Origin of the sequence: Bacillus sp. GbtcB14 (assembly GCF_019091205.1) — a bacterium.
GTDB classification, from domain to species: Bacteria; Bacillota; Bacilli; order Bacillales; family Bacillaceae_G; genus Bacillus_A; species Bacillus_A cereus_AG.
Map to the genome: position 1 here is coordinate 1 of NZ_JAGXJT010000014.1, position 92,437 is coordinate 92,437.

The following is a 92,437-nucleotide window of genomic DNA, read 5'->3' on the forward strand; positions in this document are numbered from 1 at the left end:
AATCCGTTGTTGTCATCAAATTGATAACCCTCCCATTTCGTGTTTATACACTTATAGGGAAACGTGTCGCACAAATAGCGCTTTTATTAAGATTTTAAGTATCCAATTTCTCTTGCATACTCACGCATGTTTTTCATCGCTTCTTCTGTCCATCCCCAATGCGTACAGTACAATCCTCCATAACCGTTTAATCCGTTCGAATTATCATTCCCATAAATGTAGTGTGTAAAATCCTTTACTAATCCCCACATTGTGCCGCCGCTTGAAAAGTACATTTTTTGTATTTTCGTTTTATAATCAATTCTTGTCATATTCATAGAAACATTTGTATAGTGATCAACAAACCGCAATGATTTACCATTGAGTACAAAATGAGCTGTTCTATCTTTATAGTGAAGTAACCCTTTTCCATTGAATGTATTTTTATCATTATTTGCAATGTATTTAATTAGTGCATTCACAATTTCAATCCGTTTTTGCTTGTTCATTTACTCCAGCTCCTTCTCGACAAAAATCAAGTAATTAAACAAATTCTTTTATTACGAAATTCATTTTTATTGAGTTGTAAGTAATCCCCCTTCTGGATTTAATAAAGGTTCTATTACAACTCCACCATCAAATCCTGCATTTCGAACTACTTTCAAATATTGAACTTTTGTTTCTTCATCAGTGATAATAAAAGTATATTTATCTATCTTTTTTGTGGAAAAACGATTATCTTTTACTTCTTCACCTACATATGGTTTACCATTCGCTTGAAACAAAGGTACAATATCTACTCCACCATCAAACCCTCCATTTCGAACTACTTTTAGCTATTGAACTTTTGTTTGTTTATCGATTAAGACAAGTGTATATTTATCAAGATTTATTGCCTTAAATCTTGAATTTGAATAATCGCTTTCTGCTGGTAATTGTGATTTAGTCCCAACAGAATTTTGTACTGTTGATTCTTTACTAGATATGTTAAAACCAGTGCATCCTCCTACCATAGAAAGTGCTATAACACATGACAATTTCATAATAAATTTTCTGTTTTTCATTAAACAATCCCCTTTTGAACAGTTTTCATCATAACGCTTTTGTACAAAACTCAAATTGTATTAAACTGATTTTATTCTGTGGTGATTCCAATAAACATTGATAAATTCCCAGTAATCTTTTCACCCACTCTTAAAAATAAACCCGCTGGTTCCCCACCAATTAAATGTGAACCTATTAATAATTTACCTGTATAATCTCCATCCCACGTATCTATAGTACAGTCGGGCATTTCTATATACTTTTGATAAATTTTATGTTGTTGCTCATAGTAAGGCGTTTTATCTGCGGCTACTTCTTTTCCATCATTAATGATGGAAACACCACCGCCTTCCCTTCCAAATGTGGCCTTTTTCACATAATCTATATCATTTTCTTCAAATTTGTCCTTTGAGAAATAACTTGGTAAGAAGTACTTTTCTATAATTTTATGTTCTTGTTCTGTAAACCATTTATTTTGCTCGTGAAGTTGCCAGATAAGAGCTAGTACACCTTTATTTTGAATTAAGAATGCTGAAGGAGGATTAATGATTTTCACTCTCCCCTGTGCAATATGATCTAAAAACATAAGGCCAATTGATTTTCCGCTATAGTCCTTATCTTCTAATAAGTACTCTAATGGATATAATCGATACAAATATTCTATTTTGACACCATCTGGTGTATATAACCCATCGTCTGCAACTATAATACTCTGTATCCCCACATAATCACTGGGCTGAGGGCAATATTCTCGAATAAATTTTACTGTTTGATAGTCTTCTTCATGCCAATCATAACTAGTGAAATGTATAACATCATGAGGCTTTAATTCATAATCAGTAATAATTTTATACCACGTTTTTTCTAGCTTCTCTTCTATGCAGTTTGGATTTATAACTTGATGATGATCACATAATACTTGATTAGCTACAGATGGCTCCAAATAGCCGGTGGGTGTGTCTGCATTAATTTCTATTAGTTTGATTTCATTGTTTGCAACAATGAAATCAAACCTAGTGAAATATGAAAATAAAACATCATAATTTGTTCTAGTCACTTCCCATAATTCGGTGGGCAATTTTAATTGTAAAAAACCATCGTGACTTTCTAGTAAATATTTATAAACCTTTTGAAAAATGGTTTTTACTAATTCAGTTACTTCTATAATATTATTATATTCCTCTTTTTTGATTTTTTTGATACCAGTAGACATATACTGACACCATTCATTATGCTCTAATAAGCTTGGCCAAGTAAAACCACGTGTACAAGCTTGCTCAGATAAAGCAAACCATTTTTTCATATATTCTTGTTGCTGTTGATTGTCTAACATTTTGTCTCCTCCTATAAATTAAGATCCAGCTGGAGCTTTTGCATTTCCGATACCACTAGAACCACTAGTAACCTTGCTTGTTGAAGATGGTTTTGATGGTTGAGTTGGATTAGTTGTTTTCGGTGTAGATGCGTTACTTTTATTCGTGTCACTTTTATTTGTAGAAGTAGAATTATTTGCACCTCCACTACTTGTAGCAGCACTTGTACTTGTCCCTCTCCCTTTTTCCTTCTCTTTTTCTTTCGGTACTTCTGGTAAAGGTTTTTGTGTCATTGGTGGTCTATATGTATGGTTAGTATTATTATTAATTTGCCCTGGATTTTTCTTATTTAATGAATTAATTAACATCATACCAGCTGCACCTGCGGCAAACGGAACTAAGGCGGAACTCCAACCATTATCATGCTCTACACTCGGATTATTCTGTTTGTCTTCGTGCTTAACAGGTCCTGCAGTTGGCATCTCTTCAAAACACTCATTTTCATTTATTTGATTAGAAGTACATTGTTTTTGTGTTTCTTTATTATCAGTTGTGTCTTGGTCAACTGATAGTGAATTATTTTCTTCGAGATCTCCTACGCATCCCGTTAATAAAGCTGTTGAAATCCCAAGGTTTGCAGCGATTTTCATAAATTTTTTATTACTCATTTTCATAACTAAAGAGCCTCCAATATTAACTTTATAATTTTTATATAAGGATTATATGATTATATAATCAAAAAAAATTCCCTACTACCTAATTTATGCTGCTTGCAAATGCTTTAACCCAATCTCTAACGCACCTGTTCCTCCAAAACCCTGATTGAATAAAAGTGGGACATCATACTTCTTTGCGTATTCTTTTGCTACATCAATAGACACATGGCCACATGCACCTTTCTGCACTACAATAACATCACATTTTTTTATAACACTACGAAACGTTTTCTTTACACCACCATGATTTTTCCCATCATGAAAAATTACCTGACAATCTCTTTTTTTCGCCAATTTCTCTAATGTTCTACCATTTGAACCACCTAAAACTAGAATTGTACTCATTTCCATTCACTCTCCACATCTTTAGTTTTTTTATATGTACTTGGTGATACTAATAATACAATTGTGCAGATGACAATATTCAGCAATACCACACCCACTATTAATATAATTGCGAAGATTGGTAACAATAGCATGAAAATAAAACCACTTACAAGCAAGCAGATGAATATAAATCCATTGCTCATGTCTTCATAACCATCTAATCCTGTTACAATATCTAAACTGTGCATCCAAACTGTGATACTATCCCAATTTGTGATCAACAGGTATCCACTACCTACTAATAAAGCCCAGCCAAATAATGTCCCTAAAAGCCCCGAGCCTCTTCCAGAAGAATATCCTGCAAAATAGTTTGCTGCGGTTCCAAATAATAATCTCATTCTTTTTACCTCCACATCTATATCATTTCACTAATATATATAAATATCATTTAACCATAACTTTATTATATCAGAAGATTATGAATATTCAATAAATATTTTTAGGTACTCTTTATATTTTTTAATAAGGGTTGTGATTTTTATTCACAACCCTTATCTTTCAGTTAATCCACAGGTACTTCTTCTTGACCATGTGGTATTTGTTCAATTGGTGTTACAATTTGCGCATACTGATTTACCTGAATTTTAAATTGTCGTGGTTCCAAGAAGTTTACCTGTTGTATTAAAACCTCTATATGAAATGTATCTACTTTTTTCCCACGGTCAATTTTGGTAATACGTGCATTGTAAAACTTATCTCCTTTTAGGAAATATCTTTGAACAGCTTCTGTAGCAAGCATACGTTCATTACTTGTCATTTTCATTGGTTCAATACCAAATCCAGCCTTAGAAAACAAATACGGAACATCATAACTACTATTAGAAATTTTTAGTAGTAAATCCTCTACAGTTTTTGTTTTCGCAATATATTCTTCTTCTTTTGTATCAAATCCCTTTGGTTTATCTCCAAGTATCTCGATTTCATCTTGATTTACTTGTTCTTCCTCTTGCACTTGTGATTTCAGCATATAATCATGAATGGTATTATAGGTGGCAACACCTGCCACTAATACGATAATCCCCAATATGACCAAGTACTTACGAGGCATATTGGATAAAATGTTGATTATTTTCTTCATCTACTCTCGTCCCTTATCAGTCTATTACATTACGGATTTGCGACATATGTTGTCCTCTTGCCGTATAGTTTAGACCTGTAATTTGTACACCCTTATTATCACCAATATGAATCATTTTCTGATTCCCTAAATAAATAGATACATGGTTAGGATTTTCATAGAAAATTAAATCTCCTGGTTGTGCACGACCGATATCTGGCACCTGTTTTCCTTGTCCAATTTGAGCGCCTGTCCAATCTCCTAGCTGGACACCTATACTGGTTTTAAACACATATTGTGTGAATCCAGAACAATCTGCACTACCTGCAGCTGGATTTCTAGCACCGGATACATAGCTCACTTTCCCTTGTCCAACCCATTTTTTTGCTTCTTCCAATACCTTTTGTCGTTTAGCATTTGCCATTGTAGGAGAACCACCAGATGATAACCCCGGATCATCATTTTTCTTAAAGAATTTCATTGGATCCGTTGGTTGGTCGTTAATACGAATTTGGAAATCTAAATGGACGGCGTATCCATTCATATTAAGTAAACCAGTATCTTTATTATAGTTAGAACCACCCATCTCCCCAATAATTTGCCCTTTTGTAACCATAGTTCCTGGTGCAACTGATATTTTACTCAAATGTAAGTAACGAGATACAATACCATTTCCATGATCTACATAGACACCTAGACCACCACCATTTACATTTCCTGTTTGGGCTGTTACAATACCTACTTCCATTGACCATACGGGGTCTCCAGCTTTTCCAGCAGTCATGGCTCCAATATCAACCGCATTATGTTGTTTTCCACCACGAACTGCATCAAACGTATCTGTAATACGACCTGATTTCGTTGGCCATTTCCAACCTTTATCAGAAATCCATTCGCCTGATGCGTCTGCCACACACCCTAAATCTTTGTAATACTTCAAAACTTTAGAAACGTACGTGTAATCCCCGTAGCACGCGTTAACCTTTGTCCTGAAGTTATTTGGATCGGAGCAACCAGCTGGGTTTAAATGATTCTTACTTCTTGAGAACTCAATGGCTGTTTCTTCTGAATAACCACCCTTCGCTAATGCATAGCTAATGAATCCTGACCCGAAATTATACGATTGTAATGCTAGGGCTATATCTCCATTCGCCTTTGCTAACACATCTTTAAATTCTTGTACGCCTGCTTCAATAGAAATGTTGGGATCTTTAATACATCCTACACGTGCATTCCCCTTTACACCTATACAAGATGGACTCATGTCTCCATAATGCCCCTCTGAAGCCTGCATCGGGTCATTTCCTGCTCCACCTGATTCCTGCATCATTTGGGCAGCCAAAATACCAACATATTGAGCAACACCATGTTTTTCTGCCATTTCTTTAATTTTAGGAAGGTATCCTGTAACTTTTGCATTAAGGTTAACAGGCTCTCCACCAGGACTCACATTACCTACACACATACCACCAATAAATCCACCAGTAGTAGGAGCAAGATGTCCATATAGCCCTTCTAACATCCCTGCGGCTAATATCTCACGAGCACGGTCTTTTTGACTCTCACTAAATTTTGCAAGTTCCATCGCTTTATCTAAACCGTGAGAAGATACTGTTACCTTTTTACTTCCGCTTGCATTAATTTCATCTATTTTTTTCTTAAAATCTGTATCTCCCAATATCTTTTTTACATCTGGTCCGGAATAACTTTCAGATTTTGTTTTTTGCATCTCCTTTTTCTTTTTTTCACAAGGACCATTCGGTCCTGCCTCACATACCTCTTTTTCCGTATATTCTTCATATTGGATATCCAAGAAATATGATATAGCATCATGCGGATCTTTACCAGTCAAATCGTTATCATACCGCGCCATGTCAAAAGCGACAACCTCTTTCCAATCCGCGTTTAGAGCCATTGCAATTTCTATATACTTTTTCACTTGTTCCTCTGTTTTACTTTCATCATCGGTAAATGGTACAAAAGATGCTAAAATAACACACACCGTAATAATAAGAGCCATAATACAAGCAACAGGTAATCCTACGGCTCCCACAATGGCTCCTACAATTTTCACTACACCAGCTTTTAACAGTTTGGCAGCAGCTTTCGCTGCCGCCCTCCCTGCTTTTCCTGCCATTTTTGCCATTTTCCCACTTGCCTGCATCCCTTTTTTCTTAATAAAGTGAGATGTCGCATCTTTTAAAGGGTTACTTTTCTTCTGATTATTTGGATCGTTAGGATTTTGACTCATAGACTTGTCACTCCATACTTTCCATTTTCATTATTTCTGCTTCTTCGCTGTGCTAGGCGAGGGTTTGGCGCAAATGGAATCAGGTTTTGTGGATCATGTTCTGATAAATTCAAATGTGTCTCTGTGCGTACAACTTCTTCCTGTGTATGAGTTACTAGGATTTCTTCTCTAGGTTTAATACTGCTATCTTGCACTTCACAAACCCTTTCAATCCTTTGATTTGCTTGTAATCGCGTATCTCCTTTTCCGAACGGAGAAATACGTGACACTGTGCCATCTGTTGTGGTAGCGACCATATAACTACGATCTCTTTCTACCACCATTTGCACATTCTGGTATCCCCCTTGGTCTAAATCAGACATATAGAAGTGACCATTGTCTACCTTATGACTTACTGTAAGTGGCGGTTCAGTAAATACTGGTTTCTGTTGTAAAGGTCTTTGATTTTGATTTCCTACTAATTGATTTGGATTAATATTGATAGAACGATTGATACTAATTTTCCCGCCACTAGAATCTTGAATATACGCTGGCATAGCTTTCATACCATTACGATGCTGTGTTAATTGACCGTCTGAAATATTTAAATCTTGATATACCACTTGTCCCGAACGAATACTACTATCTCCACTACCATAACGAGATACAACTTGTGTCATTCCACTGGAATCTTTCGCTTCAATCCATGATTTATTATTTGTCGTAACAAGACGTACTGCACCTTGAGCAACTGATTGTCTTCCAGTAGCATCCGTTGTTGTTGGTACCATTTTCAGAATCTCTTGAATTTCTGTTGCCTCTGCTTGGACAGCTTTGTTATAAGGATTATGTTTGCTTACCGTACGTGCAGTTGCTTGATAAGCACCTACACCACCAATTACACCTGCTGCATAGCTTAATCCTTTTGTCACATTGTAATGGCGTTCTGCTGCGTTACCTCCTAACGAAGTATGAACGGCAGCTGCAGTTCCACTCATCACTCTTTGTACTGCATTTCCACCAGCCTGCTGAACAGCACTAGACGCATTAAAGTATGCTTGTGATACATTTTCCATTCCTTTTGTATGCACGAGATGTTTGGCACCTTCCATCATACTTACACCAACCATCTTACTTTGCTGTGTCATACGTCCCACTGCAGAAGTTGGAATCGTCATTTTCCCAGCACTTTGCGAAATATTTGCTACACTAGCTGATGCATCCGCATACGAGCGCTCAATTTCAGAAACAGACAGATTCCCTGCACGTGCCATACTCGCTTGCGTTTGTGTAGCTGCAAATACAGCTTTATTGATTGCGCCACCTGTCGCAACACCGTGTGAACGAACCCCTTGAATCGCACTAGTAATTCCAGAACCTACTTGTTGACTCACTGTTCCAAGACTAGCATGACTTTGTAAACCTTTCGTTAATTGCGAAGCAAAGGCACCTTTATTAATATACGATTGATTATGTAGACTCTTACCACTCGTATCTTTTGCCTGTATTGGCATCGCCCCCGCTTGTACCGCCGCTTGCTGAGCGACTGCTTTAAATTCATTACCTTTATCATTTAAATGAGATTGCCAAGCTTCTACTTTTTGCGTTTGAGACATAGTTGGAGACAAGTTTTTCATAAAGTTTGCTTTGTTCTCTGCTGCATATCCTTGTTTAAATGACTCTGTAGATGCTTGTACTAAATTCCCGACATTACTTACACCTTTTTGTTTCTGATTTCCATATCCATTTGCTAAACTATGTGTTTTTACACCATTTACCGCTTTTTGAATGCCAGATACACTAGATACACCCATTGCATTTATATTTGGATTGTTTTGCAATTGTTGCGATAGCTGAGAAGCAAAAGCTTCCTTATTGGCATAGCTAGTCCCATCTTTTTGTTGCACAATCCCTGCTTGTTCGGCAGCTTTCTGCGCATGATTTTTAAATCCTTGCACTTTTTGACTCAAGTGTTTGTTCCATGCAGCCTCTTTTTCTTGTTGTGGTACATCTGCAGGGAATTGCTTCATGAATCCTGCCTTATGATCTGCTGTATATGCCTTTTTAAATGCAGCAGTGGACGCACCCACAAGTGAGTCTACTTGTCCCATATTTTGATGGCCACTCTCTAGTGTTTCTCCTTTTACTCCTTCAACTGCTTTCCCAACTTTTCCAAGTGCAAGTTGAGAAGCAAAGGCATCTTTATTTACATAGGACTTATCAAACAGGTTGTTGCCTTGCTTATCTTTCGCATCAACTGGCATTGCTCCAGCCTTTGTTGCCGCTTGTTCTGCATGATTTCTAAATCCTTGAACTTTTGAGTTTAAATGGTCATTCCATTTTTTCTCTTTCTCTTCCGCTGACATGTTTTCTGGTAATTGACTCATAAACGCATCTTTATGGTCTGCCTCATATCCTTTTTGGAATGCGTTAGTTGCAGCGTTAACTAAATCTCTAGCGTTTCCATATGGTGTAGCATTTTTCTTCATATTTTGTAAATCTTGTTTTCGCTGATTTTTGAAATGAGACATTTGATCACTATTTGTTTTTGCTACTTTTTTTGCAATCTCTGCATCGGATGCACCAGGGAATGCTTGTTTTAAACGACTCGCAACTGCAGAATCAGGATTATCCGCTTTCCAATTTTCAAAATCTTTCGTAGCTAAGTCTTGTGCAATATCTTCATCTGTTAACTCTGGATATTGTTCTCCATTTAACCCTTTATACGTATCTAGACCTTTCTTCACACTGGAACCAATATGCTTCCCAGCACTAGTAACTCCTTCAACTCCAGCTGCTAATGTTCTTCCAGCTACTGCACCAGGAACACCACCTGCTTTACTTCCAGCAAATGTTCCTACTGCCATTCCTTCTGGTCCAAGTCCTGCGCCCATTGCTAATCCTGCGAGTCCACCCGTTGCTTTTCCAACCATGCTTCCAATTTGACCTGCTTTTAACATACGAGCTGCACGAGATGTTGTACCTATATCTGTTCCTAAATTGGCTCCTAACGCATTTTTAGGATTATCAGCATCTTCTTTTTTATCTTCCTCGCCTTCTTTTCTAGCTTTTGTCTTCTCTTTATTACTACGATGGTCATCACGTATTCCTTTAATGATGCCCGCCATACTTGCTAAGGCACCCATTCCAAGCATTGTACCTGCTCTATTTACTGCTCCCACCGTATTTGTACTTAAACCAATGAATCCTTTTACAATTTCACCTATAGGAATAAACATAGCAAATAAGATTAATTTAATAATGGTATTATCTGATTTGCCTACTAGTACAAAAATCAACCATATAGTAATCGCATGGATACCTTGTATGAGTACTGTACCAACAAATTCACGCATCCAATATAGAGTTTGTTGTTTCTTTTGCGGAAATAGCCACATACCGACCATAACCGGTCCCATTAACATCAAAATATAAAGAGATACCGCCCGCATTAAATAGAAGAAGTTTGCCCAAAGTGATAATCCTACTTCAATCAACATCGCAAAAATTTGAAATAAATAATCATCCTTATTTTTATCCATAGACAATTCGGCAATTGTCTGACCTGGTTTAAAAACATCTAGCGATTGTTCTCCTATTGCTCTTTTAAACTCCGATGCTACCCAAGTATTAATATCAAATACAATGTTATAGAAGAAATCTAAATGCCATATACAAATAGAAACGATCATTAAATCCTTCGCATATTCAATGATATATGTTCGATTTGTTGGATTAATGGCAGCAGCTGAATACTTTGCTCCAGCAATTACAGCACTGACTAAGACTAAAAAGGCTGCAAATTTAAACATGACTGGTAATCCCGTATTTAATACACTCCCAGCTGTATCGTCTTTAAATAAAAAATTTAATTTTGCACTATCCCCACCAAAAATTAAATCGGGGATAGAATCAATTAATTTATAGATTGGAGAAAGAAAGGTCTTGACCATAGAAACAATTAAGCCGCCAACCCATCCTATTATCTTATCAAGCATAATTTCACCTTCCTTTTCAAAGGTACGCTATTATCCTGCATACCCTTGTACTTTCTTCATGTTATTTAAAAGCTCTTGTAGTACCGCTTCATTTGATTCAATGAACATCATTTCTTTATCTGATGGATCTGTTTGAATCCAAACCGAACTATCTCCTATGCGGAAAATCCCTTCACCTTTCCCTGGATTGTTGAGAATAATGTCAAGCTCTCCAGCAGTTAAGTTAAAGTTCTCTTGGATTTTTTTCTTATCAATCTTATTTTGTTCTAAGAAGAAATAAGAGAAAGTAGATTGCAAGATACCACGTGCTTTCACATTTTCTAAAATACGAACAAAGTCCTGACTTGCCCAACACATACCGGCATTTCTTTTACGTGAACGACGTGCTACTTTTTCTAAGAAGTTAACCGTTTGTTCATAGTCGATAAACTGCCACATCTCATCCACATATAACACTTTTCGTTTGATAGCGTGTTCTGGACTCTTAATCCAATGCTCCCAAATATAGTTCAGGATAACGTGGAAGGCGATTGGCTTTAAGAATCCCTCTTCTAAATGACTAATATTAAAATTAACAACACGTGATTCATTTAACTGTGTTTCTACACCGCGTCCAAAATTACTTTGTCCATCAAATAATGGTTTTGAACCATCACGTAAGAACGGACGAATCGCAGCAATTAACTCTTCTGCTTTCACATCGTCTCCATGGTTTTCCACTATCACATCATAAATTTCTTTTAACTCTGGCTCTGGCTTTCTCACTTGAGACTGAATTAATTGTCCGTCTACCTTCTTCACTTCATCCGTATATAAAGATGAAGGGTGAGAAGTGATACCATGTTTACTGAATACTTCACGAATCGCATCTTCTAACATTGTGCGCTGGAATACATTTAATCCTGGTTGATCAAAATCTTGTCCGCGAATAATAATGTCAAAGAAGCCTAGTATTTCATTGATTTTCTCTAAAATAGGTACAAATCTTACATACTTAACGCCATCACGCTCAACGAGTTCTTTCTTGTCATATTGTTCAAGCGCTTCTAGCTCTTCATCTTTATCCGTAATCTGAAGTTCTGTTACTGCAATTGCACAAGGATTAATAATGATATTACTTTCTGGTGAAATATTTAAGTTAATACCACCTAATCGTTTGGTGATTTTTACGAATTATGATGATAGGTAAGGCTTTGATGTAATCTCCACCTTTTCCCCCACCTCACACCGTACGTGCTAGTTTCCTAGCATACGGCGTTCCATCGTTTCCAACTGACTTTAAAATCAAATTATGTTACTATCGGTTCATTTCCAGCTTTAGTTCTTAGCACATTCAGTTTATCCATTTGTTTCTTGTTAAGTTTAAAAGACCGAAGGTAATGTGTAATCTTATTAAGATTCGTCATGTGAATCAGTTTGTGTATAAACCAATCTACAATTACCAAGTTGTTGTACTTGTCATCCCCACCTTGTTTAATGGGAACAATGTGATGACAATGAACACGTTCAATACCAATTTCCTCACCAGTTACATAACACTTACCATATTGAGCAACGTATTTTGATATCCTATTATCGTTGTACTCAATACTTTTATTCTTCGAATAAGTCCTCATAACTTGGTTGAGAACATCCTTAGGTATTGCCTTAAGATTACTATGTACTTTATTACGCCCCGTTTCCGTATAGTTACAGATAACCTGCGAGAAATTCCACGGGTTTTTATGATGTATTCCTGTAACTGGTAAGAGTGGAGTGTTCTGTACAACGTAAATCTTAGTGTTAGGTTGTATTCCTTTGGTCTTCCTTTTAAAATTCACAGATGTTTCACAGAACTTCATGTGCTTCATATTGTTTCTAAGTCTGGTTCTTATGACTCTTCGCAGAGAGTAATTTACCTCCGTTAAATCCATGTAAATTGTAACCGCATATTTAAAGTAATTTTGTATACCAAGAAGGGTTGAATTAAATTGAGTAACTTTCTCTGAAGTGGGCTCCTTTTGAATTCCTTTGATTCGTTCTTTTAGTTGTCTTTTAGCTTTTGTAATAGCTTTGTCGGACATACTGGTTTTTGCAATATATCCAAATTTAGCTTTACCTTGTTTAACCACTTTGATTTTGAATCCAAGGAAAACTGACGAGTTTTTCTTGAGATTAACCACTTTGGACTTTTTGGGGTTAATTTCTAATCCCAAGCGGGATTTGAGAAAATCAACTGTCGCATGATAAAAGCGTTGTGCTTCATCATAAGTCCGACACATTATTTTGAAGTCATCCGCGTATCTCACTACATAACCACATTTTAGATTCGTGTACTTCCTAGCATATTGTCGAAACCCTAAATGCCGAGTAGAGATTCTGTGAGGTTTGTAGGTTTCCCATTGGCTACTTATCCACCAATCAAGTTCATTTAGAACAATGTTGGAAAGTAAAGGAGAAATAATTCCTCCTTGCGGAGTACCCTTATTGGGAATACCCTCTCCTTCTATCTCAGATTTAAGGATTTTTGAAATAACACATAGAAGTGATTTGTCTCTTATTCCCAGAGTCCACATTTGCCTTAATAGCTTTTTGTGGCATACATTATCAAAGAACCCCTTAATGTGAATATCAACACAGTAGTGTTGGTGACCTATGTAAATAAGACTTACAACTCTACTGAGTGCATGGTGAGTACTTCTGTTCGGTCTAAATCCATAACTATGGTTATGAAACTTAGCTTCACAAATAGGTTCCAATACTTGGAGGATAGATTGTTGTACTAATCTGTCCCAAATTGTTGGAATCCCCAGGGGTCGCTTCTTATCACTGCCCTCTTTTGGGATAAGGACTCTTTTAACTGCTTGTGGTTGATAGTTATTTAATCGTTTCCTAACTTCATGAATAATCTTTGTATCGTTTAGGTGCCAAATATCTTTAATGGTTAAATTGTCAACTCCAGCCGTGTTACTCCCCTTATTAGTTTTGATGTTGCGGTATGCTAATCTAATATTTTCTTCCGAACCGATAATATCAATTAATTTATAGAAATTGTTACCATTAAGGCTATTAGAATATAACTCATCATACTTTCTTTGCATGTCGTAATATTCACTGTGCCTTAGTTTAGTTTTCTTTAACATGGGCTGTAACCTCCCCTTATTTACTGGAGGTTTACATCTCTTTAGTCTTACTCGAAACCATGTCAACCATAAGTAACAGTCAGTTTTCAATCGACTAGTGGCTATCCCTCCACGTTCATTACACGTTTCATAGGTACTGTGCCACCACTTTCACTGTCATAAACCTAGGTTATACAATTTACAATTGTTTTCCCTAGAACCACTTCATCGGAAGCAAGCCCTCAGTGTTGACAGCTTACCACGTTCCGTCATTCCTATCTGTGCATATACCGTTAGGTTTCTCCTATGAGCCTGCTACCTTGATATTGCCTGTAACAATATATGGACTTTCATAAAGGCGAGTTTTACTCATCCACAGTAGCGACACTAATTGTGTCAGTAAGCCTTTCGACTTACTTCCGATATAGACCCGTACCATCAGAGATTCGTCCGCACATACCATACTCTATTGGTTCATAGTGCATACTAACCATAGGTAATTTATAGACTTCCGGTTTATAGGTTACACCACCCACCTCTGAGTGACTTTCGTATCCTATAGGATTACGGTAACTCTCAACCGACTTCACCGAGCTTCATACAGTTCAGTTCTTGCTAACTTCACTGCATGTCGGAGTATTAAAGGAAGCCCTTCAAGGCGTTACCCTATCATTTGACTTCTTGGAATGACAGTTCACTGTTGAACTGTAAGTTCGACAATGCCTAAGCTTTTCACTTAGGAACGTGTCGCACCACCCTCTGGATCTATGATCATCGCATGTGTATCTGCAAGTGATGTTTCACGAGCTAGCTTCATTTTTAAAAGTAAACTTTTACCGGAACCTGAAATCCCTGTCACACCAATGTTATAGTTTGGTGGACGATAATCTGCGTTACCAAATGAATTTAAAAATTCTACTTGTCCAGTTATTTTGTTTTTTCCTATTGGTATACCACCGTTAAATCTTCCGGATCCTGATACAAAGGGGGCAAATGTACATAGAGCACGTCTATCGATATTTCGGTATGTATCTTGCAGAGTATTTGGTGCACCTAATGGCATAACCGCTTTTAAGCCACTCTTCACACGATTCCAAGTGCTCGCTATCTTAAAGTGAGATGCTTGCATTTCATCTTCAATATACTCACATAAAACATCTAATTCTTTCTTTGAATCAGCATACGCAACCGCCATCGTACTTACCATATAGGAGTCATTTTCATTAAATTGAATTTCATCCATTAGATTGTTTGTATCCTGAATTTTTGCATCTAAGTCTTTTTCCTGGTCAATATTTCCGCGTGTACGTTGGAAAGAAAGGTTCGAACGTAACATTGTCAGCTGCATATCTAACGATCGCATCGCTTTTGCTTTTGGCTCTTTATGAATATCAATCATGACATCAACCTCTCCAGCTGAAGTTAACATGTTCAGCCAATTGGTCTGCATCATACGAGGGTATCCATCACGTGGAATATAAAATGGACGGAAGAAAGTATTACTTCCCAAAGACTGCTTAATTACCCCATAGTCTTCTGAATCAATTTTCATTCCTTCTGGGGCAATGACATCAAACACAGTTGTTTGATTGTCTATTTGAGGCGGAACTTCTTCTTGTTCGTACCCTTCCTCCTCTAGTTCCAATTCGTCATTCTTTTCAGCTTCTAACTTCTTTTTTTCTTTTTTCTTCTTTCCAAACAATTTCATACTTATGCCACCCCGTTATTTGATTTTTCAGCTTTTTCTTCCGCTAGAACTTTCTTCATTAACTCTAGTTTTCTCTCATTTGTGTCACCTGTTGAATACAGAGAGAAGTTCTCATTTTCAATTAAATCTTGGAAACGTGCTTTCACCGCTTTACGACGGTTAAACGCTACGTATAAGAGTTCTATTAATTTATCTTTCGTTAACATTTCTACACTAATTTTTGCTTTCGATAGTAGATTTCGGGAAGCATTATAACGACGATATAATTCGTTAAACGCTTTATCTACAATCTTTTCTTCCAATTCATCCTCTGTATCAGCTGTAATCGTACTAATATCCACTTTGTATGGATAAATTAAATATCGCTTTTGCTCATATCGAGGCTGCGAACGTTGCCAGTACTCTAAGTTGTCGATAACTTCTTGCCCATAAAGTACTGTCTCTGGTGTAAGGTCCTTCGCACCTTTCATTGTTTCTGTCATTTTTCGTACAGGATCTGTTAAATCTACAAACTTACTTTGGATATATACCTTCGTATTAAACTCTAATGTGGTTAACCAGGATTCAATTTTGATATCAATCGCTTCTTGTTCCGCATTAGAAAGCAGGTAATAGTTTACTGGGTGTGCCTCAGCGATTAGGACAAACGTATCATCATGATAACGAATCATATGATTTTCAACTTCCTTAATGTCTTCTACAAAAGCACTAAAGAAATCCACATTATCCTCATCAATTTCCTCTGTAGCAGGCGTATTCTTTTTATTTTTCTTTCCATTTTTTTCAGCAGTACGTTTCTCTACCCCGTTCTGACTTTTGCCCTTTTTCTTAAAACTAAATAGCGGTTTTCCATTCATTTTCCGATAAAAGAAAAACCCTACAATGGCTACCAGTGCAAAATATATCATTTCTAACATCTATAAATTCTCCTTTACCCATGTAATTGGCTCATACCCTTTTCTCCACTTGCCTTTTTCAGAACGGCTACGCATTTTGATAAGTAAAAATTTGTCTAAATACATGTGTTGTTTTTCTTTATAAATAAAAGCAAACGTTATTACAACTACTACTGTTGGTATTGCTAAAATTAAGCAAATAAAAAATGCTACTGCCGCATTAAAAGGTGCAAATAGCCGCCATAAGAATGGTACATATAAATAAAGGGATGCTCCTCCACCTAAAAGATAAATCAATTGGCGTTTGCTCAGCACACCTAACAGCGTTTTTTGTTCCGAAGTCATATCAACAGGAACGGTAACCTTTCTCATTTTGTTTCCTCCCTTATATAAGAGAAGCTCTCCCCAAATAGAGGAGAGCTTTTATAAACTCTTATGTTAAATTTTTGTAACCCAAGCAGCGATGTCGTATGCTTTGATCATGACAAAGCCTCCAATTGCCGCACAAGCCAAACCAATCATGGCTTGTGTACGGTTTTCAGGGTTTTTCCCTTGTGCACCAGATAGTTTAATAGCTGCAAATACAACGCAAGCCGCTACCCAAATCCCCCCAAAACCAATTAATGTTGTTACAAGGGTATTCATGCTTTTTTGTACAGTGGTAGCATCTGTACCACTGGTGTGCCCAGTAAGACCTTTCTCAAAACTAGTTTTTGCCAGCAGAAAATCTCCTACCGGTGTTGTCATAAGTTTTGCAGACAACCAATTCAACATAATTCCTGCACCTCCGGGTGTTTTTTGCTCGCAAAACGCAAAAAGACCCCAATACACGCACACGTCCCCTAAGGACATGGCGCATATTGAGGTCTTCTCTTATATGCGAACTGATTAATTTTTTATTTTATTGTTAAATCTTATTACGTTTATATTATAGCAATACGATTTTAAAAAAACAAGCCTTATTTACACCTAAAAAATAAAATTGGACTTTTCGTGTTCCATTTTACTTCATTTCTTTTTATCATCTTTGTTTGGATCGTACCATACCATTTGAATTTGAAAAATATCACTGTCCTTAAGACCCAAAACATTCATTTCCTCTTTCAATGAGCGCCATGGTTCTATTTTTATCGATTTTGTACTTTTGTCTCTAAGCGTATATACATGTACATAATATGCTTCTTTTTTCTTTTTCATAATACAAATAACTTCCCCTTATATTCTTTATATTTTTTTAATAACAGAATAAATAAGTATGTAAAAATTACACACTTCATTTAACATTCCCTCTTGTCACTTTCATAACTATTCCCCCTACCTTCACATATATTCACTTACTTTCATTAAATCAAAAAACAGGTAATCATGTTTAATCACAATTACCTGTTTTTTATCATTTATATCTATTTTTTATTTCTTAAAATCTCATTAACCTCTTCAACACTTAATTCTGCAGCCTCTGCAACTTTCTCTAAAGGTACACCTACTTTAATCATGTTTTGAATTAGTTGTATTTTGGCTTCTTTTGCACCTTTTTCTTCTGCTGTTTCTATTTCAGATATTCTATCTTTTATTTCTTTTTCTCTAGCCCAATATAAGCGTAAAAAATCCTTATCGCTACTTAAACGCTCCCAATCCTCTATCGCTTTTTTTAAAACTGGATCTTTTTCCATTGCTATCGCCTCCAGGATTGTTGTTAATCTCTCATCCTCATGCGCAGGAAATAATAGTAACCAACGCGCTAAAGAATCTTCCCACGGATCCATTCGTTTCCCTTGCCATTCTTGAATCACTTTTGGGATTTCAAGAAAATGCAACTGCATATTTTCGGTAATGATACGTTTAGATTTTTTGTTCATCACTGTATTAACATTATGAAACTCCTGCTCCTCTGGAAATAGAATGAAATCCACTATATTAATACAAATGGTTGGTCTTAATTCTGTATATTTCATCCCTTGAGTCATTTGAGAATAATACATACCTGACCAATAGAACAAAGAACGCTCTATCATATCTTTTTTGTCTCGAACTTGAATCTCTATATTAATTTTTATACCACTATTTAGCGTAGCTCGCAAATCTAAAATAGACAATTTATCATCCTTCTGCTCTCTTGGAAGATGCGGATCATCTAAGTGCAAAGATGTAATTTCTTCATCAATAGATGATTGTAGTACCGCGTTAAGAAATCCAATTAATATATCTTCATTTCCTTCTACTCCAAACAAACGCTTAAAAGCATAATCAACTCGTAAATTTACTAGATTCTTTTTTACATATACACTCATGTTCTCCCTCTACCTTTCTCGTTTTAAAATTGTATTTAAGAGCATAAAAAAAGATAGAATTACAATTCTATCTTTTTCTCCTCTATTCATCTCATCAAATATGGCTACTAGTTACTTAATATATAAGAAATTTCCTCTTCACACATATTTGTCGCATTTGCAATTGTCGTGATAGAAACTCCCTCATTATAAAATCGTTGAATGAGTTCCATTCTTTCTCGTTCCCTAGCTTTTTTATCTACGTCCATTAATTGTTGCATAATATCCATATACTTAATACACACCTTTCTTTTATATAAAGTCCCCTAGTTAAACTGTTACGTGTATTGTTAAAAGAAAGTTTTACACTAATACTGCTACTTTGTTGTAAAATGTACAACTTTCTTTTAAGTTCACAACGTGTTTAATTACAACAAACCCTTTTACTAATATGCTTTTAAACCATTATATTTAAGGCCCTTAAGAGAAAATAATTACAAGAAAGTTGAACACTAATGTATTTCCTTTAGGAATGCATACTATCTTAATTATTACAAGAAAGTTATGGACTATCCTACTAAAATAAATTATTAAAAATTTATACACTCCCACTCAATACTTGAGCATAAATAAAGAGTGTGTTCTGAAAAGGATCAAAACACACTCTTTATATTTTTTCTTGTAAAACAAAAGTTCAGAACAAAATGGGTTAACTTTCTATCTATATCCCCTTGTTTGTTTATACATTCGATATTAATTTTCTTCTTCTCTTATTTATTCATCATACTCACTATATCTCAATAAAAAAACCGAAATCATAGAAAGATTTCGGTTTATCCTTTTTATAAAAGAGTTATATTTATTTTAAACTCACGAATGAATTTTTTTGTTTTAAAAACGATGATTTATAATCCTTAGCCCATACTATCTTTTAGTTTGTTTGATTATGAGCTTTGATCAATTTTTCAACGTATTCTTTTATATCCCCTTCGCCTTCCCTTACAGCCACCTTTATACTTGCAGCCTCTTTTATTTTAGATAAAGTAACTACTTTATCTTTGAATTTTGTATTTAATAAATATCGAACTCTTCTTTTTTGAAAATCTTGTAAAGATTCTTCAACTGTGACAATGTAACTTTGTAATAAAGAATGATTTTTCTTTTTTTGACATTTCTGGTATACACCTAATATTTTCGTAACAGCTGCATACGTTTTTCTAATTAACTTACCTCTGTTTTTTTCATATTCATCCCAGTTATCAACTATTTTTTTTGCTTCTTCGATTAATATTAAATCTTCTCTATTGTAGCTTTCTACACTCTTTTTTTTTGAATGCTTCCCCAAAACCTTAAGTGGTGAATGTTCCTCTAACCACGCTCTCTCATAATTGCTTAGCCACGCATATGCAGCTCTATTTAAACCACTTAATTTCGCTCTCGTATACGCTGGATATTTATTTCGTAATTGTATCCATTTATGCTTGTACTGAGCTGTTTTCTTTTCTCGAGCGACCTTCAAACTGTCTTCTCTCGATTTTTTAATTGGGACATTTTTACGATCCTTCAATATTTTTCGTATAGTCGGTGGTGTAAAACCCGTTTTCATAGCTATTTCTTTTTGTGTTAATCCACTAGATAAAAGTTTGCTAAACTCCACTTCCCATACGTGGCCTTTTTGAATAATCCTATTATTAAAGAATGCAACTTCTAGGGGGTTTTGCTCCCATTCCCTAAGTCTATATATATAACCACAATCACACTCAAAATCCCCTTGAATTTCTCGATTCAATCCGTGAACACTGATTTCCACCTTATCTACACATTTTTGTAAATAATGATTCGATAGGGAATTCATGCATAACCATGGACCTTTTCCAAAGGGTTCATACAAATATTCATTTTCAAAAAAATTTTTTACTGAGCCACACAAACATCGCATAATCAATATATGCCTAATGGGATGACAAAATTGTATACTACCTTTCCCCAGAATATAATTTACCCATGATAATCTTTCATCTATTTTAAATGAGGATTCTAACATCCTTAATAGGGTTTGCGAATAATGATCTTGAAGTAACTCCCTTAAGCGCTGATGTCTTTTTAAAGTGGGGTATCCAATCCCTTTAACCTTCAAAAGTGTCTCATATTTCTCAACATAATAATCTTTTGAAAAAGACGAAAAATTTTTATCTAGCAAATATTTTACATCTTCTGCAATTCCTATTAATTCATCCACAAGTTCACTTTCCATGAATATCTCATTGCTGTTACTATCCTTTAGATTTGGATAGATAAAATTATGAGACCGAAAAGTCATAATATTAACCGGATGTTTCTTTAGAGGTAATTGATGTTTAATGCATACAAAAACTCCTGGAACCTGATGTACTCTATTCCAATACCCTTCACCATAAAGTTGATATTGTTCCTTTACGCATACAGAGCAATAATATAAATGCTCTTTTGACTTTATATTCCCTTTTTTCAAACTAAATAAACTCTGATAAACTTTTGAAGAGATTCCTATGCTTAATTGTTCGTACCATTCTTTTGTTTTAAATGGTCTTATAAGTGGAATCAGTGAATGCCTTTCTATAAAATACTTTTCAGTAAACACATCTGAAAACACTTGTAAATTATCAACTAAATATTTTAATTCACCAATGGATTCAATCCCGAAGAAACAGCCACTTTTATTAAACAACTTCTTCATAGTATGCTTTTTTGATAAATCTGGACTTCGAATATGATATCTAGAGACTATACTATAAAACAATTCATCCTCATACGGTACAGGAAAATAATCAAGCATTTTACATCACCTTGATTCTTTATAATTAAATTCTTTTAAAGGGTCCTTAATATATCCTTCACCATTGAGAGCCTCATACGCAGACTGTCTATTCTTTTTACCTTCATCAATGATACACTTTAATTTATTTTTATCCTCTACTACAACTTTTTTCTTTTTGCTTCCTTTGTCCTTAATATATTGTAAAGCTTCTTTCATCAACTCACTAATTTTAGAGTTAGGTGATTTATTTAATACATATTTTGTTGCTCTTTCTGCATCCTTTTCGTTTATATCTAAGTTTATAAGGGAAATAATCAATTTCTCTACCTTTGTTGGTTCTATTTTCTGACGCTCTTGTGCGATTTTTTCTTTTTTATCTTGGAGTTTGGCTCTCATATCAATTACTGGAAGTTTATTAAATATATAATCTTGTATATCTAACGATACAAGATCTTCATACTTTGCAATTTCTGTTTCACAACCAGATTTAAGAGCTTGAAGCATAGGTTGAACAAGTCTTAAATCTTCTTTACCCACTTTTCTGATTAATTCTGATGAAATTTTTTCTATGCCCGTTTCAATCGCTCGCCCCTGTGCTAGTAAAAACAACTTTATAGCTATATCAGTAATACCCTCGCTTTCCTCGTAAATAACATCTAATAAATCTTGATTTAGTTCCACATGTTGCTTTGTCCACTGATAATCCCACATACTTGTAATTAAAACTTCCCAATCTTCTTTATTGCTCATTTGTTGCCAGACCATATCACCTTGTCCACTACCACGACGTGCTTGTCTAAAATCTTTTTGTAAAAGGCTCCTAGCCCTCATGGTTCCAATTATCATTACCGGAATACCAATTTCATTAATAAGGGTAACAAAAAAATTCATCATTTTCTCAGAGGCATCCCCTGTCGCTGCCAACAGATGTTGAATTTCATCTATGATCAATGCACCAACACAATGTAGTCTAGAAATTTGCCCCATCCTAGTTACCATTGAACTTATAGAATTAGAGGATTTCCCATAACTTTCGAGATAGTTTGTGCCAATTAATTGATCTATCTTTTCAAAGAAGTTTTGACATAATGACTTTAACGACCCATCATGTGGGCAATTTAATTTTAACCAAACAATTTGAAGCGTATTGAGGGGATCTCTATGAATAATAAGTTGAGGATATAATGAAAGTATTCGTTCTATAGCTGTTGATTTTCCAATGCCAGAGAAACCCATTAATGTAAAACTAGATGCAGTAGCCCGTATATCCGCCGGCAGACTTAAATTATTTCTTTCTACTAATTGATGATGTAATTCATTTAATACTTGAACGTGTTGCTTTTGAAGAGGATTCCGATTCACATATCCATAGCGTAAAAATCTTGAAAAACGTCTTTCCAAGTCTAATGTTTGAGAAATTGGTTGAAAAAAACGAGTTAAACGTAATAAGGCATGAAATCGATGATGATCTGATAAATTTCTTTCTTTTTCATGATAATTGGGTAGGAAGCTAAGTTGATCAAAAGCTTCTTCATATGACAATATGCCAGGTAAAGCTTCTATCAGCGGATTCCCCTGATAATCAACTAATTGCTGTTGCTGATATTGAGCTAGAAAAGCGTATGTCCCATTATCTAACTGTATTTCTCTTAGAGTGTCACTCATGCTTATGCCTCCTCCTTTTATTAAATAATTCTTTAACTGAGCGACGCTTGAATTCATCTTCTTGTTGTTTATCCAAATGAATAACCTCTGGTAGAGCCTCTTCTTCATTGTTATCAAGTTGAAATACTTCCTCAGTTCTTCGCATTTTCCTCTCCAATTGGGTATGATGCTTGATGTCTTTAATTTTCTTTCTCTTTATTACATGCTTTGTTTGTTTTTTGCTTGCTTCCTTAACAGCTTCTTTAACAATCGATTGAATATTATCAAAAAAGTTAATTTCATTTTGTAGTAATATATGTTCTTCTTCTTTGTAACCTTTACTTTCTAAGCTATTTAACTGTCTAACCTCCTCTAAGGCTTTATCTTGATATCGCTCTTGATGTTTTAATAAATAGCAGTTTTCAAATATCTTTTCATCCTTTGTATGAATATAAATATTATTCATATTTCGAGGATCATAAGAAGCATCCACTTTCCAACTTTTCTTTGTTCTTGCTGTAGCAAACCATGATTGTTGTATTGCCGTGTCACAGCTATACAACATTTTTTCAAATCTGATTCCTTTTGCAGTGATTCTAGCAACACCTCTCGGCATTAAATAAAATTTCATGATATCAGGATGAACGACTCGTAATTTCCCAGAGCGATTTTTTATTCCCCATTTCCACAATTCAATTGGTGTTGGTTTTACATTATCAACTATCATATCTTTGTCCCGTATATAATTCTTCATATAGAAATTTTTATTGTAATGCAGAATAAAATTGATAATAATTTTTGTATATTGTTCTATATTGAGTTTCGCCTCTAAACGTGGATCTTTTGCCCCTCTTTCACCCCAATCTTTTAAAACATATCCAGGTAAAAAGGGGCGTATTGTTTCTTGAGATGTATCAAATAATTTTTCTACAATGCCTTTCCAGTCTGGACGAAAGGATGGATTATTTTCCACTGTAATATTAAGCCCTTGTATCAAATGATTTACATTATATCCTTCTAACTCTCCGCGATCTCCTAAAATAATCTCTGGTAGATGTGCTGCTGGCCAACAATTATCTGTAATATTAATACCATAATCCGCACAAAAGTCCTTTTTATAAACTGTAGAATTCAAAAGTGCCATCATCATTCCAGTCCATGAGGGGCCTTCAAGCCCAATATAAAAACCAGTAATTAAATGGGTAAAGACATCCGTTACATAGTATATAGTTGGTCTCTTCAATACCCAATCAGAATTATAACGAGAAACTATATATACGTTAGCGATTGTCGCATCAATTTGATATCTGGATCCCGGTCCAAAAACTTCAAAAGAAGACGAACCTAAAACAGCCCTATGATCTCTTTCGAATTTCTTTCTCCCATGCTTAGCTGACGTAATTTCTTCAACTCCATATTCTTTATGAAACCAATAATAGAACTGTCGAAAAGTAGGAATGGTATCTGCGTCTTCAATCACAATATACTTTGTTCCATCTTGATAACGAATGCTTGCCTGAAAAGCATCCCTAATCATCATTTTGTATGTATATGTCAGTGTATTTTCTGGACTTGTAAAATAATAATTTTGTATAGCTTTCTTGAATATTCCTTTTAATTCCGATGTAATATTGATTCCCGTGCTATTAGTCATTCTCGGTCTACCCGTCTTATTTCCGCTCCAATTCTTCGACTTCCCCTTATTACCGCAATTTTTAAAATCAGGAAGTAGGCTATCTCTGACCTTTCCTCTTTGCCAATACCGCTTTAAATATTTGTAAATCGTTTGTTTTGAGCACCCAAAATTCCCTCTCGTTTGTCTAATTAACGTACCTCTTTTATCTCTTTTATAAATGTTAGGTTCTTGAATTATTAAATCTTGTATAATATTCCATGCCTTATCTCTCATAAGTATATCTTTTTCTGTCAATTCTTGATGATTTACAACTGGAAATACTTCATCATTGCTTACTTTCATATACTGTCCATTCGAAAAGCCTTCTTGAAGACTTTTCAGTGTATCTACAAAAGGCATAGCTTTTTCATCATATACATCGATTAAATATGTAATAACATTACTTTCATCTATCCAGAGTAATCTGTATATCTTTGAATCATCAATTGACTTAAATATTTCATTAACTGATAGCGTAATCAAAATTCTCATCGCCCCTTTCACTAAAAGCTAGTTCGCTTATATGTAAACCTCGCATATTTAATTTTTGCGTATTGATATCTACAGAAATTAACTTTCTAGCTACTAAATATTTAAAATAATTAATTGACGAACCTTGTTCCAAATTATACTGTTCTTCAAACTCATTGCAGATTTCTATAAAGCTCTTATCCACATTTTGAAACGTCATTAAGTAACTAAAAAAGAATTTCACAAAAGTTTCATCCTCAATTTCTTCGAGATAATAATGGTTATGAATCCACGAAATATTCTGACTCATCGTATCGGGAATATCCTTTTCTGTTACAACTCCCCAATCGATTCCTTTCCTTTCCCAATATTCTCTTTCTATCTCAAACTTTTCAATTACCCTTTCATTTTCTAATTCACTACTAGGCTTTATAGTCCTAGCAATATATTTAATTTCTTTTCCGTCTCGAACCGTCAGGAAAAAATCTGTTGTCAGAACTATTAACGTTTCAGTTCCTTTACAAATAGGATGATGTATCCCTTTTTCTTCAGCAATTTTATATGTCAATTCTCGATTTAATGGAAATTGTTCACGAATATCAATAACTTCTTCTATCCATTCTAATATAAAAAAGTAATCCCTCTCTAAATCCGACAGAAACTCATGTCTCCTATTAGTTTTCCACCCCATTATACGAGAGCTATTCCCCGTTGAAGATACATTTTGTATCGTTAACCAGGGTTTATAGTTATTTAACTCCCCTTGTCCTCTGCCTTCTTTTATATACTTCTCTATTTTCTTTTCCGTCCAATCATTTTTACGCTTTGCCATTTACATATCCCCTCTTAAAAAATTTTTATCATTTCCATTATCGGATATTTTTATGCGTACAATACATATTCTTGTTTATAAAAAAACGGATATTTTATAAAAAATATCCGTTTCACTCTTAGTGTTGATATAGGTTTTGTAATACTTGTTTTAACTCTGGTTTAATTGCAATAATAGAACGAACTGTTTTTACTTGTTGTTCTGCATCTTCTACATTAGAAGCATGACCTAATTCTAATAATAATCCTGTAGCAACCGTACCAGTACGATTTCGTCCACCAGAGCAATGGAAAAATACTTTTTCTCCTCGTTCTACAGCTTCTTTAACGGCTCCAATTGCACTTTTAACAGATTCATCTTGCCCTTCTACACCCTCTACAATTGGATAAGCATGTCGCTTAGCTTCACCTGGAAATCCTTCTGGCTCTTCTCCTCCAGCACGTAAATCAAACACCTCTGTAATCCCATGCTTTTTTACTGCGTCTTGTATAGCGTCTACTCCACCAATATATACTTTTCCTTTTACAAGTTCGTGATAGTTCGTCATGTTTGTTAGTCTCCTTTTATTTATACTTTAGCAGCAGTTAGATCCGCCACTAATAACAAGGCCTGCACCTTGTTGATCTTCTACATAGTCTAGTGTCAATGTATTTACAATTTCAACAACCTTTGGATCCATTGCAACTTGAATACCGTTTACTGTTTCTGTGACATCATTTTCTTGTGCTTCGCCTAGATTAATACCGTAGCTAGGACCACAGCAGCCAGCACCATCAAATGTAAAACGTAATGTTGTAACACCATTTTCTTTCATAGCAGTTTCAATAAACTCTTTTGCTTTATCTGTAATATTCATTTTAACTTCCCCCGTTTTATAAAGATTGACTCCAATCATGCACAGCATGATTTTCTAAGAAGCGTTCGGAATCCAATGCAGCCATACAACCAGTTCCTGCAGCCGTAATTGCTTGACGATACTTATGGTCTTGCACATCTCCACATGCAAATACTCCTGGTATATTTGTCTCTGTCGTTCCTGGTTTTACAACAATATAACCAGCTTCATCTATCTTAACTTGACCATTTAAAAACTCTGTATTTGGACGATGGCCAATCGCAATGAAAATACCGTCAGTTTCAATAATTTCTTCCTCACCAGTTTCGTTATCTTTCACTTTTAGACCTGTAACTTTTCCATCTGCTATTACTTCTATCGGTGTTTTATTTAATCCCCAAGTAATTTTCTCGTTTGCTTTTGCACGATCTTGCATGATTTTAGATGCACGTAGTTCATCTCTACGATGTACAATATGAACTTCTGTTGCAAACTTTGTTAGGAAGTTTGCTTCTTCCATTGCAGAGTCTCCACCACCAACTACAATGACTTTTTTACCACGATAGAAGAATCCATCACATGTTGCACAAGTTCCTACTCCACGACCCATATTTTCCTTCTCTCCTGGAATCCCGAGTAATTTAGCAGAAGCACCTGTAGAAACAATAATGGATTCAGCTTCTATCTCTTCCATTCCAGTTACAGTGATTTTAAATGGTCGCTTAGATACATCCACTTTTTCTACCCAACCATTTTTAAACTCTGCACCAAATCGTTCTGCTTGTTTCCTCATATTGTCCATTAGCTCTGGTCCCATAATACCATCAGGGAAACCTGGAAAGTTCTCTACATCCGTTGTCGTAGTTAATTGTCCACCCGGCTGAGTTCCTTCAATAATAAGTGGATTCATATTCGCACGTGCTAAGTAGATAGCTGCTGTTAATCCGGCTGGTCCTGTTCCTAAAATAACGACTTTATGCATTGTGAATGCCTCCTAATGAACAATTATTGAACTGTCAATTCTTTTAGTTTTTCATATCCAATAACATCTTCTGATTGCCAAGGAATAATCACACTATTATGTTTTGATTCTTTTTGAACTTCTTGAATCCATTGCACTTCAGATTGTGATCGTCCCTTTAATACTGGGTCTATTGTATGCGTTGCATAAAAGCTTTGATTAATTACCCACCATTTCGGATAAATTTCTGCACGTTTTAAATCCTCTTGTAGACGACTTGCTTCATGAACTGGTGTCGCTTCTGCTAACGTTACAATTACAACACTTGTTTCCTCTGGATTACGAAGACGTGGTAGTAAGTTTTTCACAGACTGCGGTACTTCACCTGAAGATCTTGCGATTTCTTTATGATACGTTTGCGCCGCATCTAGTAACAATAATGTGTGACCTGTTGGTGCGGTATCAATTACCACGATTTCATCATTTGCTTTTTCAACAATATCAGCTAAAGCACGGAATACCGCAATCTCCTCTGTACAAGGAGAACGTAAATCTTCTTCTAAATACGCTAACCCTTCTTCATCTACTGTATCTTTCGCCTGCTCAATAACTTCCTTACGGTAATTTTCTACTTCTAGTTTTGGATCAATACGGCTTATCGTAATATTCCCTTGTTCGCCATGCATAACATAATCAATATGTGCCGCTGGATCCGTTGTAGTTAAATGTACATGATGTCCTTTTTCAGCAAGCCCAACTGCAATTGCTGAAGCTACAGTTGTTTTTCCTACTCCACCTTTTCCCATTGTAAAAATAACTCTTTTTCCTGTCTTAGATAGGTCTGTAATCAAGTTTTGAAGAGGTGGTATAGAAACATTGTGTTGTTCTTCATCTGAAATTGAAAGATTTTCTATTGGTTGAACCAACTTTCTCATATTCTCTATGCCAGTAACATTAAACGGCACTAATGGAATTTCATAAGCTGGAAGATCTTTCAGTTCTTCTGTCATGTTTTCTAACGCACGTACTTGTCTTGTAAACAATGCTTTAGAAACACTATCATTTTGCACATAGTTCGTTAAAACACCATTTACTAGCAAATATTGATTACTAACTCCAATTTCTTTTAACTCTTTGGCTGCACGTTCTGCTTCTTGCAACGGGGAACTATCAGGACGTGTCACAAGCATTAACGATGTTTGCTTTGGATTAGATAACGCTTCAACAGTTTGACTATATAATTCTTTTTTATCTCCAAGTCCCGCTAACGGTCCTAGACAAGAAGCTCCATGTGTACTTTCTTCTAGGAATCCGCTCCAAGCTGTTGGAAGTTGAAGAAGACGGAGCGTATGTCCTGTTGGCGCTGTATCGAAAATAATGTGATCGAATTTCGATGTTAATTCTTTATTTGTAAGTAACGTAGAAAACTCATCAAAAGCTGCAATTTCTACTGTACACGCTCCGGATAATTGCTCTTCCATTGTCGCAATAACCGTATCAGGTAGCTTTCCACGATATGGACCAACAACACGCTCTTTATATTCATGAGCAGCTGTTTCAGGATCTAAGTTAGCTACATGTAGATTCGGAACATTAGGAATGACTTTTGGTTTATTGGTTAGTTCGATTTCAAATACGTCTTGCAAATTTGAAGCGGGATCAGTACTAATTAACAAAACACGTTTCCCCATATCAGCTAACGTTATGGCTGTTGCACATGCGGTTGATGTTTTACCTACGCCACCTTTACCAGTAAAGAATAGAAATGGTGTAAATGTCATTGTGCTTGGATTAAATAGGTTTGTCATTGCCTTTCACTTCTTTCTCTATTTTTTTACGTTTACATTTAAACGTATCTTTGGCTTCTGACTTAACTCTTCTTCCGTCATATTCGTTAATTGTGCTAATTCTTCATTTGTTAAATGAACTCTTTCTTTTACTATCTTTCCATCTACTATAGTTACAGGTAACACATCTGGTCCTTTATCCATTAATAACTGACTAATAACACTGTTATTAGCAAAAGCATCTGGTTCACTCGCAAGATTATAACGAGTTACATCAATTCCTTTATTTTTCAAATTGTTAACAGCAACTGATATACGAATTAATTCTGAATCAACACTTGGGCCGCAAACTCCGGTAGAGCAACACATTGCAGGATCAAAAATTTCAATCTTTTTCATCTCTGATTTCTCCCCTTCTTTATAAAATAAGCCGAGAAAAAATTCTCGGCTTATTTTGTTTTCAATTATTCTCCTGTTTCAGCAAACTTTTTAATACGTTCACCAATTTCATCACGAACTTTTTGGAATACAGACCACTCTTGACCAGCTGGATCATCAAAGCCCCAGTGAACTCGTTTTACATGTGGTGGCGTTGTTGGACATACATCATTTGCATGGCCACAAAGCGTTACAACAAGATCCGCTTTGTCTAAAATGTCGCGATCAATAATATCAGATGTTTGATCCGTGATATCGATGTCTACTTCATTCAGTGCTTTAATCGCATTTGGATTTACTCCGTGTGCCTCAATACCAGCAGAAAGTACATTCCATTTGTCACCTAAATATTTTTTGCCCCAAGCTTCTGCCATTTGGCTACGACAAGAGTTTCCTGTGCATAAGAAGTAAATTGTTTTTTTGTTTTCCATGATAATTCCACCTTTATTATAATTAGTTATTTTGGTTGTGTTTGAAAGTATTTACGTTGGAACCAAAGTGCTACATTTACAAGCGCTATCATAACTGGCACCTCGACTAAAGGTCCGATAACTGCCGCAAACGCTGCACCAGACTGGATTCCAAATACACCTACAGCTACAGCGATTGCTAATTCAAAGTTGTTACTTCCAGCTGTAAATGCTAATGTTGTTGATACTCCATAACTTGCACCAATTTTCTTACCCATATAGAAAGAGATAAAGAACATTAATACAAAATAAATCAGTAATGGGATTGCAATACGTACAACATCGAATGGTACGCTAATAATAGCTTCACCTTGTAATGAGAACATCACAATAATTGTAAATAATAATGCGATTAATGTAATTGGGCTGATTTTGGGAATGAATACTTTTTCGTACCACTCTCGCCCTTTTGTTTTTACAAAAATAAAACGTGTTAACATTCCTGCGATGAACGGAATTCCTAAATAAATAAAGACTGATTTTGCAACCTCTGCCATTGTAATATCTACAACAGCTCCTTCAATTCCTAACCATTCTGGAATGACTGTTACAAACACATAAGCGTATACTGAGAAAAATAACATTTGGAATACAGAGTTAAAAGCAACTAATCCTGCCGCATACTCCGTATCACCTTTCGCTAAGTCATTCCATACGATAACCATCGCAATACAACGAGCTAAACCAATCATGATTAAGCCCACCATGTATTCTGGCTTATCCTGTAAAAATATAATTGCCAAGGCAAACATAAGAATAGGACCAATAATCCAGTTTTGTACAAGTGATAATACCAATACTTTTACATCTTTAAAAACGCGCCCCATCTCTTCATAACGAACTTTTGCTAATGGAGGATACATCATTAAAATTAACCCAATCGCAAGTGGTATAGAGGTTGTTCCTACTTGTAAGCTATTCATGCCCTCAACAAATCCAGGGGATATATAGCCAACTCCAATTCCTACTGCCATTGCAAGAAAAATCCAAAGGGTTAGATATCGATCTAGGAAAGACAGACGTTTTTTCCCCGTGTTGCTCATCCTTCTCACTTCCCTTTCTAACTATTTATTAACAACCACACTGGAGTGTAGGATTGCTCTTCTCAATTTGTTTAATTTTCTCTGTTTGGTCTGGTACATGCGCTAAAATATCTTCTAAAAGTGCGTATAAATCACTTGTTTGATTTAAAGAATAATAAATCCACTGACCTCTACGCTCTTCTTGCACCAAGCCTAAATCCTTTAACTTTCGAAGATGTTGACTGATTGAAGGTTGACTCATGTCAAACACTTCAAGAAGTTCACAGACACAACATTCACGTTGTTTGAGAATTGATACTATTGTTAGTCTTGTTTTGTCTCCTAGTAGCTTTAGTAACTGTGACACTCTTGTTAATTCTATAACCGTTTTTTCCATATCCACACCTCCTATTTATAAATACATAAGCATACACTTATATATTGAGCGAAAATTAAACATAATATTCATTAAATAGATTCTTTTTTAATTTTCTCTCCTTCTTGAAATAAGTATATAATTAACTACTTATATAATCAACCGAAAAGCTCATTCTTTACAAAACCTTTACAATACTTCTTTACAACGTATTCTTACAGACCTTTGTATCTCTTGCCACATAACAGATATAAAAGAAAACCGAATGGACCTGTTAAAAAAACAGCAACTAACCATACTACAAAATACTGTTTACTCATTTTATGCTGTCGATACTCTAATGTGATATATGTACACATAAAAATGATTAGTAGGTAAATCCCCACAATAAATAATTGATCAATCAAATAGATCTCCCCTTTTAATAAATTTTTCATCCCTTTTGTAAAGATTTGTTAGAAATTCTTTTCTATAACAATAACATAAGTATATAGTTATATACTTAATAATTCACTTTTTTCTATTTTTTAGTTGTTACTACATACTGTAAACATACTGTACCTAGATAAAATAAAAAGAGCCTTTTACAAAGGCCCTTAATGTGATTTAATTTTCTAAATATCTATATAAAGTAGATTTACTGATTCCAGTTTCTTCTCGTATTTCAGCTAAACTATAGTTACCACTTTGATACATTACAATAGCACGCTTTACATTCTCATCAGGTTTTCTTGGGCGTCCTGCTGTAACTCCCTTTTGTTTCCCTTCATACAAGCCTTTCTTCGTTTTTTCACTAATTACATCACTTTGAAAATCAACAAGATGTTTTATAATATCTCCAAAATGATACCCATTTGCATGACTCGTATCAATATCTTCTTGAACAAAGTAAATGTAAGCACCTTTATTATCAATGACTTGTAATAACTCAACAAGATGACGTGTTGAATCAGCTAATGTGAACAGTTTTGTAACAACAATTTTATCATCTTGCTTTAGGTTATCTATCATATTTTTAAGTTGTACTCTTTTTTTGCCGATGAATGTTCCTCTGAGATAATCATCGTACAATTACATTTCTCTAAGCTTTTGAGTTGTTCTTCACATTTCAAGTCATCTTGGGGTTCAGCCGGGATACGTGTAAAAATGGGTCATAGACTGGATTTCATTTCCATGACATAACCTTTTTCTACTTTTATAGATACATGACGGGGTCCCGCCAACCAAATGACATAAAAACCACTCTAAGACTCTAATTTCCAATTTAAAAACTGTTTTTCTATATATTAAGTAATTTCGGTTATTATACTTCCAACATACTCATGCATCGTTTTCCCCAAAAACACAGGTATGGTTGAAATAAGTTCAAAAAAACAGAAAGACCTCGTTCAAGAATATTTATCATGAATGAGGTCTTTTTATTATAAAAGTTGTTTCATTTCTACCTTAAAAATGTTGTATATTCATTGACTTTAAACAATTAAACTAGTTCTGTTGCATGAAAATCGCATTTATATCTTTTTAACAAATTCAGATTTTAATTTCATCGCTCCAAAACCATCAATTTTGCAATCAATATCATGGTCTCCATCCACTAAACGAATACTTTTTACTTTTGTACCGATTTTTACAACAGATGAAGTTCCTTTTACTTTAAGATCTTTAATGACTGTTACAGAATCACCATCGTTTAGTACATTTCCATTTGCATCTTTAATTACCTTTGTATCTTCACTATTTTCAGTTTCTGATTCTAAAGTCCACTCATGGGCACATTCTGGGCAAACAAAAAGATTTCCATCTTCGTAAGTGTACTCTGAATTACATTTTGGGCAATTAGGTAAATTAGACATATTTTTATTTCCTCCACTTGTAGTCATTCATTATATATAGCTTTTTAAAACTTCCCTTTTATAATTTCATAAGACTAACAATTCTAAAGTTGAAATTTAAGAAGTTGCCCTTATCTATGTTTCAAGAACCTATTTTTATCGCAGATCCTTCAGTTTCTTAATGATCATGTTCGGTGTTGCCCATTCATCACGGTCAAAGTCAGAAATAGACACTTCAATGTTTAAACGTTCTTGAAATTCTACTAATAAAGATACTGTAGCAAAAGAATCTAGAATTCCTTCTTCGAATAATTGCACATCTGGGTTCTCTTTTACGATATCATTTTCACATACGTCTTCTAACACATTTAATACTTGCTCTTTAAATTGAGACATTATTTATTCTCCTCTATATCCATGATTTATAATGAATTTCTTCATAGTATTCTATTTTTTAACACATCATTTAAAAGAATTTGCCCCATCATCATTACAAAGTTATCCCTGGTCTTTGTATAATAGTTATTAAGGCTTAACAGATAGTTGTTCCCTGGAACATATGTGATTACAAATCCATTGTTTGTTTCTTTAGGAAAAGGAATATATATGTTTTTAACATCCGGGTTTATGGCAGAAAAATCTTTTGGAAATAAACAATTTAGATTACTTAAGAACTCTTTTCCATTAGAGATAGGTTGGATTTTTTTAGCTATGTTCACACCATCTTTATTTTTACTCGAAGCTACTCCCCATATAATTACACCACCAGAAACATGAGAAAAAAACGAGACATTTTTTTCATAATTATTTTTATCCTCTTTTGAAAAGATACTGTTTGTATAATCCGTTTTTCGTTTAAATGTAAGGAAGATATTCTCTTCTTGCTGTTTCATGATCATATGTTGGATGTATGAAAAACCTTCTTGTTCACACCTTGCAAAAATCTTTTCCGCATTCTCCAAAGCAAACTTTCTCCTTCTCTATTTTTTAATAAAAGGATTAAAAGAGTAGATCTAATCAAACAAACTTTGTATGTGAAGTAAATTTTTTAAAAATCTAATGCATTTGCCTTATTCTTTATTGTATTCACTTCCTGAGATTGTTGAGAAAGCTCGGTACATTCATGAAAAGCGAAATGCTTACACCCTATACATTTCTTTGTATTCAAATGTCCTAAAGCACAGTTAATGGCTTCCCCGGTATGATCAAAAAAGTTTTCTTCCCCAATCTCAGCATACAATCCATTCTTATCTAGAGTTGCTTTTAGCTCTGATTGAATTCCTGAAATGAGAAGTACGCCACCTTGTTTTTTAAAATGCTGAACAATATTCCTAAAGTAAGACTCTCCTGTTGTATCAATAAAAGGAACTTTTCCCATACGTAAAATTAAAACTTTGGGTTTATAATGAATGGTTGCTAAAATATTTTGTTCAAATGTTTGAGCAGCCCCAAAGAATAATGGCCCTTCTATTGTGTAAATACCAATTTGCGGGCAATCATGAGCTTTATTTACCACATGGGGTAACAATTTTTCATTCTTTTTTGTATGATCAGGAAGCACTTTAGATATGACAAGCATATTACTCATACGTTTTGTAAACAAAATAACCGCTAAAATAAGACCGATTTCTACAGCTGTTGTCAAACTTGTAAATACAGTAAGCAAAAATGTTACAAGCAAGACAAGGGAATCCCCCGTCTTCATTTTAAGTATGTGAACAAAATGTTTTTGTTCACTCATATTCCAAGCTACCACCATTAAAATGGGAGCCATACTGGCAAGTGGAATATGTGAAGCATATGGAGCCAATAGTAGAAGTGTGAATAACACAAATACCCCGTGAAAAACACCTGACATCGCAGATGTAGCTCCGCTCTTAATATTAGTTGCTGTTCGAGCGATCGCTCCAGTTGCTGGAATTCCTCCAAATAACGGTGTAACAATATTGGCAATTCCTTGACCAATCAGTTCTTTGTTACTGTTGTGTTTACTATTTGTCATACCATCTGCCACGACAGCGGATAAAAGAGATTCAATACCACCCAACATAGCAATAACAAATGCAGGACCGATTAACTGTTTTATACGCTCTAATGTGATTTCGGGTATACCAAATTGAGGAAGTGTGTTTGGAATCGTACCATATGCTGTACCAATAGTAGGTACATGACCTGAGAAAAATATAGTTGCAATTAAAGTTGATATAACAACACCTACTAATGAACCTGGCACTTTTGGCAAAATCTTTGGTGTTATGAGTATAACAAAAAGGCAAATCAAAGCAGTTATAACACTGTAAAAATTGATCGTACCGATATGAGTGAAGATTTCCTTCAGGTTTGCTATAAATTCCTCATGCTTTTTTATACCTGTTAGACCTAAAAAACTAGCAATTTGTCCCGTAAAGATAATGACAGCAATACCTGATGTAAAGCCAATTGTTACAGGTCGTGGAATAAACTTAATTAAAGAGCCTAGTTTAAAAATTCCCATAAGACATAAGATAATTCCAGCTAATAAACCAGCAAGTAGTAAATTTTCATACCCATAGGTAATAACAATTCCTAAAAGAATCGGAACAAAAGCACCTGTAGGTCCTCCAATTTGATACTTTGAACCACCAAATAGCGAAATGAGTATCCCGGCAATACATGTTGTATAAATCCCATACTCTGGCTTAACACCAGAGGCTATAGCAAAAGACATAGCAAGTGGAATCGCAACAACTCCAACAATTATTCCTGAAAGAAGATCCTTTTGAAAATGTCCCAATGAATATCCTGCAAACCTTCCCGTAAATAACCCTCTCATTACAAACCCTTCTTTTCTATTTTTAATAAATCTTACTTCCTCCGAAAGAATATTATCTTTTATTGAATTTGAATTGCAAATTCATTTCTTATACTCTTACACTTTTTCCTTATTTAAAAGAGAGCATCATCCTAATATTGGTTATATGTTTTGCTTAAATGACGCTCTAGTTTGCTGATATCTCCACCTTGTTGTACGTAGAATTTCAATCTTTCCGCTAGAAGCTCTCCGGCTCGACTATCTAGCTTCTTCGTATCTATAAACGAGGTAATTCTTACCTTATCTGGAGTAATATCTCTACGAAACATTTGTCCTGGAATTTCAATCCAGAAACGATTCCATTCATCCAATAACCCTATTTGGTCAAATAAAAAGCTCTGAATCCCGCATAACCAAGCTGTACAAGCAGTATTTCTTTTTTGACATCCAACTCCATCCTGTAAATGTTGACATGAAAAACAACAAGAATTTCCACTTTTAATACAAACATTACAAACGTGATGAGCTCCTATTGAGCGAAATATGTCCATTCCATGTTGAATGATATCTTCTTTCTTAACTTCAATGCTCAACCTAACCCTCCTTACCTATCGTTTCAAGTTCTGTTTCATCTAGTTCTTCTAACATTGAAATCGTATCGATTAAATGGTTGTTAAAAATTTTTCGTGCAACTACCAGTAAATCCACAATCATAGGGTCTCGTAGAGAATATAAAACTCGTTTTCCATCTTTAGTACCAACAACAATGTTTTTTGAACGTAGTACACTTAATTGTTGAGAAACAGCTGAACCTTCCTTGTTAAGGATGGTTTGAATTTCATTTACACTTCTTTCACCCTCTGACAATAGTTCTAGAATACCTATTCGCAAAGGATGTGATAAGGCTTTAAAAAAATCAGCTTTAAATTGTTGCATTTCGGTTCCCATTAAAACACCTCTAGTATTTATTTTTAATTATAACCCCAAAAGTATCATATACATCTTCAAATGTTTGAATATGTATATGATACTTCTAGAACTTAAAATTTTCAATATAAACATTTAAACCAACATGATGAAATTTTTAACATGATTTATATAAAATAAAAAAACAAACGATTCTTTAGAGAAAGAATCGTTTGTTTTTTATTAGTGAGTAACTACTTTTCTACACAATTTTTGTAGGTTAAATTAGGTTCTATGCCAAGTATAATTACTATTTAATTTTCTAGATACCTGTATAGCGTGGATTTGCTAATCCCTGTTTCATCTTTTATTTGAACGAGACTATACTCTCCACTTTGATACATGACTATCGCACGTTTTACATTTTTGTCAGGTTTTCTGGGTCGTCCAGGAGTGATTCCTTTTTGTTTTGCTTCATATAAACCTTTTTTTGTTTTTTCACTTATCACGTCACTTTGAAAATTAACAAGATGATTTACAATATAGCCGAATGGATATCCAGCTGTATTGCTTGTATCAATTCCCTCAGTAAGAGATTGAAAATAAGCACCTTTCCTATCAATGTTTTCTATTAACTCCACTAGATGGCGTGTTGAATCAGCTAATGTAAAAAGTTTTGTAACGACTATTTTATCACCTGGGTTCAGGTTACTTATCATACTTTTAAGTTGTGTTCTTTTTTTGGCTGATGAATGTTCCTCTGAAACGATTGTTGTACAATTTACTTTTTCTAATTTTTTTAGTTGTTCTTCGCATTTCAGATCATCTTGATACGGTCTCATATATCCGATTAACATACATGCTCTCCTAACAGTTAAGACGTTTCTTTTATCATACCATAACTTGGACGAGTAAAATAAGTATCAAAAAGGTTCCTTTTTGGGACGATAAGTGTTAGACTGTTTTTATCGTAATGTGAACACGGCTTTTATGAGACTTAAAAGCCAAAAAATAAATGATATGAGGTGTATAAAACAGTGGTAGAAAAATTAAAAACAGAATGGTTTTCAAATGTTAGAGCGGATATCCTTGCGGGGATTGTTGTTGCACTAGCATTAATTCCAGAGGCAATTGCATTTTCAATTATTGCAGGTGTAGATCCGATGGTGGGATTATATGCATCCTTTTGTATTGCAGTTATTATTGCCTTTGTAGGTGGTCGTCCTGGAATGATTTCAGCGGCAACAGGTGCAATGGCATTACTTATGGTTCCTTTAGTAAAAGAGCACGGGCTAAATTATTTATTAGCCGCAACAATTTTAACAGGTGTTATACAAATTATTTTTGGTGTATGTAAAGTAGCACGATTAATGAAATTTATCCCACGTGCTGTCATGATTGGGTTTGTTAATGCTTTAGCAATTTTAATTTTTATGGCTCAAGTACCACATTTTATTGGTATTTCCAATCTGACATATGTATTTGTTGCAATTACATTAGCAATTGTCTATATTGTACCGCGATTTATTAAATCAATTCCAGCTCCATTAATAGCGATTGTATTATTAACAGCGATTGCGATTTATATGCATTTGGACTTACGAACTGTCGGTGATTTAGGAGCGATTACAAAATCATTACCATCGTTCTTTATTCCAGACGTTCCATTCACATTTGAAACATTAAGCATTATTTTTCCATATTCCATTGCTTTAGCGATTGTTGGACTATTGGAATCTTTACTAACAGCGTCTATTGTAGATGACATGACTGGAACAGAAAGTAATAAAAATCAAGAGTCCCGAGGTCAAGGAATCGCTAATATTGTTACGGGTTTCTTTGGTGGTATGGCAGGTTGTGCAATGATTGGGCAATCTGTAATCAACGTAAAATCAGGCGGACGTGGTAGACTGTCTACTCTAATCGCAGGACTATTTTTAATGTTTCTCATCATTGTATTAGGAGATTTAGTTGTACAAATTCCAATGCCTGTTCTAGTAGGTATTATGATTATGGTTTCCATTGGTACATTTGATTGGTCTTCGTTCTCATATTTAGTAAAAGCGCCAAGAAGTGATGCAGCAGTTATGTTAGTGACAGTTATTATCGTAGTTGCAACGCATGATTTATCTAAAGGTGTAATTGCTGGTGTATTACTAAGTGCTATATTCTTTGTTGCTAAAATTTCAAAGATAAAAGTTACAAAACGACAAGATGGTTCAAATATGATATTTGATGTAGATGGTCAATTGTTCTTTGCATCTGTAGAAGGATTCGTAGAATCATTTGATTTTAATGTTAAAAATAGAAGCATTGTCATTGATTTCTCAAACACGCATGTTTGGGATGATTCGGCAGTTGGAGCTATCGACAAAGTTGTTATTAAGTACCAAGAAAATCAAAATATTGTTACCATTACAAACTTAAATTCTTCTAGTAAGAAACTCGTAGAAAAATTAGCTGTATATAATAACCCAAATAGAAAAGCTTCTTCACATTAATTCATGATTAGGAGTGAAAATTATGTATAAAAAAATCCTATTGGCTGTAGATGGTTCTGAACATTCCTTACGTGCTACACAAGAAGCAATAAAAATTGCATCCTTAGCTAACGAATGTACAGTTGAGATTGTATTTGTAGTTGATTATGCAAAAGCAAAGAATGAAGTTATTCACGCACAAGGGAAAGAAGAATTAGAGTTATCCCGTCGTAAGAGACTTTTACCTATTGAAGAAAAATTAAAAGAAAATCGTATTTCTTATGAAGTTAAAATATTACATGGTGAACCAGGGCTAACCATTGTAGAGCATGCGAATAAAGGTCATTTTGAATTAGTGGTACTTGGTAGTCGTGGACTCAATGCGTTGCAAGAAATGGTACTAGGAAGTGTGAGCCATAAAGTAGCTAAAAGGGTTCAATGTCCAGTACTGATTGTAAAATAATATATTTTTTGTATGATTCCTGATTTTGAAAATTCTTATTCAAAATCAGGAATTTTTATAATAAAGGAAACTTGAAATATTTTAATATGTAAGGAGTTGGCACATGAAAACACTACAAAGTGGAAAAACAAAGATTTTTGCTTTAGGTGGCCTTGGAGAAATTGGAAAGAATATGTATGTCATTGAGTATGAAGATGAAATCATCATTGTAGATGCCGGATTTAAATTTCCTGACTCTGAACTATTAGGTATTGATTATGTTATACCCGATTATACGTATCTAGAAAGAAATAAAGATAAAATAAAAGGATTATTCATCACACACGGACATGAAGATCATATTGGCGGGGTTCCCTTTCTATTTAAATGCATACAAGTACCGATATATGCTGGGAAGCTAGCTGCAGCATTAATTAAAAGTAAATTTGAAGAACATAATATCCGCCATGTTGAAATAAGAAATATATTGGATGAAACAGAAGTTAAATTTCAACACACGAAAGTACGTTTTTACCGAACAACACATAGTATTCCTGACGCATTTGGTATAGTAGTCACCACTCCAAATGGAAATGTTGTACATACTGGTGATTTCAAATTCGATTTTACACCCGCTGGTACTGAGGCGAACCTACACAAAATTGCTGAAATCGGAAAAGAAGGTGTATTGTGTTTACTATCCGACAGTACAAATAGTGAAGTTCCTGGCTTTTCAATGTCAGAAAAAAAGGTTGGGCAGTCTGTAAAGGAAATCTTTTCAGAGGCTCAGGGACGTATCTTATTTGCCACTTTTGCATCTAACGTTCACAGATTGCAACAGGTTGTAGAGGCTTCTATTTTGTATAATCGTAAAGTTGTAGTTGTAGGAAGAAGTATGGAAAAAACAATTCAAATCGGAAGAGACTTAGGATACATCCAAGCTCCAAAGGACATATTCGTTGGCGTACATGAAATCAATCATATTCCAAGTCACCAAGTAACTATTATATGTACGGGAAGTCAAGGGGAACCAATGGCAGCTTTATCAAGAATTGCATATAATAATCACCGACAAATTCAAATTATTCCTGGAGATACAGTTGTTCTTTCTTCCTCCCCGATTCCAGGGAATGTGTTAAGTGTTAACAGAACGATTAATCAACTATATCGAGTAGGTGCAAATGTAATTCATCATAAAATAAGTGATATTCATACATCTGGTCATGGAGCACAAGAAGAACAAAAATTGATGCTCTCCCTTTTAAAGCCGAAATATTTCATGCCTATTCACGGAGAATATCGTATGTTAAAAAAGCATGTAGAATTAGCTGTAGAATGTGGTGTCCCTTTAGAAAATTGTTTTGTTATGGATAATGGGCAAGTATTAGAAATCTCCAAAGGAGAGGCTAGAATTAGTAGTAAAACCATATCTTCTCAGGCTGTGTATGTTGACGGGAGTGGTATAGGTGATATTGGAAACATTGTTTTACGTGACCGTAGAATTTTATCTGAAGAAGGAATCATTATTATAAGCCTAAATTTAGATTGTAAACAAAAGCGATTAGTATCTCAGCCGGCGATTGTTACAAGAGGCTTTGTATATATGCGTGGATCAGAAGAACTCATGAAGAAAATAGAAGATATTGTAGAAGATTGTATATGTAATTTACTAAATGAAGGGATCATAAATTGGGCACAAATAAAACAAACACTTGTAGAAGTATTAAGTCCATTCTTATATTCCAAAACCGGACGTCGGCCAATGCTTCTTCCAATCATTATGGAAGTTTAAAAAGAAAAACATTCATAATATTTATACCTTATTTTATGTATTCCAATACGTCAGGTTCCAAACTATTAAGGTACTAGATTAATAAAAAGCAAAAACCAGTGATGCCACCAATCACTGGTTTTTGCTTTTGGATTTGAAATCATTACAATATTAGCCTAATAATTTTTCCATAATCATAACATCGACATGCTCGCCGTCCATGATTCCCTGTTTTTCAAATACCCCTACTTCTCGATAGCCCATTTTACGATATAACCCTTGGCCAAGATTATTAAAAGAAAAAGTGAATAAAACAAATTTATAGAATTCATTTTGTTGTCCATTTTTTTCTAGTGCTAAAAGTAAATTCTGTCCCAAACCTTTTCCTCTATATTCTCTTTTTATGTATATAGATAATTCTCCTACTCCACGATAGGCGCATCGATGACTGTATGGATTAATGGAAGCCCAGCCAACGATATGAGAATTTTCTTCCATGACAATTACTGAATATCTTTTTTCTCGTTGAAATAGCCATTCCATTACATATTTATCTGTTCTTATTTCTGTCTCTAAAGTTGCAATACGATCTTCGATACCCTCATTATAAATAGTCGTAATTTCTTGTACATCTTGTTCAGTTGCTTTTCTAATCTCCATACTTATTTCCCCCTAATCTCCCTTACCTTTACATTACTTTTGATTTTTGACTTAAGTTGTGCAATTTAAGGACGTAACCAAATCCCCACCAAGTCATAGGGTTAATATCATTATCTAAAATATTCATTTTTCAAATAGCTTATTAGCTTTCTCACAACAAATTTAGCATCCGATCCAACTCCCCTTAATGTCGCAGAAGAAAACGAACGTTGACCTTCCAAGCCAACATAATACACCCCTTGGACCTCTGTACTTACACCAGCTATTTGTAAAGGTCTTCCTTCTGAGTCCAGTGCTCCAATAGCATTGAAGTAAGAGAGATTAGGGTGATAGCCCGTTGCAAAAATGACCGTATCGATTGGCTCCTTCTTCCCATCAGGCCAAACTACACCATCAGTGTAAAAAGATGTAAACATAGACCTTTGATCTGGATTCCCCCTAGCTAATCGTTCCTTGTAATCACCTAAATCGATGACTCCTCCTGAACTCGGTGCTGTTTTTCCAAATCGCCAAAACGGAAAGGTATCTACACCTAATACCTTAAGCCAAAAATGTAAATCCTTCCCCCACACTTTTTGTTTCATGAGTTGAACAGGCTTTCGTACAGCTAAAGATACTTTACTTACATCGGCCAGTTCAAGTGCAATTTGGACAGCTGAATTTCTCCGCCCCACCACCACTACTCTTTGATTAATATACTGATTCGGACTCCGATACATAGCGGAATGTATAATATTCCCCTTGAATTCCTCTTGATCCTTTATTATCGGATTAAACGGACTGTGGAAAGAACCAGTTGCATTTATAATAGTTCTAGTCAAAAATGTCTTTCCAGAGACTGTTTGAACTTTAAATATTCCATCTTCTTTTTCTATAGATTCTACTCGCTGATTTAACATAACTGGTAGCTGAAAATTGTCCACATAATTTTGCAAGTAATCAATCACTTCGTTCCTCGTGGGATAATCATCAGGATGCCCTGGGAATTGCATTCCAGGTAACGATGAAAAACGTGCGGGAGAAAACAATTTCAGACTTTCATAATAGTAAGGCCAAGACCCAGCTGTTCGCTCACTCGCTTCTAATATTAAAAACTGTAATCCTTTTTTTTGAAGGTGATAACCAGACGCAAGACCAGCTTGCCCTCCTCCAATTACAATGGAATCTAATATTTCTTTCATCATTATCCCACCTTTGATTTACTTATTTAATTAGATTCTTTTAATTCTCGATACGCTTCAAGGAAACTCTGATAAGTTTTCTTTCCTAAACTGTTTTTTTCGAGTCTGAACATACTTTGAAAAACATAATCCTTTGCATTTTCAACATTACATTGGTGGGCATTCATTATTAATCTTATATAGGATACAAAATAGTCTTTCTTTAAATTACCCGCATGATTAATAACCATTTCATTGTGTTCTCCTTTCAAACTTAATTCTTCTGTAAGGAGGCGTAATATAAATTACTACTCCTTACAGTCAGTCTCCTTAACAACAAGATTCTGTACCACAACATGAATCATCTACTTTATTAGGCTTTACATTCACACTACAAACACCAGTCTCTGGCAAATCAAGTTCTACTTTTTCAGCTGCCTCATAATCACCAGTAAGGTAAGCAACTATAGATCTAACTTGTTCATATCCTGTCGCCATAAGGAAAGTAGGCGCTCTTCCATAACTTTTTGAACCTACAATATAGAAACCTTTCTCTGGGTGTCGAAGCTCTTTTTCACCATGGGGGCGAACAGTGCCACAACTATGAAGGTTAGGATCGATTAGTGGTGCTAAAGCCCCTACACTTTCAGTAGCAGTATCAATAGAAGTACGTATTTCACTTATCATAGATAAATTAGGACGATTCCCTGTATTTACAATCATCTCTTGGATATCAGTAATTTTTATTTCTTTCTCATCTTGATGACCTACAATGTCCATTCCATTTTTTGTACTAACTACGTATTGAATTTTATATGGTGTCATTACTTCCACGATTCCTTCATCAACCAATTGATGAATGTGGCTACCTAAGGTTCCGCGCGCTTCAAGAGCATCTTTTTCCTCTCCCCCGTATGCTTCTTCCACACGTTGCTTTCTCATAATCCATACAATCTTAGTCCCTGGATAGGACTCCTTTAATTTTGCCAACTCCAATAAAGCATTGATTGCAGAATGACCACTTCCAACGACAGCTACATGCTTATTGGCATATCGCTTTTGTTCGTTTCCTAATATATCTGGAATACCATAAAAAATATGCTCGTTAAGGGATTGCTCTTCTTTCAACCAGATACCATTAGAATTTGCCGGATTTGGATTTCCCCACGTACCGGAAGCATCTAATATCGCTCTAGCTTCATAAACTTGAAGTACACCTTCTTTTTCTGTATAGATCATAAATGGCATTTTTTCACGATTCGTTGTTTTCATTTTATCTGTATCCTTCTTACCTATAGATAGTACTTTAGTATTCAAATGGATAAATGGTTTAATTTCCGGAAGATTCGCAAGCGGTTGTAAGTATTGTTCTACAATTTCTCTTCCTGTTGGTAATGCTTTTATGTCTGGTGATTCCCAGCCATGTTGTTCAAGAAGAGCTAGAGCTGCTTTATCTATGTTATATTGCCAAGGTGAGAATAACCGCACATGGCCCCATGTAAGGATGTTTGAACCTATATTTGCCCCAGCTTCTAATAAGATAAATGATTCACCATGTTTTGCTAAATGTGCAGCTGCAGCTAAACCTACAGGACCTCCCCCAATAATGGCAACTGGTAACTGTTTTAATCCTTGCATATCGATATTGCTTTGTAATGTTTGATTGTCTGTTCCACAACAATCTTGTACTTTGAATGAAAGTTGAATAGGTTTCATAAAAAAACCTCCTAATTTTCTTTAAATTTGTAAGTGTAAAATATAAATTTAATTATTTAAATCAAAAAAAGTTGATTTAAATACCAGAATGATTATTCGAGTTTAATCATTTATAAAAAGCTGTATTGATCAAAAAAAATTGATTAATAATATATTAAAATGCTATTTCGCCCCAACCAAAATTATGACATAGGACGAAATATACAGCATAATTGCTCAGATAATAGTGCATCTACTTCTTCTTTATTAATGTTATAGTAACTCCATGTCCCTTTTGTTTCTTTTGTAATAAGATTTGCATCAAGTAAAAGTTTTAAATGATACGAAAGTTTTGATTGTGGTAATTCAAGAACACCCGTTAAATCGCATACACAAGTTTCTCCACGTTGGCACAATTCATACAAGATGTGTAACCTTTTTTGATCTGCCAATGCTTTGAACTTTTTTTCATATTTTTCAAAGGATTGAGGAGTTGATTGATTGTATAATTTTATTTCTTTCATGGTAATTTCCTTTCATCAATTTTTTTTGATATTTATAATATATATGCCTTTCATTACTTTTGCAACTAATAAATCAAAAAAAATTGATTTATTAGTTGCAAAAGTAATTATTAATTAAAAAGACATTTACTAATATCATCCGTAAATGTCTTTTTAATATTAACGTAAACCACTGACTTTTTAAGAAATCCAACTGCTCACTAGATTTACAAATTGACCAATCTTAATAGCAAGTTGAGATCCCCCTTCCACCGTTGAATTAATTTCCGTCAAAGCATTTGTTGTTCTTCTAAGAAGAGACGGCTTCGGTTCATGACCTTCCTCGATATTTTGTACTACCTCTCCAACAAAATCTATAGCATCTTCTTGAACATCTTTATTTTCCATAGATGCCCCTCTTAGGAGTTCCATTAGTTCTTGAGCTATTTTTTTAAGCTCCTTCCCCTCATCTTGGTTATTTATTTGATTAGCTTCAATATTCCCTTGTTCTGCATAATTAAATTGTCCTACATTACCTTGAATTAATACTTTTGCATTCGGTTTTTCATCAATTCCCAATTCAATTGCCATCTCCTCTAAATAATCTGTAATATGATTTACTAAAAGTCTTACAACTTGATAATTAAATTCTCGTACTTGATCTGAAAATTTTGCTCCTTTATAGAAAGCATATCCAAATGTTAATTCATGATAATCATTTAAGTGCACTGTTGCATATTTTAAAAGTTGATAAATAAAGCTGATTTCTTCATTATTATCAATAGGAATATCATACTTTGAACCATATGTCTTTAGTCCTATCATTTCCTCTAAATTATAGTCTTGTGTATGACATTTACGTATAAAGTCATAAATAATAGGTTCACTTTCAATATATGTAACAAACTTTTTAGCCAATCTCATGGTCTCATGTATATCACTTGAATTCAACAAATCTCCAGAGACTCTCCTAAAATTTTTAGAGAGAATTTTAAATTTTTTAATAGGAATAAGAACTGAAGCTTCCAACTAATTCACCCCACAGTATGGACAAAATGGAGAATGACCTGCTTTAGTTAATATAGTTAATTTAGCTTTTCTATCACAACATAAAAACATCACTTCATCTAAATCATCTTTTTCATATAATACTCTTGGTTGTTTTGTTGTCATAAGTTTCCCAGCTTTAAATTTCATGCCCTTACTTCTTTTCAAAGACTTTTCTAATCCTTTAAATAGATCATTTACCGCTTTTGCCATTTCATTCTCTGCTAATATCATAGCATTTTCCTTAATATCCTCAGTGTAGTATGTAGAAACTGGACAAGGAATACCACAACTAGGACAAAATAACTCCATAACATCATCTTCTTGTACTTCATCGGCTCTTAATTTAAATTCTTCTCCACAAAATGAGCACTTAAAAGATGAAAATCCAGCCATGTCGCTTTGTTTAGAAATTATAAATTTTTTTGGCATTACTATAGCTCCCTTTATTATGTCTTAACTAAAAAGTTAGATATATATATGCATGTATGTAAAACCGACTTCTTAAATTAATAATTAGTATAATTCTTCAAATTTCTATTTAATATATACCTCAATAAAAACAATAATTTTGTCAATACAGAATCCTAACCATTATTAATTCTTTAAAACCTCCTAAAATTCCTTTTTTGACCTATAAAAAAAAGCATGACGTACAATTGTCATGCTTTTCCTCATATAATCTAATAATATTTTAAGTCTACATCTTTCATGTATCATGTATAACTTTGTTGTAGAATAAACAACTTTCTTGTATAATCCACGACTTTGTTGTAATTACACACAACGTTTTTTTATATTGTGCGAAAAACTGGTTTGAAAGAAGCTTGCATCGCATCATCCAGACCTTTCCCTTGTGCTGGGTTCCATGCTGCAATAATTACGTTATAGCCCTCTTTCTTTAACTCTGTCGCAAAAGCAATTAAGGCGGCTCTTACTTTTTCATTCTCTACTAAGTCAGCATCGAATGCTAAGTATACATTTTCTACGCCCATATCTTTTAATACTGGCATAACGATTCTCCATGCATTTACACCTGGAATCGCAAGAACTGTTGTCCCTACTTTAGCTATTTCTTCTTTATTTAGTCTTTGAGGAAGTAAATCGGCAATTAAATCCGCCTTCATCGGCCCTTCCGTAATCATTACTGATTTTGTTTTGTGCAGCGTACCAGACTTCCAATGTTTCAAATGTGAGCTTGGTACCGCTACATGTACAGGGAGTGGATTTTCACTACCTCCCGCACCGGTTCCTTCATTTTTGTTTGCTGAAGAGATCCATAAGTATTTTTGACCTTTATGTATCTTTACAACAACCTTTTCCCCGTCGATTAATAATTCTTTATTTTTCCCTATTTCTAGTTTTCCTTCATAGATACAATCCTCGTTTTTCGTTATTTTCACTACATTAGGCTGTTGGACTAGTTCGGCTTGTATACCTGTAGGTCCAGATTTCACATGAACAGAGTTCTTTACTTCATCTACACGTACTTGCCAACCAACAATTTGATTATATTGGTTTCGGAATGGAATCATAATTCCTGGAAAACCTGCCATTAAACGAAGAGAAGTTTGTCCTTTCTTCATTTCATAAAATCCAGGTATTCCCTTCCAACAATCTTTTTTGCCAATTTGTTTAAATAACTTTTCCCAAATAGTTGTGTACGTATTATCATCTTCCAACACAATTTGTTGCTTTAAAAACGAACGATATTGACGTACCTGTACTTCTTCTTCAGTCATTTTTCTATCTTGCAGTAAATGTATATGATGCTTCTCCTCTAACGGCAAAAATCCGATTAAATTACGATTAAATACATCTAATTCTTCCTTACTTCGCTTACTATGCCCCTTTACTACATCTACCTCTGGTAATTGGTATTGCTTCTTACCATTTAGATAATGGATATAACTTGGATTACTTGAATTTTTACCGTATACCCACTTACTTTCCACACGGGTACATGCTACTTTCTCTTGTGAAACATGCAGCATACAGTTTCCAATAGCATTACAGATTGGGCATGGAACACGATAAAATTCCCACCAACTTCCTCTTGGATGTGCAGTTGTTAAACGAAATTGTCCTTTTTGTATGTTATAATTCATCATTTCCCACTCCTTGTATACTATTTATTATATATGGAATAGCTACTTCCATTAAACTCTTTATACTTCTATTTAGATGTTCTCTTTGTTCTCCTAACGGATATACAAAAGAATATGTATCACATACTAAATAATCGTTTCTATGTTCTTGATCTAGCAAAGCTGATTCTACATATGCTTCAAATGCTCTAGCAAACATCTCATGATTTGTAGACCAATACTTTTTAGTTCTCTTCTTATCTAACTTAATGGCTGTATCAAAATATATGGACCCTTTCACTTGATAGGGTATTTCACTAAGTTTTTCGCCTGTTTTTTTATAATGATATGCAGCTAACATTTGTGCGGTTTTCTCAAATTCTTTTTCAATTTTACGCTCCATACGCGTCTTTGTTGCTCCTGATAAAGTATCAAGCTTCCTACACAAACTAGCATGATGTGATTCTAAAATATTTGAAAGATTTCCTTTAAACACATCATAACTATCGATAACACCACCATAGAAATACCACTTTCTACTGTAGGCATTTTCCACGTTGATTACTCTGGCCACTTTTCCTTGTTTACAAGCATCTAACACAGCTTGCATCTTTTCCTTGATAATAGCAGGCAAGATATTCCCAATACTCTTCCCGCTTGATAAGAAAGCAAGACTACCATTTTGAAAATCATGACTACAATCATATAAGAAATGATCCAATGCATGTCCCCATTCATGACACAATGCCCCGACTCCATTATCACGAGTTAAATTAATGACTTTGGTAGAAGGTTCATAATGTGCTAATGCATTGCCGCTTCCTCTCGCACCAATCGCAAGTCCTAAGCGTCCTCCTAACCCTATATACTCAGGTGAAATCCCTAATATACGAGCTAAATCATGCAATGCTTCGGATACATGCCCGATATGTTCTTTTGCATATTGTTCGGTGCAATAATGACCAAATTGCATCCCCTTCAACCCAAACATAGCCACTACGTCTTCAGGTTTGGTAGCAATTTCTACTCCTGGTCCTTTTCTTTGCAAAGTATCTGGCAGTTTCCTACTCCAAGCGGCTGCGGATTTCTTACGAGTCGTAACCTTTTTCGTAAGTAAATCATTCCATGTTAGTTCATGTGATACACGAAGATACGTAGAATTAATACTTTTTGAATTTGTGCAAAGTGATATGAATTTCTTACCTAATATTAATAATTCCATACCATCCGCATCAACAAACTCATCAAAATATTCCTCTACCATTCTTTTAAATGTGAATTTTAAATTCTTATTTTTTCTAAATGCAGACCAACCATTGCTCATTTCCATACCATAAGAGACAACAAGATCTACCCATTGTTCTGAGGTATGTACCGACTGTAAATCATGCCATATTCTTCTACATGCCTGAACATATAGTTTCCTTGCAGTCGGTGTATCTACAATTGGCTTCTTATTAATTCTGCCCACTAGCAACTGTTTTAACTTTGCAACACGTGGCGGGATATCATTTTCTTTTTCATGTTCAAAAGAGAATGGAATTAATGTGTTTCGATCCAATGCATTTAGCGCCTCTACTGGAGATTCTTTTTCAATTTCAGCTAAAATTTCTAAAGAAAATGATACCAAAAATGATTCTTTTAAAGCACGTATCTCTTTCTTTGCTCCCACTAATTTCTCACCTACATCATAACTGTATCGATTGCGAACTTGTTTATCTGTTCTCACATCTTGTACCATTATGTCTTCTCCTACTTCTAAACCAAAAAGTTCAAATAAATTCATACTAAAATCCTCCCGAATAAAATAAAAGACAGAAATTCATAGTCATTTTGCACTACGGATTTCTGTCATTCCCTCTGTCTGTACACTTCCATATAGTTATGTAAATTACTCATTACGATACACTCACACCTGTTAAAGAGAATAGGTCCTCTTTTGTCGGATTTAGTGCTTGTAACCAGCTATCTACCTCCAGAAAGTTTACTTTTTTTAATTGTTCGCCTTTTTCCGCACGCTTAACCACCTCTAAACCTCCATGCTGATGCACAATCATTACAAGATCATCTTTCTTGAAAATACAATCTACATCTGCAGAGTTTATATGGTGGTTACGTAGAATTGGTTTCCATTTCTTAAGTGAATAACCTTCTACATCTAAAAAACCACGGATAGCAGTAAAGCGAAAACTTGTCCCTCTAAAACATCTTTCCAATAAAAAAAGGAAATCCCGTACACATCCATTAAAATGAACATGATACAAATAGATTTCCCCTGCTTGTTTTGCTGCTCGCTGTGACAAGTTTGATGGTTTAATGGAAAACTGATAGCAATCTCGTTCCCAAAATGCTCCTTCTTTTGTAACTCTCATTCGTAATGCACGTAAACTTGGAATAAGTTCATCTGGATGCGCAGAACAAAATAAAGATACTTCATAACTGATATTCATAAATAAATCCCCCTAAATAATAATTTTTGCCCAGTGTAATAATGGGTTCTAACAATCAAACAGACTTGAAAACAACACAAAAAGGGCTTCTTCAAGTCGATTAATAATGTGCATAGCAAAATAAGCTATATATACACTAATCGGCTCAAAGAAGCCCTTTCATAAATGAAACAAGACGCAACTTGCTTCTACAACTCAACCACAACACAATAAGGTGTGGGAATAAACGGAATCAATTAAACAATAAATATAGTTATATATTAATAAATTTATTAAGTATTATCAAGTGTCGTTATATATTTATAGTATTTAGCGGTATAATACCAATATATAAAGGAGGTAGAATATTTTGCCAATAAAGTATGATTCAAATAATCCTAGATTAATTCCTTCAGTTGTATCTTTTATCGATGTATTAGGATTTTCTCAACTGGGTATGAGAGCGATTAACAATGGTGAAGGGGATTTATTTTTAAATCAGATACATACATCATTAAACAAAGCTCGGCATGCTATTACCAATCAAATGTCGTTAGCAAAAGTTAAAGTTTTTACTGACAACGTAGTAATTGGATGGCCTATTTATGGAGATGGAGAGGGAGAATTAGGAACCACTTTCCTTTACCTAGCAGAATATCAATTCTTGTTAACACTTGATGGCTTCTTTATTCGAGGTGGAGTAAGTGTTGGTGACCATTTTATGGATGAAGAAACCGTATTCGGCCCTGAATTGATTACGGCATATGATCTAGAATCTCAAGTAGCTGTTTATCCTAGAATTATTCTAAGTGAAAAATGTAAACAAAAAGTGCATGAATATATACCTTATGACCCTCGACCTGATAATCCCTTTAATTCTGTATTACTTGAGGATATGGATGGAGAATGGTTTTTAAATTACTTATATATCTTATTAGAATGGCACAGTGATGATGTCACACTTCATTTAGAGACGCATCGCGATAATATTGCAAGTGCATTAGATACCTATGCAAATAATCATAAATTACTTAAAAAATATTCATGGATAGCAAACTATCATAATTATTTTTGTGATGAATTTGTACCTAATGCACCTAATGACCTTAAAATTAATTCACCAATCAAAATGTCACCACCAAGAAGAATAATTACATAAATCATAAAAGCATTCTTACTAAGCATAAGTAAGAATGCTTTTATATATTCAATCCACCATACCACTTTTCAACAATTTAGTATTTCAAATATTTTATAGTATCATTGAGCTTATTATTTTTCATTTTCTTGAAATTATGTATAATTAAAGTATCCTACACGAGATATTGAGTCATATCTCATCGTCATTTTAAAAAGATCTCCATTTTACATGGAGGTCTTTTTTTTAGAAAATAATAAAAGACAGAAGTTTTACGTTCTGTCTTCTTTATTTACCTTAAAGTAATCCATTCATAGCTTGCCCACTCTTTTGGTTTCTTATCGTACTTAATACGACCAGTCGTACAGAATGAAGCGACCATCCATTGAATAAGGTTCATCTTAGCATACGGATCAACACAATCCTCTATTTTTTTTAATTGATAGCCTGTACTATTGTTCTTCCAAATTGTATATAAACGAAAATGGGTTGTCGTAACAAGTCTAGCTTTTGTTGTAACTTGCCATTTTGCAATTTTCGTTAAATCTTCTTTTACTTTTCTTTCATAATCTTGTTTTACTACCTTATAACTCTTCTCTTTATTAATTAGTCCATTCGAGAATGTAAAAGGCATTTGATGCACCTCATAGACAGTTCCTTCTTCATCGCCTAAAATATTTGATTCTACTAGGAATATATTTTTTAGTTTTAACTGTTCCGTTAATTCTTTTCCGCTCCGATAGAACGGTTTTTTTATCTTCTGAAGCAGAATAACCTGTACAATTAACCCGATAAGTAGCGGATACGCTAGTATAAACACCATATTTATAAACATATTTGTAATAAGTACCCCTACTAGTGCGAATATCGTGAAATAAATATACGTTTCTCTTTGATGAATGATTCTACTGTTCAAACCAACATACCTCCGTTTTGATACATAGTGAAAGCAATATACACAATTGCCCCTAATAAAATTGAACAAGCCCCCGGAAAGCTCTGTATCAGCTGTATTTCTTTCTTTGGTAGTTTTGCCCCAAATATAGAAGCAGCATGCTCAAATTGGTCCTTAATCGCTCCTACAAACCCTAAAATTTTAATTAATCGATACACACTAGCAATCCAAAAGAATAGTAAATGGAAAGCTGTTAATGTAATAGCGGTAAGGATAGCTGATTCTTCTACTAAATTACTAACATATATAGCTACCACCACAAGCATTTTTGTATCACCAGGTGAAGAAAATTTAAATGTCTCTAACAACAAACCACACGCTAAGGCCATGGCTAGTACAATTAAAATCTCTTTCCCTGTTCTTATTCCAGCAAAATACGTGATTCCTATACCTACAATTAAGAATAGCAAATGCCATATATTTTTCGTTTTTCTATATTTCAAATCAGTGAATACATTTAGGATCATATATCCTATTAGTATTCCTATTACATACATACTCATAATTATTTCTCCTTATTTTTCCCTATTTTGATGGATTATTACGGTCCACTCACTAAAGACCAAGTGACTGTAGAAGTATAAGTGGCTTGCCTATTCTTCCCTACATAAGTTGTCCCTGGATCTAAGTGCAGCTGCAATCCATTTGGTCCAAAATCGACTTGATATTCTCCAATTGCTACATCTTTCGAAGCCCGGATAATAGTGTGTGCTGCCCCATTATCAATAGGCGTATTTGGAATCTGTACGATAGGTTTCCCTGTCTCTGGACCTTTTACTTTTGTTACATTTACCTGATTTTTTAAGGATAGAGAACCCTTTGGCAATTGTCTTGCTATGTTCGACTCTGTAAATGGAGAAATAGTCATATTCAATCTCCATCCATCCGCTTGATTTCGACTATCATGTATCATGAGTTTCCCTAATGTACCAAATGAATTTTGCTTTTCTCCATTTAGTTGAATAGGCGTAAACTCTACACTTTTAGGCGCAGTGAGCATTTCTACCTGCCCTTTTTGTGTGGTAGAAATATGCTTTGTCGCACTTTTATTCCCAGCTTTATCTACCGTTCGGATATGTACATATTGTGCTTTCGCATAATCAGTTGGAAAATGAATGCTAGTCTGATTTGTAAACTGAACACCACTTACTTTATCAAGTGATGTATCTGATTTATCATTTACTACATATTCATATCCCTTTACGCCACTTGTTACAGTTGCAGGAACTTCCTTAGAAAAGTCCGAAACGCCATTCCTACCAACTCCACGAATTTTATAATGATAGGTACTCCCATCATCTTTCGCAGGGGCAAACATTACTTTAGTTTCTTTGAGTTCTCTATTTTCAATTTGGAAGCTTTCTGGTGTTGTTGGCACTACCTGATCCTTTGCTTCTTTATCTACATAGTCAGAGAGTCTTCCTTTATATATTTGCTGATTCCCCCTGTATACTTCTGCTTCCGATGCATACCCCACTTTTAACTCATCTACATAGGTAATCCCTTCTGAATACGCAAGCATATAAAAAGTTACACCTCGTTGATCGGTAATATAAAACGGATTATTTGCAACTTGAGTATTCATACTAAACGTAGACCATCCATTTATATCTTTATTGGTATCATTCTTCGTAATGGTTCGATTATTTGGCAATTCGATAGGTGCTGCCCATCTTCTTGCTTTTAGGCGCTCCCCTTGTTTAATTGAATTAACAACTGGACTATTCAAAATTAATTTCCCTTTTCCTGAACCATCTTGATATGGAATTACTTTATCCACCATAGGGGAATCTTGATACACATCTTTGTTTATATCTGAAGTTATATGTTTTCTGTCCCTTGGAATGTTCGTACCTGCTTCTCTTTCTGGAAATAGAGATATATTATTAATCTCTATTTCTTTAGAACCGCTAGGCACATCTTTTAAAACGTTAGCTTCATAATAATCAAATTCTCTTCCTGTTTCCCAACTTCCATCACCATAAAAACTAATTCTTCCCAATCCTTGTGACTTTGCCTTAAAGGTTGCCGAAATATAAGCATTATTGGGCACGTTTAATCTCTTAAAAACAGCTATAGAGTTTGTCCTTACAGTGTAAGGATATAAAACTCGATTCCCCCCTAGCTTTGTATCAAATACTTTATATCCACTGGTATCTGTACCATTTGGATAAAAGACTTCAGACTGTAAACTTTGATTTCCGTTTCCGTAAAATTCTCCCCAACCACTCATCAAATTAACGTCTTTTGGGTTATTAAAATCAATTTTCCATAATACGTCCTGCTCTAAGATATCAATCGCCCACTCTAGCTTTACTTCATTTTCTTTTCCGTTTGCAGTGAGTGTTGGAATACCATTTTGCTGTTTTACTATTTGATCAGCTAATATAGAATTATCTTTTGAATCAATAAATAAGCACGATACACTTAAAAGTATGATTGAAGTAAGAACCTTCCCCCATTTCACTGTTTCTTCCCCCATTCTCTTTTTATGCTATCTAAGATGCCTTATTTTCCTCCTTCCGATTTGCATGTTTCTTTCTCCACCATACAAATACAAACATTGAAACGATTAACATAAAAACACCAGCCGCTATTATATATATTTGATTAGAATACCCGGGCAACACTTTTACTGCACCTGTTTGTTCCGCATACTCTGTCACATTAGAAGCAGTTATGCGTATCTGTTCTGTATATGTTTTTGGTATACCATTCTCTTTTATCGTGACTTTTAGTGTATACTTTCCATCCTTGTATTCTTTCGCTTTCCACGGGATTGCTAAACCTACCTTGGATTTTGGCGCTACGTTGAATGCTGGAATATTACCATGAAATAAAACGTTATCCTTGGATAAAACTTCATAGTAAACTGATACATCCCTTACAATATTTGCATTTGTATTTTGAATAAGTGCATGGACTTGCGGTTGTGTTGGATACGATTCAACAGTTGTTCCATTTAATTTAAGAGATAATTTGTTAACTGAATTTTCAGTCTTTTCACTATTCAATTGTATCGCTACCGCATATTCAATACGATTATGTACAGAGAAGTTCAATCCGTCCTTTTCAAGATTCTGTGCTTTTGTATCGTTTGCTAACTCAAATAATAATCCGCCCAAAAATACTCCATCATTATTTGGTGTCGTTAAATGTACCTCTATAGTTTTCGTTTGATTCCCTTCTAAGGTAACAGCGTCAGGAGTTTGTACATACTGATCCATATAGAAATCTGTATCTGTTAATATACTTTGTGATACTTCACGATTTGGCACATACATAATACCTCCGTTTGCAGAGGTTAGAGCATTGGCAACTTTTACATTGACTTTGATTGGAGTATTGTTTTTATTATGTACATCCATTTTTACTGTTTGATTCTGTTTCTTTTTCACCTGTAAATTAAAATAGTTTTTTATATCACCTAGTTGATTATCCGGGACATGAATGCTTACATCAAACGGTAAACTATCTTGTTTTTCTTCTGCATAAACAACTTTAAAAGGTTTTAAGCTTATACTTAAAATGAATATAATCACAACCAAAGTACTAATTAAAATTTTATATACATAGCTTTTCATTCTGCCCCTTCTTTCTATGTACAGAAGAGAATCATACATACGTGATTCCCTTCTATATAATAAGTTTCTTTTAAGGCCCTGTTACAATAGAATATGTCAGTTTTGACTCATATGAGGTAGCACCAGCCTTATTCTCAACATACGTACTATGTGGATTTAACGTTAAAGCTAGAGACTTATCATTGAAACTAACATTATATTTACCCATACCCTCATCTTTTTTCGCATTTAAAATCGTAACTTGATTATCTGTATCTATAATAAAATTAGTCGTTTTAAACGCCGGATTTGGTGAACTTGTCCCTCCTACTTTCGTTATAGCAGCACCACCACTATTCAAAACTAAGGAACCCTTTGGAAGTGTCCGATTCGACTTTGAATCTCCACTTACTTTAAATTGATCTGCTTTTACATTGATTCTCCAGCCATCCCCTGAACCGGTTGCATCTGTCACTGTTAGGACACCAGGATTTGCATTTGTCACTTGCGTTTCTCCACTTAGTGTTACCGCGTTAAAGTTACTAACCGGTGTAACGGCAATATTATGTTCGCCACCTGTTATACTTTGATTTAGTTTTGTCTCAGCTGTTGTTGCTGCACTTGCAGGTGTACCCATTAGTGACATGCCAAGGGCTAATGTTGCTAATGGGGGAATCATTACTCTACTGAATCTCATCATAGTACCTCCTTATGTTTTAAAAGGAGGGAGCTATATGAAACAAGCCCCCTCTTATTTTCAATTCAAAACTTATTTTTTGTTCCAAGAATCTACATCGGCATTGCTTGATGCTTTTGTGAATCGAGCTAGAATTGTATCATACCCACCTTGGATTGCTTTCCAAACGAACGGGCCGATTACTAATACAATAATTACCGCTAACGCGATTAACATACCGTTTTCTGATGATAATTGTGAGTCTTCATTTTTTAACCAACTTTTCATTTTTGTTAACATTGTATTTTTTCTCCTTTATATATAAATTTTAAGAATCTACTAAAATAAGAACTTACCTAATTAAATCTTTTATTACTTATTCCAAGAATTCACGTCTGCATTACTTGATGCTTTTGTGAATCGTGCCAAGATCGTATCATAACCACCTTGAATCGCTTTCCATACAAACGGGCCAATTACTAATACGATAATTACCGCCAAAGCAATCAACATACCGTTTTCTGATGATAACTGTGAATCTTCGTTTTTTAACCAATTCTTCACTTTTCCTAACATGATTGAATCTCCCTTATCCATTTATTTGAGCTATACGTAATAAACATCCTTGATTTAAAACTTCTATTATTTGTTCCAAGAATTCACATCTGCATTGCTTGATGCTTTTGTGAATCGTGCCAGGATCGTATCATAACCACCTTGAATTGCTTTCCATACAAACGGGCCAATTACTAATACGATAATTACCGCCAAAGCGATTAACATACCGTTTTCTGACGATAATTGTGAATCCTCATTTTTCAACCAATTCTTCATTTTTGTTAACATGTGTATTGCTCCTCTGCTTATTCAATTTGGGATATTAACTTCTTATATACTTGCAAATCCTTGCATTAAGGATTGAATAACAATAACCATTGGATAAATTACAATACATCCAATTACAGCAACGTTAAATTTATTCATTTCCATTGGCTTATTTTGAATGAGACGGTTATAGTTCTCATGTTTTAGCTCACGCATCATTTTAATCTGTGCATCCATAATACGAAGACTCTGTACCTTGTCCGTTTTCTGTGCTTGTTGCAATGCAATAGTAAAGGTATTTACTTCTGGACTATTTAAGGCTGCTGCAAAGTTTCTAAATGGTTGATCCGAACCCGCATACATTTCTAATTCCGCTGTAAGTGTAGATACATACGGTCGAAGATGTCTCCCAGCATATATCTGTGCCTTTTTTACTGCTTCTAATGTTGTATGTGTTTTTAACAACTGCAGCATAGGAATTAAATACTCCGGTAATTCGAACTTCCTTGCTTCTATCGCCTGCTTGATTCTTCTCTTTAATAGATAATCAGGATAGAAATAAAGCAGCGGTGAAATCAATACGCCCACTTTAAATAAGTAGTAATCATGAAACACCGTACATATCAAGAAAACAGAGGTGAAAATGATAGGATAGGCAACCTTCATTTTCAAATATTCTTCTGGTTTCGTATCCAAACCAGCTTCTTCTAATTTTTTTTGGATCTGCTCTTTCTTTTCTTCTGTCAGATACTTATGTGATAACGACTGGAAGGGAGCAAGCATCATTTGATTTAAATTCTTTTTTTCAATTCGTTTTGCATTTTCTACATAGTTTGTAAGTAGGCTACCGCTGTCTTTTTTACTTTGTAGAAAGGTAGAGAATACCCAGTACATGACAACGAATACCACTAAAGCTAAAATCGTAGCCACTTTATTCCCCTCTTTCTGTTGGATTATAATTTGCAATCTTTTCTACACGGGTTGCTAAGAAAAATACAATGAACATATTTACCGCTAATGCAATTTTCCCCATCATAGAACCTGCTAAAAATCCATATGCTTCTTTTGACATCAACATAATCACAATCGGCATGGCAATCACGATTAAGCAGTTCTGTACAAACGCACGTTGCGCTTGCGACAAACTAGAACGTAATCTTGCTAGATATAGCTTTTGTTTTTCGAAATCTTCTGCAATATCTAATAAGACTTGTACTGAATTCGCCCCGCCTTCTCGGCTACACACTTCCAACATTTCATGGAAGAAAACCAATTCTCTAAAATTAAAAGTTTCATTGAATCCTTTAAATGCACGGTGCATTGTAGTTCCACCTTCTAATAAAAGAGAAACTTTTTCTATTTCTTCTTGAATACTCTCATGCATCATTGGCTTTACTTGTACTAACACGCGTTTAGCGTTATTACTAATTTGAAGTGCATTCGCTACTGCCTTCATATAAATAGAAAGACGGTCAATGACAACCAAGTAGTAACGTTTTTTTCTTCGATAGAGAAGAAATCTCGGAACTAAAAATCCACATAAAGCAGAAATCAGTGTAAAAGGATCTCTTCCAAAGGAGAAGTAGAATATTGCTGCTATACTCATTCCCGAAAGAATCGTATATACCCAGTACATGCTTTTCGTCAATTTCCACTCGTACTTTTGGGCTTCTTGGATAACAGATTGTGGCAGATACATTCGTATGCCTTTAATATTCCTTAATTCCAAGCGTCTTTCTTCTTTCTCATTTTCTTGTACAAATTGGGAAAGTGCAGAACCTTTAGATTTTGCAAAAAGTAAAACAAGTAATACTACACTAATAAAGATTAATAATATACATCCATAGGCGAACAAACTATGCATACTGCACCTCCTGTTGTGAAAGGAATGGTGCATAAAGAGCCGGGTTTACAGAAGAAGAACGGAATTTCCTCTCCATTTCGGCTGACATTCTTGCTGTAATTTTATGCTGGCCATGAATCTTTCCTACTCTTTCATTCATTTCATCATGTTCCTCGTATGTCGGAATAAACTGAGAAAGTTGATTAAATTGTATATCACCTTGATAATCCAATAATTCAATCATCTCTGTAATATAACGATTCCCATCATCTTTCTTTTCGAAAAAGACAATCACATCAAATGTCTGTGAAATTAATTCATATAAATATTGAGCACCAATATTCGCACCACTTTGTAGACACATAAGCATTAAACGTCTTACTGCTTCTTTTGCACTTCTTGCATGGACAGAGGTAGAACCCGAGTGTCCCGTTTGGAAGAAGTTAATCATTTTCAGGGCTTCTCCCCCCCTTGATTCCCCTACAAGTAATCTCTTTAGTCCTTGACGTAAAGCATTCGTTAACAATCTATCAAAATCAATTGCATTTTCTTCAACTTCGGATGCTCTACATTGCATCGGAACAAAATGATGCTCTGGAAATATGCGATGTAAATAGAGTTCAGGATTATCTTCCACTACAAGAGTACGTTCATTCTTTGGTATATGAGAAGCGAGGTACTTCATAAACTCCGTTTTCCCTGTTCCTGTTGCTCCAGCAATTAAAATATTCATTTTGGCTTTCACAGCTGCTGCCAAAAAGTCCAACATCTCTTTCGATGCTTGATTTGTAGATAACATACGTTCTTCTGAGGCACGAAGATGATCTGCATTCTTACGAATAGTAATTGTTGTACCAAGTCCAGCAATCTCATCTAAGGCGATATTGATACGAATATAAGGGAACACGCAGTCGACAGATGGCTTTGCTGTATTAAGTGATTCTGACGTACTGTTTACCATCTTATAAGCTAAGGCTTTTACATCTTCTTCAGCTTCATATCGATACTTGTATTTGCATTCTCCCTCACCAATTTTTTCGTATATAATCTCTTTTATGCCATTGATATAAATATCTGTTACATCTTTATCATCAATCAGAGGTTGAATAATTCCAAATCCCACAATATCGTCACACACCATGTTCAGTAACTGTTCAGAAGGTACCTCTGAAATGACGACTTGATTACTTAATAAGAAACTTTTGATGATTTGCTCTACAGCTGCTTTTTTTTCCTTATTCATAAAAGATTCACTTAAGATATCACGATGTTCTTTAACTAAAAACGCACGAATTTCATCTGTTATATCTTTAATTTGTTGAGCTGTAGTTGTTCCTAACTTTCGAGCTGATTTAGAACGAATCATATAACCAAAATGATATAAATCAACTCGATTTCGCTTTAAGGCGACTTGTTTTCCCTGTAAATAGCCCCACATACTACTGCCTCCCTTTTAATTTCGTAAACCAAAGAGACCCTTTTTCATAGAGGATGTATGCTGGGTTGGAATATCAAGACCAGCTGCTTCCATAATGTGATGGACCTTTGTATTAATTTGCGGGGAACCAAACTGCATCCCCCATTCATAACTCGTACGATCCCTGTCATACGGAATTGTCACCGCAATTTTTTGGGAAGAAAGCTTTTCAATATCTTCTACATAATCCTCATCTCCCATATTTAAAACATGAATCATACGAGGCAATGTTAGCTTTGCTTCTTCTAGTAGTTGTAATTCTCTTTTAATTGCTATTGCACCACGAGGGTTGCCGTTTAACACATGAACAACAAGGTCTGATTGGTATAGGATTGGATAACTCAGAACCTCAGATAATTCAGTTGGTACTGATAGAATAATAAAATCGTATTCTGTATCTACAAGTGATTCTATAAATGTCGTTACAAACAGTTCTTTGTTTTGAATCTCTGGGAATTGAGCTAAGTTATAACCTGATGGAAACACCAGAAAATCCATCTTATCGTGCAATTTTTGCATCAACCTTGGATTCACTTTTTTCTCTAATAAATCTTGCTTGGTACAAATATACTGTGAGAGATTGTATTCATTTTCTTTTCTTACAAGCTCTAAGATGTTTTTACTATCGTGGCTAAGTCCAGTTCCAACTGCAAAGCTTGGTCTTACTTGGTCTGCTTCAACATAAAGTACCTTTTTCCCTAAATGAGCTAATTCATTTGCCATCGCAATACTTAATGTGCTTTTTCCTACATTTTCGTTTGTTGCATAAAAGGCAATGATTCTTGCTTGCCGCTCCATCTTAATAACCCCTTTCTTACTTAGATTCATTCAGATACTGTGCTACATACTCTTTTACATTTTTAGAAATTGGATTAGTCGAATGCTTCTCTACATAGTCTAAAATGTTCTTTTGATCAGATATTTGTGAGAATCCTTCAGCTGGTTCTAATTCTTTCCCTGTTTGCTCCACCTTTTGTCCAACTGCAACAGGAATGACATCTCCAAGTGTTTTTGCACGATTTAAGTATTGAAGTTGTTCAGGGGAAACAGCCAGTGTGTATAATCGCGTTACTTTAGGCTTTTGTTTTCCTTCTTGTTCCTCTTTTGATTCTTTCTTTTCTAGCACAAATGCATCTTCTGTATTGCTATCTTTTGCAGCCGTCACACGTACACGTTGGAACAGACCACCAAAGACAACTTTCTCATTGTCTCCTTCTTTCACAACTTGTTTGAAATACAAGTCCACATACGTATTTGGGATAATACTATTCCCTGAACTTGTTTCCAAATCAACGAGTAACGGGAAAGCAACTTCTCCATCTTTCAAATTTAAAATAGCAGAGTCTGGTAACTCCTTTTTCTTTACTACTTTATTTTTAAAGAGATAGCTATTTTCTGTAATGGGCTGCCCATCATTTGTCCACTTACCTACAATCTCTTTTTTATTTACACGTAATGCATTTGGGGGAATCGCATCACCAGGTAAAGTTCGTTCCACTAGCATGTCTTCTTTAATTTCTGTATGCGCAGGTATATCCTTTGCGGCTACAACAATCTTTGTTGGCTTTACAGCATTTTCTACTGCGAAATGATTGTATCCATAGATACCCGCTACTGTTGCAGCGGCTAGACCTACCGCAACAATCTGCTTCTTTTGAAACTTAGATGGCTTCAATGTTTGTATTCCTCCTTATGTAGCCTTTAAACGCAAAAAAAGGACACACCTATGGCATAATGCGCCTTAGGTGTGTCCTTTTAGCTAATCTAAAGTCTATATGAAAATGTTGGATTTAGTTTCTTTAATATTACAATTTCAATATTATGATATATAGAGTTATATGTCAATCATTTCTAAAAAAAATATTATTTTTACCATTTCAAACCTCTGATTTCAAAACTCAAAAACCCTTAAAAACATTGTCATATCAAGGTTTTTGAGCTATTAACCCACCCGTAAATATGGTATAATTAATATAACGTAACTGAATATTTCAGGGTGGTTGGTTGCTATCCTTTCTCTTTCATTTTATGGAGAAAGGAGGTGATCGCATGGAAATACTTTTCATAATAGCAATTGAAATTTTAAAAGTAATTGCTAGAGAAGTCGCTGTGTTTTTTGCAAAACGAGTAGGTAAATACCTATCAACGTCTTGGAAGAAATCACAAAAAAAGCGACGAAAAACGAAAAGAACCACCCACAATGCCTGCAAGCGTGTGTGAAGGGCGGTTCTAAGAAAAAATAAACTTTTTTAGCAACTAGCCACCTTGCGGTAACAGTTACATAAGGCGAGATGTTGGAGCATCTCGTCTTCTTTAGTTTATGCAAAAACTATTGTTATAATACTTCTACACTTATTATAACATCAACTATTGTACATGTCATGTATTCTATTCTCCATTATTCATTCCATTTTAATATACATTGTAAATCGAATTTTATATAGTTATAATACAAATAACCATATATAAAGAAAGTAGGATATTAATTTGCGGAAAAATGTTTTTATTGTTCTAATATCAATGATTTTAATGTTAATTTCTGGGTGTTCAAATGATAATGAAACAACTCAAAAGAAGGAAACTCAAAGTGGACCGGAAAGTAAAGAAAGCAATCAAAATAATGAGTCTTATAAAATGATAAAATACAATAAATCCATAACTATGGAAGATATCGAATTTCAAATTTCAGATGTTGAAAAGTCACTGGAATATAAATACAATCCCTCTCCTGATTTTAATATGACACTTAGACCTGCTAAAGATTATCTTGTTATTATTAGTTTTACAGCTACAAATAAAGGGAATATAGAGAAAGAAGCTCCATTTACTGATTTTAGATTGAATGATAAAAACTTATCAGGATTTCCGGTGAGAGAGGCATTTGAAACTGGAGATGTTAAATTAAAGCCTGGAGAATCTAAAACGCGTGCTTATATTTATAATTTTGATAAAACAGAAGATGCCGATAGATTCTACTATAAAGGAATTTTGGGTTCAACAGGTACTGAAAAGAAAGAGTTTGCATGGGATTTAAAATCCATCTTCAAAAAGAAAGGGATAGGTAATTTCTCCTGATCCCATTCCCTTAAAAAGAGACAGCATTAAATAACTGCTGTCTCTTTTTTGTTTTTATTATTTATTAGACTTTTAGAATGAAACAAGCTTTGTTCCCGTCTCAAAATATCTTGCAGGAGCATAACTTGTCCCATTTCGATCTTGAAATTCATTTCCAATATATAACGATACAATCATTGCGATTACTCCAAGAAAAATCACTCGTCTCACACGCTGCTTTTTCTTTTTATCCACTCAAATTTCCCCTTTCTATGAAAAAAGGCACACCCCATTAAGGGATGTGCCTTTGGTTTATCCATTCAGCTACTAGTTTAAGAAGGATTATATACTTTTATCGATTCCACTAATTATATAATACTTTTAAACTAATTTTTATTCTTCATGTAGTACCAGTTTGATAAGTCTGTAATTATGTGTTCTTTTCCAACCCAGTTCCATCCAGGTGTTTGTACAGGGAATGGAAGGTCTGCAAGCACCCTTCTCTTCTTAAAGTCATCATACGCGACACCTTGAATTTCCACGTCATTTGTCAGGCACAAGCTCATTTCATTCACACCTGCTGGATTTGTCTCAACATTGAATGAATACTTTCCATCTTTCGTCTTTAATGGTGCATACCATTTTTGTCCACCATCAATAATTTTCTCTTGTCCATCCCAATATAAAGACTTAGTTGGTCTTTTACTATCAAAGACATGTCCCGTTATTTCAGACAAATACATATTTTTAGGTAAGAATTTTGATGTTAAACCAGTATTAGAAACAATGTCTAATTCTTGTGTAGATTTTAATCCTTCATCAGCAAAAGGATATTGTGCCGTTGCTTTTGTAAATACACCTGGATAATTAGCATTCCAATCATTTTTGTATTTTCCGTTTACTTCATAAGAAAAACCATACCCAGCATGAAGCTTAGATGGTGCTAAATTATCAATATTTCCACTTAATGTTTCATAGAACATCTCTCCAACTGTATCATCTTTAGATACACGTTCACTTACTGTTTCTACCACACCTTTTACACTAGTTACTCCGCACATCCCTTTTTCATGAGATGGTGCATAGATAGCTGTTTTAATAGGATTATTTTTGTATGTGGTTTCTTCTATATCTAGACGATTACCAGCAGGGTTAATTTCTGCCTGAATTGTTCCTTTCCCCTTATGTTGCCAGCCAAGGTTCAAAGTTTTCTTTTCTCCCTCAGTTAACCTTACCTTTTGTGATGCTACTTGTTGTCCGTTATGCTTGAGCACGACTACTGTTTCAGGATTTGCATATTTTGCTTCTAGCGCATCTAACTTTTTAATTTTATTTTTCTCTTTTTCTAATTTCTGCATTGCTGTATCTAACTTACTTGCTGCACTATCCAGTCTATTTTCTTCCCAAGAGCAGTCTCTATCGTAATAGTGATGGTTCCCTTCTGCATCTACCTCATGAATTGGATTACGACGGCAATAACTAAGACTAGACTGCGCACTATCTCTATCGGATTCAGAACTATTTACCGCTTGCTCGGACTTATTAATATTGTTATTTACCTTTGCTCTATATTGGTCACGTTCTGGTTTAAAATTATCACGTGATACATCTATTCTTGTTTTTATATTCTTTCCTTCTCTTGCTGTTTCTCCTTCTATTCGGTCAGCAGAGAAATCGATTTTATATTTAAAATCATCTTCAGCACCTGGATCTGGATTAGGTGTTACTTCTGTACCACAGTTACCATTTATGGTGAAATCAACAGTTTTCTCATTTGATTCCCTTTGAACAGCATCAATGACTTTAATTTTCGCAGTATATCGGCCACACATTTGTGGCTGCCACTTTAGTTCTTCTGACTTAAATTGCCCTGCATCACCTTCATTTGGTTTTTGATTATCTTTTTGCGGAGTTGAACGCAGATAATTTTCTTGATGATACACGGTTTCGGCATCTTTTGTAATATCTAACATCCATTTAACTCGATTCCGTTCTCCAGCAGCTTTTTGATAAGGGTTTATTGTTGTTCCGTTAGGATCTCGGTCATTGTATCCTTTATTTTTACTTACATATTCAAAACCGTTAAATGTAAATTTTACGGGTATATCTTTTTTCCCACTCGTAGCTTTAAAATCTTTTATTTGAGGTTTACTTGTGCGTACATACCACAAGCTATACCTATTCACGTCATTTACACCACCAGCCCCTGCATATCCGCCAGAAAGATAAGCAATGTCTCTAATCCAATAGAACTCTCCATAAGATTTATCTGAAAACCCATTTTTAATCCTATGCGGAATTAAATTTCTTAAAACGAATTCAGGGTTACCCCAATATTTACTTGCAATTATATCGTTTGTAATTCTCTCTATTTCGGTTACCATTCTATCTCCCACTACAACTGAAGGGTTAATGTAGCCGTCATTTGATATACGCACATAAGGGTCTGAATGGTCTTCATTTTGGATAAGGTTTTCCCTTGAATTCCCCCAATTAAAAGAACCATTATAAACAGCAGGAAAATGTAAATCCGCTTTATAATCGAACTCTTTTGTTTTATAACCACTTCCTGGTCTAAGTAGCTTCCCATTCAATTGTAATTCAGGTGATTTTAAAGACGTGTCTTCATTCCCATTATAAAATGGAATATCCCCATTATTTGCACTTGCTACTGATGGCCATACCAACATCACCGAAACACACGTTAATAGTATATTTTTTCGCAGTCTCATAACCTCACTCCTTTTAACATAAAAAAAGGACACACCCGTACCTTGGTAGGTACGTAAGGTGTGTCCTTTACGTAAATAAATTGTATATTCGTTAATTATTATATTACATCTTTAAATGTATCAAATATAGCTTTAAAATGCAATAATATTATACACGCACTTGAATGTACATCATATGATCAGCTGTAGAGTGCCCTACACGAACTTTATAATTTCCTTTTTCATAGTTATTAATTTCTTGAGCATCTACAGTTTCCTGAATTTCTTTATCTAGAACTAAATCTGAATTTAACATAGTAGTCCACTTTTTAGCTAACTCAATAGTTGCTTCGTTATTATCTAGGAAAATAATTTTAAAATCATTTTCACTTACCGCATCAATATAAACTTGTGCACCAATTGTACCTGCTGGTAAGTACATATTTTTATCAACCAGTCTAATTGTTCCATTTATATCTGCATACTTAAGGTTAGTACCATATTTACTATTCACACTCTTAATAAGATTTTGCGCTTCTGTAGAAATGGATTTTTGAGCAATCGGGTTTTTCATAGCGTTTGGATTATACGTAACTTCCTCTGTAACTAAGCCTTTATCTATACTTGATGGTAAATTTGTATCTGGTTTTTCTTCTGGTTTTTCTTCTGGTTTTGTTTCAGGTTTTGGATCTGGCTTCACTTCTGGTTTTTCCTCTGGTTTTGTTTCAGGTTTTGGATCTGGTTTCACTTCTGGTTTTTCTTCCGGTTTTGTTTCAGGCTTTGGATCTGGCTTCACTTCTGGTTTTTCTTCTGGTTTTGTTTCAGGTTTTGGATCTGGCTTCACTTCTGGTTTTTCTTCCGGTTTTGTTTCAGGCTTTGGATCTGGCTTCACTTCTGGTTTTTCCTCTGGTTTCGTTTCAGGCTTTGGATCTGGCTTCACTTCTGGTTTTGTTTCTTTTTCAACTGCATTAATAGAGTTATATAAGAACTGACTATATTGTTCACGAGTTACATGTGCATATGGTGAATACAATTTACCTCCTGTACCAATAGTAACGCCATTTTCTTCTAATGCACTAATTGCTTTTAATGCCCATGAGTTTTTATCAATGTCAGTAAAGGATGTTGTCTTAGTAGATTTGAACTTGAAAGCATTTGTAAGTACTTGCGCCATTTGTTCACGAGTTAAGACATCATCTGGACCATATTTCCCTTCACCATAACCACTTACCAGACCTGCTTTAGCAAGTGCTCTGATTTCTTTTTCAAACATATGTCCTCTGATATCAGTAAATGGATTTTTGAAGCTAGCATCTGCATCTGCTGGTTTTACGTACATATAAATCATACGAGCAACTTGCCCACGAGTTACATTGTCACCAAAGCCAAAGATATTATTTCCGTACCCTTGCACTACTTTACGGTTTGTTAAATCATAAATTGCTTTTGTAGACCAGTGATTTGCTGGAACATCATTGAATTTTAATGAGTCTGTGCTATCAGCCTTAGCAGTAAATGCTCCTGCTCCTAGTAATGATGTACCCATAATTGTTAATGCTGTTGCTGTTTTTAAAAATTTGTTAGCCATTGTTTGTTCCTCCAAGTATATTAGTTTTTTTATAGATTCCTTTATTGTACCGAATTTAAATATAAAATCCAGATACTTTAACATATAAATTTATTAATTAGCGTTTTTTTATAACCGCTGTTCTATATGGAAAATATTACCATATAGAAATAGGCTTGTAAAGTATTTTTATATATTTATTTATAAATATTTATTTCTAGTAAAAAAACTACACTTTTCAGTATAGTTTTTACCTCTTTTTATACATATTGAGATTTTCAACGGAAATAGATTTGTCCCATTCCATCTTTGTTAGCCCATATCGGTGCTTTTACACTATCAATCCCTATCATTTTAAAAATAAAGAAGTGATGTTCAGCTTTTATCTTAAAATTTAATGGCTGATTATGATCTACGCGCCCTTTAGTATATTCATATTTCCATCCATCCATATTCTGCTCTTTCATTTTCTTCTCTATATCAGGAATTAGATTTACGTTTTTTCCTTCATATGTGTACTGAAAACCACCTGTTTGTTCTGCTAACTCTACTGTACTAGAAGCAAAATCATGTGCCTTTACTAACTGCATTCCATACAGTACACCTTCTGGTATAAGAGTTATTAATAATAAAGAAAGCGTTAGAAAAAGCGCTGTTGTTACTGTATTTTGCATTACTTACACACCTACTTTTTCTTATTTATTTCACGTTTCCTCCAGCTTTCTTGTTGTCAGAATCTGCTTCATAAATAAATATGTGTTTTGCGTTACTCTTAATGTTGCCTTTCTTTTCATCAAATTGTTTAGTATAACTAGCAGCTTCCGCCTCTCCTTCAACCGCAATCATTGCAGGTTGCTCTTGTACAGCATGTATAGAAAACTCTCGTTTTGATGCAGGATCCTTAAATGTTGCATTTTGTTTATAAGACTTTTCAAATTCTTTCTTTGCGATATCTGGTTCAATAGCAATTTCTTCTTGCGCTCGTAAAACACCTACTTTTACAGCTTTATCCATCGCTGTACTTCCAGCACGTTCTGATGCAGACTTATTATCTGTGTGTGTTGTATCTCCAATGATCATATCTGTCATTAAAAATAGACAACCAACAAATAATAATAGTGAGGCGGCCCCTATTATAAATTTTTGCATCTTTCTTCACCCCTCCTTAATTTTCAGACTTCCGAAATCGAAATCCACTTAAAATGGAACTTTTCTTTTGATTCAACAATTGGTTTGGCAGCAATAACTCTGCTATTTCCTTCATTATTCCTTCAAGCTCTTTATAATAGTTCCGACTAGATAGTAACGTATTACTATTTAATTGTGATTCAAATACATCTTCTATCACATATGGTGATAAAGCAGTTAATAACTTATCTCCAAAACATTCTTCTACTACTTCATGCTTTAAAAGTGCAGGAGAAAATTTATTCCCAATGATCCTCGTTTTCTCTAAAGCTAAGTATGAAACAAGCTTTCTCTCCTTTTGTGTAAGAGGATGTGCTATCTTTAGCAATTGATGCAGATCTGGTTCTGCTACAAAGAAGATATAATCTGCCATTTCGCATATTTCATGGTATAAATCTTTATCCCAATCGTACCCCGCATCAATAATAGATATAGGCGCTTCTTGGTTAGCCAATAATACCTTAATAAAATGGTCAAAGTCCTGCTCTGTTTCGTTTTTCAGCTCTTGGTCCACTATAGGATTCTTTACGATATAATTTACTCTTCCTTGCTTCCATTTTGGAATTGATAATATATCAGATTCCTTCTGTAACATCTCTTTATACCGTTGCAACATAAATTCACTACGATAGTTTTCTGGTGCTTCCGTATATCCCTTTAATAACGGATACGTGTAGCCATCATCATATAGATTCTCTATATAATTCACATCAATCTGTAGTTCATTTAAATAAGCAGATAAAAGATGAGAAACAAAAGTTGCACCACTTCTTCTGTTCATGCTGGCCACAACAATTGTTCTTCTCGGAATAGCAATACCTATTTGTTTTTCATATACCGGCTCAAAAGCCAATTTATATTGTTTTTTTATAATAGGTGCTTGGGGAGTCTCATCTGGAACAGACTTACGCTTTTGTTTGTTTTTAAATAGTTTATTGGAACTAGAGGAAGTTCCACTGTTGCCGCTTTTCTCTAATTTACTTGATACTTCCTCTTCTTCCTCATCAACAGGAACTTCGGACAACTTTGTTTGTTGTGGTGCCTGACTTGCGCCTACAATTTCTGCTACATTTTTAATATCCGACTCCTGTAGCAGCTGCGGGATAACTTTATTATCAATATCAATTCTACGAGAGTTAAAAATGTCATAGATACCTAGATAAATCAGTTTCGCCAAAAACTCATCATCATTTTCACGCTCTGTAAATACCACAATACGAATATCTCGATTAAAGCGAATATCTCTTAGTTTCTGTAAGATAATCAATTCACGTTTCTCTTCATGTCCCGCATCAATATTTAATCGTTTGTCATTAATACATAGAATATCGGGCTGTTCTGTATCTAGAATTTCATCTAGATACTTGATATGCATCACATCACTATCAGCTACTTCAAATCCCGCACCAATAAAATCCTCACGTAAATATGCCGTATATACAGTATCACTAATAGCTAAAACGATTTTTTTCACCATAGTTAACCTCCTACAAAATCTAACGTTGGATTAAAATCATGTTTTCAATTGGAATTTGTGCCTCAAGATGAACCTTCCCAATAATCTCATTCAAAATATACTCAATTTCAACTTGTTCCATTGTACGTGGAGCTCCAAAATCAGAATTTAGCTTTACTCGTATTTCTAATCGATCTTGTATCTCATGTAAAGGTGTACCAAGATAAAGAATGCTGTAGTATAAAACACCATCTTCAATATTTTTTTGAATCATATCTTTTGTTTGATGAATAAACGTAACCTCAGCAAGCTCAATAAAAGGATCATTAATTGTTACTTTGCTATTCCAATTTAAATTCCAAATCTCGCAATGTTCTTCCGCATGTACAACAACTCCATTAACAGAAGGCGTAATCGCGAAAAGACGATCTACAGGAACTTTGGTTAACGAGGTACTATTACCTTTCTTTAATTCAAGTCCTTTTTCCATTCGCTCATGTTCAAAAGCATATTCAGCACCAGTGAATGCAACTTCGCAAAATACTTGTTCTAACAATGGACGAATCCCTTCATATGTTCGTATAGCAAATACACTAAATTCCTGTGTTTCATCTGTACGAATGATTTCGTACAATTCATATTCAGATGCATTTGCTAAGGCAAAAGGAATATCTTTTATAAAATTCGGATCAGTATATAGATTCTCAGGAATTTGCGTTTCAGGATGATTTATAAACTCAAGGCATAATTGATATCCTTTTAAAAATGCATTTTTAACAGCTGCAGGGAATAGAGTTTCAAAACGTTTCACATTATTTTTAAACGTTTTTTCTTCAATTTCGTTATTAAATTCTCTTTCCTGTAAGATATTTGCCTTATTCCCTAGTAATAAAAAGTAGTGATTAATAATGCGACTAATATCCTCTTCAAATGCTGCATTCTCCTCACAATACTTTGTAAATCGTTCTTTACTCATGTTCACAATTTCGTTCATAGCTTCAAATTCTCCCTTTTTATTGTTATTTATACAAAAAAAAGACACACCGATGGCAGGTTATGTGCCTTCGGTGTGTCCGTTTAGCTAGAAATTAAATCTATTAATTTGTATATTTCTCTTAATTAATTGTAGTTCACGTATAAGAATACCTCTATGAATTTTAAAAGTCAATAGATTAATTACCTCCTTGTAAACTTATATTTATTCCTTCTTTCTATTTTTCTATGTATTTAATTTAAAAAAATACAAGTAATTAAATATAAATAATCCAAGTATTTTATATAAAAACAACAAGAAATATATATAACTAAACTCAATCATTAATTATAAAGAGATTCAGCAAACACCTCTAAAGCCTTGTATTACATACGTTCCTGGATATTAAGCTAAATTCACTATCGTAATATCCCCATTACATACAAGCTCTACATCATAGAAATCACAAATTAAGAAGTTAAATACCATATTACTAAGAATTCACAAGGTTAGAATCATATTACTAAGATAACCACAAGTATTGAATCGAATTATGAACATACTGAGTCGTAACCAAACATAACGTAAATCAATTATATGCTTCCGTAAAAATGCTAATAGATATATTTTCCTAAATAAAAAAGCATGTCTTCAAATTAAAGAACATGCCAAATAACCCTTGCTTTTAAGTAACTTTTTAACAAGGGTTTCCATATATATTTTTTTAAAATCACATAAATTCCGGATAAACACCATTCTTCTTATGATAATTTATCATTGCATCGTGTTTTTCCCCTGTAGACAAGTTTTTTTCCTTAAAACCTATCCAGGACTCTCTAAACTTTACACGCATAAATGCTGGAATAGAGAATATTTCTTGCTCTTTCAAACAACTTTCCACTTGATCTAATGCATAAGTCATTGCGTAAATTAATAATTCACTTTGTTTTTGTTTCGTCGGTAAATAGATTGCGATATCAACAATTTCTTGTCTAAATGCAGTCATTATATTTTCTTTATCTTTTTTACGTAACACCTGTCCCATATGTTTCAAACGAGACACCGCTTCTTTTCTGCACTTCGCTACTGGTCTATGTAATTCTTTTTTATCATTCTCAATTACGCAGTTTGAAGAAAATACAACGTTGAACTTCTCAATGATGATTTGTTTTACCTGTTTCCTTGCACTAGTAATTCTTGTTTCATTAGATTTCTTCTCTTTAGAATCGATTGCAGTAAATTGCACGATGGGGTTAATAATTTCTATGTAGTGTCTTACTTTCTTTGCATTACGATTTAATCTCCTTTTTAAGGAAGACATCTTTCTTGTAATCTGAAACTCCTCAATTTTATGTTTATAATGTTCCATACCTACTTTTCTTGAAAAAGTATTGATTAAATCTAAAAGGAATATAATCCCTCTATTATCACGAGCCTTTACTAGACTACTCATTATCGTTGTTTGAATTAGGTGAAATGGAATACGGAAATACGATAGCGATATGCCTGTCATCTTTGCAGTTTCTGCAGTAGTGTGGTTATACAACGCATAATCTACAATTTCATATACAGTACGATTTCCAACAGGTGTTTCTTTTACGAGTCTACGCTCCAAACAAACTTGAAACCCTGTATAAATTGTTGTGTAGGGAATCCCACTTTTCTTAGCAAGATCCATTATTTGAAATTCACGTGGTAGCATTCCTATATCATTGCATTCAAAGTGAAGCAAGATGTAAGTAGCTAAAGCTGAAGATGGTAACTCTTTTCTTTCATTTTCTAGTTTTACGATGTTTAATAGTCCATCAAAAAATTTAACCCCATGAACTTTAAAGTTCTGTTGGGAAAAAGCCATTTGCGTATGCATAATGTTGCTAACTCCTTTCGAAAGAGCAGAAAAAGGCACTGTCATACCACGGATACAAAAATACTACTCTCTTAAAAGAGTAATACTTGTATAACAACGGTAAACAATGCCTAAAATTACGCAAGAAATCCCCTTTTTAAGTTGCACAAATACATAAGATACAGTAAAATTATCTTATAATTTCATGCAAAATAAAAAGGTTTATTGGCTTTGTTTACCGCGGTCGATTGAAAATTTCTTTTGGGATTTTTGTGCGGTGTACCACAATGAAGTAGTTGGCGCTATTTCATTGGGCTGATGAACCTTTTTTTGCTTTTTTATATTTTATTTTTTATTATATAAATATTTTATTATTAATAAATTTGTATCTAAAAAAATACAAAAATATAAAGTAACTACATCATATATAGTTTTTCCCATGGTTGCAAGGTGATTTTTTCAAAAGTATGACCTTTGCTAAATGACTATGTATAAATAACCACCACTCAAACACCTCGTTGAGCACCGCTCAATCAAAAGTCAATTCACAATAAGTAAGAACAACTTAAACAGCCTCTGATCAACCGCCTGATTGTCGCTCAATTAACAAAATATCATCGATAAAGCGCATTAATGGCACATTTTTCATTATCCACACCTTAAATCACCCAACTAATCACCAGTCACTCGTGTGTAAATACTGTTATTTCGTATGTAGGTTGAGTGGTGATTGAACGGTTGATTTCATTGCATTAAACCTAATTGTAATCAGTCAATTAATCACCGGTCAATCATATTACTATTTTAGAATGAATGATTAGCGAATGGTTGAGTGATCGAGTGAAGGTGTAAGTTTTGAATAAGAATAAACTGTTTTTTTATGATTAATATAAAAATAGTTTCATACTACTAATTAAGTAGTATGAAACTATTGAAAGAGATGTTTTGGTCAAGAGGTTTTTGCTTACTAACTACTGGTGGTTCATCAATAGACGTAGTAAAAAAATATATTGAAAATCAAAGTGAAAAGTGAGGTGAAATGATATGACAAAGCATAATAAAGCATATAAATTCCGTTTGTATCCAACAGGAGACCAAGCACATCTTATGCGTAAAACCTTCGGTTGTGTACGTTTCGTGTATAACAGAATGTTAGCCGAACGGAAAGAAGCGTATGAAAAACACAAAGATGATAAGGAACAACTAAAGAAACAAAAGCTTCCCACTCCTGCGAAATACAAAGCAGAATTTGAGTGGTTAAAAGAAGTTGATTCATTAGCACTGGCAAATGCTCAACTAAACTTGCAAACTGCCTATAAGAATTTCTTTCGTGGTCAAAATGACTTCCCAACATTCAAAAGCAAAAAAGACAGAAAGTCTTATACAACGAATGTAGTGAACGGAAATATTATGTTGCTTAACGGTCATATTAAATTGCCAAAACTGAAAATGGTACGTATCAAGCAGCATAGAGAAATACCACAAGACCATGTAATCAAGTCATGTACGATTTCTATGACACCTACTGGTAAATACTATGTGTCTATCTTGACTGAATACGAAAAAGAGATTGTACAAAATGAAGTAGAAACAGTTGTTGGATTAGACTTTGCGATGGATCGATTATACGTTAGTTCTGAGGATGAGAGAGCCAATTATCCTAAGTTCTATCGTGAAATGTTAGACCGATTAGCAAAGGCACAACGAGTATTATCAAGAAGAACAAAAGGTTCTATTCGTTGGAATAAACAACGTATCCGTGTAGCTAAGTTACATGAAAAAGTAGCGAACCAACGTAAGAACTTCCTTCATCATAAGTCTAAAGAGTTAGCTACTCATTTTGATGTTGTAGCTATTGAAGATCTAAATATGAAAGGCATGTCGCAAGCACTTCATTTTGGAAAAAGCGTCGCTGATAATGCTTGGGGTATGTTCACTTCTTTTTTAGCTTATAAACTACACGAACAAGGCAAACAACTTATGAAAATAGACAAATGGTTTCCTTCCACAAAAACATGTAGCAGTTGTGGAAATGTGAAAAACATGTCATTGTCTGAGCGAGTATATTCTTGTATATGTGGTGTAAATCTTGATAGAGATTATAACGCAGCTATCAATATCAAAAATGAAGCAATACGCCTATTAGCGTTGGCATAGATAGCAATAAAATAACCCTTGGAACGAGGGGGTTAGCTCGGTTGTCTTAGGACAAATTCGTTAGCTATCAAAAGTAACGACTAACCGAGAAGCCACCACTTCAAACAGTCCATTAGGACGTTAAGTGGCGGGTAGTTCACAGATTGGAAGAAATAGAATTAGAAAACTCTTTGTATAGCAAAATAAACCTAAGTTCTATGATTATTATAAGTGTAAAACAATAGCTGTGAATGAATCATATTGATAATCAATGAACTAAGCTTTTGAAATGATATTAAGAATAAGCAAAATAAAAAGGCTATCAAATGATAGCCTTTTTATTTTTTTCCAAAAAGCTTAGAGAAAAAGCCGCCTTTTTGTTCAGTATTCTCTTGTCGCTGAGCATTAGCACTTTTTTGTTCTTGAATTAATCGTATAGTACTCATTAACTTTTCGTCACGTTCCTCTAATCGCTTATTGATTCTATCGAAATTATCCTGACTTTGTTTAGCCACCGCAGCGAAGAATTCCATATTTTGTTTTGTTAATTCTTCAGTCACTTTAGCTGTAACTTCCTCAGTAATTTTTTCCGTCAAAGCTTCTATAAAGTCTGGATTGACCTGTTGTGCTTTAACTAGTGATGTTTCTTTTGGTTCACCATCACCGTCAACATCTTCAGCATAAACATTGCGAATAACCGTCGGATCCATATCTAAAAGCCCAACAATTTCGTGCTTTTTCTTTGACTCAGAATAATAATGTTTAATCTTTTTTACTGTATCAATACTATCCTCATGAACATATTTAAGTTGGCGTTCTTTTTTTATGTTCAAGTACTCATCGAAATCATTCAACCATCTACGAAGAGTACTTTCAGGAATATCAAGCATGGTTGCTACTTCAGATACGCGATAATAACCATCGCTTAACTGTTCATCAATCATTTGCTCACCACCTAACTATATGATGCCTGTCCTATAATACATTATATAAAAATTCTATAGAAACTAAAAGAACCCCTTTGTAGATTACATAAAATATCATGGACTTTTATACCTGATCACTCAATCATTCACTGCTCATTTATTTAGCTGCATACCAATAATACCTATGTTATCGAGCGGTGATTAGTCGGGTGAGCGTGATTAACACTTGATTATGTACAAAATCACCTTAAAATTCTGTGAACTGAACTAAAAATTTTACATGGATTTTCACTTATTAAAATGCATCTTTTATAATCATTACGTATTCATTACAGTGTTTATTACCGTAATAAATGCGTAACAATTAAAATATTAATTACGGTAATTATTACGGAAGTATTTAAAGTATTGATTTAATAAGATTCTTGATTATCATCTGTAGATGTATTATAGTTATTACATACGATACTTCGGAAATATATACGGAAGTATCTACGGCTTTTATAACGGTATTAAATTCCGTATGATTATCTTGTCTTTTTGTACCTATAGATAAAATTTATTGTTTATTAAAGGTGGTGTGAAATTATTGTCTAATATATCAATGAGTAGTAGTGAAATTATTGATGTACTTTGTGAGAATTTAAATGATGGGATTTGGGCTTTACGTGTGCTATACGCCGAGGGCGCAATGAACAAAGAAAAGTTATGGGATTATATCAACCAATATCATAAAGACTATCAAATTGAGAATGAAAAAGATTATGAGGGTAAAAAAATACTTCCATCGCGATATGCTTTGGATATTATGACTGCAAGACTTGAAGGAGCAGGGTTAATATCTTTCAAAGCAATAGGACGTGTTCGAATTTATGACGTAACAGATCTAGGGAATGTTTTAATTAAGGAACTGGAAAAACGAGTTGAGAAAAACAACTAAAATATATATTTGAGGAGGAAATACATATGGCAGGCAATTTTTCAGAAATAGAAAGCCAAGGAAATATTAGTTTGAAATTTGGATTCTTAGGACTAGGTATGGGTGGTTGTGCAATCGCAGCAGAGTGCGCAAATAAAGAAACTCAAATTAAAAATAACAAATACCCATATCGTGCGATTCTTGTTAATACAAATAGTCAAGATTTTAATAAAATTGAGATTAAAAATACAGGAAACGTTCGTAAAATACAGTTAGAAGGATATGAACAGGGTGCAGCTCGTAATCCACAGGTTGGAGAGGAAGCATTTGTAAAGCATGAAACAAAGATTTTCGAAGCGGTAAAACAGGAATTTGAAGATCGTGATTTTATTTGGATTACGTGTGGTCTTGGTGGAGGAACAGGAACTGGCGCTCTATTAAAGGCAATTGAAATGCTATATGAACATGATTACAATTTTGGATTGTTACTGACTTTACCACGTGATGCTGAGGCTTTAAAAGTATTAGAAAACGCAACTTCACGCATTCGTAGTATTGCTATGAACCAAGAAGCTTTTGGCTCAATTGTATTAATAGATAACGCTAAACTATATAGAAAATTTGAAGAGGAAAATCCAAGTGCTTTAGCAAACGAATATACTAGCTATAGTAACAAATATATTGCTGATGCATTACATGAGATTAACCTAGTTACTTCGTCATTTACACCGTTTTCAGATACACATTTTGATGCGAGTGAATTTGCTCAAGTAATTAATACACCAGGCGTTTTATCATTAGCAAAACTAGAACTAAAATCAAATCAATTAGATACTGAAAACCCGCTAGGTTACTTGACTCAGTTAGGGAACGCACTAGAAAAAGGTGTTTTATACGATACAGAAAGAGAAGAGCTAGAAAGTGCTAAAAAGAGCGCACTATCTATCGTTACATCGCCGCTACGAGCAGGTCGATTATATAACTTCTCTTTCCTTAACCAAATGGAAAACTTCTTAAAAGAAAGAACTCCATATGTAGATGAACGTCCTATAGCTCCATATGTTAATAAACATACAGCGAAAAAAGAAGAGGATATAGTAAAATTCTATTCAGTTGTTGCAGGACTACCATTGCCAAAACGTGTGAGTGATATTATTGATGAGATTACGAGAATTAAAGAAGAACGTGAGCAAGCTAATTCTAAGAAATCCAATGCTGTTTTAAATAAACTTTTTGCATTCGATGATTCAGTACAAGAAGAAAAACCTAAAAAGAAAAAATTGAATTTTGGTGCTGAACCTGAAGTAGAAGTTGCTGACGATTCACAACCAGCAAAGAAGAAATTATCATTCTAAACAAAAGACCGACAAATATAATTTTGTCGGTCTTTTTCTATTTCAATAGCAAAAAGAAACTACAATGCACAAGTGATTAATCTATTATATTTTCTGTATGTGTAACATGTCTTTATATAATGTAATTGTTTAAATAAATTGTTAGGCCGTCCTAACGATTTTAATCCAATACTTGAACCTTAAAAAAATTGTTCGGTTAAAACATGTCTTCCGTCCGAACAATTTTAAAAGAACCGAAAGACTATATAAATCAATGTTTCTAGCGAAATTTTAGGAAGAGAAGTAATCCAAACTTCAGCGTACGAGTTTTAGTATCTAGATTAACGCAAATTCAGCTTAAACTTTTAATAATTTACAACTAAATTTTGCTGTAATAAGATATATAGAAATGGTTGTTATTTATTGAAAATAAATTCGAGTTATGGAGTTGCATATAATGAAAAGTACAACGTATAAATATACAAGCAAAGGTACACAGAAATCCTTTCGTTTAAAAGAGGTCGATATATTTGTATTTACATTTTTATATTACAAAAGGCATCTTACTACACGACAAATTACTCAGCTTTATAGTGCATTTGAGGGTAGAGATTTTTCTGAGGATAGTGTGTTTACGAAACTTAATCGTTTTTCAAAATATGGTGCTATCCTGACTAAAAAAATTGATAAAAGAGATGACAGCATAACCAGACGTGCGACATTCTCCTTAAAAGATAGAATGGTTGATTACCTTCAAGAATTAGGAAGGATTCCTGCAGGATCTTCAAAACGTAGATATTCTTCGTCAATCTCACTACATACACTCTGCTCACGAGAAATATTAGTACGCACACTTTTAGAAGTGTCGAAAAAGACCAATACGAATAAGATATTATGTGAGTTAGATATTCGCTCATATCATCAAAAACAAAAGAAAACAGAAATTGAAGATGCAGGTTTACTTCTAATTCCTGATGAACACATTTCATATAAAGACAAAAATATTTACATTGAAATGGATATGTGTAAAGAAACCAATGCTACCTTAGTTGAAAAGGTTGGGAAGTATATTGAATATGCACAAAAAAACACTAAGAATATAACTGTTGTTTTTGTTATGTATGACAAGTCGATGTTCCTTGCAGAAGATGCAGAACCTCCATACGTACGTATGAAAAATCTCTTATTTTCTATGCGAGAATATCATGAACATTTAATGAATCTACCAAACCTAAATATGCACATCTGCTCTTTGAAAGAAGCTGGGGATGTTATTTCAGATATTCTTCTAGGAATAGATGATAATCAAAACTTTGAACAAGATATTCTCTTACCTTTATCTAAACGTACAGTAGGAGATGCCGATTGGCGCTATGCATTTGTTGAAACAGTTCAAACATTTAAAGAGAAAATTGATGGTGGTCTTAGACGAACGTATAAGAGAGATAAAGATGTAATGCAAGATTTCTTCTTTATTTTTGGGAATGAAAATGATTACCGAATGATTGCTAGATTAGACGATGTTGTGTTTTCAAGAAGAGAAGGTGATGAAGGGGTGCCACTTGTTGTAATTTATCCAAAGCGCAAAAAGACTAGAGATATACTTTTAATGGACACGTATGACAACGTATTACTGCTATCCCTCCAAAATGAAGATGTTACTATCGACGCAGATGAACAGATCATGGCACGTACTGCAAATAACATACATCCGAAAAGACGTAAGCTTGTTGAATTATATTAATCGTTAATTTTTTATATACTTTTATACAATTTTATTGATTTTTATTGTTTAAGGTGATAGAATTACGTTTGAACTAAACACAAAAAACTACAATCAAATCAGAACATATGAAATTAAGGCAAGCGACACACGCTGTTTTTACAGTGGGTGTCGCTTGCCTTTTTTTATATGGAGAAAGGTGGAAAATCAAAATGGATTTACAATATGCAACTACTACTACTGGGGGAGTGCTCTCTGCTAGAGAAGCATTTAAAAACCCGGAACTAGTCCTTAATCATATTACAGAAGAGGGGGCAACGTTTAGTGTTTCTCTACAAGATATCCAAATTCCAGGGAAACCAAATTTCTATTGGTACGATGTCATAATTGAAACGGCAACAGATAAAAAAATTGAGATAAATATCGCGGTACTTTCTCAAGAAGAATACAATCAACTCTGTGAAAGAGAGAGTATTGATTTATATTTAAAACAAACTGAAGATGCAGCAAAATTCTTTCTCGAAAAATCAAAGGAACTATTCCCACCAAAATTTAATAATCGATTCCAATTTAAACATAAAGCTCAACTGTATCTGTAAGAAGTAGGTGAGCCTATATGGAGACATTTAAACAACGATTACCGTTATTTACTACTATCGGTTTAATTAGCGGATTCATTCTTTCGTTTGGATTCGGTTTAGTAAACTACATCAAGTTACTCTACTATGCATTTGAACCACCGTCTTATCCTATAGAAATTACATATGTACCGCTTATTTTAATGTTCTTCTCTTTGCTACTAGGAGAATTTAGCTTTAGGTTTTATAGTCGTATTCCAGCTTTGCATGTAGAGAATGGTAAATTAATAATTTTGATTGCTTCTCATATTGCGGTTGATATTCAATTTTTATGGTTTGCAACTGCTCCGATCCATGCAAAGGTTATTCCTTATCTTACCGATAAATCAAAACATCTTAATTTTGGTGAGTATGAAGCCTTAGGTCATGTCTTAACAGGCAATTTTCACACACTCACTATGATTTTTGTATTTTTACCAACAGTATTTATGATTTTGTTTACACTTTGGTATAGTGGGCATATTGTTCGTTACCGAGAAGAGATATTACAGTGGGTACAAAAATACGAATATAAAAATCACAAATTACAAAAATGGTTTAATAGCCAAGAAGAACAAATATATCCTGATGTAGAAATTGGACCGCATATTGAACATAAAGAAATGGTCCGAATTAAAGGGAAAGATAGAACGTTAAATGGAATTATTATTGGGCCAATTGGTTCTGGTAAAACATCAAGTTTAATTATTCCTATGATAAATCAAGATTTACACTGGATGGTGCGTTTCATAAATAAGTTTGAAACTGCTTATAAAAAGAATGATTATGATACAGAAGAAGTAAAAGGAACATTTTTAAATGGTGTCACTGTTATTGAACCCAGTAATGATTTATGTCAAAAAGTATTTAAATTGGTACAAGCACATAAGATCCCAGCAAGCTCAGTTTATTACATTGATCCAACTAATCCCGATACCAAGAATATAAACATTCTGCGGGGACCAGTTGATAAAGTTGCAGAGGTTTTCGCAATGGTTATTCAAGGTTTGTCTGAATCTAATAATGCATTCTTTGAACAAGCGCAACGTAACCACCTTAAACAACATATCTATTTATTAAAGCTTCACAATCCACAAAAAGATGTCACCTTCGATGATTTAATTGAGATGTACGACGATGTAGAACGTGTTCACCGTATGCATAAACTATTAAAGGTACAGGTCGAAAAGTTATATGATTTTGTTCAAAGTGGAGCTGCTTCACGTGACCAAAAAAATGAATATAAAATTATAAAAGGTATTGACGAGTGGTTTGATAATACCATTCGTGAAAAAATGGATTTTCAAGGTGAACCAGCCGTTTATAAATCAGGAAAATACCGCGGACAACCAATGCATTATGACAGAGAAGAAGAATATGTAAAAGGTTTACGCAACATATTAAAAGATTTGGCGTCAAACGTCTTAATACGACGTGTTTTATTTGGAAAATCCGATTTTGATTTCGATGTCCATTTAGAGCAGGGTGGCATTCTACTTGTTAACACTGCAAAAGGGGAATTAGCAGACCTTTCTAACGTATTGGGAAAATTTGTATTATTAAGTATGCAGAATGCGGTATTCCGTAGAGAACCAAACGTCTCACCTTACCATCACATAATTGTCGATGAGTTCCCGGATTATGTTGTGCGGCCGTTTAAAGAATTCCCTGCACAATCTCGTAAATATAAAGTGATTTTAACAATCGCTAGCCAAACGCTATCACAATTAGCTCTCGACTTCACAGAACAATACATGTTTACTTTATTAGGTTCATTCCGTAACAAAATGATATTTGGAGATGTAACACCATATGATGCAAAAATTTTCTCTGACATGTTTGGTGAGAAAGAGGAATTTAAAGAGGCAGAATCCGAACAGGGCATTTCCCCTATGCAAGAGAATCCAGTTAGTCGACTAGGATCAACTTATCAAAAAACGAAAGAAGTTGTTATGTCACCAGGAGATATCATGGCACAAGGTGCATTCATCTGTGCTGCTCGTATCGTACAAGATAATCATGTGCAACCTGTACAACAAATCACAAGTAACTTTGTACCAAAAGAAGAATTCGCCCAAGCGATCATTCAAGTAGATACAAAAACAGGGGAATATTGGGAAAATGAGCGTCTTCGTCTTATTAATGAATCTATAGAAAAAGCTAATCCTATGAAGCATGTGGATGCAGAAAACATGAAGAAAATACAACCATTACCATCTATCCAAGAAGGTGAGATTGAACAGAATAACTCCATGGAAACAAACAGGGAGCATCAACACATTGTATCATTGGAGGATTATAAGGGACACAAGTCTCAAAATGAAACCTTACCAAATGATCCCGCAGCAATGAGCCAGCAGGAAAATGTTGATGATGAAGTTGAAAATAAGTTGTATGAAGATATTAAAGAATTTATTATCGAATCACAACAAGTCTCGCCATCTCTTCTGCAAAGAAAATTCAAGATTAGCTATATGAAATCTATGCAATATATTGAGAAGTTAGAACAAAATCTAGTTGTAAGTTCATACACAGGGGATGGACCTCGTAAAGTATTAATTTCAAATAATAGTAGTATGCCAGAAACAACAAGTGTTACTACTACCCATTCACCTGATAATACTATTCCACAGGAAGTAGCAATTCCAATTGAAGGCGAAGGAATCGAACAAGAGGAAACTAGCTCCTTTAAGGATATTCTATACGACGATATTTTAAGTTTTGTGAAGGAATCGGAAAGTATCTCTGTATCTGTACTACAAGACACATTTAAAATTAGTTATACACGTGCATCGAGATTAATAGATGCCCTACAACGAAATGGTGAACTGCCTGTTATAGCAGAAGAAACACATGTAGAAAGTATAAGCTCTGAAATAAAAGAACCGGCCGTGAAAGAAGATATTAAAGAAACCATAGATATAGCATTACCTCCTATGGAAGAATGCTATGAAATAAACATGGAGGTAGCAGAACTAAACAAAGAATTATCTATTACTATGTTAGAGCAAGATTGGAATAAAGATTCCATTATTCATTCCGTGATTCCTGTTGAGACCGAACCATTGTTTGAAGAATTCCCATCTGATGGACTTCCCGTTACAATGATAGGAACTGCAGAAACAAGTATAGAATCTACTTCACTTCCCGTTACAATAACAGAGCTAGAAGAAACACATGTAGAAATCAACACGGTTCCAATTGAAGAAACGCTTAATCATATCGAAGAAAACAAGCTAGATGAAGATGTAGCAAAAGTTTACGAATCTATTAGTATTACGGTACAAGAAAACTTAGAAAAAAATAGAGAAGAGCATTCGAAAAATGATGAGAAGCAACCAGAATATAAACCTATGAGTTATAAAGAACGCCAAGAGCACTTAAAATCTCATCAAAAAAATAAGAATAATACTACGCAGTCGCTGCTTAATAAAAATGAGAAACCAAAGCCCAGAACATCGAACGTAATGAGTAAGGAATTGAATAATTTCTTTGATTAATAGTTTGTAAATCTTAAATTAAATCTAGTATTGGTATAGCCAGCATTTCGGAAAAAACCACGCTAAGCCAAAAATAAAATAAGCTGCCCATATAGGCAGCTTATTTACATAATTCTCGATATAGGAAGTTCTATTTTAGTAAACTCATAGCAACTACAATACATCCAACTATAAATAATTCTTTTTTAAATATGTATTTTTATCTTTACTTAGGATATGCTATAGTCTTTTCCTTAAAAATGTTTCCATAATATCTCTCTTAAATCTTTCATAATTGAACTGAAAAGCGATATTATGTGTTTTATAACCTGGATTTGTCACAAAACGAAAGTCTGCGATACTTTGACCAAATCCTTCTCCTTGATCGGGAATTACTTTGATGGGCACTTTTGACAGACGAACTGCATCTGGATTCAACAAATACCATATTGTTACAAAATCATGCATAGGGCTTCCTCCTATGCCAGGATTCGATTTAGAGTAGAAATTATAGTAGTAGTCTAACATAGGTTTGATGATGAGTCCTGCAAGGTCTTGTGTATTCCGGTGAAATGCATCAATTTGTTGAACCATTTCAGGTGTAACAATCGCGTGTTGGGTGACGTTTAATGGAATAATTGTCAAATTCTTCGCATGCTGCAGAATTAAGTTTGCTGCATAAGGGTCTGCGTAAAAGTTAGCTTCAGCCACAGCAGTCACGTTTCCGGGGTAAAAAAAGGCTCCACCCATGCAAATGTATTCTTTCACATTCCGCATTGCTTCTAAATTCAAAATAAATGACGTAGCCAATGAGGAAAGTCTTCCCAAATTGATAATTGTAAGATCGTCTAAATTTGAGTTTATAATTTTGTAAATATCATTCATGGGATAAATTGGATAAGGGATTTCAGGTGGAATGATAGGTCCTAGTCCTACTTTTCCATGTACTTCAGGAAAATATTGAACCAATATACCTGTTAAAGGTACAGAAGCACCGAGAAATACGGGTATCTCTTTTCTTCCCGAAATATACTTCAAATAGTTAATATTTTTTATAGCATTCTCTCTCGATACATTTCCATAATCAGCTACAATCCCCACAAGTTGGATATCATTACGAAAAAAGGTGTACAGAATAGCAAACGCATCATCAATTCCCAAATCTGTAAACAAGAGAACTTTTTTGGGCATATATTTTCCTCCAAAAGCCATAAAATTTTATTTTTACTAAGGATGTAATGAATAGGCTTGTACTATATTTGATATATATTTTATATATTCTTTATATATTCTTCAATAGTACATTCTGTTCATCTATAACTTTAGATATCTTATATGTGTTTGCATCTAAAATAGTATTTTTGTTTTGTATATCATATTCATGTGAAGTTGACATAACGTCTCATTATTGGTAGAGAGGAAAAAAGCGGGCCCTTACTCTCACAGGGAGTCCGCTTTTTTTTGTTCTATGGATCTATTCAATTTTTTATACATTCCTATCTTGGCGCGGTTTTAGGGTTCTCGTTTGTTACTGAATTACTCGAAAAATTGTATAAAATTATGCATACTCTTAGCGTGTTTTTTCCGAAATACTAGCGGTCCCCCTAGTAAGGCTGCATTCTAGATTTTGATTTAACCTATAGCAAACTTATGATTTTAAAATTATTCTTGCATTTGAGTAGAAATACCATTATATTTGTATTAACAACTATATAAATAAACCATAATTTACGTGAAGGACACACCTTACGTACCATCCCAACGGTACAGGTGTGTCCTTTTTTACGTTCTAGGAGGAAAATATAATGGCAGAAGATAAGACAAACACTCAAACTGTAGAAGAACTTGGAATGGCTTTTGAAGCAGAGAACCTACAAGGTGACACAGTGCTAGAAACAAACTTTAATCAATTTGAGCGAGTACGTGATCATGAACTAGAGGAATTAGCCCGTATGAAACGTGAGCGTACTGTAGGAAAAGGCTTGATTACAGTCGTATCTGAAAAGCTATTCCCAACTAAAAACGGAAAGTCTGAGCGTATACAAGTACTTACAATGCAAATTGGTACTCATACAACAGCATATTGCCCCATTACAGAGGCAGGTATAAATGTTCCTAAAAATCCTCAATGGCTAGTTGGTAGAACCAAGCCTTTAATCATTGAACACTTCCAAAAAACGGAGGAAGGCAACTTTGCTGTTGTATCTATCACTGCAGGAGAATTGGCACTTCAAAAAAGATTATATGAAGAAGTGACAGCGCAAGAGGGCAACAAGGTATACACAGGAACCGTTTCAGGACATATCCCATCTGCACAAACAGTCTTAGTTGAAGTACACGGTGTAACAATAGGTGTACGGTACTCACACTGGTCCTATACATTCGTCCGTCCGGAGGATATTGTCATTGGTGATGTTGTAGAACTTATCATCGATAAAGTAGGGGAAAAGAATGGCCGTTATGAATTTAGAGGAAATAAAAAGAAACTAGAAACAGATCCAATTGAAAAGTTGTTAGAACTAAAGAAACGCCGTGACCGATTTGTAGGTAAAATTGTAGGGGTAGACGCTATTGCGGGTATTTTCGTAGAGGTTGCACCAGGAATTCAGTTTAAAGGACTTAAGAGCCGTAATCTTGCTAATCCAACTGTAGAAGATGCGAAAAATCAAACGATTGTTACATGTGAGCTGCTTAATATCGACGCGAAAAATAGAAAAGGTACAGTGCGTATCCTAAATTATCCGCAGGGACAAAGTAAAAAAACTAATTCGTCAATTTTCCAATTTTAATGGATGACTATGCGTACAATAGAGAAACAATTGCCCACTTATGTCCCTTCTATTCCTCATTTATCAAGTGAGGATGTACAGGGACTTCAAATATATCGGATACATGAACTGGATAAAACCTATGTATTCCATTCTTTTGACGAATTGGTTAAGTTTAAGCAGCGTTTAACAGAAGAACAGTATACCTTACTTGCTTTCATTGGTGTTCATACATCTGTTCGATTTAATCATTTATTATATTTATTTAAGGATAAATATTCTCGTAAGAAAATAAATGATGCACTTCAAGGATTACTTTACTACCGTCTAATTGAAAAATGGCAAGTGGAGAGTTTTGAAATGGAGATCTTTGAAGAAACATATACGTTATCCGACAATGGTTACAAATTTTTAAAATACTGGCAAGGAAATATGTTCTTCTTTGCCCCAGAACGAATTGATAATCACGGTAAATATGTTCACTTACGTTATTGGCACGATATAGAATTAATCTGCCACCTGCGTTATGCTCCATCGTTTTTAGGTCATATTATGCATCCATCTATTAGTAAAGGGGTTTTTACCCCTCCTTTAAGTTTTGCAGTGCAAGGCGGAGTAAATCACATATTTAATTTCGTTGTATACTCCACTCTACTAACAGATAAAAAGGATCGTTTAAAACGAATTATTGCTCGATGGAAAGATTTCGTAGAATCAGGAAAAGATGTTATTATGCAAGATTTAGGAAACAATCCTACAGTGTTAGTTATCTATGTTTCTACTGAAAACCAAGCAAAGCAAATTAATAATGAACTATTACTCGACCTGCTCCCTGGTAAAGTATTGTTATGTATAGGAGAAACCTTGCATATACAAGGATTACAACATGCATTTTACCAGCCCCTTGCAGAAGGAGAGATTAAACAATTAAATACAAAGCTATTCGCAACAAACTAAGCCGCCCTTACAAGCTATTGATTCATTTTAAAGGGTGGCTTGTTTGTTATATAAAAAAGCGTGGAATATTTAAAAAAAATTTAAGAAAACGAATTATCCTGTATCTCCCTCTATACAAATTACGGATTTTACGAAATAATATTCTTTGACACCTTTATACAGAAAAACAATATATACAAATATAAACATTCGTGTAAAGGAATATATTTGAAAGGAGTAACAAATTGCTACGTATACAACGAGGGTACATGTATGATCCAGATGATAATGAGGTCATTGTGAACGAAATTTTCTACAACGCTGCATCCGAACAAAAGTTAGGAAGCAAAATGGGTGTGTTTTCTGCAGACAAACTACCTACTTCCATTTTTAAAAAAGTTCAAGAAAACGAAAGTATGTCTTATATGGAAAGTATGGAAGTAGAAGAACAAACCATTCCAGAAATACTATGTCATTTAGACCAAAATCAAAAACCAGAAAAACTTTATTTTGAAATGCAGTACATGGTGTAACAACAAGAACTGAAATAAGAGGGGATTTATAAACGTTGAAACAGGGGCATTATTATATGGTACATAAAACAACTATATATAAATTCCCTTCTTATTTTTGTTTCCTTAAAACAATTGAATATGATATAAAAATAGATTAATATATAACTATATTTATTGTTTAATTGATTCCGTTTATTCCCACACCTTTTTTGTGTTGTGGTTGAGTTGTAGAAGCAAGTTGCGTCTTGTTTCATTTGTGAAAGGGCTTCTTTGAGCCGATTAGTGTATATATAGCTTATTTTGCTATACACATTTTTAATCGACTTAAAGAAGCCCTTTTTGTGTTGTCTTTAAGTTAGGAAATACATGTATTAGACCATTTAGGCTAAACGAATAATAAAAGTGATTAAAGCACAATTTTAAGGTGCTTTTTTCTATTTCAAGGGGGAAGTACAAATGAAATTTTATAAGGTTAGTTATGGAGAAGAACTTGCTATAAAAATTATTGCAGCCAATAGTCCATATGAGGCAGTAGGGTTTTATTTAATGGAAGCGCAGAGTGATTATGGAGAAGTGGAGTACGTTAATATTAATCGATTAGGTTTGCGTGAGCGAGTAAAGGTAGATTATGGGCATATAGCAATCTATGACACAGTAGAAGAAATTTATCATCGTCAAAAGATTGTAGATTTACCATGTGTTATAGCAAATTTACTACCAAAAATTTAATAAAGTAGGTGTATATATATGAATGTTGAAAAAGAATTAAAAGAGATTTTACATTGTAAACAACTTATGAGGGATATGTTCTCTTTGTCAATTGAGAGAATTGAATATTTAGGTAAAGGGACAGTTTATATGTATTTTGCAGTAGTTTCAGAGTATGAACTGAATGTTTTCTATCGTATAGATAAAGATCTTGATACATTCAGGCTTGAAAAAGGCTCCTGGGTCTATGCAATTACACTGTAAAAAAGCAAATTTAAAGAATCTCAAATATTAAAAGCGGTAAGAAATTATAACCAAATCCAGGGCTTTATCATATCCTACTTTTGTTAAGAATTTCTGAACTCTCCGTTTTTAAGAACAATTTATAAAAGAGACATAGTACAGTAGTTATAGAATGGAATGCAACTATAGAAAATATGGGATTTATATATAAGTAAGGTACTTGTTGCAATGCTAAAAGCACAAGGAATTAGAAAATGTAAACCTGAGAGGAGCACTACAATATGATTACAGTTAACCGAGGATATATGTATGATCCAGATGATAATGAGGTCATAATTACCGAAATTTATTATGAAGCTGCTACAGATACTAAATTAGGAAGTAAAATGAATAGCTTATCTTATTCAGCCATTCCTAATGAGATTAAAGAAAAAATAGAAGCAGCTGCTTCATTATCCTATATGGAAAGCATTGAGATGCCTCAGCCATTAGCTGTCGTATATCAAAATGAAATTAGCATGTATGGAAAACCAGAAAAATTATACTTTGAGTTAACTAGTATATAAGAGGGAAAAAGACATTGGACGTATTTGTTCAATGTCTTTTTTATTAATTTATAGAGGAGAATATAAAATGAATAATGTAACTGAAATAGAAACAAGTCTTTGGACAATTTGTGTAGGGGATATTTTTAGTAATGGTCGTATGCCGTACCATCTAAAAGTTGTAAAAATTGAAGTAGAAGATATGATGAAACCAGACGATGCGAAGATATATAGTATACCTGTTCACCCTAAAATCATAGAAGACGTATGAAAATAATGGATGTATCAGAACATATTTCTTATCGAGCTTGGTATTATAATGAATTTTGGAGCAAATAATATACTATGGATGAAAGAGTGATACGGTTGTTTCACTCTTTTTTACTTGCATTAAAAATAAAGATAGTTTAATATACAGATATATTTATTGTTTAATTGATTCCGTTTATTCCCACACCTTTTTTTGTGTTGTGGTTGAGTTGTAGAAGCAAGTTGCGTCTTGTTTC

85 protein-coding genes and 6 pseudogenes are annotated in these 92,437 nt (G+C 34.3%); 20 read left to right on the top strand and 71 right to left on the bottom strand.

Annotated features, from left to right (window positions below):
• Positions 1-86: 86 nt before the first annotated feature.
• The 38 genes and pseudogenes from KVT31_RS25710 to KVT31_RS25900 form a co-directional block, all read right to left on the bottom strand.
• Entirely contained in the window at positions 87-488 is a 402-nt protein-coding gene (locus KVT31_RS25710) for a hypothetical protein (RefSeq protein WP_001041411.1), read from the bottom strand.
• Between the two features lie 66 nt (positions 489-554).
• Positions 555-1,043, bottom strand: a pseudogene (locus KVT31_RS25715) (hypothetical protein).
• A 71-nt stretch (positions 1,044-1,114) separates the two neighbouring features.
• On the bottom strand, positions 1,115-2,356 hold the full coding sequence (locus tag KVT31_RS25720) for a glutathionylspermidine synthase family protein (RefSeq protein WP_000886565.1): 1,242 nt from the start codon (positions 2,354-2,356) through the stop codon (positions 1,115-1,117).
• An 18-nt stretch (positions 2,357-2,374) separates the two neighbouring features.
• Entirely contained in the window at positions 2,375-3,010 is a 636-nt protein-coding gene (locus KVT31_RS25725; protein ID WP_000784093.1) for a hypothetical protein, read from the bottom strand.
• A gap of 87 nt (positions 3,011-3,097) precedes the next feature.
• Complete coding sequence (locus tag KVT31_RS25730) at positions 3,098-3,403, bottom strand: DUF2325 domain-containing protein (RefSeq protein WP_000426064.1); 306 nt, start codon at positions 3,401-3,403, stop codon at positions 3,098-3,100.
• Positions 3,394-3,777, bottom strand: coding sequence for a hypothetical protein (locus KVT31_RS25735; RefSeq protein ID WP_001237723.1), 384 nt, complete (start codon positions 3,775-3,777; stop codon positions 3,394-3,396). Before KVT31_RS25735 ends, KVT31_RS25730 begins: the two co-directional genes overlap by 10 nt.
• A 164-nt stretch (positions 3,778-3,941) precedes the next feature.
• The gene (locus tag KVT31_RS25740; protein WP_033656677.1) at positions 3,942-4,517 is read right to left on the bottom strand and encodes a hypothetical protein; all 576 of its coding nucleotides are present in this window, start codon (positions 4,515-4,517) and stop codon (positions 3,942-3,944) included.
• A gap of 16 nt (positions 4,518-4,533) precedes the next feature.
• A complete protein-coding gene (locus KVT31_RS25745) occupies positions 4,534-6,747 on the bottom strand; it encodes a lysozyme family protein (RefSeq protein WP_000081395.1) in 2,214 nt (737 codons plus the stop codon).
• Positions 6,744-10,724, bottom strand: a complete 3,981-nt coding sequence (locus KVT31_RS25750; RefSeq protein WP_000884600.1) for a TrbL/VirB6 family protein — start codon at positions 10,722-10,724, stop codon at positions 6,744-6,746. The genes KVT31_RS25745 and KVT31_RS25750 overlap by 4 nt, the downstream gene beginning before the upstream one ends.
• A 30-nt stretch (positions 10,725-10,754) precedes the next feature.
• Positions 10,755-11,897: pseudogene (locus KVT31_RS25755) on the bottom strand (VirB4 family type IV secretion system protein); the annotation flags it as partial.
• A gap of 116 nt (positions 11,898-12,013) precedes the next feature.
• Positions 12,014-13,846: a group II intron reverse transcriptase/maturase gene (gene ltrA, locus KVT31_RS25760; RefSeq protein WP_217613657.1), complete on the bottom strand. Its 1,833-nt coding sequence runs from the start codon at positions 13,844-13,846 to the stop codon at positions 12,014-12,016.
• 733 nt (positions 13,847-14,579) lie between these two features.
• Positions 14,580-15,533: pseudogene (locus tag KVT31_RS25765) on the bottom strand (VirB4 family type IV secretion system protein); the annotation flags it as partial.
• Between the two features lie 2 nt (positions 15,534-15,535).
• Positions 15,536-16,450: a hypothetical protein gene (locus tag KVT31_RS25770; protein ID WP_046199529.1), complete on the bottom strand. Its 915-nt coding sequence runs from the start codon at positions 16,448-16,450 to the stop codon at positions 15,536-15,538.
• Positions 16,451-16,801, bottom strand: coding sequence for a PrgI family protein (locus tag KVT31_RS25775; protein WP_046199528.1), 351 nt, complete (start codon positions 16,799-16,801; stop codon positions 16,451-16,453).
• Positions 16,802-16,867: 66 nt separating this feature from the next.
• Positions 16,868-17,203 carry a hypothetical protein gene (locus tag KVT31_RS25780; RefSeq protein ID WP_071722025.1) on the bottom strand — a complete coding sequence of 112 codons (336 nt, stop codon included), beginning with the start codon at positions 17,201-17,203 and terminating at the stop codon, positions 16,868-16,870.
• Positions 17,204-17,437: 234 nt separating this feature from the next.
• Positions 17,438-17,626, bottom strand: coding sequence for a hypothetical protein (locus tag KVT31_RS25785; protein WP_044797362.1), 189 nt, complete (start codon positions 17,624-17,626; stop codon positions 17,438-17,440).
• A gap of 206 nt (positions 17,627-17,832) precedes the next feature.
• The gene (locus KVT31_RS25790) at positions 17,833-18,720 is read right to left on the bottom strand and encodes an Rpn family recombination-promoting nuclease/putative transposase (protein WP_046199526.1); all 888 of its coding nucleotides are present in this window, start codon (positions 18,718-18,720) and stop codon (positions 17,833-17,835) included.
• A 107-nt stretch (positions 18,721-18,827) separates the two neighbouring features.
• Positions 18,828-18,989 (bottom strand): hypothetical protein, encoded by a 162-nt coding sequence (locus KVT31_RS25795; protein ID WP_169833827.1) that lies wholly within the window; start codon positions 18,987-18,989, stop codon positions 18,828-18,830.
• 641 nt (positions 18,990-19,630) lie between these two features.
• Entirely contained in the window at positions 19,631-21,514 is a 1,884-nt protein-coding gene (locus KVT31_RS25800) for a TnsD family Tn7-like transposition protein (protein ID WP_000888139.1), read from the bottom strand.
• 6 nt (positions 21,515-21,520) lie between these two features.
• Positions 21,521-23,161: an ATP-binding protein gene (locus KVT31_RS25805; protein ID WP_001285624.1), complete on the bottom strand. Its 1,641-nt coding sequence runs from the start codon at positions 23,159-23,161 to the stop codon at positions 21,521-21,523.
• Positions 23,154-25,298, bottom strand: coding sequence for a Mu transposase C-terminal domain-containing protein (locus tag KVT31_RS25810; RefSeq protein WP_000631828.1), 2,145 nt, complete (start codon positions 25,296-25,298; stop codon positions 23,154-23,156). The genes KVT31_RS25805 and KVT31_RS25810 overlap by 8 nt, the downstream gene beginning before the upstream one ends.
• Entirely contained in the window at positions 25,279-26,118 is an 840-nt protein-coding gene (locus KVT31_RS25815) for a heteromeric transposase endonuclease subunit TnsA (protein ID WP_001129155.1), read from the bottom strand. Before KVT31_RS25815 ends, KVT31_RS25810 begins: the two co-directional genes overlap by 20 nt.
• A gap of 118 nt (positions 26,119-26,236) precedes the next feature.
• On the bottom strand, positions 26,237-26,665 hold the full coding sequence (locus KVT31_RS25820) for a protein-tyrosine phosphatase family protein (protein WP_033695785.1): 429 nt from the start codon (positions 26,663-26,665) through the stop codon (positions 26,237-26,239).
• Between the two features lie 27 nt (positions 26,666-26,692).
• Complete coding sequence (locus tag KVT31_RS25825) at positions 26,693-26,974, bottom strand: HesB/IscA family protein (RefSeq protein ID WP_001027747.1); 282 nt, start codon at positions 26,972-26,974, stop codon at positions 26,693-26,695.
• Positions 26,975-26,990: 16 nt separating this feature from the next.
• Positions 26,991-27,935: a thioredoxin-disulfide reductase gene (trxB, locus tag KVT31_RS25830; RefSeq protein ID WP_000549739.1), complete on the bottom strand. Its 945-nt coding sequence runs from the start codon at positions 27,933-27,935 to the stop codon at positions 26,991-26,993.
• Positions 27,936-27,958: 23 nt separating this feature from the next.
• Positions 27,959-29,722 carry an arsenical pump-driving ATPase gene (arsA, locus tag KVT31_RS25835; RefSeq protein ID WP_000182869.1) on the bottom strand — a complete coding sequence of 588 codons (1,764 nt, stop codon included), beginning with the start codon at positions 29,720-29,722 and terminating at the stop codon, positions 27,959-27,961.
• A gap of 18 nt (positions 29,723-29,740) precedes the next feature.
• Complete coding sequence (gene arsD / locus KVT31_RS25840; RefSeq protein WP_000717840.1) at positions 29,741-30,100, bottom strand: arsenite efflux transporter metallochaperone ArsD; 360 nt, start codon at positions 30,098-30,100, stop codon at positions 29,741-29,743.
• Positions 30,101-30,165: 65 nt separating this feature from the next.
• A complete protein-coding gene (arsC, locus tag KVT31_RS25845) occupies positions 30,166-30,570 on the bottom strand; it encodes an arsenate reductase (thioredoxin) (protein ID WP_000428325.1) in 405 nt (134 codons plus the stop codon).
• A gap of 26 nt (positions 30,571-30,596) precedes the next feature.
• Positions 30,597-31,652, bottom strand: a complete 1,056-nt coding sequence (gene arsB, locus KVT31_RS25850) for an ACR3 family arsenite efflux transporter (RefSeq protein WP_000072354.1) — start codon at positions 31,650-31,652, stop codon at positions 30,597-30,599.
• A 28-nt stretch (positions 31,653-31,680) separates the two neighbouring features.
• On the bottom strand, positions 31,681-32,028 hold the full coding sequence (locus KVT31_RS25855) for an ArsR/SmtB family transcription factor (RefSeq protein ID WP_000416301.1): 348 nt from the start codon (positions 32,026-32,028) through the stop codon (positions 31,681-31,683).
• 585 nt (positions 32,029-32,613) lie between these two features.
• Positions 32,614-33,155 (bottom strand): annotated as a pseudogene (locus tag KVT31_RS25865) (recombinase family protein).
• A 363-nt stretch (positions 33,156-33,518) separates the two neighbouring features.
• Entirely contained in the window at positions 33,519-33,860 is a 342-nt protein-coding gene (locus tag KVT31_RS25870) for a zinc ribbon domain-containing protein YjdM (RefSeq protein WP_000067663.1), read from the bottom strand.
• 135 nt (positions 33,861-33,995) lie between these two features.
• A complete protein-coding gene (gene dltC / locus KVT31_RS25875) occupies positions 33,996-34,235 on the bottom strand; it encodes a D-alanine--poly(phosphoribitol) ligase subunit DltC (RefSeq protein WP_000077294.1) in 240 nt (79 codons plus the stop codon).
• A gap of 41 nt (positions 34,236-34,276) precedes the next feature.
• A complete protein-coding gene (locus tag KVT31_RS25880; RefSeq protein WP_000426344.1) occupies positions 34,277-34,801 on the bottom strand; it encodes a hypothetical protein in 525 nt (174 codons plus the stop codon).
• Between the two features lie 86 nt (positions 34,802-34,887).
• Positions 34,888-36,651 (bottom strand): SulP family inorganic anion transporter, encoded by a 1,764-nt coding sequence (locus KVT31_RS25885; RefSeq protein WP_001214613.1) that lies wholly within the window; start codon positions 36,649-36,651, stop codon positions 34,888-34,890.
• Positions 36,652-36,782: 131 nt separating this feature from the next.
• Entirely contained in the window at positions 36,783-37,223 is a 441-nt protein-coding gene (locus KVT31_RS25890) for a hypothetical protein (RefSeq protein ID WP_000021465.1), read from the bottom strand.
• 1 nt (position 37,224) lies between these two features.
• Positions 37,225-37,578, bottom strand: a complete 354-nt coding sequence (locus tag KVT31_RS25895) for an ArsR/SmtB family transcription factor (protein ID WP_000536398.1) — start codon at positions 37,576-37,578, stop codon at positions 37,225-37,227.
• 272 nt (positions 37,579-37,850) lie between these two features.
• Positions 37,851-38,393 carry a recombinase family protein gene (locus KVT31_RS25900; RefSeq protein ID WP_000904931.1) on the bottom strand — a complete coding sequence of 181 codons (543 nt, stop codon included), beginning with the start codon at positions 38,391-38,393 and terminating at the stop codon, positions 37,851-37,853.
• 180 nt (positions 38,394-38,573) lie between these two features.
• On the opposite strand from KVT31_RS25900, the gene KVT31_RS25905 reads away from it, so the two are divergent.
• The 3 genes from KVT31_RS25905 (at position 38,574) to rnjA (ending at position 42,250) form a co-directional block, all read left to right on the top strand.
• Complete coding sequence (locus tag KVT31_RS25905; RefSeq protein ID WP_000229539.1) at positions 38,574-40,037, top strand: SulP family inorganic anion transporter; 1,464 nt, start codon at positions 38,574-38,576, stop codon at positions 40,035-40,037.
• Positions 40,038-40,059: 22 nt separating this feature from the next.
• Entirely contained in the window at positions 40,060-40,479 is a 420-nt protein-coding gene (locus tag KVT31_RS25910) for a universal stress protein (protein ID WP_000277007.1), read from the top strand.
• Between the two features lie 103 nt (positions 40,480-40,582).
• The gene (rnjA, locus tag KVT31_RS25915) at positions 40,583-42,250 is read left to right on the top strand and encodes a ribonuclease J1 (RefSeq protein WP_000854867.1); all 1,668 of its coding nucleotides are present in this window, start codon (positions 40,583-40,585) and stop codon (positions 42,248-42,250) included.
• Between the two features lie 150 nt (positions 42,251-42,400).
• On the opposite strand, the gene KVT31_RS25920 is transcribed toward rnjA, so the two are convergent.
• The 10 genes from KVT31_RS25920 to KVT31_RS25965 all read right to left on the bottom strand — a co-directional run bounded on the left by KVT31_RS25920 (position 42,401) and on the right by KVT31_RS25965 (position 51,831).
• Entirely contained in the window at positions 42,401-42,889 is a 489-nt protein-coding gene (locus tag KVT31_RS25920; RefSeq protein ID WP_000405749.1) for an arsinothricin resistance N-acetyltransferase ArsN1 family A, read from the bottom strand.
• Positions 42,890-42,999: 110 nt separating this feature from the next.
• The gene (locus KVT31_RS25925; protein ID WP_000658827.1) at positions 43,000-44,070 is read right to left on the bottom strand and encodes a flavin-containing monooxygenase; all 1,071 of its coding nucleotides are present in this window, start codon (positions 44,068-44,070) and stop codon (positions 43,000-43,002) included.
• Positions 44,071-44,096: 26 nt separating this feature from the next.
• Positions 44,097-44,300 carry a hypothetical protein gene (locus tag KVT31_RS25930; RefSeq protein WP_000236376.1) on the bottom strand — a complete coding sequence of 68 codons (204 nt, stop codon included), beginning with the start codon at positions 44,298-44,300 and terminating at the stop codon, positions 44,097-44,099.
• Between the two features lie 79 nt (positions 44,301-44,379).
• Complete coding sequence (locus tag KVT31_RS25935) at positions 44,380-45,765, bottom strand: FAD-dependent oxidoreductase (RefSeq protein ID WP_000802654.1); 1,386 nt, start codon at positions 45,763-45,765, stop codon at positions 44,380-44,382.
• A gap of 182 nt (positions 45,766-45,947) precedes the next feature.
• Positions 45,948-46,268 carry an ArsR/SmtB family transcription factor gene (locus tag KVT31_RS25940; RefSeq protein WP_000658768.1) on the bottom strand — a complete coding sequence of 107 codons (321 nt, stop codon included), beginning with the start codon at positions 46,266-46,268 and terminating at the stop codon, positions 45,948-45,950.
• A 180-nt stretch (positions 46,269-46,448) separates the two neighbouring features.
• Positions 46,449-47,171: a hypothetical protein gene (locus KVT31_RS25945; protein WP_002019908.1), complete on the bottom strand. Its 723-nt coding sequence runs from the start codon at positions 47,169-47,171 to the stop codon at positions 46,449-46,451.
• Between the two features lie 105 nt (positions 47,172-47,276).
• The gene (locus KVT31_RS25950; RefSeq protein WP_001124741.1) at positions 47,277-47,726 is read right to left on the bottom strand and encodes a hypothetical protein; all 450 of its coding nucleotides are present in this window, start codon (positions 47,724-47,726) and stop codon (positions 47,277-47,279) included.
• A gap of 362 nt (positions 47,727-48,088) precedes the next feature.
• Positions 48,089-49,402 carry a DUF3854 domain-containing protein gene (locus KVT31_RS25955; RefSeq protein ID WP_046199584.1) on the bottom strand — a complete coding sequence of 438 codons (1,314 nt, stop codon included), beginning with the start codon at positions 49,400-49,402 and terminating at the stop codon, positions 48,089-48,091.
• Positions 49,392-51,167 (bottom strand): LPD1 domain-containing protein, encoded by a 1,776-nt coding sequence (locus KVT31_RS25960; protein ID WP_046199585.1) that lies wholly within the window; start codon positions 51,165-51,167, stop codon positions 49,392-49,394. The genes KVT31_RS25955 and KVT31_RS25960 overlap by 11 nt, the downstream gene beginning before the upstream one ends.
• Before the next feature lie 112 nt (positions 51,168-51,279).
• The gene (locus KVT31_RS25965) at positions 51,280-51,831 is read right to left on the bottom strand and encodes a hypothetical protein (protein WP_016112206.1); all 552 of its coding nucleotides are present in this window, start codon (positions 51,829-51,831) and stop codon (positions 51,280-51,282) included.
• Positions 51,832-52,180: 349 nt separating this feature from the next.
• Here KVT31_RS25965 and KVT31_RS25970 point away from each other — a divergent pair, with 349 nt between their 5' ends.
• The gene (locus KVT31_RS25970; protein WP_046199586.1) at positions 52,181-52,969 is read left to right on the top strand and encodes a hypothetical protein; all 789 of its coding nucleotides are present in this window, start codon (positions 52,181-52,183) and stop codon (positions 52,967-52,969) included.
• A 271-nt stretch (positions 52,970-53,240) separates the two neighbouring features.
• Here the strand turns inward: KVT31_RS25970 and KVT31_RS25975 are convergent, their stop codons facing one another.
• From KVT31_RS25975 to cpaB, 13 genes are all read right to left on the bottom strand, one after another.
• Complete coding sequence (locus tag KVT31_RS25975) at positions 53,241-53,864, bottom strand: hypothetical protein (RefSeq protein ID WP_046199587.1); 624 nt, start codon at positions 53,862-53,864, stop codon at positions 53,241-53,243.
• Entirely contained in the window at positions 53,861-54,406 is a 546-nt protein-coding gene (locus KVT31_RS25980; protein ID WP_046199588.1) for a hypothetical protein, read from the bottom strand. The genes KVT31_RS25975 and KVT31_RS25980 overlap by 4 nt, the downstream gene beginning before the upstream one ends.
• Positions 54,407-54,444: 38 nt before the next feature.
• Positions 54,445-56,370: a WxL domain-containing protein gene (locus tag KVT31_RS25985; protein WP_171287449.1), complete on the bottom strand. Its 1,926-nt coding sequence runs from the start codon at positions 56,368-56,370 to the stop codon at positions 54,445-54,447.
• Positions 56,371-56,401: 31 nt separating this feature from the next.
• Complete coding sequence (locus KVT31_RS25990; protein WP_046199590.1) at positions 56,402-57,487, bottom strand: DUF916 domain-containing protein; 1,086 nt, start codon at positions 57,485-57,487, stop codon at positions 56,402-56,404.
• 70 nt (positions 57,488-57,557) lie between these two features.
• On the bottom strand, positions 57,558-58,163 hold the full coding sequence (locus KVT31_RS25995) for a WxL domain-containing protein (RefSeq protein WP_046199591.1): 606 nt from the start codon (positions 58,161-58,163) through the stop codon (positions 57,558-57,560).
• A gap of 72 nt (positions 58,164-58,235) precedes the next feature.
• Entirely contained in the window at positions 58,236-58,442 is a 207-nt protein-coding gene (locus KVT31_RS26000) for a hypothetical protein (protein ID WP_002069495.1), read from the bottom strand.
• Positions 58,443-58,514: 72 nt separating this feature from the next.
• Positions 58,515-58,739 carry a hypothetical protein gene (locus KVT31_RS26005; protein WP_002029145.1) on the bottom strand — a complete coding sequence of 75 codons (225 nt, stop codon included), beginning with the start codon at positions 58,737-58,739 and terminating at the stop codon, positions 58,515-58,517.
• A 45-nt stretch (positions 58,740-58,784) separates the two neighbouring features.
• A complete protein-coding gene (locus KVT31_RS26010) occupies positions 58,785-58,988 on the bottom strand; it encodes a hypothetical protein (protein ID WP_000956353.1) in 204 nt (67 codons plus the stop codon).
• 42 nt (positions 58,989-59,030) lie between these two features.
• On the bottom strand, positions 59,031-59,897 hold the full coding sequence (locus KVT31_RS26015; protein WP_000201162.1) for a hypothetical protein: 867 nt from the start codon (positions 59,895-59,897) through the stop codon (positions 59,031-59,033).
• Position 59,898: 1 nt separating this feature from the next.
• On the bottom strand, positions 59,899-60,831 hold the full coding sequence (locus KVT31_RS26020; protein WP_001996222.1) for a hypothetical protein: 933 nt from the start codon (positions 60,829-60,831) through the stop codon (positions 59,899-59,901).
• Positions 60,824-62,248: a TadA family conjugal transfer-associated ATPase gene (locus KVT31_RS26025; RefSeq protein ID WP_000264623.1), complete on the bottom strand. Its 1,425-nt coding sequence runs from the start codon at positions 62,246-62,248 to the stop codon at positions 60,824-60,826. The genes KVT31_RS26020 and KVT31_RS26025 overlap by 8 nt, the downstream gene beginning before the upstream one ends.
• Positions 62,249-62,263: 15 nt before the next feature.
• Positions 62,264-63,085, bottom strand: a complete 822-nt coding sequence (locus KVT31_RS26030) for a CpaE/TadZ family protein (RefSeq protein WP_001996108.1) — start codon at positions 63,083-63,085, stop codon at positions 62,264-62,266.
• Between the two features lie 16 nt (positions 63,086-63,101).
• Positions 63,102-63,962 (bottom strand): Flp pilus assembly protein CpaB, encoded by an 861-nt coding sequence (gene cpaB, locus KVT31_RS26035; protein ID WP_012552694.1) that lies wholly within the window; start codon positions 63,960-63,962, stop codon positions 63,102-63,104.
• Positions 63,963-64,336: 374 nt separating this feature from the next.
• On the opposite strand from cpaB, the gene KVT31_RS26040 reads away from it, so the two are divergent.
• Both KVT31_RS26040 and KVT31_RS26045 read left to right on the top strand, forming a co-directional pair.
• Positions 64,337-64,507, top strand: a complete 171-nt coding sequence (locus KVT31_RS26040) for a hypothetical protein (protein WP_167316873.1) — start codon at positions 64,337-64,339, stop codon at positions 64,505-64,507.
• A gap of 267 nt (positions 64,508-64,774) precedes the next feature.
• Positions 64,775-65,362 (top strand): hypothetical protein, encoded by a 588-nt coding sequence (locus tag KVT31_RS26045; RefSeq protein WP_046199594.1) that lies wholly within the window; start codon positions 64,775-64,777, stop codon positions 65,360-65,362.
• A 72-nt stretch (positions 65,363-65,434) separates the two neighbouring features.
• Here the strand turns inward: KVT31_RS26045 and KVT31_RS26050 are convergent, their stop codons facing one another.
• From KVT31_RS26050 to KVT31_RS26085, 8 genes are all read right to left on the bottom strand, one after another.
• Positions 65,435-65,596 (bottom strand): hypothetical protein, encoded by a 162-nt coding sequence (locus tag KVT31_RS26050; RefSeq protein WP_046199595.1) that lies wholly within the window; start codon positions 65,594-65,596, stop codon positions 65,435-65,437.
• Between the two features lie 131 nt (positions 65,597-65,727).
• Entirely contained in the window at positions 65,728-68,073 is a 2,346-nt protein-coding gene (locus tag KVT31_RS26055) for a hypothetical protein (RefSeq protein ID WP_046199596.1), read from the bottom strand.
• A 148-nt stretch (positions 68,074-68,221) separates the two neighbouring features.
• Positions 68,222-69,640 (bottom strand): S-layer homology domain-containing protein, encoded by a 1,419-nt coding sequence (locus KVT31_RS26060; RefSeq protein ID WP_061536501.1) that lies wholly within the window; start codon positions 69,638-69,640, stop codon positions 68,222-68,224.
• A gap of 257 nt (positions 69,641-69,897) precedes the next feature.
• Entirely contained in the window at positions 69,898-70,293 is a 396-nt protein-coding gene (locus tag KVT31_RS26065; RefSeq protein ID WP_001181745.1) for a DUF4320 family protein, read from the bottom strand.
• A gap of 25 nt (positions 70,294-70,318) precedes the next feature.
• A complete protein-coding gene (locus KVT31_RS26070; protein ID WP_061536502.1) occupies positions 70,319-70,768 on the bottom strand; it encodes a hypothetical protein in 450 nt (149 codons plus the stop codon).
• A gap of 16 nt (positions 70,769-70,784) precedes the next feature.
• Entirely contained in the window at positions 70,785-72,284 is a 1,500-nt protein-coding gene (locus tag KVT31_RS26075) for a hypothetical protein (RefSeq protein WP_046199610.1), read from the bottom strand.
• Between the two features lie 19 nt (positions 72,285-72,303).
• Complete coding sequence (locus KVT31_RS26080) at positions 72,304-73,257, bottom strand: hypothetical protein (protein ID WP_001002941.1); 954 nt, start codon at positions 73,255-73,257, stop codon at positions 72,304-72,306.
• 709 nt (positions 73,258-73,966) lie between these two features.
• A complete protein-coding gene (locus tag KVT31_RS26085; RefSeq protein WP_046199611.1) occupies positions 73,967-75,103 on the bottom strand; it encodes a hypothetical protein in 1,137 nt (378 codons plus the stop codon).
• 904 nt (positions 75,104-76,007) lie between these two features.
• Between KVT31_RS26085 and KVT31_RS26090 the strand changes: the two are divergent.
• Together KVT31_RS26090 and KVT31_RS26095 are read left to right on the top strand one after the other, a co-directional pair.
• Positions 76,008-76,115: pseudogene (locus KVT31_RS26090) on the top strand (transposase); the annotation flags it as partial.
• A gap of 11 nt (positions 76,116-76,126) precedes the next feature.
• Complete coding sequence (locus tag KVT31_RS26095) at positions 76,127-77,239, top strand: RNA-guided endonuclease TnpB family protein (protein WP_000160678.1); 1,113 nt, start codon at positions 76,127-76,129, stop codon at positions 77,237-77,239.
• A 317-nt stretch (positions 77,240-77,556) separates the two neighbouring features.
• Here KVT31_RS26095 and KVT31_RS26100 read toward each other — a convergent pair whose 3' ends face one another.
• Complete coding sequence (locus tag KVT31_RS26100; RefSeq protein ID WP_000564666.1) at positions 77,557-78,162, bottom strand: MerR family transcriptional regulator; 606 nt, start codon at positions 78,160-78,162, stop codon at positions 77,557-77,559.
• A gap of 586 nt (positions 78,163-78,748) precedes the next feature.
• Between KVT31_RS26100 and KVT31_RS26105 the strand changes: the two genes are divergently transcribed.
• The 5 genes from KVT31_RS26105 to KVT31_RS26125 all read left to right on the top strand — a co-directional run bounded on the left by KVT31_RS26105 (position 78,749) and on the right by KVT31_RS26125 (position 86,237).
• A complete protein-coding gene (locus tag KVT31_RS26105; RefSeq protein ID WP_000098927.1) occupies positions 78,749-79,084 on the top strand; it encodes a hypothetical protein in 336 nt (111 codons plus the stop codon).
• A 26-nt stretch (positions 79,085-79,110) separates the two neighbouring features.
• Positions 79,111-80,418: a plasmid replication protein RepX gene (gene repX / locus KVT31_RS26110; RefSeq protein ID WP_000918312.1), complete on the top strand. Its 1,308-nt coding sequence runs from the start codon at positions 79,111-79,113 to the stop codon at positions 80,416-80,418.
• A 436-nt stretch (positions 80,419-80,854) separates the two neighbouring features.
• Positions 80,855-82,141 carry a replication-relaxation family protein gene (locus tag KVT31_RS26115; protein WP_046199612.1) on the top strand — a complete coding sequence of 429 codons (1,287 nt, stop codon included), beginning with the start codon at positions 80,855-80,857 and terminating at the stop codon, positions 82,139-82,141.
• 107 nt (positions 82,142-82,248) lie between these two features.
• Positions 82,249-82,719 (top strand): hypothetical protein, encoded by a 471-nt coding sequence (locus tag KVT31_RS26120; protein ID WP_080450312.1) that lies wholly within the window; start codon positions 82,249-82,251, stop codon positions 82,717-82,719.
• A 17-nt stretch (positions 82,720-82,736) separates the two neighbouring features.
• Positions 82,737-86,237: a DNA translocase FtsK gene (locus tag KVT31_RS26125; protein WP_046199614.1), complete on the top strand. Its 3,501-nt coding sequence runs from the start codon at positions 82,737-82,739 to the stop codon at positions 86,235-86,237.
• A gap of 219 nt (positions 86,238-86,456) precedes the next feature.
• Here KVT31_RS26125 and KVT31_RS26130 read toward each other — a convergent pair whose 3' ends face one another.
• On the bottom strand, positions 86,457-87,407 hold the full coding sequence (locus KVT31_RS26130) for a nucleoside hydrolase (protein ID WP_046199663.1): 951 nt from the start codon (positions 87,405-87,407) through the stop codon (positions 86,457-86,459).
• A gap of 614 nt (positions 87,408-88,021) precedes the next feature.
• On the opposite strand from KVT31_RS26130, the gene KVT31_RS26135 reads away from it, so the two are divergent.
• The 7 genes and pseudogenes from KVT31_RS26135 to KVT31_RS26165 all read left to right on the top strand — a co-directional run bounded on the left by KVT31_RS26135 (position 88,022) and on the right by KVT31_RS26165 (position 92,270).
• A complete protein-coding gene (locus KVT31_RS26135) occupies positions 88,022-89,005 on the top strand; it encodes a hypothetical protein (RefSeq protein ID WP_000796697.1) in 984 nt (327 codons plus the stop codon).
• Between the two features lie 9 nt (positions 89,006-89,014).
• A complete protein-coding gene (locus tag KVT31_RS26140; protein WP_001259102.1) occupies positions 89,015-89,941 on the top strand; it encodes a hypothetical protein in 927 nt (308 codons plus the stop codon).
• A 248-nt stretch (positions 89,942-90,189) separates the two neighbouring features.
• The gene (locus KVT31_RS26145) at positions 90,190-90,453 is read left to right on the top strand and encodes a hypothetical protein (protein WP_002020034.1); all 264 of its coding nucleotides are present in this window, start codon (positions 90,190-90,192) and stop codon (positions 90,451-90,453) included.
• Between the two features lie 438 nt (positions 90,454-90,891).
• Positions 90,892-91,164 carry a hypothetical protein gene (locus KVT31_RS26150; protein WP_000675279.1) on the top strand — a complete coding sequence of 91 codons (273 nt, stop codon included), beginning with the start codon at positions 90,892-90,894 and terminating at the stop codon, positions 91,162-91,164.
• Positions 91,165-91,182: 18 nt separating this feature from the next.
• Positions 91,183-91,407: a hypothetical protein gene (locus tag KVT31_RS26155; RefSeq protein WP_001100171.1), complete on the top strand. Its 225-nt coding sequence runs from the start codon at positions 91,183-91,185 to the stop codon at positions 91,405-91,407.
• Positions 91,408-91,667: 260 nt separating this feature from the next.
• Positions 91,668-91,952, top strand: coding sequence for a hypothetical protein (locus KVT31_RS26160; RefSeq protein WP_000633806.1), 285 nt, complete (start codon positions 91,668-91,670; stop codon positions 91,950-91,952).
• Between the two features lie 67 nt (positions 91,953-92,019).
• Positions 92,020-92,270, top strand: a pseudogene (locus KVT31_RS26165) (hypothetical protein).
• Positions 92,271-92,437: the final 167 nt, after the last annotated feature.

Coding starts and splice junctions, on each gene's coding strand:
- KVT31_RS25710 (WP_001041411.1), bottom strand. CDS start 488: ATGAACAAGCAAAAACGGATTGAAATTGTGAATGCACTAATTAAATAC.
- KVT31_RS25720 (WP_000886565.1), bottom strand. CDS start 2,356: ATGTTAGACAATCAACAGCAACAAGAATATATGAAAAAATGGTTTGCT.
- KVT31_RS25725 (WP_000784093.1), bottom strand. CDS start 3,010: ATGAAAATGAGTAATAAAAAATTTATGAAAATCGCTGCAAACCTTGGG.
- KVT31_RS25730 (WP_000426064.1), bottom strand. CDS start 3,403: ATGGAAATGAGTACAATTCTAGTTTTAGGTGGTTCAAATGGTAGAACA.
- KVT31_RS25735 (WP_001237723.1), bottom strand. CDS start 3,777: ATGAGATTATTATTTGGAACCGCAGCAAACTATTTTGCAGGATATTCT.
- KVT31_RS25740 (WP_033656677.1), bottom strand. CDS start 4,517: ATGAAGAAAATAATCAACATTTTATCCAATATGCCTCGTAAGTACTTG.
- KVT31_RS25745 (WP_000081395.1), bottom strand. CDS start 6,747: ATGAGTCAAAATCCTAACGATCCAAATAATCAGAAGAAAAGTAACCCT.
- KVT31_RS25750 (WP_000884600.1), bottom strand. CDS start 10,724: ATGCTTGATAAGATAATAGGATGGGTTGGCGGCTTAATTGTTTCTATG.
- ltrA (WP_217613657.1), bottom strand. CDS start 13,846: ATGTTAAAGAAAACTAAACTAAGGCACAGTGAATATTACGACATGCAA.
- KVT31_RS25770 (WP_046199529.1), bottom strand. CDS start 16,450: ATGTTAGAAATGATATATTTTGCACTGGTAGCCATTGTAGGGTTTTTC.
- KVT31_RS25775 (WP_046199528.1), bottom strand. CDS start 16,801: ATGAGAAAGGTTACCGTTCCTGTTGATATGACTTCGGAACAAAAAACG.
- KVT31_RS25780 (WP_071722025.1), bottom strand. CDS start 17,203: ATGTTGAATTGGTTGTCTGCAAAACTTATGACAACACCGGTAGGAGAT.
- KVT31_RS25785 (WP_044797362.1), bottom strand. CDS start 17,626: ATGAAAAAGAAAAAAGAAGCATATTATGTACATGTATATACGCTTAGA.
- KVT31_RS25790 (WP_046199526.1), bottom strand. CDS start 18,720: ATGAGTGTATATGTAAAAAAGAATCTAGTAAATTTACGAGTTGATTAT.
- KVT31_RS25795 (WP_169833827.1), bottom strand. CDS start 18,989: ATGGATATTATGCAACAATTAATGGACGTAGATAAAAAAGCTAGGGAA.
- KVT31_RS25800 (WP_000888139.1), bottom strand. CDS start 21,514: ATGCTTGATTATTTTCCTGTACCGTATGAGGATGAATTGTTTTATAGT.
- KVT31_RS25805 (WP_001285624.1), bottom strand. CDS start 23,161: ATGAGTGACACTCTAAGAGAAATACAGTTAGATAATGGGACATACGCT.
- KVT31_RS25815 (WP_001129155.1), bottom strand. CDS start 26,118: ATGGCAAAGCGTAAAAATGATTGGACGGAAAAGAAAATAGAGAAGTAT.
- KVT31_RS25820 (WP_033695785.1), bottom strand. CDS start 26,665: ATGACGAACTATCACGAACTTGTAAAAGGAAAAGTATATATTGGTGGA.
- KVT31_RS25825 (WP_001027747.1), bottom strand. CDS start 26,974: ATGAATATTACAGATAAAGCAAAAGAGTTTATTGAAACTGCTATGAAA.
- trxB (WP_000549739.1), bottom strand. CDS start 27,935: ATGCATAAAGTCGTTATTTTAGGAACAGGACCAGCCGGATTAACAGCA.
- arsA (WP_000182869.1), bottom strand. CDS start 29,722: ATGACAAACCTATTTAATCCAAGCACAATGACATTTACACCATTTCTA.
- arsD (WP_000717840.1), bottom strand. CDS start 30,100: ATGAAAAAGATTGAAATTTTTGATCCTGCAATGTGTTGCTCTACCGGA.
- arsC (WP_000428325.1), bottom strand. CDS start 30,570: ATGGAAAACAAAAAAACAATTTACTTCTTATGCACAGGAAACTCTTGT.
- arsB (WP_000072354.1), bottom strand. CDS start 31,652: ATGAGCAACACGGGGAAAAAACGTCTGTCTTTCCTAGATCGATATCTA.
- KVT31_RS25855 (WP_000416301.1), bottom strand. CDS start 32,028: ATGGAAAAAACGGTTATAGAATTAACAAGAGTGTCACAGTTACTAAAG.
- KVT31_RS25870 (WP_000067663.1), bottom strand. CDS start 33,860: ATGTCTAATTTACCTAATTGCCCAAAATGTAATTCAGAGTACACTTAC.
- dltC (WP_000077294.1), bottom strand. CDS start 34,235: ATGTCTCAATTTAAAGAGCAAGTATTAAATGTGTTAGAAGACGTATGT.
- KVT31_RS25885 (WP_001214613.1), bottom strand. CDS start 36,651: ATGAGAGGGTTATTTACGGGAAGGTTTGCAGGATATTCATTGGGACAT.
- KVT31_RS25895 (WP_000536398.1), bottom strand. CDS start 37,578: ATGGGAACCGAAATGCAACAATTTAAAGCTGATTTTTTTAAAGCCTTA.
- KVT31_RS25900 (WP_000904931.1), bottom strand. CDS start 38,393: ATGTTAATCGGATATATGAGACCGTATCAAGATGATCTGAAATGCGAA.
- KVT31_RS25910 (WP_000277007.1), top strand. CDS start 40,060: ATGTATAAAAAAATCCTATTGGCTGTAGATGGTTCTGAACATTCCTTA.
- rnjA (WP_000854867.1), top strand. CDS start 40,583: ATGAAAACACTACAAAGTGGAAAAACAAAGATTTTTGCTTTAGGTGGC.
- KVT31_RS25920 (WP_000405749.1), bottom strand. CDS start 42,889: ATGGAGATTAGAAAAGCAACTGAACAAGATGTACAAGAAATTACGACT.
- KVT31_RS25925 (WP_000658827.1), bottom strand. CDS start 44,070: ATGAAAGAAATATTAGATTCCATTGTAATTGGAGGAGGGCAAGCTGGT.
- KVT31_RS25930 (WP_000236376.1), bottom strand. CDS start 44,300: ATGGTTATTAATCATGCGGGTAATTTAAAGAAAGACTATTTTGTATCC.
- KVT31_RS25935 (WP_000802654.1), bottom strand. CDS start 45,765: ATGAAACCTATTCAACTTTCATTCAAAGTACAAGATTGTTGTGGAACA.
- KVT31_RS25940 (WP_000658768.1), bottom strand. CDS start 46,268: ATGAAAGAAATAAAATTATACAATCAATCAACTCCTCAATCCTTTGAA.
- KVT31_RS25945 (WP_002019908.1), bottom strand. CDS start 47,171: ATGAGATTGGCTAAAAAGTTTGTTACATATATTGAAAGTGAACCTATT.
- KVT31_RS25950 (WP_001124741.1), bottom strand. CDS start 47,726: ATGCCAAAAAAATTTATAATTTCTAAACAAAGCGACATGGCTGGATTT.
- KVT31_RS25955 (WP_046199584.1), bottom strand. CDS start 49,402: ATGAATTATAACATACAAAAAGGACAATTTCGTTTAACAACTGCACAT.
- KVT31_RS25960 (WP_046199585.1), bottom strand. CDS start 51,167: ATGAATTTATTTGAACTTTTTGGTTTAGAAGTAGGAGAAGACATAATG.
- KVT31_RS25965 (WP_016112206.1), bottom strand. CDS start 51,831: ATGAATATCAGTTATGAAGTATCTTTATTTTGTTCTGCGCATCCAGAT.
- KVT31_RS25980 (WP_046199588.1), bottom strand. CDS start 54,406: ATGAGTATGTATGTAATAGGAATACTAATAGGATATATGATCCTAAAT.
- KVT31_RS25990 (WP_046199590.1), bottom strand. CDS start 57,487: ATGAAAAGCTATGTATATAAAATTTTAATTAGTACTTTGGTTGTGATT.
- KVT31_RS25995 (WP_046199591.1), bottom strand. CDS start 58,163: ATGAGATTCAGTAGAGTAATGATTCCCCCATTAGCAACATTAGCCCTT.
- KVT31_RS26000 (WP_002069495.1), bottom strand. CDS start 58,442: ATGTTAACAAAAATGAAAAGTTGGTTAAAAAATGAAGACTCACAATTA.
- KVT31_RS26005 (WP_002029145.1), bottom strand. CDS start 58,739: ATGGATAAGGGAGATTCAATCATGTTAGGAAAAGTGAAGAATTGGTTA.
- KVT31_RS26010 (WP_000956353.1), bottom strand. CDS start 58,988: ATGTTAACAAAAATGAAGAATTGGTTGAAAAATGAGGATTCACAATTA.
- KVT31_RS26020 (WP_001996222.1), bottom strand. CDS start 60,831: ATGCATAGTTTGTTCGCCTATGGATGTATATTATTAATCTTTATTAGT.
- KVT31_RS26025 (WP_000264623.1), bottom strand. CDS start 62,248: ATGTGGGGCTATTTACAGGGAAAACAAGTCGCCTTAAAGCGAAATCGA.
- KVT31_RS26030 (WP_001996108.1), bottom strand. CDS start 63,085: ATGGAGCGGCAAGCAAGAATCATTGCCTTTTATGCAACAAACGAAAAT.
- KVT31_RS26040 (WP_167316873.1), top strand. CDS start 64,337: ATGGAAATACTTTTCATAATAGCAATTGAAATTTTAAAAGTAATTGCT.
- KVT31_RS26055 (WP_046199596.1), bottom strand. CDS start 68,073: ATGAGACTGCGAAAAAATATACTATTAACGTGTGTTTCGGTGATGTTG.
- KVT31_RS26060 (WP_061536501.1), bottom strand. CDS start 69,640: ATGGCTAACAAATTTTTAAAAACAGCAACAGCATTAACAATTATGGGT.
- KVT31_RS26065 (WP_001181745.1), bottom strand. CDS start 70,293: ATGCAAAATACAGTAACAACAGCGCTTTTTCTAACGCTTTCTTTATTA.
- KVT31_RS26070 (WP_061536502.1), bottom strand. CDS start 70,768: ATGCAAAAATTTATAATAGGGGCCGCCTCACTATTATTATTTGTTGGT.
- KVT31_RS26075 (WP_046199610.1), bottom strand. CDS start 72,284: ATGGTGAAAAAAATCGTTTTAGCTATTAGTGATACTGTATATACGGCA.
- KVT31_RS26080 (WP_001002941.1), bottom strand. CDS start 73,257: ATGAACGAAATTGTGAACATGAGTAAAGAACGATTTACAAAGTATTGT.
- KVT31_RS26085 (WP_046199611.1), bottom strand. CDS start 75,103: ATGCATACGCAAATGGCTTTTTCCCAACAGAACTTTAAAGTTCATGGG.
- KVT31_RS26095 (WP_000160678.1), top strand. CDS start 76,127: ATGACAAAGCATAATAAAGCATATAAATTCCGTTTGTATCCAACAGGA.
- KVT31_RS26100 (WP_000564666.1), bottom strand. CDS start 78,162: ATGATTGATGAACAGTTAAGCGATGGTTATTATCGCGTATCTGAAGTA.
- KVT31_RS26105 (WP_000098927.1), top strand. CDS start 78,749: ATGAGTAGTAGTGAAATTATTGATGTACTTTGTGAGAATTTAAATGAT.
- repX (WP_000918312.1), top strand. CDS start 79,111: ATGGCAGGCAATTTTTCAGAAATAGAAAGCCAAGGAAATATTAGTTTG.
- KVT31_RS26115 (WP_046199612.1), top strand. CDS start 80,855: ATGAAAAGTACAACGTATAAATATACAAGCAAAGGTACACAGAAATCC.
- KVT31_RS26120 (WP_080450312.1), top strand. CDS start 82,249: ATGAAATTAAGGCAAGCGACACACGCTGTTTTTACAGTGGGTGTCGCT.
- KVT31_RS26125 (WP_046199614.1), top strand. CDS start 82,737: ATGGAGACATTTAAACAACGATTACCGTTATTTACTACTATCGGTTTA.
- KVT31_RS26130 (WP_046199663.1), bottom strand. CDS start 87,407: ATGCCCAAAAAAGTTCTCTTGTTTACAGATTTGGGAATTGATGATGCG.
- KVT31_RS26135 (WP_000796697.1), top strand. CDS start 88,022: ATGGCAGAAGATAAGACAAACACTCAAACTGTAGAAGAACTTGGAATG.
- KVT31_RS26140 (WP_001259102.1), top strand. CDS start 89,015: ATGCGTACAATAGAGAAACAATTGCCCACTTATGTCCCTTCTATTCCT.
- KVT31_RS26145 (WP_002020034.1), top strand. CDS start 90,190: ATGTATGATCCAGATGATAATGAGGTCATTGTGAACGAAATTTTCTAC.
- KVT31_RS26150 (WP_000675279.1), top strand. CDS start 90,892: ATGAAATTTTATAAGGTTAGTTATGGAGAAGAACTTGCTATAAAAATT.
- KVT31_RS26155 (WP_001100171.1), top strand. CDS start 91,183: ATGAATGTTGAAAAAGAATTAAAAGAGATTTTACATTGTAAACAACTT.
- KVT31_RS26160 (WP_000633806.1), top strand. CDS start 91,668: ATGATTACAGTTAACCGAGGATATATGTATGATCCAGATGATAATGAG.